We start from the raw sequence: 112,394 nt of genomic DNA, 5'->3' as shown, positions 1-112,394 counted from the left end.
CCAGTCGCCCGCCGCCCCGACCACCACCAGCGGCGGCGGACCGCCCGGGTGCAGCAGCCCGGCCCGTTCCACCCCGGTCCGCAGCGCGGCCGCCACCCGGTCCGCGACGGCGGCTCGCTCCGACTCGGTGCGCAGCCCCGCGAGCACCGGCACCCTGCCCTCCAACGGCCGCACCCCCAGCAGCACCGGCACCCCCACCGAGGCCAGCTCCTTCGCCACCGCCTGCGCCAGCACCGCCCACCCCGCGCCCGGGGCGACACAGTCCCCGAGCCGCATCACGACCGGCAGCAGCGGGCCCTCGCCGGGCCGGAAGCCCAGCACCCGGCCTTGCGCCGGGGCGTCCTCGGCGGCGATGCGCCCCTCGGCGAGATCGCTCAGGAAGTCGCCCCGGCCGCGTGCCGCCAGCTCCTCCTCCTGCCGGGCCTGCATCAGCACCACGGCGACGATCCCGGCCGCCCGCTCGGCCGCCATCCGGTGCACCGGGGTCAGCGGCCCGCACACCGGCAGCAGCACCAGGCGTGCCCGCGCCGAACCCGGACCGGGGCCGCCACCGGGCACGTCCACCAGCAGCGAACCGGCCGGGGGCGGCACGTCCCGCTGCTTGGCGCGCAGCCCCTCCCACACCTGCAGGGCGTCCGCGCCCTCGGGTCCCGTCCCGGCCGCGTACAGCAGCCGGCCGTCCGCCGTCTCCAGGAACACCGGATTGGCCGCGAAGTCCGCCAGGATGCCCAGCATCTGCGGCACCCCGCCCCCGCCGAGCAGCGCCTCGGTGCAGCGGCGGTGCACCTCCTCCGCCCGCTGGAGCAGCGCGTAGTGCCCGTTGACGATCTCGGTGTGGATCTCCTCGGTGACGGTCACGAACGCCACCTCGCGATGGAGCTGCACCAGCGGCAGCCCGGTCGCCCGAGCCGTGTCCACCAGGGCGGCGGGCAGCCGGGTGAAGCGCGGGCCCAGCTCCACCACCAGCGCGGCGATGCCCCGCTCGGCCAGCGTGCGGACGAACGCCCGCTGCTCCGCGGGGCGCGTGCCGAGACCGTACCCGGTGGTGAGCAGCAGCTCGCCGCCCTTGAGCAGCGAGGCGATGTTCGGCACCTCGCCCGCGTGCACCCAGCGCACCGTGCGCCCCAGGCGGTCGCCGCCCGCCAGGACCTCCGGCAGCCCGCCGCGCAGCCCCGGCAGTTCCAGGGCCCGCCGGACGGTGATCCCCGCGCCGCGCGGGGCGCCCCCGCTCTCCGTACCGCTGTCCATGCGCCGGACGCTACCCGCGCGGTCGCCGCTCCGACAGCCCCGGCCGTGGCGGCCGGGGACCGGCGCTCCGCTCCGGCGTGCCAACTCCGCTACAGCGGACGGATGTTGTGGTTGAAGCGGAAGACGTTGTCCGGATCGTAGGCCCGCTTCACCTTCTCCAGGCGCAGCAGGTTCTCCGCGCCGAGCCCGGCGCGGACCCGCTCCGCGCCCTCGTCGCCGATGAAGTTCAGGTAGACGTCGCCGGTGCTCCACGGCTTCACCGCCGTGCGGACCTCGCGCACCCAGTCGACGGCGCGGGTGTCGTCGGCGGGGGCCTCCCACGCGGCGAAGGGGTGCGCGACCCAGGCCGCGTCCCGGTACGGCACCGGGTACTCGTGCGAGCCGGCGGCGATCGCGCCGCCCTGCGGGAACAGGATGTGCTGGGTGGCGGTCGGCACGGGCTCGTTCCGGGCGAGGGCGCAGTACACCTCCACCAGCTCGTCCGGCATCCCGGTCAGATACTCGGCCGACCAGTAGTTCCGCAGCCCCGGCGGGTCGTCGATCATGCACTGCACGTCGGCGTACGGCACCTCGCCGACCAGACCGCCCTCGTACGGCAGCGCCAGCAGCGGCGCCGCCAGCTCGTGCAGGAGGTCGAGGGAGCCCGCGTGCGTGACCAGCACCGCGCAGACCAGTTGCCCCACCATCTGCTCGGGGACGAACTCGAAGGGCGGCCCGGTGAGGTAGATCGTGGCGCCGCTCAGCCCGTCGGGTCCCGCCTCGATCACGTCGCGGAACGTGCGGACCGCCTCGGGTCCGTCCTCCGGCGCGAACAGCAGCAGCGCGATCGAGAACTCGGGCAGCTCGTGCAGGCCCAGCGTGAGCGCGGTCGCCACGCCGAAATTGCCGCCACCGCCGTGCAGCGCCCAGAACAGCTCGGGGTTCTCCCGTGAACTCGCGCGCACCTTCTCGGCGTCGGCGGTCACCAGCTCCACCTCGCGGAGGTTGTCGACGGCGAGCCCGTGGATCCGGTCCAGCCAGCCGGTGCCACCGCCGAGCACGAACCCGCCGACTCCGGTGGTCGAGGCCCGGCCGCCCGTGGTGGCCAGACCGTACGGCTGGGTGGCCCGGTCCATGTGGCTCATGGTCGCCCCACCCCCGACCCGCACCTCACGGGCCTCCAGGTCGACGTCCACCTGGTGCATCCGGCGCAGATCCACCACCACCGCGCCGTCCCCCAGCGCCGTACCGGCCACACTGTGCCCGCCCCCGCGCACCGCGACCGGCAGATCCAGCTCCCGCGCGAACCGCACGGCCCGGATCACGTCGGCCACATCCGCGCACTGGGCGATCACCGCGGGCCGCCGGTCGACCATCGCGTTGTAGACGGCCCTGGCCTCGTCGTATCCCGCGTCCCCCGGCGCGAACACCTCTCCGGCCAGCTCCTCGCGCAGCACGGCCAACGCCGCACCCGCCTTCGAGAGGGAAGCCATGGCCGCCCCCTTCCGAGATCGGGGGCAGAATGCGCTCCCAGCCTAGGCTCGCGGGGCACGGCGGTCATCCGCACCCCACGCCACCCGGGTGGTCAGCCCCCGTACGCCCCGGACGCCGTCAGCCTCAGCGCCGTGTCGATCAGGGGCACATGGCTGAACGCCTGCGGGAAGTTGCCGACCTGGCGTTTCAGGCGGGAGTCCCACTCCTCGGCGAGGAGGCCGAGGTCGTTGCGGAGGGCGAGGAGCTTTTCGAAGAGCTTGCGTGCCTCGTCCACGCGGCCGATCATCGCGAGGTCGTCGGCCATCCAGAAGGAGCAGGCGAGGAAGGCGCCCTCGTCGCCGGGGAGGCCGTCGACGCCCGCGTCCTCGCCGTCGGTGGGGTAGCGCAGGATGAAGCCGTCCGGGGTGGACAGCTCGCGCTGGATCGCCTCGATGGTGCCGATGACGCGCTTGTCGTCCGGGGGCAGGAAGCCCATCTGGGGGATGAGCAGCAGGGAGGCGTCCAGCTCCTTGGAGCCGTAGTACTGCGTGAAGGTGTTGCGCTCCGGGTCGTATCCCTTCTCGCAGACCTCACGGTGGATCTCGTCGCGCAGTTCCTTCCAGCGCTCCAGCGGCCCCTCCGCGTCACCGGACTCGATCAGCTTGATCGTGCGGTCCACGGCGACCCAGGCCATCACCTTGGAGTGCACGAACTGCCGGCGCGGCCCGCGCACCTCCCAGATGCCCTCGTCCGGCTCCCGCCAGTGGTCCTCCAGATAGCGGATCAGCTTCATCTGGAGCACCGAGGCGTAGTCGTTGCGGGCGAGCCCCGTCATGTGGCCCAGGTGCAGCGCCTCGATGACCTCGCCGTACACGTCGAGCTGGAGCTGGTGCGCCGCGCCGTTGCCCACCCGGACCGGGGTCGAGTGCTCGTACCCCGGCAGCCAGTCCAGCTCGGCCTCGCCCAGCTCGCGCTCACCGGCGATGCCGTACATGATCTGCAGGTTCTCCGGGTCGCCCGCGACCGCCCGCAGCAGCCACTCGCGCCAGGCACGCGCCTCGTCGCGGTAGCCGGTGCGCAGCAGCGAGGACAGGGTGATCGCCGCGTCCCGCAGCCAGGTGTAGCGGTAGTCCCAGTTCCGCACGCCCCCGATGTCCTCGGGCAGCGAGGTCGTGGGCGCGGCGACGATGCCGCCGGTCGGGGCGTACGTCAGCGCCTTCAGGGTGATCAGCGAGCGGATCACGGCCTCCCGGTAGGGGCCGTGGTACGTGCACTGCTCGACCCACTCGCGCCAGAACTCCTCCGTCGCCTCCAGCGACTGCTCCGGCTCGGGCAGCGGCGGCGGCGACTTGTGCGAGGGCTGCCAGGAGATCGTGAACGCCACCCGCTCACCGGCGGAGACGGCGAAGTCGGAGTACGTCGTCAGGTCCTTGCCGTAGGTCTCGGCGTCCGTGTCGAACCACACCGAGTCCGGGCCCGCCACCGCCACCGTGCGGTTCTCGTGCTTGTGCACCCACGGCACCACCCGGCCGTAGGAGAACCGCATCCGCAGCTCCGAGCGCATCGGCACCCGGCCGCTGACGCCCTCCACGATCCGGATGAGCTGCGGGGCGCCGTCGCGCGGCGGCATGAAGTCGGTCACACGGACCGTGCCGCTCGGGGTGTCCCACTCCGATTCCAGGATCAGCGAGTCGCCGCGGTAGCCGCGCCGGGCGGCCTTGGGCGGCGGCGCGTCGGCCGCGTGCGCCGGGCCGAGCCGCCAGAAGCCGTGCTCCTCGGTGCCCAGCAGGCCGGCGAAGATGGCATGGGAGTCGAATCGGGGCAGGCACAGCCAGTCCACCGTGCCGTCCCGGCAGACCAGTGCGGCGGTCTGCATGTCTCCGATGAGTGCGTAGTCTTCGATGCGCCCGGCCACGTGCAACTCCAGTCGAACGGCCACGTCACCCCCGCGCGAGGGGGCTGTCGCTAGTGCGGTCAAGGGGTCGTTGTTGATGCGTCGTTGAGCGGTGAAGCAAAGCAGCCGTCCGAGCCCTGAGGCAAACGGCAGTCCCGCTCGACGAACTGCCGCGCTGTAGTTGTCTCCGGCGGGTGGTGCGGGCGGGGGTGTGCCGTCGTTCCGGCCGGGCTCGGCAGCGAGTGTCCGAGCAGGATACGACGCACGTAGATGATCCGCGCGCCGCTCCGGGCAACCCGTGTGAGCCGAACGAGTGAGCACCGGGTGAGAACCCCGTGACAGCCCGGGGACACCTCCCGCACTGGTCACAGCCGCGTGCCCGAGTCGTCGCGGAGCGTGCCCGGGCGCCATCCCCTCCGGGCGCTGATACCCTGGTAGCCCGTGGACCGGTGGGAGAAAAACCCCCGAACCGCAGCGACGGCGCCACCGCGAGGAAGACATGATCCTCCGGGCCGACGGCCGTTCCGCATCACAGACAGCGACCACGGGAGCCCCCTCTTGGCCATGCCGCCGAAATCTACGACGACCAAGCACATCTTCGTCACCGGGGGTGTCGCCTCCTCGCTCGGCAAGGGCCTCACCGCCTCGAGCCTCGGAATGCTGCTCAAGGCTCGCGGCCTGCGCGTCGTGATGCAGAAGCTCGACCCGTACCTGAACGTGGACCCGGGCACGATGAACCCCTTCCAGCACGGTGAGGTGTTCGTCACCAACGACGGCGCCGAGACCGACCTGGACATCGGCCACTACGAGCGCTTCCTCGACCGCGACCTCGACGGCTCCGCGAACGTCACCACCGGCCAGGTCTACTCCACCGTGATCGCCAAGGAGCGGCGCGGCGAGTACCTGGGCGACACCGTGCAGGTCATCCCGCACATCACCAACGAGATCAAGCACCGCATCCGGCGCATGGCCACCGACGAGGTGGACGTCGTCATCACCGAGGTCGGCGGCACCGTCGGCGACATCGAGTCGCTCCCGTTCCTGGAGACCGTCCGCCAGGTCCGCCACGAGGTCGGCCGGGACAACGTCTTCGTCGTCCACATCTCGCTGCTGCCCTACATCGGCCCCTCCGGCGAGCTGAAGACCAAGCCGACCCAGCACTCCGTCGCCGCGCTGCGCAACATCGGTATCCAGCCGGACGCCATCGTGCTGCGCTGCGACCGCGAGGTCCCCACCGCCATCAAGCGCAAGATCTCGCTGATGTGCGACGTGGACGAGGCCGCCGTCGTGGCCTGCCCCGACGCCCGCTCGATCTACGACATCCCGAAGGTCATCCACGGCGAGGGCCTGGACGCCTACGTCGTGCGCAAGCTCGACCTGCCCTTCCGCGACGTGGACTGGACGACCTGGGACGACCTGCTGGACCGCGTCCACAAGCCGGACCACGAGATCACCCTGGCCCTGGTCGGCAAGTACATCGACCTGCCCGACGCCTACCTCTCGGTCACCGAGGCGCTGCGCGCGGGCGGCTTCGCCAACAAGGCCCGCGTCAAGATCAAGTGGGTCACCTCGGACGACTGCAAGACCCCGGCCGGTGCCGCCGCCGCCCTCGGCGACGTGGACGGCATCTGCATCCCCGGCGGCTTCGGCGACCGCGGTGTGCTCGGCAAGGTCGGCGCGATCCGCTACGCCCGCGAGAACAAGATCCCGCTGCTCGGCCTCTGCCTGGGCCTGCAGTGCGTGGTGATCGAGGCCGCGCGCAACCTGGCGGACATCGCCGACGCCAACTCCACCGAGTTCGACCCGGCCACCGCCCACCCGGTCATCTCCACCATGGCCGAGCAGATGGACATCGTCGCCGGTGAGGGCGACATGGGCGGCACCATGCGGCTCGGCATGTACCCCGCCAAGCTGGCCGAGGGCTCCATCGTGCGCGAGGTCTACGACGGCAAGGAGTACGTCGAGGAGCGGCACCGTCACCGCTACGAGGTCAACAACTCCTACCGCGCCGAGCTGGAGAAGAAGGCCGGTGTCCTCTTCTCGGGCACCTCGCCCGACGGCAAGCTCGTCGAGTACGTCGAGTACCCGCGTGACGTCCACCCCTACCTGGTCGCCACGCAGGCGCACCCCGAGCTGCGCTCCCGGCCGACCCGGCCGCACCCGCTGTTCGCGGGCCTGGTGAAGGCTTCCGTCGAGCGCAAGACGGCGGGCAAGCCGAAGAACTCCAAGTAACACACCGATTGTTACGGTGACCGGGGTGCGAACCTTCAACAGGGACGCACCCCGGTTTTCTTTGCGCGACGGGAAGGACAGGGCATGACGATCAAGGACACCCCCGAGGAGTGGGAGGTCCGCGGCACCGCGACCCCCTTCAAGGGCAACAAGACTGCCGTCCGCACGGACGACGTGGTCATGCCCGACGGCTCGGTGGTCCGCCGCGACTACCAGGTCCACCCCGGCTCCGTCGCCGTCCTCGCCCTGGACGAGCGGGACCGGGTCCTGCTGATCAACCAGTACCGCCACCCGGTGCGCCACAAGCTCTGGGAGATCCCCGCCGGTCTGCTCGACGTGCCCGGCGAGAACCCGCTGCACGCCGCCCAGCGCGAGCTGTACGAGGAGGCGCACGTCAAGGCCGAGGACTGGCGCGTGCTCACCGACGTCTACACCACGCCGGGCGGCTGCGACGAGGCGGTGCGGATCTTCCTCGCCCGCGATCTCTCCGAAGCGGAGGGCGAGCGGTTCGAGACCGAGCACGAGGAGACGGACATGGAGTACGCGCGCGTGCCCGTGGACGAGCTGGTCCGGCTGATCCTCGCCGGCGACCTGCACAACAACTGCCTGGTCGTGGGCGTCCTCTCACTGGTCGCCGCGCGCGGCGGGGAGGGCCTGGACGCGCTGCGCCCGGCCGACGCGCCGTGGCCCGCGCGGCCCTTCAGCGCCTGACGAGGCAGGTGACGGTATTGGTGTGACCATCGCTTGATCCGATCGGGGGATGTCACCGCCCCGCTCCCACGGGAAGGTCGCAGAGCGTGAACTAGGCTCTGGAATCGCCCGTACCGGAAGAACCGGCGGGCTTTGCGCGTGCGGTGGGACGGGAGCGTGACCCGTGACGGATCAGGCGGTGGACCAGGACGATGTGCGGCCGGCGGAGCCTCCAGCCGCACCGGCCTCATTCCTGGGACGCACACGGGAGTTGAAAGAGCTGCGCGCCGACATCGAGCGCGCGGGCCTGGACACCCTCGCCGGCCGAAAGGCCCCCCGCGCACGGGTGCTCCTCATCGCCGGACGCCCCGGCTCCGGCCGCACCGCTCTCGCCGGGGAACTCGTCCGGCAGCTCGCTCCCCGTTACCCCGACGGCGTCCTGCGTGCCCGGCTCGCCGACCCCGACGGCACTCCCGTACCGGTCGAGCGCACCGCCCGCGACCTGCTCACCGCCCTCGGCGTGCCCGCCCCCGCCGGAGCGCCCGAGGACGTGCTCACGGAGGCGCTGCGCACCGCCCTCACCGGCCGCCGCGTACTGCTCCTGCTGGACGACGCGACCGGCGCCGAACAGGTCGACGCCCTGCTCCCGGACGCCCCGGACTGCCTGGTCGTCGCCGTCTCCGGGGGCCCGCTGACCGGCATTCCCGGGGTCCGCCCCTGCACCCTGGGCGGCCTCGACACCAAGTCGGCCGTCGAGCTCCTCACCCGCTGGGCCGGGTCGGTGCGCGTCACCGTCGACCCGCGCTCCGCCGAGAACCTGGCCGAGATCTGCCAGGGACAGCCCGCCGCGCTCACCCTCGCCGGCGGCTGGCTCGCCTCGCGCCCCCAGGCCGGGATCTCCGACCTCGCCAAACGGATGCACGCCGACACCGACGACGGCGGCGACAGCCCCCCGCTCACCCGCGTTCTCCGGCTCGTGCACGACCGGCTGCCCGTCGCCTCCGCCCGGCTGCTGCGGCTGCTCTCCCAGGCCCCGGCCGGGACCGTCGACCCCCACACCGCCTCCGCCCTGGCCGGCTGCTCGCCCGCCCGCGCCCGCGCCGTCCTGGACGACCTCACCGCCCTCGGCCTGCTGCACGCCGCCGACGCCCCGCTGCCCGAGTACGAGGTGCCCGGCTGTCTGCACCCCCTGCTGCGCGCCCTCGCCGAGAAGGAGGAGCGCCCGGCGGAACTCCAGTTGGCCCGCGCCCGCGTCCTGGAGCGCGACGTACGGCTGCTCCAGTCCTGCCGCGCCGCCGCCGATACCGGCAGTCCGCAGGCCCGCGAGAAGCTGCGCTCGCTGCCCCCCGCGCTGCGCTTCGCGAGCCCCGAGGCCGCCGCCGAGTGGCTCACCGTCCGCCGCCCCGCCCTGCTGGCCGCCGCCCGGCTCGCCGTGGCCGACGGCGACCTCGACACCCTCGCCCGCCGTCTGATGTCCCAGCTCGTGCGCGCCATGGTCGCCCACTTCGGCACCCAGGCCGCCGCGGCCGACCTCTACGGCATCCACGGTCTCGTCCTCGACGTGGCCGAGCGGCGCGGCCTGCCCCGCGAGAAGGCCGCCGCCCTGCTCAACCTCGGCGACCTCGACGCCCAGACCGGCCGTGTCCGCGACGCGCTCGCCCGCTACCGGGCCGCCCTGGACGCCGGACGCGCGGCGAACGACCCCTACGCCACCGGCCGCGCGATGGAATCCGTCGGCGGCGCCCACCAGGAGCTGGGCGACCACGACCGGGCCGCCGACTGGTTCGGCCGCGCGCTCGCCGACCGGCTCGCCCGGGACGAACGCGCCCACGCCGCCCGGCTCTACGGCCGCATCGCCACCGCCCACACCTACGCGGGCCGTTACGGCGAGGCACTGCGCAACTGGCGCTCCGCGGCGGCCGGTTACCGCAGGGAGGGCGACACCGTCGCCTATGCCCGGGCGCTCAGCGAGACCGCCCGCGTCCAGGAGTACGCCGGGCGCCCCGAGGAATCGCTGCGCACCTGCCGCGAGGCCGCCGAGTGGGCACGACGCGCCGAGGACAGCCGGCTCCAGGCCGCGCTCCAGCTGCGCATGGCCGACACCCTGGACCGTCTCGGCGACCCCACCGCCGCCCGCCTGCACCGCGCCGCCGCGGAGCGCATCCTGGGGAAGGAGGGCCCGGCGCGGGACCCGGAGCCGGACCCCACGGGGGCGATCGGTCCGGAACCCCTCGCCAATGCCTGCGAAATCCGTAGTCCCTCCGCTGAAGATTGATGCAATGAAAGGCTAGACACGCAGAACACCTTCATTAAACTGGCTCTGCCGCACGTTCTCCTGCGGTGTCTCCCGGTGTGCGCCAGCGCGCCCGGTATGTCTTTCAGTGCACCCCCTACCCTCTGAGCCAAGGACCGTGATCGACGTGAAGGTCGGCATCCCCCGCGAGGTCAAGAACAACGAGTTCCGGGTGGCCATCACCCCCGCCGGCGTGCACGAGCTGGTGCGCAACGGCCACCAGGTCGTCGTCGAGCGCGGCGCCGGCCTCGGCTCCTCGATCACGGACGAGGAGTACATCGCCGCCGGTGCGGGCATCCTCGACAGCGCCGACGAGGTGTGGGCCACCGCCGACCTGCTGCTGAAGGTCAAGGAGCCCGTCGCGGAGGAGTACCACCGGCTGCGCAAGGACCAGATCCTCTTCACCTACCTGCACCTGGCCGCCTCCCGCGAGTGCACGGACGCCCTCCTGGAGTCCAGCACCACCGCCATCGCGTACGAGACGGTCGAGCTGGCCAACCGCGCGCTGCCGCTGCTCGCCCCGATGTCCGAGGTCGCGGGCCGCCTCGCCCCGCAGGTCGGCGCCTACCACCTGATGCGCCCGGCCGGTGGCCGCGGCGTGCTCCCCGGCGGCGTGCCCGGCGTGACCCCGGCCAAGGCCGTGGTCATCGGCGGCGGCGTCTCCGGCTGGAACGCCGTGCAGATCGCCGTCGGCATGGGCTTCGAGGTGACGCTGCTCGACCGCGACATCAACAAGCTGCGCGAGGCCGACCGGATCTTCGGCAGCAAGGTCAAGGCGATCATGTCCAACGCCTTCGAGCTGGAGAAGGCGGTCCTCGACGCCGACCTCGTCATCGGCGCCGTCCTCATCCCGGGCGCCAAGGCCCCGAAGCTGGTCACCAACGAGATGGTGTCCCGGATGAAGCCCGGAAGTGTCCTTGTCGACATCGCGATCGACCAGGGCGGCTGCTTCGAGGACTCCCGTCCGACCACGCACGCCGAGCCGACCTTCCGGGTGCACAACTCGGTCTTCTACTGCGTCGCCAACATGCCCGGCGCGGTGCCCAACACCTCCACCAACGCGCTCACCAACGCGACGCTTCCCTACATCGTCTCGCTGGCCAACAACGGCTGGGTCGAGGCGCTGCGCCGCGACGCCGCCCTCGCCCGGGGTCTCAACACCCATGACGGCAAGGTGGTCTACAAGGAGGTCGCCGAGGCCCACGGTCTGGACCACGTGAGCATCGACGCGCTGATCGGCTGACACCGACGGCTGCGGCGAGTCGTCAAGTCGTCAGCGTCGTAAAGGCGATTCGTCAACACATCCCGTCAACACCGCGCACCCGGCCGGACCTTGCCCGAAGGTCCGGCCGGATGTGTGTATGGTCACTTTGCGACACTCGGTCAACTCGCCTCGAACGTAACCCTTCGACCGATTCGTACACCGGTGAAACCTGCTGTGCGACGGTCGTACGCCCTTGACAGAGGGATGTTTCATTGTCGACACATCCGGCCGGGTCCGGCGGATTGTGTTGCTGCGGACCGCCGACACGCCATAGAGTCGCCAACCGTCGGCATGGTGCCACGCTGACCTTGTCTAGAAGTTTCCTGGTCACCAAGGAGGTAAGACGACTTGTGAATGAGTCGACATTTTCTCCCGGGGGTGGTCAACCAGGAATGCCGGCACGGGGTCACCAGGACCCCACGGGATTCGAGGCTGTCGGCTCCGTAGCTGTGCGCACCTTCGCAGCCCACCAGAGTCCGGAACCGCAGACGGTCCGGACAGCACACCAGAGCATGGATGGCCATCACGTGAACGCCATGGCCGGCGACGGAAGTGGCGCGCCCCACAACCACTTCGCCGACTACGACGAACTGCCCGAGGGGCACTTCTACGACCCCGACGCCGAGTACGAGCCCGATCCGGAGTACGCGGCCACGCTCGCGCCCGACGCGGCCCGTCAGCGCCGTGAGCGCGTCGGCCCGACCGGGCGCCCGCTGCCGTACTTCCCGATCCCGGGCCCGCTGACCGACCACGGCCCCGCGAAGATCATCGCGATGTGCAACCAGAAGGGCGGCGTCGGCAAGACCACGTCGACCATCAACCTGGGTGCCGCGCTCGCGGAGTACGGCCGGCGTGTGCTGCTCGTGGACTTCGACCCGCAGGGCGCGCTGTCGGTGGGTCTCGGCGTCAACCCGATGGAGCTGGACCTCACGGTCTACAACCTGCTCATGGAGCGGGGCATGTCGGCCGACGAGGTCCTGCTGAAGACGGCGGTCCCCAACATGGACCTGCTGCCCTCCAACATCGACCTGTCCGCCGCCGAGGTGCAGTTGGTCTCCGAGGTCGCGCGCGAGTCGACGCTCCAGCGCGCCCTCAAGCCGCTGATGGACGACTACGACTACATCGTGATCGACTGTCAGCCCTCGCTCGGCCTGCTCACCGTGAACGCGCTCACCGCCGCGCACAAGGTGATCGTGCCGCTGGAGTGCGAGTTCTTCGCGCTGCGCGGTGTGGCCCTGCTGACCGAGACCATCGAGAAGGTCCAGGAGCGGCTCAACCCCGAGCTGGAGCTGGACGGCATCCTCGCCACCATGTACGACTCGCGCACGGTGCACAGCCGTGAGGTGCTCGCGCGCGTGGTCGAGGCGTTCGACGACCACGTGTACCACACGGTCATCGGGCGCACGGTCCGCTTCCCCGAGACCACCGTCGCCGGTGAGCCGATCACCACGTACGCCTCCAACTCCGTCGGTGCCGCCGCCTACCGCCAGCTCGCCAGGGAGGTGCTCGCCCGGTGTCACGCCGAGTGAGTCTGCCCGGAGCCGACGAACTGTTCCGCACGACCGGAGGGATGGCGCTCCAGCCCTCGACCCCCCGGCGGGGGGATGCCAGGGTGCCCGCCCCGGCGGGGGAGAGCGACCCGGCGGCCGCCGCCGCGCAGGCGGAGGACGCGCCGCAGGCGGTGCCCGCGCAGGGCGGCGACGGCGAGGGCGCGGAACACACGGCGGCGGTCGGCCCGGAGTCCTCCGAGACCGGTGAGTCCCGCATCCGGCCCGCGCGGCGGCAGCCGCCGCCGGACGGCTCCGGCGCCGAGCAGCCCCGCAAGCGCGGGCGCGCCGCCTCCCGGCGCCCCAGCGGGCGCGAGCGCCACGACGAGAAGATCACGGTGTACGTCTCCGCCGAGGAACTCATGGACCTCGAGCACGCCCGCCTGGTGCTGCGCGGCGAGCACGGCCTCGCCGTCGACCGCGGCCGCATCGTCCGCGAGGCGGTCGCCGTGGTCCTGGCCGACCTGGAGGCCCGCGGCGAGGCCAGCATCCTGGTCCGCCGCCTTCGGGGGCGCTAGGGCCCGTCTGGCCATTCTCGTCTGCCGCGCGACTCCGGGCGACGACGGGAATTGTCAGACAGGCCCTAGCCGCGCTTTGTCCGCCCGCCCCGATAGCCTGCGACCTCCATGACCCCGAACCACGCCCCCACCCCCGGCCCGAGACGCCCCCTGGGCCGGGGCGTCATGCCTGCGGCGGCGGCTCCGGCAGACCCCGAGCCGGTGACTGGAGCGGCGTCGCCCGCGGGGGTGCCCGAAGCCGTGTCAGGGGGTGGCGACGGGTCGCCCGAGGCGCCTTCCGGCGGGCCGGGCAATCCGTACGGAGCCGCGCGCCCGGCCGCCGCGACTTCGGCGGCTGCCAAGACCGTGCCGGGGGCCGCCGCCCGATCGTCCGTGACGCCTTCCGGCGGGACCGAGCCTGCGACGGAGACCTTCGCCGGGTCATCCGCGCCCGGTGCGCTCCCCGCCGAGCCGGCCGGCGTCCGGGCCGAGGACGACGCCGCCTCGGGTGACTCCGAGGACAACCGGGTCTTCACGGTGCGGCTCGACAACTTCGAGGGGCCCTTCGACCTGCTGTTGCAGCTCATCTCGCGGCACAAGCTGGACGTCACCGAGGTGGCGCTCTCCAAGGTGACCGACGAGTTCATGGGGCACATCCGGGCCATGGGGGCGGAGTGGGACCTTGACCGGACCACCGAGTTCCTGGTGGTTGCCGCCACGTTGCTGGATCTGAAGGCCGCCCGGTTGCTGCCCGCTGCCGAGGTGGAGGACGAGGCGGATCTGGCGTTGCTGGAGGCGCGGGATCTGTTGTTCGCGCGGTTGTTGCAGTACCGGGCCTACAAGCAGATCGCGGATATTTTCAACGAGCGGCTGGAGGACGAGGGCCGCAGGCATCCCCGTACCGTCGGGCTGGAGCCGCACCACGCCGAGCTGCTGCCCGAGGTCGTCATCAGCATCGGACCGGAGGGGTTCGCGCGGCTCGCCGTGAAGGCGATGCAGCCGAAGGCGGAGCCGCAGGTGTACGTCGACCACATCCACGCGCCGCTGGTCAGCGTGCAGGAGCAGGCCGGGATCGTCGTCGCCCGGCTGCGCGAACTCGGCGAGAGCGACTTCCGTGCGCTGGTGGCCGACACCGACGACACCCTCACGGTGGTGGCCCGCTTCCTCGCCCTGCTGGAGCTGTACCGCGAGAAGGCCGTCGCCCTGGAGCAGGAGGCCGCTCTCGGCACCCTGCTGGTCCGCTGGACCGGCGGGGAGAGCGGGGCCGCCCCCAGGGTCACCGACGAGTTCGACCGGCCCCCCGAGAAGGCCCGGGACGAGAAGGCCGAGGAGCAGAAGACGTGAACCACGAGACCGCCGTCGCCGAGCTGGACCTCAAGCCCGCCCTGGAGGCCGTCCTCATGGTCGTGGACGAGCCCGCCTCCGAGGAGCGCCTCGCCCGCCTCCTGGAGCGCCCCAGACGTGCCGTCGCGGACGCGCTGCGCGAGCTGGCCGACGACTACACTGCCCAGGGCCGCGGCTTCGAGCTGCGCTACGTCGCGGGCGGCTGGCGCTTCTACAGCCGCCCCGCCTACGCCCCCGCCGTCGAACGCCTCGCCCTGGAGGGCCAGACCGCCCGCCTCACCCAGGCGGCGCTCGAGACCCTCGCGGTCGTCGCGTACCGCCAGCCGGTCAGCCGCAGCAGGGTCTCGGCGGTGCGCGGGGTCAACTGCGACGGCGTGATGCGGACCCTGCTCCAGCGCGGTCTGGTCCGCGAGGCGGGCGCGGAACCCGAAACAGGTGCGATCCTGTACGTGACGACGGAGTATTTCCTGGAGCGGTTGGGCCTGCGCGGCCTGGACGAGCTTCCGGAGCTGGCCCCCTTCCTCCCGGAAGCGGCGGCGATCGAGGCCGAGAGCCAGGAGGGTGTCCCGTCGTTCGACCCGGACGCGCCCGACGCGCCCGGCGGTCAGTACGCAGACGACTAAGACGGAAACCTTGATGCGAAGCAGCGGCAGCGACAGGAACAGCGGACGCGGGAACCATCGCGGCGCCGGCAACAACCGGGACGAGCGCCAGGGGCAGGGCGGCCGCCCCCGCAAGCCCCGCCCGGAGGAGCGCCGCTACGACGTCGGCCCGGGCGCCACGAAGGACGGCCCCAAGTCGGGCCGGGGCGGCGCGGCGCGCGGCGGCGCCAAGGGCGGCCCCAAGCAGTCCCAGAGCGCCGGGCGCGGCCGTACGGCCCCCGCGCGCTCGCGTGAGTACGAGACCCGGACCGAGGAGCGCAACCGGGAGCGGTACGCGGGCAAGAAGGACGTCAAGCTGCCCAAGACCTTCCCCGGCGCCGAGCAGGAGGGCGAGCGCCTGCAGAAGGTGCTCGCGCGCGCCGGTTACGGCTCCCGCCGTGCCTGCGAGGAGCTGATCGAGCAGGCCCGCGTCGAGATCAACGGCGAGATCGTGCTGGAGCAGGGCCGCCGCGTGGACCCGGAGAAGGACGAGGTCAAGGTCGACGGCCTGACCGTCGCCACGCAGTCGTACCAGTTCTTCTCGCTGAACAAGCCCGCCGGTGTCGTCTCCACCATGGAGGACCCCGAGGGCCGTCAGTGCCTCGGCGACTACGTCACCAACCGTGAGACCCGCCTCTTCCACGTGGGCCGGCTCGACACGGAGACCGAGGGCGTCATCCTGCTCACCAACCACGGCGAGCTGGCGCACCGCCTGACGCACCCCAAGTACGGCGTGCGGAAGACGTACCTCGCGCACATCGTCGGCCCGATCCCGCGCGACCTCGGCAAGCGACTGAAGGACGGCATCCAGCTCGAGGACGGGTACGCCCGCGCGGACCACTTCCGCGTCGTCGAGCAGACCGGCAAGAACTACCTGGTCGAGGTGACCCTGCACGAGGGCCGCAAGCACATCGTGCGCCGGATGCTGGCGGAGGCGGGCTTCCCTGTCGACAAGCTGGTCCGCGTCTCCTTCGGCCCGATCACCCTCGGCGACCAGAAGTCGGGCTGGCTGCGCCGCCTGTCCAACACCGAGGTCGGGATGCTGATGAAGGAAGTCGACCTCTAGGCCGACCCCTGGCCGGGCCTGAGCCTCGGGCCCTTGCCGCCGACGCCGGTCCGGCTTTATGGTCAACCTGACGATTAGTCGGGTGGGCCATGCGGCCGGACCAACGGGGGCCGGGTCGGGGTGCGCCCGGAAGGGCGTACCCATGACCACCACCCCCGCGGGAAAGCGCGCCGCCACCGGTTCCCTGCTCGGCCTCGCCCTCGGTGACGCCCTGGGATTTCCCACCGAGTTCAACGACGTGCCGTCCATCCTCGCCACGTGCGGGCCCTGGCGCGAGAGGGAACTGCCCGGCCGCGCCCTCGTCTCCGACGACACGCAGATGACCCTCGCGCTGGGGCGGGCGCTGCGGACGGCCATGGGGCGGGGGCATCTCGCGCCGCAGCGGCTGGAGAGGCCGCTGCGCGAGGAGTTCGTGGACTGGTACCTGTCGCCCGAGAACAACCGCGCCCCCGGCCGGACCTGCCTGACGGCGTGCGAGCTGCTGCAGGGGGAGTGCCGGGTCTGGCAGGACGCGAGCCAGATCCACTCCAAGGGATGCGGCGCCAACATGCGGGTCGCCCCGCTCGGCCTGGTATCCGGTCTGAGCCCCGAACAGCGCTCCGGCGCAGCCCAGTTGCAGTCCGCCCTCACCCACGGCCACCCCACCGCGCTCGCCGCCTCCGACCTCACCGTGCACGCCGTGTGGCTCCTCGCCCAGGGCACCGACCCCGCCGGCCTGGTCGGCCGCCTGCGCTCCTACGCCCTCGACCACCGCACCCACTACGACCACACCTGGCTCGGCGATCTGTGGACCCGCGCGCAGGACCCGAGCCCCGAGCACTTCATCGCCCGGGGCTGGGACGAGTGTCTGGCGATCCTCGACCGCCTCCGGAGCGCGGTCCGTACCGTCTCCCCGGAGACCGACCCCTGCCTGGCCACCGGTGAGGGCTGGATCGCCGAGGAGGCCCTGGCCACCGGCCTGCTCTGCTTCCTGTGGTTCCCCGCCGACCCCGTCCTCGCCCTGCGCCGAGCCGCCTGCACGGCCGGCGACTCGGACTCCATCGCCTGCCTGACCGGCGCCTTCGCGGGCGCCTGGCTCGGCGCGGACGCGTGGCCGGAGGATTGGGCGGAGCGCATCGAGTACCGGAGCGATCTTCTGGAGCTGGGAACGCTCTGGGATGCTTAGGCCCATGATCGACACTTTCGGCATGGACCTGACGCCCGTGATCGCCGAACAGCCCCATCCCCTGCTGTTCGCGACCGTCTCCGGGGCCCACCTCTACGGTTTCCCGTCCCGGGACTCCGACGTGGACCTGCGCGGTGTCCATCTGCTGCCCGCCGCCGACCTGGTCGGGCTGCGCGAGCCGGAGGAGACCCGCTCGCGGGACTGGGTCCGCGACGGAGTCGAGATGGACCTCGTCACCCACGACCTGCGCAAGTTCGTCCGGCTCATGCTCCGGCGCAACGGCTATGTGCTGGAGCAACTCCTCTCTCCGCTCGTCGTCCACACCACCGACGCCCACGAGGAACTGGCCGCGCTGGCGCCGGGCGTCCTCACCAGCCACCACGCCCACCACTACCGGGGCTTCGCGGCCACCCAGTGGCGGCTGTTCGAGAAGACCGGCGAACTCAAGCCCCTGCTCTACACGTTCCGCGTGCTGCTCACCGGCGTCCATCTGATGGGCAGCGGCGAGGTCGAGGCCCATCTGCCCACGCTGCTCGACCAGTTGGACGCCCCCGGTTATCTGCCCGAGCTGATCGCGGCCAAGGCCGAGCGGGAGCACGGGGAGGCCGAGGTGGACCGCGAGCGCGTACGGGCCGACGTCGAGCGGCTGCACGTCCGGCTGGACGAGGCGCAGGCCGCCTCAGTCCTGCCGGACGCCGTCACCGCCTACGACGCCCTGCACGAGTTCGTGGTGCGCCTGCGGCTCGGCTGACGCCGAGCGGGCCGAGTCCCGGCGCGCGCGGTAGAGGAAGTCGGCCACGCGGGCGTGGTCCGGCTCCGCCGGGAGCGGGGTGCGGCGCAGCGCCTCGTCGGTCTCCTCGGACAGCCGGGCCATGCGGGACTCGATCTCCGGCCAGGGGATCTCGCCCCGCTTCACCGCGAGGAGAGGCTCGCGCTCCGCGCCCGCGTCCAGGCGGAGTTCGCCGGTGCGCAGCAGGTCACGGGCGCTCGTCAGCAGGCGCAGGAGGTGCATCGCGTGCTTCCAGCGGGGGGCACCGGTGGTGCGGACGTCGGCGTCCAGCTTGCGGCGCTGGCCGAGGGCGTACCCGGTGAAGGTGGCGTGGACCCGGCGGGAGAGGAAGGCGTCCCGTAGCGACAGCAACTCGCGCCCGGTGTCGGTCAGTTGCTCCACCAGCGGGGAGTGCAGGCACTCCAGGATGTTCGGGTTGGCGCGCAGGGCCAGCTCGCAGAAGCGCTCCAGCTCCCAGGAGAACTGCTCCTCACCCGGGCCCTCGACATGGGCCGGCGGCTTCTCGAAGCGCCAGAACAGGGGAGTGGGGGCCAGGTAGACGCCCCGCCGGTCGGTGTCGCTCGCGCTGGTCGCCAGGCCGAAGGCGCGTGAGCCCATGACACAGGCGTAGACGGTGTGGTCGCGGACCAGGTCGGCGGGGTGCATGGCGGGAGCGTACGCGGTGGGGTCACCCCAGGGTGATCGAGTTTCCCTGCACCTTGATCGGCTTGGCGGCCAGGGGCTGGGTGGCCGGGCCGCGCACCACCGAGCCGTCGGTGATGCGGAACCTGGAGCCGTGGCAGGAACAGTCCACGGTGCCGTCCGCGACCTGGTTCAGCGCGCAGCCCTGGTGGGGGCAGACAGCCGAGAACGCCCTGTACTCGCCCTTGACCGGCTGTGTCACCACGATCTTCTCGGCCGCGAAGATCTTGCCGCCGCCCTCCGGGATGTCGGCGGTCCGCGCCAGCGCCTGCGCGGCCGGGGCGGAGCCGTTCTCGAGGGAGGCGGGGGTCACGTCGGCGGTGGAGGCCGCCGAGTCGTCGCCACCGCACCCCGCGCAGCAGACGGCGAGCGTGGCGGCGCCCGTCGCGAGAAGCGTGCGCCGTGTCGCGGGCTGGGTCATGTCGTCACTCCGAACGTACGTCGCGCCGTCCGCCGGTGACGGACTGGACGCAAAAGGTGAGGAAAGCCGGATGCCCGGGCATTTTGGCACCGATGCGGGCCGGGACGAAGGAAGCGGCAGCGCCCTGTCACCGGATCGGCCCCTCCGGTGGTCCGTCCCCGCCTCCCGGCCTGACTAGGCTGGACGCCTAGCAGCGCGCCGGGTCCGGTCGGCGCGCGAGCCAGTGAGGAGCAGGGCAGTGGTGGTACGAGCGGTCCGGGGGGCGGTCCCGCGGCGGCGGGGCGAGGCCGGTCACACACGGCGTCCCGACGGCTTTTCCCACGTGAGCGGCGTCCGGCAGCGGGGCGGCGCCCGGTGAGGACCGCACTCGTCATCGGCACCGGCCTCATCGGCACCTCCGCCGCGCTCGCCCTCACCCAGCGGGGCGTCACCGTGCACCTCGCCGACCACGACCCCGAGCACGCCCGCACCGCCGCCGCGCTCGGCGCCGGCACCGACGCGCCGCCCCAGGGCCCGGTCGACCTCGCGATCGTCGCCGCCCCGCCCGCGCACGTCGCCGCAGTGCTCGCCGACGCCATGGGCCGGGGCGTGGCCCGCGGCTACATCGACGTGGCCAGCGTCAAGGGCGGCCCCCGCCGCGAGCTGGAGGCGCTCGGGCTCGACCTCTCCGCGTACATCGGCACCCACCCCATGTCCGGGCGCGAGAAGTCCGGCCCGCTGGCCGCCACCGCCGACCTCTTCGAGGGCCGCCCCTGGGTCCTCACGCCCACCCGCGACACCGACACCGAGGTGCTGAACCTCGCCCTGGAGCTGGTCTCGCACTGCCGCGCCGTGCCGGTCGTCATGGACGCCGACGCCCACGACCGCGCCGTCGCCCTCGTCTCCCACATGCCGCACCTCGTCTCCAGCATGGTCGCGGCGCGTCTGGAGAACGCCGAGGAGGCCGCCGTACGGCTGTGCGGGCAGGGCATCCGGGACGTCACCCGGATCGCCGCCTCCGACCCCCGGATGTGGATCGACATCCTCTCCGCCAACCCCGGCCCCGTCGCCGACCTCCTCGCGGACGTCTCCGCCGACCTGGACGAGACCGTGCGCGCGCTGCGGGCCCTGCAGTCCTCCGACGAGGACAAGCGGCGCGCGGGCGGCGCCGGCATCGAGGACGTACTGCGGCGCGGCAACGCCGGACAGGTCCGGGTGCCCGGCAAGCACGGCTCCGCCCCGCGCGCCTACGAGACCGTCGTCGTCCTCATCGACGACCAGCCGGGACAGCTCGCCCGCATCTTCGCGGACGCGGGCCGCGCCGGGGTCAACGTCGAGGACGTCCGCATCGAGCACGCCACCGGGCAGCAGGCCGGTCTCGTCCAGCTCATGGTCGAGCCCAAGGCGGTGCCCGTCCTGACCGAGGCGCTGCGCGAGCGCGGCTGGGCGCTGCGGCAGTAGCGCGGGTCCGGCGGCGCGGGTCCCGGCCGGTCCCGGGGCTGACGTACGTCCGTACGAGTGACCCACACCCAGTAACCTTGTGCGGGGCGCCCTCGCGTCCCGCACCCCACCGCCCACCCTTCACCAGGAAGGTGCCCTCCCGTGGAAAACGGCGCCGCCCCGACCAAGCCCGTGATCGTCGCGATCGACGGCCCCTCCGGCACGGGCAAGTCGAGCACGTCGAAGGCCGTCGCCGCGCGGCTCGGTCTCAGCTACCTGGACACCGGCGCGCAGTACCGGGCCATCACCTGGTGGATGGTGACCAACGGCATCGACCTGGACGACCCGACCGCGATCGCCGCCGTCGCCGGGAAGCCCGAGATCGTCTCCGGCACCGACCCGTCCGCCCCCACCATCACGGTGGACGGTTACGACGTGGCCGCCCCGATCCGCACCCAGGAGGTCACCTCCAAGGTCAGCGCGGTCAGCGCGGTGCCCGAGGTGCGCACCCGGATCACCGAGCTGCAGCGCACGATCGCCACGTCCGCCGAGCCGGGCATCGTCGTCGAGGGCCGTGACATCGGCACCACCGTGCTGCCCGACGCCGACCTCAAGATCTTCCTCACCGCCTCCCCGGAGGCCCGCGCGGCCCGGCGCAGCGGCGAGCTGAAGGGCGCCGACGTCAACGCCACCCGCGAGGCTCTGATCAAGCGGGACGCGGCCGACTCCAGCCGCAAGACCTCTCCGCTCGCCAAGGCGGACGACGCGGTCGAGGTGGACACCACCGAGCTGACCCTCGCCCAGGTCATCGAGTGCGTCGTCACGCTGGTCGAGGAGAAGCGGGCCGGGAAGTGAGCGACCCGGCTCTGCCCTCGGAGCGGGGCGCCGAGATCGGCCGGCGTATCGGCGTCGGCCTGATGTACGGCCTGTGGCGGCCGCGCGTGCTGGGCGCCTGGAAGGTGCCCGCGAGCGGCCCGGTGATCTTCGCCGTCAACCACTCGCACAACATCGACGGCCCCATGGTCATGGGCGTGGCGCCCCGGCCGACGCACTTCCTGATCAAGCAGGAGGCGTTCACCGGCCCGCTGGACCCCTTCCTGACCGGCATCGGCCAGCTCAAGGTGGACCGCAAGAGCGCCGACCGCACCGCCATCGCCCGGGCGCTCGGCGTCCTGGAGAGCGGCGGCGTGCTGGGCATCTTCCCGGAGGGCACCCGGGGCGAGGGCGACTTCGCCTCGCTGCGCGCGGGACTCGCCTACTTCGCGGTGCGCAGCGGGGCGCCGATCGTGCCCGTGGCCGTGCTCGGCAGCGCCGAGAAGCCCGGGCGTCTGGTCAAGGCCCTGCCGCCGCTGCGCTCGCGCGTGGACGTGGTCTTCGGAGACCCGTTCGAGGCGGGCGACGGCAGCGGGCTGCGTACGCGCAAGGCGCTGGACCAGGCGACCGAGCGCATCCAGAAGCGGCTCACCGCACACCTGGAAAACGCCAGGCGCCTGACCGGGCGCTGGGCGACACTTGAGTAGTGGAACCGGCCCGAATCGGGCCACTTCCACCGATCACCACGAACGACGACGAGGTACGGACTTCATGAACGACCAGAACCAGCCCGACGGCTCGGCCGCGCACGAGTACGAGCACGGGGCTCTCGGCGACGCCGAGTACGCGGAGTTCATGCAGCTCGCCGCGGAAGAGGGCTTCGACATCGAGGACGTCGAGGGCGCCATCGAGGAGGCGGGCCACGGCCCCCTTCCCGTGCTCGCCGTCGTCGGCCGCCCCAATGTCGGCAAGTCGACCCTGGTGAACCGGATCATCGGCCGTCGTGAGGCGGTCGTCGAGGACAAGCCGGGCGTCACCCGCGACCGCGTCACCTATGAGGCGGAGTGGGCGGGCCGTCGTTTCAAGGTGGTCGACACCGGCGGCTGGGAGCAGGACGTCCTCGGTATCGACGCCTCCGTGGCCGCCCAGGCCGAGTACGCGATCGAGGCCGCCGACGCGGTCGTCTTCGTGGTGGACGCCAAGGTCGGCGCCACCGACACCGACGAGGCGGTCGTCCGGCTGCTGCGCAAGGCCGGCAAGCCGGTCGTGCTGGCCGCCAACAAGGTCGACGGCCTCTCCGGCGAGTCCGACGCCGCCTACCTGTGGTCGCTCGGCCTCGGCGAGCCGCACCCGGTCTCCGCGCTGCACGGCCGCGGCACCGGCGACATGCTGGACGCCGTCCTGGAGGCGCTGCCCGAGGCGCCCGCGCAGACCTTCGGGGGTCCCGGTGTCGGCGGCCCCCGCCGCATCGCCCTGATCGGCCGCCCGAACGTCGGCAAGTCCTCCCTGCTGAACAAGGTCGCGGGCGAGGAGCGCGTCGTCGTCAACGAGCTGGCGGGCACCACCCGCGACCCGGTCGACGAGATGATCGAGCTGGGTGGCAAGACCTGGAAGTTCGTGGACACCGCGGGCATCCGCAAGCGTGTCCACCTCCAGCAGGGCGCCGACTACTACGCCTCCCTGCGCACGGCCGCCGCCGTGGAGAAGGCCGAGGTCGCGGTGATCCTGCTGGACGCCTCCGAGAACATCTCGATCCAGGACCAGCGCATCGTCACCATGGCCGTCGAGGCCGGCCGTGCCGTGGTGCTCGCCTTCAACAAGTGGGACACCCTCGACGAGGAGCGCCGCTACTACCTGGAGCGGGAGATCGAGACCGAGCTGGGCCAGGTCGCCTGGGCTCCGCGCGTCAACGTCTCCGCCCGCACCGGCCGCCACATGGAGAAGCTGGTCCCGGCGATCGAGACCGCGCTCGACGGCTGGGAGACCCGCGTCCCCACCGGCCGGCTGAACTCCTTCCTCGGCGAGCTGGCCGCCGCCCACCCGCACCCGGTCCGGGGCGGCAAGCAGCCGCGCATCCTGTTCGGCACCCAGGCGGGCACCAAGCCCCCGCGGTTCGTCCTCTTCGCCTCCGGCTTCATCGAGGCGGGCTACCGGCGCTTCATCGAGCGCCGTCTGCGCGAGGAGTTCGGCTTCGAGGGCACCCCGATCCACATCTCGGTGCGGGTGCGCGAGAAGCGCGGCGCGAAGAAGAAGTAAGGGGTACGACGAAAGGGCGGTCACCGGTTCTCCTCGGAACCGGTGACCGCCCTTCGGCGTCTCCTCAGTTTCCCTGGCGCGGGGCCGGGGGCAGTGCCGCCCGGTCCGGGCGCGGCGCCTCGGGTTCCTGCGGCCGCCCGATCGTGCCGATCCGCTGCCACTGGGACTGCGACTGCTGCCGCGCGCTGTACGCCCCCGCGCTGTAGGCGCTGTAGGAACTGCTGAACGAACCCGGCCGGTGCCCGCCGTACGAACCGGTGCTCTGCGGCAGGCTGCCGAAGGCCGTGAACTCCAGGTCCTCCTCGCCGCTGCGGTCGCCGGGCAGCGTGCGGAAGGTCTTGACCCACTCCGCGTAGAGCGTGTCGTAGATCGGCGTGGCCGAGGGGCCGCCGGTGCCGTCCTGCCCCGGCCGGACGAGCGGTACGGGGGTGAGGGCGGTCGGCCGGCGCTGCGGGGTGTCGTATGCGTGCACGTATGTCCAAACGACGCCGCGTGCAAAGGGATGCGGGGGGCCTGCGGCGCTTCGGGAGTGCTCGGTCGCGGGGGTCCCGCGCTCCCGGCGCGGAGCGGCGCCGCGCGGGCGTGTGAGGGGGCTGCGCGGGCGTGCGGCATCCGCGCGCGGGCGCACGGGCGGCGGGACCGCGCGAGCTGCCCGCCAGGGCTTCGGCACGCGGCCGTGAGGCAGGCGGCGCGGGACCTGGCGCGGCACCCTTCCTCGGACGGCTTCCGTGCGCGGCGTACCGGAGTCGGCCGACGCGGGGGTGGCGTGAGGGGCGGGGGCGGACGCAGGATGCCGGCTCGGGCGGGGCGTACGGGTCCGAGCGGGTCCGTACGCGGCCCGGTGTGCCCGTCCGCCCCCGCGCGTCAGGTTCCGGCGAGGGGCAGCGCGGCGGCGACGAGCTTGCCGGTGGCCGCCGACTTGTCCAGGGCGTCGCGCAGCAGGTCCTCGCGGGGCTGGCGCCCGATGGAGCCGACGGGGGCCGCGAACATCAGCACCTGCTGGTGCTTGTTGGCGGCCGCGCGCCAGCTGTCGGTGACCTGGAGCGGCTGGTGCGCCTGCCACCAGGCCACCTGCTGACCGCTGTTGGGCCCCGGCTGGAGCACCGCGTGGAGCTGGCCCACGGCGAGCAGCACCGACCAGCCGTGCAGGACCGGCGGCACGGACGCCAGCTCGGTCACCGGCATGAAGCCCTGCTCGATGAGGAGCGGCAGGAAGTCGTCGCCGGGCCCGGTGCTGCCCGGGCGCACGATCGGCGCGGTCGGTTCGACGACGAGCGCCGGGTGCAACTCGCCCTCGATCAGGACGAGTCCGCTGGTTACGCCGAGCACGGCGGGCTCGGGCGCGGCCGGGGCGGCGGCCCGGGGCGCCTCGGCGCCGGGGGCCACGCCGTCGCCGATCGAGCGGACGGCGCCCTGCAGTTGCTCCTCGGTGACCTGAACGACCTGCGAGGGCAGGCAGCCCGCGTGGGCGAAGGCCAGGACGGCGGTCTCCTCGCCCACGAACAGCACGGTGCTGGTGCGCTCCAGCTCCGAGTTGCCGGGCGTGCGACAGGAGGTGCAGTCGTAACTGCCCGGGGCGTTCTCTCCGGCGAGCAGCCGGTCGGCTTCTTCGTCGCCGATCTCGGCACGTACGGCGTCACTGACGTCGAGCATGGGCGGCACGGTGACTCCCTCGGGATGCGGTGCTGGGGCCGGCCGGGTCGCTCCCGGTCGCTGAGCCCGGCGTCGCGGGCTCATGAAGAAGACAACGGGCGTCCTGTGGTGGGAGTCACGCCTTCAGGCGAACGTAATCGAACCATCCCGCCGCCGCCGTCACGTTTGGTGCGGAATCGGCCACTCAGCGTCAATTTCGCGCACAGTCAAGGGACTTGAACGAGTGAACTGGGTCACAGTGCTCAAAGGTGACCATCCGTTATGTCATCAGATAGAGGCATCTAGTGGGTGGCCGGAAATCGACGATACCGGCGGTAACAACCAACTGGCCTGGAAAGAAGGGGTGTTGGTTGAAATCCGCGAGCTGTCCTCCCTAGATTCCTCCGCCGTGTGCAACGAGCACCGCTCGGGCAAGTCCGCCGGCCGTCCGTGGTCGGACACGATCGCGTCGGTCGTGGCGGACGGGGCCGGGCGCGAGGAACCGCGGTCCTGTGCGGTGAGGCGCGCCCCGTCCTGGGGGAGCCCGGGTACGTGGAGAGGGAAATGCATGACCGAGTGTGCCGATACCAACCGTCCCGCCGCCCGTCGTGAGGGTGCCCGCAAGGGCCGTACGACGGCCGTCCTCGCCGGAGCGGCGCTCCTGGCCCCGCTGGGCCTGCTGGCCGCGACGGGCAGCGCGGACGCGGCGGACAACGGGGTGTGGGACCGCATCGCCCAGTGCGAGAGCGGCGGCAACTGGCACATCAACACCGGCAACGGCTACTACGGCGGACTCCAGTTCTCGGCGAGCACCTGGCGGGCCTACGGCGGCGCCGCCTACGCGCCGACGGCCGACCAGGCGTCCAGGAGCGCGCAGATCGCCGTCGCCACCAAGGTGCAGAGCGCCCAGGGCTGGGGAGCCTGGCCCGTCTGTTCGGCGCGCGCCGGGGCTTCCGGGGCGGCACCGGCCGCCGCGTCCCAGGGCGCGGTCACGAAGAGCGGCGCGACGGCGAAGCGGACCCCCGCCCAGCCGCAGAAGCCCGCGAAGGCGCCCGAGCGCCCGGCGGAGCACACCGGCCGCAGCGCCACCCGCGGTGCCTACACCGTCCGTGCGGGCGACACGCTGAGCACGATCGCCGCCCGGCACGGCACGACCTGGCGTCAGGTCTTCGCCGACAACCGGAAGGTCATCGGCTCCGACCCGGACCTGATTGTGCCGGGCCAGCGCCTGGCGCTCTGAGCGCGGACGGGCCAAGGCCCCCGGCAGTGACAGCCGCCGTCCCCCGAGGGGCGGCGGCTGTCCGCGTGTGCGGCGGGGGTGTGGTGAATCCGTGAATTTCCTATGAGCCGTCAGGTTCTCCGAGCGGCCGCTGGATTCCCCGTCAAAACAACTTTCGAACCTGTGCGCCGGAATCCGGCCGGAAACGCTCGGCGGGAGAAATTGGGCGGCACGATCCCGCTCCGAGGAAATTCTGTTCGATTGCCCCGACGAGGTGAACGGTAACGCCCATACGTGTGACGGAGTTCGGCGGTAACGGGTGCCGGGAAGCTGTGACAGAAGTGTGACCGGGCGCGGCGCATGACCTCCGCCGGGCCGGGGTTCCGTCACCGCCCGCGGCCGCCTAGCGTGGCCGCATGGCACAGATTCCCGCTCCGCCGCCGGAGCCGAAGGACAGTCCGGACATCTATGTCGGCCTCGACGCCGACAGCGCCGAGCGCCAGGCCCGGGACCGGGGCTGGAGCACCGTACGGTCCCTGCCGCCGGGCACGGTCGTCACCATGGAGTACCGCGTGGGCCGGATCAACTTCGAGGTGGAGGACGGCCGGGTCCGGCGGGCCTGGAAGGGCTGACCGGACCCGGCCGCGAACGCGGACCTCGGGCGGCGCGGCGGCGGGCTCGTGTGCGTACCCGCCCGCCGCCGCGCCGCCCGGCCGTCAGGGGCGGGCCGGCTGGGAGGCGCCGCGCGGCAGCCGGTCGGCGTGCGCCGGACGACGGCTGCCGGCCGGGGTGACCGGGGTGCGCTCCGAGCGGGCCGTGTGCGGACCGGGAGCCAGATGGATCGGGGCGCGTGCGCCGCGCGCGGAGGCCACCGGCTCGCATGCCGGGGGGTGGGCCTCGGACTGCGCGGTCTGCGGCCGCAGCGGCACCGGGGCGACCGGGGTCGCCGGAACCGCCGACGTACGCCCGCGCCGGTCCCGCAGCCGGTCGCGCAGGGCGAACAGGGCGGCCTCGGTCCGGGAGATCAGCGGCTCGAACCAGGGCAGCGCGAGCAGGATCAGCAGACCGGCGGCCCAGCCGAGGAGCACGTCGCTCAGCCAGTGCGTACCGAGGTAGACGGTGGTCAGGCCGACGCCGAGCGAGGTGACGGCCGAGAGCGCGGACAGCCAGCGGCGCGCCCGCGGGGTCGAGGCCAGATACGCCAGGATGCCCCAGGTCACGACCGCGTTCGCGGTGTGACCCGAGGGAAATATGTCTCCGCCCAGACCCATCTCGTTCGAGCCGATCACGGTGGCGTAGTGCGGGCCGAGCCGGCCCATGCCGAGCTTGGCCGCGCCCACCGTGATGTTCAGCAGCAGCAGCGAGGCCGCCAGCGTCAGCAGCGGCCGCAGCGTGTGCTGCCGCCACGAGCGCCAGCCGAGCCACGACGCGACCATGACGGCGGTCGGGCCGCGCTGGCCCAGGACCACGTAGTAGTCGAGGAACGCATGGATCTCCGGCCACTGCTGGTACGGGCGGAAGAACATGACCCGCCAGTCCAGCCGCACCAGCCAGGACGTGGTGATGACGGCCCACACGATCGCCAGGTAGAAGGCCAGGGTCGAGGAGAACAGCACGACCCGGTGCCGGGACATCCGCGGCACGTCGATGTGGGCCGGCCGTTCCGGCTCACGGTCCAGCCTGGCGAACACCCGGTCCAGACGCCGGGTGAGGTTTCGTTCGGTACGCACCCAATCGACGTTACAGCGAGTGAGTGGGGCGCCCGGTCGATACAGAGGCTTTGTGATGACGATGTGATGTGGGAAACCTCTCAGAAGAGGTCCCCAATTCCCGTGATTCGGCAATGACGCCCGGGCTGTTCCTGGAATTGTTTTGGTCATGCCGAAGGGGGGCGGTTTTTGGTCGCTTATGAATTCGTTAACCCGGGCATCGCGGCGAATTCAGGAGACGCTCACCGGACCCGCCGGAGTCGATCATGGTCGCCCGGTGGCGCGGCCGCGGTGCGGGGTCAGGGAGGCCCGGAGCCGTTCAGCCAGAGGGCGCCGTAGACCGCGGCGGCCGTCGCGACCCCCGCCACGACCGCGGCCGCACGTGCCGGACGCGCCGCCGCGAGGGCCCTGGCCAGCGGGAAGAGCACCGGGAAGGCGGGCATCAGCAGCCGGGGCTTGGAGCCGAAGTAGCTCGACGCGCACAGCGCGAGCGCCAGCACCACGCCCGTGTAGACCAGCACCGGGAGCGGCTGCCGCTGGCGCACGCCGGTCAGGTACAGCCGGATCAGCAGGACGACACCGGCGACCAGGGCCGCGCCTCCGAGGGCCGACGGGAAGGACGTGAACATGCCCGCCACGAAGCGCGCGAAGGCGTAGCCGCCGTCGAAGCCGTTGCGCCATCCGGCCTGCACGCGGAGATAGCCGAGCGGCCCGTCCCCGGTGCGCAGGCCCACCCAGAGGACGTAACCGGCGGCGCCGAGGGGAGCGAGCGCCAGGCCGAGAACACGGCGCGCAGAGGTGTCCGCGCCGGGCGCGGGGGAGAGGCTGGGGGCGCGTACGTTTTCACGTGCGCCCTCCGCATCACCCGCGCTCCGGATTCCCCCGCAAGAGGTCACCCCTGAGGTGGCGCCAGTCGACGTCCGGCCGTTCGTCCACGAGGACACTCCCGCCACCCACACCGCCGCGACCACCGCCATGCCCACCGGCCGGGTCAGCCCCGCCAGCGCCGCGAGCAGGCCCGCCGTCACCCAGCGCCCGGTCAGCACCGCGTACAGCGACCAGGCGGCCAGCGCCGTGAACAGCGACTCGCTGTACGCCATCGACTGCACGATCCCCACCGGCAGCAGCGCCCACAGCAGCACCGCGCAGACCCCCGCCCGCGCGCCGTACAGCCGGTCGGCCACCGCGAAGATCCCGCCCGCCGCCGCCGTCGAGGCCAGCAGCGCGACCACGAAACCCGCGTCCGCGTACGACAGCGGCGCCACCGCATGCCCCAGCCGCTCCAGCCAGGGAAGCAGCGGGAAGAACGCCAGGTCGGAGTGGACGTCGCCGTTCGGCAGCCGCACCTGGTAGCCGTAGCCCGAGGCGGCGACTCTGGCGTACCAGAGGGAGTCCCAGCGGGCGGTGAGCAGCGTGTACGCGTCCTTGCCGCGCGCCGCGCTCCAGCCGGCCAGCACGGCCAGGCCCAGCACGCGGATCGCCGCGTAGCCGAGCAGGGCCGGGACCACCCGGCGCGGGAGCGGGGCGCGCGGCGGGGCCGGGCGCGTCACGAGTTCGGTCACGGGCTCGATTATCGACCGGCCCGCACACCGCCCCGGCCGCCCGAACGGTTCCGGGGACCTCCGCCGCCCCCGCGCCGTCCCCTCGTACGCACACGCGCGCGCGAAGAGGCAAGTGGCGTACACCACACGGGTTCGCCCGAGCAGGTGAGAGGTCCACCACGTGAGGCCGGGCCGAACTCGCGTACGCTGACGAGCCACCCGCGTGGGAAAGGCGCGGGCCGGAGCGAACCGCTCTTCTCCGGCCGTACGACGGGGAAATCCCCGACCCCGTCGGTCCGCCGCGCACGAGGGATCATCTGGGAGGTAGTACATGTCCGGGACGACCACGGCCGAAATCGGGCCGTGCCGTCGGACGACCGGGACCGGTGCCAACCGCTGGGTCGTCCTCGTCGTCCTCTGTGTCAGCCTGCTGCTCGTCGCTCTCGACGCCACCGTGCTGCACGTGGCGGTACCCGCCGTCACCGAGGACCTTCGGCCCGGTGCCGAACAACTGCTCTGGATCGTCGACGTCTATCCGCTGGTCTGCGCCTCGCTGCTGATCCTCTTCGGCACGCTGGGCGACCGCGTCGGACGCAGACGCGTGCTGCTGCTCGGCTACGCCCTCTTCGGTGTCGCCTCGGCCGTCGCCGCGCTGTCCCACAGTGCCGACACCCTGATCTTCGCCCGCGCGCTGCTCGGCGTCGGTGGTGCCATGATCATGCCCGCCACGCTCTCGATCCTGCGCCAGGTCTTCCCCGACCGGCGCGAGCGTGCGCTCGCCATCGGCATCTGGAGCGCGGTCGCCGCCGTCGGCGCGGCCGTCGGACCGCTGCTCGGCGGCTTCCTGCTCGAGCACTTCTGGTGGGGCTCGGTCTTCCTGGTCAACATCCCGCTGATGCTGGTGAGCCTGCCCATCGGCCGGATGCTGCTGCCCGAGTCGCGCGGCGAGCGCGACGGCCCCTGGGACGTGCTCGGCGCGCTGATGGCGGCGGCCGGACTCTTCGGCGTCGTCCTCGGCGTGAAGCGGCTCGGCGGCGGCGACGCGCCCCTGAGCGTCCTCACCCTGCTGCCGCTGCTCGTCGGCGCGGTGCTGCTGGTCCTCTTCGTCCGCCGCCAGGGCCGCCGCACGCACCCCCTGGTCGACCTGCGCATGTTCCGGCGTCCCGCGTTCAGCACCTCCGTGGGCTGCATCGTCCTGGCGATGCTCGCCCTCGTCGGCCTGGAGCTGATCGCGGCGCAGTATCTGCAACTGGTCCTCGGGCTGTCCCCGCTGGCCACCGGGCTGCGGCTGCTGCCCCTGACCGCCGCCGCGATGGCCGCGGGCCTGGCGGGCGCCCGGATGTTGCGCCGGCTCGGCCCGCGCCGGATGGTCGTCTCCGGTTTCTGTCTCACCGCCGCCGCCGTCGTCCTGCTGACGGCGATGGGCGGCCAGGACAACACCCCGCTGCTGCTCTCGGGCTTCGTACTGCTCGGCTTCGGCCTGGAGACCACGCTCTTCGGGGCGTACGAGTCGATGCTCAGCGAGGCCCCCGCCGACCGCGCGGGCGGTGCCGCCGCGATCGGCGAGACCTCCTACCAGCTCGGCGCGGGCATCGGCATCGCCCTGCTCGGCAGCGTCATGAACCGTGCCTACGCCCCCGCTCTCACCTCCGTGCCCGGCGTCCCCGCCTCCGACCGGGCGGCGGCCGGGCACTCGCTGGGCGAGGCGTACGAGATCGCCGGACGGCTCGGCGGCTCCGCCGGGGAGGCGCTGCGCCAGGCCGCGCGCGACTCCTTCGTGCACGGACTGCATGTGACGCTGCTGGTCAGTGCCGGTCTGCTGCTGCTCGGCGCGGTGATGGCGCTGCGGCTGCCCCAGGCGATGAACTGCCCGCCGGAGAGCGGCGCGGTGGACGGCGCGGACGGCCCCGTCGCGGACCGGGTCGGGGTGACGGAGCTGCCCGGACCCGTCGGCGCCGCCCTGTCGGAACCGCTGGTGTCCCGTGCGGCCGAGCCCGCCGCGTCCACCGTGACCGAGCTGCCCCCGCCCCGCGAGCCGGGCAAACCGAGGGCGATCGCCTGACCTCGGGCGGGCCGCCCTGGACGCCGGGCGGCCCGCGTCGTAACGTCGGCCGGAGCATTCCGACTAGCGCCGCTAGTTTTCCGTGTGCCCACTGTGCCGGAGGGTGTTCCATGTCCGCGTCCGTGAAGCTGCCCCCGTTCGATCCCGCCGACCCGCTCGGCATCGACGACCTCCTCGAACCGGAGGACCTGGCCGTCCGGGACACCGTGCGCGGCTGGGCCGCGGACCGGGTGCTGCCCCACGTCGCCGAGTGGTACGAGAAGGGCGAGCTGCCGGTCGTCCGCGAGCTGGCCCGGGAGCTGGGCTCGATCGGCGCGCTCGGCATGTCGCTCACCGGGTACGGCTGCGCGGGCGCGTCGGCGGTGCAGTACGGCCTCGCCTGCCTGGAGCTGGAGGCCGCCGACTCGGGCATCCGCTCGCTGGTCTCGGTGCAGGGCTCCCTTGCCATGTACGCGATCCACCGCTACGGCAGCGAGGAGCAGAAGACCGAGTGGCTGCCCCGCATGGCCTCCGGCGAGGTCATCGGCTGCTTCGGGCTCACCGAACCCGACCACGGCTCCGACCCCGCCGGGATGCGCACCTTCGCCAAGCGCGACGGTGACGACTGGGTGCTCAGCGGGCGGAAGATGTGGATCACCAACGGCTCGGTCGCCGGGGTGGCCGTCGTCTGGGCGCGTACCGAGGACGGCATCCGGGGCTTCGTCGTCCCCACCGACCGGCCCGGTTTCTCGGCGCCCGAGATCAAGCACAAGTGGTCCCTGCGCGCTTCGGTGACCAGCGAACTCGTCCTCGACGACGTACGGCTGCCCGCCGACGCGGTGCTGCCGGAGGTCACCGGGCTGCGCGGGCCGCTCGGCTGCCTCTCGCACGCCCGGTACGGCATCGTCTGGGGTGCGATGGGCGCCGCGCGCAGCAGCTTCGAGGCGGCGCTGGACTACGCGCGGACGCGGGAGCAGTTCGGGCGGCCCATCGGCGGATTCCAGCTCACCCAGGCCAAGCTCGCCGACATGGCGGTGGAACTGCACAAGGGAATTCTGCTCGCCCACCATTTGGGGCGGCGCATGGACGCCGGCCGCCTGCGTCCCGAGCAGGTCAGCTTCGGCAAGCTCAACAACGTCCGCGAGGCCATCGAGATCTGCCGCACGGCGCGGACGATCCTCGGTGCCAACGGGATCTCCCTCGAATATCCCGTGATGCGGCACGCGACCAATCTGGAGTCGGTGCTCACCTACGAGGGCACCGTCGAAATGCACCAGCTCGTGCTGGGCAAGGCGCTCACCGGGCTCGATGCCTTCCGGTGAGCCCCCGAGGGGGCGGGGCCGCGGTGAACGGCCCCGCCTCAGCTCTGGTTGAAGAAGCCGTCCTCGCGACGGCCCGCGGGCTCGCCGCTGACGACCTCGGTGTGGGCGGGCGTGAGCAGGAAGACCCGCGTGGCGACCCGTTCGATCGTGCCGCGCAGGCCGAAGGTCAGACCGGCGGCGAAGTCCACGACGCGCTTGGCGTCGGTGGCCTCCATCGCCGTGAGGTTCATGATGACCGGGACGCCGTCCCGGAACATCTCGCCGATGGCGCGGGCGTCCCGGAAGCTGTCCGGGGTGACCGTGCCGATCCGGCGGCCCCTGTCCTCGGCCGTGTCCGTGGCGACCTTGACGCGCGGGTCCGTGACCCAGGCGTCCGCGGACTGAGCGCCCTCGGAGTAGTCGTCGTCGTAGTAACGCTCGTCATCGTTGTCGTCGACCAGGCCGAGCCACGCGCTCGCCTTGCGTACCGATCCCATGGACGCCTCCTCTCTCAGCGGTTTCTTTTGCTCTTCCCATCCCTATGGTCATCCATGATGCTGACAGCGCGCCAAGTGGATAGTCGGCGCGCGGGGGGTTTGTGACGGTACTGGTGCGCGGTCCATACGTCGAGAGCCCTTGTGTCACAAGGGCTCCGACTCGTACGGCTGCTGACTGAGAGTGAAATATGATTGTTCGCGGCGGATGGGTGATGTGTGGTGTGTCAGGGTGAACGAACTGCCCTGTGCGCCCTGATCGTCCGCTGGTATGAAGGTATGCGATGGAGTATGACGAGCCGTCAGGTCAACGTCAGTTCTTCAGCTCCGGCGGAGAGATCCGGGACGTGTCGATCGCCGAGCCCGTCGTCCCCCACTTCTTCAGGATGCGGGCGTACGTCCCGTCCTTGATGAGCCGGTTCACCGCGGCCTGGAAGGCGGGCGCGAGCGGGGTCCCCTTCTTGAAGGCGAAGCCGACGTCGAGCCGGTGGTACTCGTTGAGGAACTTCAGGCCCGGCTGGTGCGCGACGGCGTAGCGCAGCCCGTTGATCGTGGACATCACGACATCGCTGCGGCCCTGCTGGAGCGAGGACCAGATCGCGCTCTGCTCGGCGTACGTCTGCACGTGGTACGCCTTCTTGCCCGCGTCCGTGCACACGTGCGTGTTCTGCTCCAGCGTGGCCTCGAAGGTGGTGCCGGCGCTGGTCGCGATGTCCAGACCGCAGAGCTGCTTCAGATCGGTGATCCTGGCGAGCTTGCTGTCCTTGCGGGTGGCGAAGCCCTGCCCGTCGTTGACGTAGGTGACGAAGTCGATCGTCCTGCGCCGCTCGTCGGTGACACCGAAGTTGCTGGCTCCGACGTCGTACTTGCCGCTCTCCAGCGCCGGGAGGATCGCCTCGAAGCTCGCCTGCTCGATCTTGAGTCTGATGCCGAGCACCTTGGCGGCCGCCTCGGCGAAGTCGACGTCCTGGCCGGTCAGGGTGGTGCCGTCGGCGAGATACGTGGTGCCCGGCGGGGTGCCGCCGACGGCTACCGCGACGGTCAGACGGGTGGTGCCCGGCGGCAGCAGCTTCGCGGCCGCAGGGTCCTTGGCGATCCGGGAGACGACATCGGTGGTGGGGACCGCGTCCGTCCCGGCCGCGACGGGGGTGCCGGAGTCGCCGGAGGCACCCGAACCGCAGGCGGTCAGCAGCAGCACGGCGGAGGCGAGGGCGGCGACAGGGGCGAGGAGCCGGCGGGCGGGCGCGGACGGGCGGCGCGTGGGCGCGGGGAAGCGGCGCGCGGGCATGGCGAGGTGACGCGTGGGCGCGGGCATCGGGAAGCGGTCTCCTGGAGGAAGAGGAAGGCGAGCCGGACGCGAGAGGAGGAGGCGGTGGGACGGCGGGCGCGAGGGGAGGGGTGAGTGCGGAGGCAGGGCGCGCGCGTGAAGGCCGGAAGGGGAAGGGGAGAACGCGAGGGCGCCCGGAACGAGCGCGGGCGCGCAGGGGGTCAGCTCAACAGGACGCGGACCACACGCGACCGAAGTCGATGTGGGAGCGGGTGACCAGCCACTGCTGTGGGCGCATGGGTCAAGTGGAACAGGCATCCGGTTGGCCCGTCAACCGACTTGAGACGGGCCGCTCACAGTCCGGACACCCTTGACAACGCAGGGAAACGGCGACGTACTCTCGAGGGACGGCCCTGCTGAGGGGCTCGGCCGTGACCGCGCCCGAGGGCGCGGGGGAGTGCGGGCGTGGTGCGTCGGGTCCGACGTGTCACGGAGTCCCGCATGTCATCCGACACCCTCGCCAAACCCGCCGCCCCGTCTCCGGCGCCCTCGCGCCCGGACGGCCCCACGATCGTCCCCCGCCGCCGTCATGGCCAGCGGGTCGCCGCCGTCGCCGTCCTGGTGCTGCTCGGGCTCGTGATCAACTCGGTGCTGCGCAACCGGGCCTTCCAGTGGGACGTGGTCGCCGACTACTTCACCTCGGTCTCCGTGCTGCGCGGCCTCTGGCTCACCCTGTGGCTCACCGCCGTGGTGATGGTCCTCGGCTTCGCCCTCGGCACCCTGCTCGCCGTCCTCCGCCTCTCCACCAACTCCGTTCTGAGGTCGGTGAGCTGGGGATACGTCTGGCTGTTCCGGTCGATCCCGATCCTGGTGCAGTTGCTGCTGTGGTTCAACATCGGGGCGCTGTACCCGCAGGTGTTCGGGGTCAAGACCGTCAACCTGCTCGGACCGGTCGCCGTCGCCGTCGTCGGACTCACCCTGCACGAGGCCGCCTACGCCGCCGAGGTCGTGCGCGGCGGTATCCTCTCCGTCGACCACGGTCAGACCGAGGCCGCCCAGGCGCTCGGGATGACCCCCTGGCAGCGGTGGCGGCGGATCGTGCTGCCGCAGGCCATGCGCTCCATCGTGCCCGCCGCCGGGAACATGCTCATCGGCACCCTCAAGGGCACCTCGATCGTCAGCGTCATCGCCGTCAACGACCTGCTGTTCTCTGCCCAGTTGATCTACCACCGCACGTATCAGGTGATCCCGCTGCTGATGGTCGCCACCCTCTGGTACACCGTCGTCACCTCGGTGCTCGGGGTCGGCCAGTACTACGTCGAGAAGTACTACGCCCGCGGCACGGCGGCCGCCCGATGAGGCGCCGGCTGGTCGTCGTCGGGGCCGGTCCCAGAGCGACCGGGCTCCTGGAGCGCATCGCCGCCAACTCCGCCGAGCTGTACGGCGGTCACGGTCTCGACATCCACCTCGTCGATCCGCACCCGCCGGGCGGCGGCCGCATCTGGCGCGAGGCGCAGTCCGAACTGCTGTGGATGAACTCCCACGCCGCCGACATCACGATGTTCACCGACGAGACCGTGACGATGGAAGGACCGGTCCGCGAGGGACCCACCCTGCACGAATGGGCCCGCCTCGACGGCCGCACCTTCGCCGACCGGCGCGTCCAGGGCCGCTATCTGCACTGGGTCTACGAACAGGCCCTGGCCGACCTGCCGCCGGACGTCACCGTCCACCACCACCCCACCCGCGCCCTGCGCGTCACCGGCCCGGCCGACGGCCGCCAGCGGGTCTGGCTGCAGGACCGTACCGAACCGCTCGTCGCGGACCTGGTCGTCCTCGCGCTCGGCCACCTCGACTCCGAACTCGACCCGGAACAGTCCACGTTGGGTGCGTACGCCCGCGCCCACGGCCTCGTCCATCTGCCGCCCGACTTCACGGCCGACAGCGATCTGTCCGCGCTCGCGCCGGGGGAGCCGGTGCTCGTGCGCGGCTTCGGGCTGGCCTTCGTCGACCTGATGGTGCTGCTCACGCAGGGGCGGGGCGGGCGGTACGAGGAGGACGGCGAGGGGGGTTACGTCTATCTGCCCTCGGGGCGGGAGCCGGTGCTGTACGTCGGGTCCCGGCGCGGTGTGCCGTACCACTCGAAGATCGGCTACGACTGGACCGGACCCCGGCCCCCGCTGCCCCGCTTCTTCGGTCCGGAGGAGGTGCGGTCGCTGCTGGAGCGGCCCGGCGGATACGAATTCCAGCGGGACATATGGCCGTTGGTGGAGAAGGAGCTGGGATTCGCCCACTACCACCGGCTGTTCACCGCCCACCCCGAGCGGACGGCCATGGAGTGGGCCGACTTCGAGGAGAAGTACGCGGTGGCCGACGGGGCGGAGGAGGTGCGGGCGCTGGTCGCGGCGGCGGTGCCGGATCCCCGGGACCGGCTGGATCTCGCCGCACTGGACCGGCCGCTGGCGGGGGTGCGGTTCGGATCGCACGCGGAGTTCCAGGAGGGGCTGCGGGCGTACATCTCCGACGATCTGACGCGTCGTCACAATGCCTCGTTCAGTGCGGATCTGGGCGTCTTCCTCGGACTGCTCTCCGTCTACGGGCAGTTGGTGCGGCTCGGCAGTCTCGGGTCCTGGTGGCACGGGTTCTTCAGCTATCTGGCCTCCGGGCCGCCCGGGCCCCGGCTGCGGCAGATGCTCGCGCTGTCCCGGGCGGGGCTGCTGCGCTTCGTGGGGGCGGAGATGGAGGTCGCCGCCGAGGACGGGGTGTTCCGGGCGTCGTCCGCGACCGTGCCTGGGTTCTCGGTGTCCGCGCGGGCCCTGGTCGAGGCGCGGCTGCCCGATCCGTCGGTCGGGCGCGCCCGGGACACGCTGCTCCGGGAGCTGCACGCCGAGGCGCTGGAGACGGCCGACGGACTGCTGCGGGTCGACCCCGCCGACGGGCGCGTCCTCGGGCCCGACGGGCGGCCGCATCCCCGGCGGTTCGCGCTCGGACCGTACACGGACGCGCGCACCCCGGGGGCGTTCACCCGGCCGCGCACGGGCGGGGCGGCCTTCCGGCAGAACGACGCGGTGGCGCGGGTGGTGTTGCGGGAACTGGGGGGTGGGTGAGGGGGAGGGAGGGAGGGGGAACGCGACCGCGTTCTCGGTGGGGCCTGAGGGGGCGTGGGTGAGGAATTTGACGCAAATTCAAGGGGGTTGAGCTGGGCGGCGGCCCGCCCAGGCCGAAACGCACTCTTGTGCCGACCGGCCGTTCGGCCGAATACTCCCCCTCAGCGCTTGTCAGGGTCATGAGTGCCTGACCGGTACTCGTCCTGGCTGCGCCTCACGGGCCCCGACCCCACGCGGGCCCCCGACTTCCCTTGGGAGGGAACGAAAAGTGAGGATCAAGCGCACAACTCCCCGCGGCGGCGCTGCGAGACGGACCCGGCTGATCGCCGTGGCCACCGGCTTCCTGGCCGCTGCCGCGTTCGCCGCCCCCACCGCGAACGCCAGCGAAGTCCACACGTTCAGCGCCGGCCAGCTCACCCAGGCGAGCGACTCCGTCCGCCAGGCCGACGTCCCGGGCACCGCCTGGGCCGTCGACAGCAAGAACCACCGGGTCGTCGTGACCGTCGACAGCACCGTCAGCGCGGCCGAGATCGCCAGGATCAAGGAACAGGCCGGGGCGAAGGCGGACGCGCTCACCATCAAGCGCACCCCCGGCAAGTTCAACAAGCTGATCAGCGGCGGCGACGCCATCTACGGCGGCCAGTACCGCTGCTCGCTCGGCTTCAACGTGCGCAGCGGCAGCACGTACTACTTCCTGACCGCCGGGCACTGCGGTGAGGTCGCCTCCACCTGGTACAGCGACTCCGGGCACAGCACGGTGCTCGGCACCAACGTCGGGTACAGCTTCCCCGGCAACGACTTCGCGCTGGTGCGCTACACCAACTCCTCGGTCTCGCACCCGAGTGCGGTGGGCAGCCAGACCATCTCCAGTGCGGCGACGCCCTCCGTGGGCACGACCGTCTACCGGCGCGGGTCCACCACCGGCACGCACAGCGGGCGCGTCACCGCGCTCAACGCCACCGTCAACTACGGCGGCGGTGACGTGGTCTCCGGGCTCATCCAGACCACGGTGTGCGCGGAGGGCGGCGACAGCGGCGGTCCGCTGTACGCGGGCAGCGTCGCGTACGGGCTCACCTCCGGTGGCAGCGGGAACTGCAGCTCCGGCGGTACGACGTTCTTCCAGCCGGTCACCGAGGCGTTGAGCTACTACGGGGTGACCCTCCCCTGACGGGTCCTCGACGGGCCGTCCTTCCCTGACGGGTCGGTTCGGCGGGCCCCCATGCGTGTGTGTCGCGCGTGGGGGCCCGTTTTTTGTTTGCGGGGGCGGCTCGTGGTGGGGGTGGGGTGGTCCTGCGGGGTGAGGAGAGCGCGTGGGGCTTTTGCGGGCGGGGTGTGGGGAGAGAGGTGGGGTTCGGGGGCGGTCCGGCGCCATCCTTGTGGGCCGGCTGTGCGGTTCGGAAGAGTGAGCGACTCAACCAGCCTTCCGGCTCGGCAGGTCCCCACAACCTTGCCGGGCCGAACCCCCCACAGGAGGACGTGAGTTGAAGCACCGACACATACCCAGGCGGAAGGCCGCCCTCGCGGGTGCCGCCGCCGTCGCGCTCGTCGCGGCGGGTGTCACCCTGCAGAGCGCCCATGCCGGCGAGGTCGGCTCCGCCGGTCGGCAGAGTGGTTCCGCCGGGCAGTTGAAGGTCCTCTCCGCTCCCGCGGCCGGCAAGCTCGGGTCCTCCCTGCTGGGTGACCTCGGGTCCTCCGCCGCCGGCAGCTACTACGACGCCCGGGGCAAGAGCCTGGTCGTCAACGTGCTGGACGGCTCCGCGGCCCGTACCGTCGAGGCGGCCGGGGCCAGGGCCAGAATCGTCCGTCACTCGCTGGCCCAACTGGACGGGGCCCGCTCCACGCTGAAGCGGCAGGCCGGCATTCCCGGGACCTCCTGGGCGATCGACCCCGTCGGCAACCGGGTCGTCGTCACGGCCGACCGGACCGTCGACGCTGCCGCCTGGGCCAGGCTGGGGCGCGTCGTGGACGGGCTGGGCGGCACCGCTCAGCTCAAGCGGTCCAAGGGGGAGTTCAAGCCCTTCATCGCCGGGGGTGACGCGATCACCGGGTCCGGTGGGCGGTGCTCGCTCGGCTTCAACGTGGTCAAGGGGGGCGCGCCGTACTTCCTGACCGCCGGGCACTGCACCGCGGCGATCTCCAGTTGGTCGGACTCGTCCGGCAACGTGATCGGGGAGAACGAGACGTCGAGCTTCCCCGGGAACGACTACGGGCTGGTGAAGTACACCGGCTCGGTCGCCCACCCGAGCGAGGTCGATCTGTACAACGGGTCCTCGCAGACGATCACGGGGGTGGCCGAGGCGACCGTCGGGATGAAGGTCACGCGAAGCGGGTCCACGACGCAGGTCCACGACGGGACCGTGACCGGGCTCGACGCCACCGTGAACTACTCCGAGGGGACGGTCTCCGGGCTGATCCAGACCGACGTGTGCGCGGAGCCTGGGGACAGTGGGGGGTCGCTGTTCTCCGGGAGCAGTGCGGTGGGGCTGACGTCGGGGGGCAGTGGTGACTGCGGCTCCGGTGGGGAGACGTTCTTCCAGCCGGTGAGTGAGGCGCTGGCCGCCACGGGGGCGCAGATCGGCTGATCTCCGTCCGGTTCCGGGCCCCGTCCTCCCTTCGTGGGGGCGGGGTCCTGTCCGTGTTCATGGTCCTGTCGTCCGCCGGTCCTGTCGTCCGCCGGTCCGCCGTCTCGCCCGCCTCGCCGTCCGTGGGGTCGGGGACGCGCCGGGGGGTGTCCGTCCTCCGTCCGGCGGACTGTGAGGAGAGAAGTGAGCGGCGTTCACGCCGGCCGCTGCGGGCGGACACCCCCCGGCACGCCCCCTTCTCGCCGTACACGGGTGCGGGTGGTCCCGCCTTGCCGGTGCGGTACCTGCGTCGTTTCGCGGGTGCGGGTGGTCCCGCCTTGCCGGTGCGTCCCCTGCGTCGTTCGTGGGTGCGGGTCGTCTGGTCTTCCCCTTGGGTTGTGCGGCGGTGGGGCCTTGGGTCTTGTGTTTGCGCAGGTCAGGCGGGGGGTGGGTGGTATCGCACAGGTGTTCGGGAGTGGGGGTATGGTGGAAGGGAACGGGTGTTCGATAGCGGTGGGAGGTGCTCGTGGCGGGGTTTGTGCACTTGCGTGCTGTTTCCGGGTTTTCCTTGCGGTACGGGGCCTCGCATCCGGAACGGTTGGCCGAGCGGGCCGGGGAGTGGGGGATGGATGCGCTCGCGCTGACCGATCGGGACACCCTGGCCGGGGCTGTGCGGTTCGCCAAGGCTTGTGCGGGCAAGGGGGTGCGGCCGCTCTTCGGGGTTGATCTCGCCGTGGAGGGTGAGAGGGGCGGGAGGTCCCGGAGGCAGCCTGTCCGGGGTGGGGCTTTTGTGGACGAGTCGGCGCCTCGGGTCACTTTTCTGGCACGGGATGGGGCTCGGGGGTGGGCCGATCTGTGCCGGATTGTCAGTGCCGCTCATGCGGGTGGTTCCGCTTCGCCTCGGCTTTCCTGGGAGAGCAATCGGGGGGACGGGCTCACCGTGCTGCTCGGACCCGATTCCGACGTGGGGCGTGCTCTCGGGGCCGGGCAGGCCGACCGTGCCGCCCGGCTGCTCGCTGTCTGGCGTGAGGTGTACGGGGACGCCCTGCGGGTGGAGGTCGTCTGGCATGGGCGGAGCGGGGTGGGCACCGGGTCCTTGCGGCTGGCCGCTCGGATGCTCGGGTTCGCTGTGGAGCAGGGGGTGCGGCCTGTGCTCAGCAACGCCGTTCGGTATGCCGATCCGGGGCAGGGGGCAGTCGCCGATGTGCTCGATGCCGCGCGGCGGCTTGTGCCCATTGACTTCCGGAAGGAGCTGGACTCCGGGGAGGCGTGGCTCAAGGGGGCGTCCGACATGCTTCGGGTCGCCGAGCGGGTGGTGGAGGCCGCCGGCTATCGGCGGGAGGTGGGGTGGCGGCTCGTCGAGCAGACGCTGGCCACCGCCGGGGAGTGCCGCGTCGACCCTGAGCGGGATCTGGGGATCGGGAGCGTGCGGTTTCCCGAGGCCCGGCTCGTGGGGGCGGGGCGGCGGACCGCTCAGCGGGCGCTGGCCTCGCGGGCCGCGGCGGGGATGGTACGGCTGGGGTACGGCGGGCGGCGTCCCTACTGGGAGCGGATGCACGAGGAACTGGACGTCATCGCATATCACGGGTTCGCCTCCTATTTTTTGACGGTCGCTCAAGTCGTCGACGATGTGAGGGGGTTGGGGATTCGTGTGGCCGCTCGGGGGTCGGGTGCCGGGTCGCTCGTCAACCATCTGCTGGGGATCGCGCATGCCGATCCGGTGGCGCACGGACTGTTGATGGAGCGCTTCCTGTCCAAGGAGCGCGTGGCGCTGCCCGATATCGACATCGATGTGGAGTCCGCTCGGCGGCTCGAGGTCTACCGGGCGATCATCGGGCGGTTCGGTACCGAGCGGGTCGCCACCGTCGCCATGCCCGAGACGTATCGGGTGCGGCACGCGGTGCGGGACGTGGGAGCCGCCCTGTCCATGGACCCCGCCGAGATCGACCGCGTGGCCAAGTCCTTTCCTCATATCCGGGCGCGTGACGCGCGTGCCGCGCTGGAGGAGTTGCCCGAGCTGAGGGAATTGGCGGCGGAGAAGGAGCGGTACGGCCGGCTGTGGGAGCTGGTCGAGGCGCTGGACGCGCTGCCGCGTGGCGTCGCCATGCATCCGTGCGGGGTGCTGCTTTCGGACGCCTCGCTGCTCGCCCGTACGCCGGTGGTGCCGACGAGCGGCGAGGGGCTGCCCATGTCCCAGTTCGACAAGGACGACGTGGAGGACCTGGGGCTGCTCAAGCTGGACGTCCTCGGCGTGCGGATGCAGTCGGCCATGGCGCACGCCGTCGCCGAGGTGGAGCGGGCCAGTGGGGAGCGGATCGATCTGGAGGCTCTGCCGGAGGGGGATGAAGAAACGTATCGGCTCATCCGCTCCACCGAGACCCTCGGGTGCTTCCAGATCGAGTCGCCAGGACAGCGGGATCTCGTGGGGCGGCTTCAGCCGGAGTCTTTTGAGGATCTGGTGGTCGACATCTCGCTCTTCCGGCCCGGGCCCGTCGCCGCCGACATGGTGCGGCCGTTCATCGAGGCGCGGCACGGGCGTGCTCCGGTGCGGTTTCCGCACCGGGATCTGGAGCGGCCGCTGAAGGGGACGTACGGCGTCGTCGTCTTCCACGAGCAGATCATCGACATCGTCTCGATCATGACCGGGTGCGGGCGCGGGGAGGCCGACGCGGTGCGCAGGCTGCTGTCCGACGCGGAGCAACAGGGACGTATCCGGGTGTGGTTCGCGCAGCGGGCCGAGGAGAAGGGGTACGACGCCGCGACCGTCGAGCGGACCTGGGAGATCGTCCAGGCCTTCGGGTCCTACGGGTTCTGCAAGGCGCACGCCGTCGCGTTCGCCGTCCCCACCTATCAGTCGGCCTGGCTCAAGGCGCACCATCCGGCGGCCTTCTACGCCGGGCTGCTCACCCACGACCCCGGGATGTATCCGAAGCGGCTGCTGCTGGCCGATGCGCGACGCCGGGGTGTGCCGGTGCTGCCGCTGGACGTGAACGTGTCCGCCGTCGCCCATCGAATCGAACTGGTGTCTGGTAAGTGGGGGATACGGCTGGGACTCTCCGATGTGCACGGGATCAGCGGCGCCGAGGCGGAGCGGATCGCGGCCGGGCAGCCGTACGCCTCCCTGCGCGACTTCTGGGAGCGCGGGCGCCCCGGGCGACCGCTCGCCCAACGGCTGGCGCAGGTCGGGGCGTTGGACGCCTTCGGCGGCAACCGGCGTGATCTCCAGTTGCATCTGGCCGAGTTGCACCGGGGAGCCCGGGGCGGGCGTGGGGACCAGCTGCCGCTGGGCGGGGGCCGGCGGACCGCCGCGGCCGGGCTGCCCGACCTCTCCCCGGCGGAGCAGCTCAGCGCCGAGCTGGGCGTGCTGTCGATGGACGTCTCGCGCCATCTGATGGACGACCACCGGGAGTTCCTGGCCGAGCTGGGCGTGGTGTCCGCGCGGCGGCTGCGCGAGGCGCGGCACGGGGAGACGGTGCTCGTCGCGGGCGCCAAGGCGGCCACCCAGACCCCACCGATCCGCTCCGGCAAGCGGGTCATCTTCAGCACCCTGGACGACGGTACGGGCCTGGTCGACCTCGCCTTCTTCGACGACTCCCACGACGCCTGCGCCCACACCGTCTTCCACTCCTGGCTGCTGCTGGTGCGGGGCGTGGTGCAGCGGCGCGGGCCGCGCAGCCTGAGCGTCGTCGGTTCCGCCGCCTGGAACCTCGCCGAACTGGTCGAACTGCGCGCCGAGGGCGGCCTCGACCGGGTGGCCGCCCGGCTGGCGGAGTCCGTGGAGCCGGCCGGCGAGGACCGCGTCGGTGGCCGTCGCATCCGGATGGCCACCGGGTACGACATGCACCCCTGGGCCGATCTGCGCCCTGCCGGCGAAGGGGTCGCCCAAGGACCCGCCGCAGCGCGGAAGTTGTGGCATCAGAGCCCGGGGAGCGCGGGATGACCGTTCTCTGTGTGCGATTCCGGCTGGCGCCCGAGCGGGAGGGGCTGCTGCCCGCGCTCGTCGGGCTCGTGGAGGAGTTCACGCCGGTGGTGCAGGCGCTGGTGCCGGACCGGGTGCTGGCCGATCTCGGCGGCGCCGAACGGTACTTCGGGCGCGATGCGGCCCAGATCGCCCCGGTCGTCCGGGTCCGGGCGCTCGCGCGGCACGGCGTCGACTGTGCCGTCGGCGTCGGGCCCGGGCCGATGCTCGCCCGGATGGCGTTGCGTGCCGCCCGGCCCGGGGTCGTCCGGGTCGTGCCCGAAGAGGCCGGTGCGCGCGCGGAGTTCCTCGCCGGGCTGCCGGTGGCCGCGCTGCCCGGGGTCGGCGCCGCCACCGCCCGCACCCTGTGCGAGTACGGCCTCGACACCCTGGGGCGGGTCGCCGCCGCGCCCCCTTCCACCCTCCAGCGACTGGTCGGCGCCCGCGCGGCGCGCGAACTGCGGGACGGGGCGCGGGGGATCGACCGGGGGAAGGTCGTGCCGAACGCGGTGGCCCGGTCCATCGCGGCGGAACGTGCCTTCGAAATCGACGAGTTGGACTCCGGCCGGCACCGTGGGGCTCTGCTGAGCGCCGCCGGTGAGCTGGGGTTCCGGTTGCGCGGGGAGGGGCAGGTCTGCCGGACGCTGACTCTCACCGTGCGCTACGCCGACCGGTCCACCACGACGCGTTGCCGCACCCTCGGTGAGCCGACCGCGCACTCGGCCGCCCTCACCCGGGCCGCCTACGGCATGTACGAGACGCTCGGTCTCCAGCGAGCCCGCGTCCGTGCCGTCACGCTGCGCGCCGAGGGGCTGGCCCCCGCCGAACACGCCTCCCACCAGCTCACCTTCGACCCCGTGGACGAGAAGGTGCGCCGCATCGAGGAGGTGGCCGACCGGGTGCGGGCCAAGTTCGGTCCCCGCGCGGTGATTCCGGGGACGCTTGCGGCTTGAGTGCGGTGAGTTACGCGTGTTGTGGGTGATTTGGGGGTGACTGGAGTTCTATCGTCGGATCAGAACGGTCTGGTGACGGTTCCTCAGTGTGCGTATGCCTCTGATGCGTGATGGAACTTTTTACCGACGCGTAACTTCACAGTTGCACTACTCGTCCGTAACTTGACGAGTGAACCAGCATCCCGTGATCCGGATCACAGGGTCAGTCCCCGTGCACCCCCCTTGAGCCGCAAGGAGATCACACGATGCTGCCCTGGAAGCGAGCGCTCAGACCGCTCGCCGCGCTGCTCCTGGCCGCCGGCCTCGCCACCGTCCCCGCCGCCACCGCCCACGCCGCGACCGCGCCCAGCTCCGGCTGGAACGACTACTCCTGCAAGCCCTCCGCCGCCCACCCGCGCCCCGTCGTCCTCGTCCACGGCACCCTCGGCAACTCCGTCGACAACTGGCTCGGCCTCGCGCCCTACCTGGAGGACCGCGGGTACTGCGTCTACTCCCTCGACTACGGCAAGCTCGCCGGGGTCCCCGTCTTCTACGGCCTCGGCCCCATCGACAAGTCCGCCGAGCAGCTCTCCGCCTTCGTCGACAAGGTGCTCGCCTCGACCGGCGCCGCCAAGGCGGACCTCGTGGGGCACTCCCAGGGCGGCATGATGCCGCGCTACTACCTGAAGTTCCTCGGCGGAGCACCCAAGGTGAACGCCCTCGTCGGGATCGCCCCCAGCAACCACGGCACCGACCTCAGTGGTCTGACCAACCTGCTGCCGTACTTCCCCGGCGCCGAGGACCTCATCAAGGCCACCACCCCGGGCCTCGCCGACCAGATCAACGGCTCGGCCTTCCTGACCAAGCTCAACGCGGGCGGCGACACCGTCCCCGGAGTGCACTACACGGTCATCGCCACCAAGTACGACGAGGTCGTCACGCCCTGGCGCAGCCAGTACCTGACCGGCTCCGACGTCCACAACGTCCTGCTCCAGGACCTCTGCCCGCTCGACCTGTCCGAACACCTCGCGATCGGCCTGACCGACCGCATCGCCTTCCACGAGGTCGCCAACGCCCTCGACCCCGCGCACGCCACCGCAACCACCTGCGCGTCGGTCTTCAGCTGACCGCCGCCGGGTCCTGTCCGACCTGAGCCGCCGGACAGGACCCGGCACGTACCGCGCGCGCCGCTCAGCGCCCGCCCCGCTCCCGGCCGGTCGAGCGCTGCCGCACCGAGAGGAACAGCGCCGCCGAACCGAGGGCCAGCACCCCGGCCCCGACGACCGCCCCGTACGAGGTGTGCGGGGCGGCGCCCGTGTCGGCGAGACGCAGTGAAGTCACCGTCGTGACCGGGAAGTCGGCGGTCGAGGAGGGGGCGAACGAGGGCGCGGTGGCCGTCGGGCCGGGAGCCTCGCGCCCGTGCCGCTTCCGCGGCGCGGCCGTCGGCGTGGCCGCCGCCTCCGCGATCCGTACATCCGCCGGGGCGGTGGCAGCCGACGCCGGAGGTGTGGGGACCGGGGCGGCCCGGTGGGCCGTCGGCGCCGGGGACGGCGGGGGAGTCGTACCGCCGAAGTCCACGTCCTCGCAGGAGCGGAGCGTCCCCCGGCCGTCCGAGCGGTGCCACGCCGCGTACAGCACCTGTCTGCCGGTGCGCTCGGGGAGCGTGCCCGTGAACGTGTAGAGGCCGCCCGAGGGGGTCGCGTCCGCCACCCGTGCGACCGGATGCGCCAGGTCCAGCGCCGACCAGGTCAGGGGGCGCGCCGGGTCGTGGTCCGCCTTCGTCACGTACACCGTGAGGCGGCCCTGGTGCTGCGTGGTCACCCGGTACGTGAAGGGGTGCGAACCGCTGTGCACCCGGGGCGTGGACCAGTCGGTGCCGACCAGGTCGAGGCCCCCGAACTGCCCGTTCTCCGCGCCGCACAGCTCACCGCTCCGGGAGCCGTGTGCCGCGGCGGGCGCGGCGGCGAGCGTGAGCGGAACCAGCCCGAGTACGGCCGCCGCCGCTGCCGCGCGCAGCCCGCGCATCCCCTGCCCGGGGTGAACCGAGAGCATGGGGAAGGGCATCGGGACTCCTCGCGGCTTCGCGTCGTCCGGCTGCCGGACGGCCCGGCTTCCGTGGGGGGTGTGATCAGAAACTAGTCGTGTACGCAGCGGAGTCGGGGCCGTCCGGGCGGTCGGGGCCGATCTTTATGGTCGCCTTAAGGACGCGCTCAGGCTGGGCTCAGGTAGCGGCGGCTCCGGGTCGGTCCGGAGCCGGTCCGGGGGCGTTGTCAGTGGGGGGTGCCATGCTGCGGGCATGAGTGACGTGGGTGGGTCGGTGGACTGGGACGTGCGGGCCGCTTCCTTCGACGAGGAGCCCGATCACGGCCTGCGCGCGCCCGAGGTCAGGGCAGCGTGGGACGCGCGGCTGCGGGGGTGGCTGCCCGTACGCCCCGCCGACGTGCTCGACCTCGGGTGCGGCACCGGAAGCCTCGCGCTGCTCGCCGCCGAGCAGGGGCACCGGGTGACGGCCGTCGACTCCTCTCCCGCCATGGTCGAGCTGGCCCGGGCCAAGCTCGCCGGGCACGACGCGGTCGTGCTGCGGGGGGATGCCGCCGAGCCGCCGGTGGAGAAGGGGAGCGCGGACGCGGTGCTCGTCCGGCATGTGCTGTGGGCGCTGCCCGAGCCGGCGAAGGTGCTGCGCCGCTGGCGTGAACTGCTGCGGCCCGGTGGGCGGTTCGTGCTGGTCGAGGGGGTGTGGGGGACGGTCGCCCCGGCCGGAATACCCGCGGACCGGCTCGCCGCGTTGCTGGCGCCGCTCGCGCGGGACGTGCGGGTGGAGTCGCTGTCTGGCGATCCGCTGCTGTGGGGGAAGACCGTGGACGACGAGCGGTATGCGGTGGTGGGCACGGTGTGAGTCGTCCGCCCCGCTCCGCTCCGCCCCGCCCCGCCACGGCTCGGCTCAGGCCAGGAGAGCGTCGAAGCCGGCCGTCCGGGCCAGCGTCTCCAGCGCGGCCAGGGCGGACACGGCCGCCGTCGCCGCCTGCGGGTCCGACTCCGCGAGACCGCTCGCGGCGAACTCGTCCTCGTCCAGGCGCAGTACGTCCTCGCCGTCGGCCGACAGCCAGAGGTCCAGGTCCAGGTCCTCGACGGTCAGCTCGGCGCCGCAGCGGACGGCCGGGCGGGTGATGTCGCAGTACCAGCCCTTCAGCGTGCCGTCCCCGGACCGGACCTCCTTCACCGCGTACCACCGGTCGCGCCAGTAGTACTCGGTGAACACGTCCCCCGGCTCGAAGCGCACGAAGCCGAAGTCGCGGACGCCCTCGCCCGCCCAGGGGGCGCGGACGGTCAGCCGGGTGCCGTCGTCGGAGAGGAGCGCCGCCGGATAACGGATCTTCGTACGGCCCGCCTTGGTCAGCACGACCTCCAACGTGCCGATGATGTCAGCCGAGTTCGCGGACATACTGCACCTCCGTCGCGCACATGTCGTAGCCGAGCCACTTGTTGACGGCGAGCATCGGGCCGTTGGTCGCGTCGTTGCCGGTGAACGCCTCGGTGAGGCCGGCCGCGCGGGCCCGGTGCAGGGAGTGCGCCTTGGCCAGCTTGGCGAGGCCGCGGCCCCGGTGGGAGCGGGCGGTGCCGGTCATGGCGGTGAGGTAGCGAGTCGCGCCGTCGGTGCGGGCCGCGGTGAACGCGACCGGGCGTCCGTCGGCCACGCAGACCACGGTCAGCTCGCGGTCCAGCAACGGGTGTTCCCAGGTCTCCTCCAGCCACGCCTCGTAGTCCGAGTACGAGACCGTCACCGCGCTCGGCTCGTCCGACGAGGTCTCCGCGTCCAGTTGGAACAGCGGCCGGGGATCGTCCGCGAAATCGGCGGCCGTGCGCAGTTGCACGCCGGGCGGGGTCGCGGGCAGCGCGGGGAGGTCGTCGGTGGTCAGGTCGCGGCGCAGGAAGTGCGCGGTGTGGCCCGGGGCGTAGCCGCGCCGCTCGGCGAAGGCACGGTTGCCGGGGGTGTCGAGGACCCAGGAGTAGGACCTGGTCGCGCCGACGGACGCGAGATGCGCCTCCCCGGTCTCCAGCAGCAGCCTGCCCGCGCCGCGCCCGGTCCGGCCGGGGTGGACGTACACGTTCACATACCCCTGGCCCGGCTCGGTGCCCTCGTGCGCGACGCTCACCTGGGCCGTGCCGATCACCTCGCCGTCCTCCTCGGCGACGAGCGCGCGGAAGTGGGCGTCCGGGTGGATGCGGGCGATGACGTGGCGGACGGATTCCGGGGTGAACAGGACGTACGGCAGGGCGAGCCGTCGTACGCGGACGAAGCCCTCCGGGTCGGCCGGGACGTCGGGACGCAGATCACGCACGAGGACGGTCATGGGCAGGCACGCTACGAGGCCGCCTGGCGAAGGCGCCTCCCATTTTTCGCGCGCGGGCGTGGCGCGTTCCACCCGCGCCGCGCCCGCCCGCACCGCACCCCGCCGCGCGTGCGGGACAATCGGGGGGTGAGCCTGAAGATCCACATCGATGACGGCGCCCCGCCCTACGAGCAGGTGCGCGCGCAGATTTCCGAGCAGGCACGGGCCGGTGTGCTCCCGGTGGGGTACCGGCTGCCGACCGTGCGGGGCCTGGCCGAGTCCCTGGGGCTCGCGGTGAACACCGTCGCCAAGGCATACCGCGCGCTGGAGGCCGACGGGGTGATCGAGACCCGCGGGCGCAACGGCACGTACGTCGCCGCCGCGGGGCCGGCCGCGAGCAAGGAGGCCGCCTCGGCCGCCCAGGCGTACGCGGAACGCGCGCACCGGCTCGGCCTCCCGGAGGACGAGGCGCTGGCCGCCGTACGCGACGCCCTGCGCGCCGCCTACGGGGAACAGGGCTAGCGTGCCGTCGGCTCCGGCGTGCGCGTCACCGGCAGACCCGCCTTGCGGGCCAGGGCGCCGAACTCCGCCGCGTCCTTCACCGCCGCGCCCCTCGGGTCGTTGTTGAAGTACGCGTACACGTCGTCCGCGCCGTCCCACGTCGACGCGATGCGCTCCACCCAGCTCTCCAGCGCTGTGTGCCCGTAGCGCGGCCAGGGGCGGGCGCGGCCCCGGTGGAAGCGGACGTACCCCCAGTCGGCGGTGCGCCACAGCGGGGTGACCGGGCGGGACAGCACGTCCGCCCAGCACAGCGCCGCGCCCCGGGCCTCCAGGACGCCCTTCGTCTCGGGCGTCCACCAGGACTCGTGGCGCGGCTCCACCGCGACCCGGGTGCCCTTCGGGAAACAGGCCAGGCACGCGTCGAGCAGGGGCGGGTCCGCGCGCAGGGTCGGCGGCAGCTGGAGCAGGACCGGGCCCAGCCGGTCGCCAAGCCCCTCGGCGTGGCTCATCAGCCGGTGCACCGGCTCCTCGGGGTCGCGCAGCCGTTTGATGTGGGTCAGATAGCGGCTCGCCTTGACCGCGACCACGAAGTCCTTCGGCACCCGCTCCCGCCAGGACGCGAAGTTCTCGCGGGAGGGCAGCCGGTAGAAGGCGTTGTTCAGCTCGACCGTCGCGAACAGCTCGGTGTACGCCTCCAGCCACAGCCGCGCCGGGCAGCCCGTCGGGTACACCACGCCCCGCCAGCTCTTGTACTGCCACCCCGACGTGCCGACGAACAGGGTCATACCTCCATGAAAGCACCGATGCGCGGGGCGTACCGGCGGGCCCTCGGCGCCGGGCCGCCCCCGGCGGGCGGGGCCCGCTACGGACAGCGCGCGCGGGCCGCTGCAGATCGCGCGGGCCGCTACAGATACAGCCCCGCGTCCGCCCCTTCCCGCGCCCCCGGCACCGACGTCGGCCCGGTGCCCCGGCGCAGCGCGTACAGCTCTGCCAGGGTCGCGCCCTCGCGGCCGACCGCGCTCTCGTGCTCGGGGCCCTCGGCGCCCAGCCAGTCCAGCGCCTCCGGGCGGGTCAGCGGACCGACCTCGATACGGGCCAGACAGCGGCCGGGCCGGACCACGGCGGGGTGCAGCCGCTCCAGGTCCTCGTTGGTGGTGACCCCCACCAGGACGTTGCGCCCCTGGCCGAGCAGGCCGTCGGTCAGGTTCAGCAGCCGGGACAGCGCCTGACCCGCCGTGTGCCGGGCCTCGCCCCGGATCAGCTCGTCGCAGTCCTCCAGCAGGAGCAGCCGCCAGCGGCCCTTGCCCGTGCCGTCCTCCTCGCCGATCGCGATGTCCATCAGATAGCCCACGTCGGAGAAGAGCCGCTCCGGGTCGAGCACGCAGTCCACCTGGCACCAGTCCCGCCAGGAGCGGGCCAGGGTGCGCAGCGCCGAGGTCTTGCCGGTGCCCGGCGGCCCGTGCAGCAGGAGCAGCCGCCCGGCGATGTCCTCCGGGGTCGTCTTCATCAGGCGGTCCATCGCGGAGGCGACCGGAGCGGTGTAGTTGGGCCGCACCTCCTCCCAGGTGCCCGCCGAGATCTGGCGGGTGGTGCGGTGCGGGCCGCGCCTCGGGGAGACGTACCAGAAGCCCATGGTGACGTTCTCCGGCTGCGGCTCGGGCTCGTCGGCCGCGCCGTCGGTGGCCTGGCCGAGGATCTGCTTGGCCAGGTCGGCGGTGGTCGCGGTCACGGTCACGTCCGCGCCCCGGTTCCAGCGCGAGACCAGCAGGGTCCAGCCGTCGCCCTCCGCGAGGGTCGCGCTGCGGTCCTCGTCACGGGCGACCCGCAGCACGCGGGCACCCTCCGGCAGCAGGGTCGCGCCGGAGCGCACCCGCTCGATGTTGACCGCGTGGGAGTACGGCTGCTCGCCCGTCGCGAAACGGCCGAGGAACAGCGCGTCGACGACGTCGGACGGCGAGTCGGAGTCGTCGACATTGAGCCGGATCGGCAGGGCGTCGTGTGGGTTGGCGGACATGCCGCCATGATCTGTCACGGATGCCCTCCGCGCACGGCATTTCCGCCCCTTCCCGGAGGGTGTTCCCAAGACCTGCCCGACGCCCCGATTCGGCCGTTACTGTGGTCCTGATGGCACGTCATGGGTGGTACACGGGGGATCGGCGGTGGCGGCTCACCGCGCTGCTCGGCGTGGGCGTGCTCGCCCTCGCGCTGGTGGTGACGCTGCTGGGCACGCTTCCCGGGCGCGGCGCGGACACCGGCGGGACGTCGCGCGACGGCGACCGGGTGCACGGCACGCCCGCCACCCCGGCCGGACGGCCCCAGCCGTCCGTGGGCTGGGGCTTCACCCACACCCAGTACAGCGCGGACCGGGGCGGCGGCGCGGCCACCGGTCGCGTCGAGAGGCTGCTCGCCGGGGACGGCGGCCTGCCGCAGGACCAGGCCATCATGGGCTGGGGCGCCGACAACCCCGAGCCGGTGAAGGGGCGTTACGACTTCGGCGCCATGGACCGCCGCATCGACTTCGTCCGCGCCTCCCACGGCACGCCCGTGATCACGCTGTGCTGTTCGCCGGACTGGATGAAGGGCGGCAAGTCCGGCGCCGACCGCACCGACTGGAGCCAGTCCGCCCTGGAGACCGCCCCCACCCCGGACCACTACGCGGACTTCGCCAGGCTCGCCGCCACGGTCGCCCGCCGCTACCCCGACGTACGGCACTTCGTCGTGTGGAACGAGTTCAAGGGCTTCTGGAACGACTCCGCGGGACGCTGGGACTACGAGGGCTACACGAAGATGTACAACCTCGTCTACCGAGCCCTGAAGAAGGTGAACCCCGACATCATGGTCGGCGGTCCCTATCTGGTGATGGACAGCGTCGGCAGCGGACAGCAGTACGCCTCCGACACCCTGCGCGGCGACTGGGGCGCCATGGACCAGCGGGTCCTGGACGCCTTCCGCTACTGGAACACCCACAAGGCGGGCGCCGACTTCGTGGTCGTGGACGGCTCCAGCTACACCAACGACGACAAGTTCCTCCCCGACGAGTTCGCCGCCACCGCCAAGTTCACCGACGTCAGCGCATGGCTGCGCCGCCAGACCCGTGACCTGCCGCTGTGGTGGGCCGAGTACTACGTCGAGCCCGCCGACGCCGACGACCGGCGCGAGGGCTGGTCCGAGGACCACAGGATCGCCGTCCACGCCACCGCCCTGATCGCCATGGTCGACGGCGGCGCCGGCTCCGCCTTCTACTGGAACCCCGAGAGGAAGAGCGGCACCGACTGCGCGGGCTGCCTGTGGACCCCGACCAGCGAGGCGGACGGCGGCCGCGCCCTGCCCATGTACGGCCTGCTGTCCCGCTTCCACGCGGCCTTCCCGCCCGGCACCCGCTACGAGAAGGTCTCCGTCGCCCGCGACGACCGCCCCAACGTACGAGTCCTCGCCGACGACCGCACGGTCCTGGTCGTCAACACCCTGAGCCGGTCGATCAGCGCCCAAGTGGACGGCAAACGCTTCCCGATGGACGCCTACGAGGTGAAGTGGCTCAAGCGCTGAGCCACTTCACCTCGTAGAACCCTCGCCATCTCGGTCAGCTCATCGTCACGAACCGCTGGACCAGCGAGGCGAGGAACACCGCGAGCAGGGGCAGCGAGAACCAGAACCCGGTCTGCAGAAGCCGCAGTTGCCGCACGCTGGGCCGCGTCGCGACCCGTACGACCTCCCGCGTGGTGAGCAGCAGGATCAGCAGGACGGCCGCCAGCGCGCCCACCACCGACCATGGCGTCCACGTGACCTGCGGCCCGATCGGCCCCGGGTCCGGCACCGGCACCGCGCCCGCGGGCCGCTCACGCAGCGCGTACACGGTCGCGTCGTCGTTGACCAGGACCCGGCGCAGCTCCCGGCGCGCGTCCAGGCCGACCAGCAGCCGGGGCTCCCAGCTCGCCGAGTAGCCCGCGTCCAGCTCCAGATAGCGGGTCTGGCTCTCGTTGACCATCAGATACGAGTTCGGGCCCGCGTCCTTCAGCGCCGTGACCAGACCGGACACCAGCACCGGGTCGGGCGGCGCCGACGTCGGCACATAGTTCACCCGCTCCATGTCCCGCGCGCCCCACGGCAGCGCCGGGGTCACGTCGTTCACCGGGTCGGTGCTCAGCCACAGCAGCCGTACGGTCGGCTCGTCGTGGGCGTACACCCAGTTCATCGCCGCGACCTCGCCCGGGCGGGTCCGCTCGAAGGTCTCGTTGCCCCAACGGGCCACCAGGAAACCGCCGATCAGCAGCAGCCCGGCGAGCAGCGCGGCCAGCGGGGCGAGGCTCACCCGGTCCTTCTCGCGCTCCTCGGCGGTGGCGCCGGTGCGCGGGAAGAGAGCGAGCGCGCCGAGCAGGGCCGCGCCCGGCAGCGCGAACATGAAGACGCGCAGCGCCATCTCGCCGCCGTACGACTGCATCCCGAAGCCCAGGAACGGCACGAAGGCAAGCACCAGCAACGAGCGTTCGCGATAACGGTGTTCCCGTCTGCGCCACCAGCCCCAGCAGGCGAGCGCCAGCACCGAGCCGGCCAGCAGCACCCGCGTGTAGAGGACCAGCTTGTGCGTCGAACTCCCGCCCTGGATACGGCCGGAGACCGAGCTGGAGACATTGCCGCCGACGCCGCCGAGCCCGCCGAAGAGATCGTCGAAGTGCCCGGACCAGTACGGCTCCGCCATGAAACCGAGCCACGCCGCCACGACCACCGCGAACAGCAGCGGCAGACCGCGCAGTTCACAGCGGTTCAGGACGACGAGTACGGCTACCACGCCGAGCATCACGAACGGGGTGAGCTGGTGGGCCGGGACACTCGCCGCGAACAGGCCGGTCAACACCAGCAGCAGCACGGCGCGTTGACGTCGGTCGGTGGGCTCCACCTCGGACTCCCCCGGGCGCAGCCGCGTCCAGATGACGTGCGGGGGGCGGAACCAGACCAGCAGGATCGCCGCGAACGCCAGATACAGCAGATAGGTGAAGCCCTGCGGGGAGAAGTAGTCCTGGCCGACCCAGCCGGCCAGGACGAAGATCCACACCCCGGTCCACTTGGCCCGCCAGCTCGCCCGCAGCGAGCGGGTCAGCAGGAACATCGGTGCCAGGTAAGCCAGTTGGATGACGGTCGGCCACCAGCGGATGACCTCCGTCAGATCCCTCACCCCGCACGCCCGCGCCGCGAACGCCGTCACCGCGAAGAAGCCCGGCCAGCTCCAGCGGGCGTCCAGGTCGGGCACCGCGGAACCGGTGCGGTCGATGTAGTCCAGGAAGCCCAGATGCTGCCACGCCGTTGGGAAGCGCGGCGCGCTCTCGATCGCGGCGGGCAGCGCATGCAGGCTGATGACGGTCGCCAGCAGGGTGATCATCAGCAGCGCCCGGTGTTCCCGGCGCAGCCACAGCAGCACGGCGAACACCGTCACCAGCAGCGCGGCCCCGGCCAGCGTCGGCAGCGGCAGCACGGAGACGAGCCCGAGCCCGCCCATCGCGTCGAGGTCGGCGTCGTCCAGCCGGAGCGCGGGCACCCAGTACAGGAGCAGCGCGGCGACGAGGAGGCAGCCGAGGAGGAGCCCCGAGCGGGTGGGGGCGAAACGGGGGCGGCCGGGCCCGGCAGCGGGGCCGTCCTGCGGGTCGGGCGCCCGGGACGCTCGTTCCGCCTGCTCGGCGGGGGTGCGCTCGGGGGCGGCCGGCTCCGTCCGGCTCCGCTTGAGACCGCTCCCGGGCAGCGCCGTCACGAACGGCGCGTCCGACTCGTCGTGTCGTCCCGGCAGCACCGGCATACCTCCCGGCGGTGTTCCCGGCCCCGGCCGTACGTCCGGCCGGCGCTCCACATGGTCGAAGTCCACCCGCACCCCGAGTGCGACCGTGTCCTGGTCCAGCGCCCAGCTCGGTCCTCGCCGACGTGCCGTGCCCACGGTCTTCGCCTCGCGGGCGCCCAGGTCGGCGAGGTCGCCGTCGGGCGCGGTCACCGGCGGGCTGTCGTCCGGTCCGGAGCGGATCGTCCGCCACAGCTTCGGCGCCGCGATCGCCACGATCACCGCGAGGCTGGAGATCTCCGCGACACCCGCGCCGGTCAGCCCCATCCGGGGCAGGAGCAGCAGCGTGAGCCCCAGGACCAGGACGCACAACAGCCCCTGGAGCCAGGCGAGTCCCGAGGTGCGGCTCTGTGCGCGCAGCACCGCGAAGTACGTCTCCATGACGACCCGCAGCACCGCGCCGACCGCGAACCAGCGCAGCAGCGGGGTGGCCGCGTCGGCGTAGCCCGGGCCGAAGACGCCGAGGATCCAGGGGGCGCCTACGAACAGCACCGTCGCGATCGGCAGCATGATCCGCGCCATCCGCCTGAGCGCCGCGCGGGTGTTGGCCGCGAGCCCGGCCGGGTCGTGCGAGCCCTCCACCGTGAGCGAGGCGCCCATGTTGATGGCGAGCAGGTTGGTCGTGCCGCCGATGGTGGTGGTGATGTAGAAGTACGCGTTGTCCTCGCTGCTGACCTGCGAGGCGATGATCACCGGGACCAGGTAGACCACCGCGAGGGAGAACAGCGAGCCGGTGTAGTCACCGGCCAGGAAGCGGCCGATCTCCCGCAGCGACGGCGGGCTCGCGTGACCCCTGGTCGCCTCGATGTGCCGGGGCACCAGGCGCCGGAACACCAGCCAGCCCAGCGGCACCACCGAGGTGGCGATGGCCGCGACCCAGGACACGAAGACACCGGCGGCCGGGATCGCCACCGCGAACGCGACCAGCAGCGCCAGCTTCACCGCCGAGAACACCGTGTTGCCCACCGGCACCCACGGCGCGCTGCGCAGTCCGGTCAGCACCCCGTCCTGGAGCGTGAGCAGGTTCCAGGCGGCCACGGCCGCGATGAAGCCGAGCCCGTTCACCGTGCCGTGCAGGAACCGGTACGACGGACCCCACTCGTTCAGCGTCAGCAGGAACACGGCCGCCGCGAGGGACACGATCAGGGAACTGCCCGCGTACGTACGGAGGATGAGGCGTCCGGTGTGCCGTCCCGCGACCGGGATGAAACGGGCGAGCGCGCCCGTGAGCGTCACCGCCGTGAGCCCGGCGAGCAGCTTCATCGCGGCGATGGCGGCCGAGCCCTGCCCTACCGCCGACTCGGAGTAGTAGCGCGCCGCCGCCAGCCAGAAGCCGAGCCCCAGGACGGCGGAGATGCCGGTGTTGAGCATCAGTGCGTAGGCGTTGCGGAACAGCGGGCTGCCGCCGCTCGCACCGCTCAGGCCGGGCAGGCGCAGGCGTCTGCCCGGCCGCCCGGGCGGCTCGGCACCGGGCGCGGCCGGCTCGGTCGTGGTGGTCGTCGTGTCAGACACGGGAGCTGATGGCCTTCCGGCGGACCTGGCGTGCTCTTCGGACGAGTGCGTAACCCTTGGTGAGCGCGCGGTCCTTGGCGAAGTAACGGGTGATCGCCCGCCCTTGGACCAGTCGCTCGAACTCCTCGACGCCGGTGGCGCGGCGCACGGTGACCCGCCGCAGGGCGTAGGGACCTTGCGTCCGCCGGGCGAGCGCGTTGCCGACGGCGAGCGCCTGGGTGTACCCGGCCGAGCGCACCGCGCGACGCACCCGGCGGTCGGAGTAGCCGTACGGATAGGCGAACGACCGTGGGCGCGACCCCAGTTCGCCAGTGACGATGTCGGTGCTGCGGGCCAGCTCCCACTCCAGCGCGGTGTCGTCGAGCTGGTCGAGCTGCGGGTGGCTGTGGCTGTGGCCGCCGATCTCGACCCCGGCGGCGGACAGCGCTCGTACCTGGTCCCAGTCGAGCATCGTGTCCAGGGCGCCGCCGGTGTCGTAACGGCCCCTGACCCAGCCGGTGGAGACGAACACCGTTGCCGGGAAGCCGTGTTGGGAGAGGACAGGAAGGGCGTGCCGGTGGACGCCCTCGTAGCCGTCGTCGAAGGTGATCAGCACCGGGCGGCGGGGGAGCGGGCGGCGCAGCCGCCAGTGCTCCGCGAGCGCCGCGGTGGTGAGCGGGGTCAGGCCCAAGTCACCGATGAGCGCCATCTGTTCGGCGAATGCCTCGGGGGCGACCGACAGGGCCCTGGTGGCCGCGTTCGGTGCGGCGGCGACCGCGTGGTACATGAGAACCGGTACGGCCGCCTCGCTCATGCCCCCGCTCCCTTCGCCTCCGGTGCCGCCGTGATCCCTGCCCCGATGGGGGCCACGGAGAACGCCGGGGCGCCCCGCCGAGCCCGTGCGCTGCCGATCGCGTAGCCGCCGGCCGCCGTGAGCACGCCCGCGACGATCGCGCCCGCCCGGCCCGCGCCGCCCGACCTGCCGAGCAGCGCGTCCCGCAGACCGCGCACTACCCCGGCGGGCAACACCCGTGTCGTGTACCGGCGTTCGGACTCCAGTCCCTTGGCGGCACCGACGCTGCGGGCCACGAGCGCCTTCGACAGGCCCTCCGCGTAGGTGCGGGTGCGGAAGTAGGCGAAGCGCTCGCGGGCTTTCGGCACCCGGTGGTGGATCACCGCGCGGTCGTCGACGAGCAGCACGGCGTCCGGGCGGGCCCGGGTGAGGCGGATGCACAGCTCCGTCTCCTCGCAGCCCAGCGGGCGGCGGTCGCCGTCCCGGCCGATGCCGGTGGCGAAGCCGCCCGCCGCCTCGAACGCCGTGCGCCGGAAGGAGGCGTTGCCGCCGAGGACGTTGCGCACCCGGACCCGGCCGGGCGCCAGCCCCCGGTAACTGCAGCCGACGACCCAGTCGAACTCCTCCGGGAACCAGTCGGGCCGCCGTCCGGACGCCCACACCGGGACCGTACGGCCACCGACCGCCAGCACGCGCGGGTCGGCGTACCCCTCCGCGAAGTGGCGCAGCCAGTGCCGTTCGGCCACGGCGTCGTCGTCCAGGAAGGCGATGACCTCGCCGTGCGAGGCGGCGATACCGGTGTTGCGGCCCGAGGAGAGACCGCGAGGACCGGCGTTGGCGAGCACCCGGACCGGACCGGTGGCCCCGGCCGAGCCGTCCTTGAACTCTCGCGCCAGCCGCTCCAGCAGCGCCGGGTTGTGGTCCACGACGAGGAGCGTCTCCAGCGCCGGGTACGACTGGGTGCGCACCGAGGAGACCGCCGCGAGGATGTCCTCCCAGCGGTCCTCGGTGTACACACAGATCACGACGGAGATGCCGGGATCTCTCAAGGCATCTCTCCCCGAGGCGCGTTCGCCGACGCGGCCCGGCGCTCGCGGCGCAGGGCACGGCGGTTGGACCGCTCCTGGAGGATGACCCGCAGCACCCGAAGCCCGTCGCGCACCGCCCGCAGATTGCTGGCGCCGTGGATGCGCAGGTACTCGTGGCTCGGGATCTCCTGCACCCTGAGGCCGGCCTTGACGACTCTGATGTTCATCAGGGTCTCGACCTCGAAGCCGGTGCAGTCGAGGTCGATCTTGTCCAGGCAGTGCCGCCAGAAGGCGTTGTAGCCGTAGCACAGGTCGGTGTAGCGGGCGCCGAACTTGCGGTTGACGACCGTGCACAGCGCCCAGTTGCCGAGTCGGCGGATCAGGGTCATGTCATCGGTGCCGCCGCCGTTGGCGAACCGCGATCCCTTGGCGAAGTCCGCGCCGGAGACCAGCGCGGAGACGTACGACACGATCTCGTTGCCGTCGGCCGAGCCGTCCGCGTCGACCATCACGATGATGTCGCCGGAGCAGGCCGCGAAGCCGCTGATCAGGGCATCCCCCTTGCCCTTGCCGTGCTGCCCGACGACCTTGACGCCGGGCCACAGGGAACGCGCCACCTCCACGGTGTCGTCGGTGGAATTGCCGTCCACCAGGACCACTTCGTGGATCCAGTCCGGAAGGGTCTTGAAGACGTACGGCAGGTTCTCCGCCTCGTTCATGGCGGGAATCACCACGCTGACCGGCGGAGTGATCGCCAGATGCGAGGAGATGGGCCGGTAGGAGCCCGCGACCACGGGCTCGGGGCCCGGACTGGACATGGGCAGAACGGAACTCATGACGGTGTGATCCCTCTCGTCCGGCGGACCGCCCGCCCCTGGGCGGCCCGGCTCTGTGTCCGGTTCGAAAGGGGGGTACTCATCCACGGCACGGCGAAGTGGTCTTCCGTATGCGTGGACGAGCTGGCAAAGCTGCCAGGCTGCCGACGTGCGGGCAGCCGGTCGCGCGGCCCGGACCGGTCACCTGATGCGGTCACCGGACACGGCACCCCCCTACCGCGCCCCGCCTCGGAATGTCGCCGGTCCTGAGCCCTCCCCTGAACCGAGTGCGACGGACCGATGCGGGTGAGATGTACGACGGTATTGACGATTGAACCTGAATGGCAAGGTCTGGATGCGGCCTCACCTTTTTGTTGGTCTGTCCGTTACACAACCTTGGCCCATGTTCCTCATTCCGGCAGCCGTTTTCCCGAACTCGCCTTCATACGACGGAAAATGACCAGAAAGAGGAGCAGACTCAGACCGGTCACGGCTACGATCCCGCCCCGCACCGACCAGCGGTGCACGGCGAGCATGGCCTGCGCCACGAGCATGTCGATGACGATCGCCCCCGCGAGCGCGACGACGAGCCGGCCGTAGGTGTCGAGCCCGCGCAGGGCGAGCCAGATCGCCGCGGCCGGCGCGGCCAGCAGGAAGAACAGGGTCGACGGGCCGCGCAACGGCGTGTGCGAGTCCGTGAGCGCGAGCAGCGCGCCGCATCCGGCGACCGCCGTCGCGGCGCCCGCGAGCAGTGAACTCGCGTCTTTCGATGATGACTTGACAGATATTGACCCCATGGGCCGACTTGCCCCCCGACGCGTCGGATGCCGGGCTTCAATGTGTCCCAGTCGTGCGCGGGCCGTCAAGACGGCCTGTTTCGTATGCGCGTTCCCGTGAAGGGTGTGAACGCCGTGCTCAGGTCGCTCATGTGATGTGCCGTCAACACGTCTGTAAAGCCTGCGCAATATGTGGGGCCGTGAAGTTCCTGGGGCGATCCTGTCGAGAGATAGTTGAGAGCCAAATAGTTTTGGCATGAACACTTCCGATCAACGCGCGTAGCCGGTACCACAGTTGCGGCAGAGATCCTGCTAAAGGGAGGTTCCATGAGACGTACCCGACTTGCGGCATACGTGACTTCACTCCTCCTCGCCACCGGCCTCGGGATGGCCGGAGCCGGACAGGCTCAGGCAGCCGGTGGCGGCTACGTGGCTCTCGGCGACTCCTACTCCTCCGGAGTCGGCTCGGGCAGCTACATCAGCTCCAGCGGTGACTGCGACCGCAGCACCAAGGCGTACCCCTACCTCTGGAACGCCGCGCACAGCCCGTCCTCGTTCGCCTTCAACGCCTGTTCCGGCGCGCGCACCGACGATGTGCTCGCCAACCAGCTCGGCTCGCTCAACTCCTCGACCGGACTGGTGTCCATCACCATCGGCGGCAACGACGCCGGCTTCGCCGACGTCATGACCACCTGTGTCATCCAGTCCGACAGCACCTGCCTGTCCCGCATCAACACCGCGCGGGCGTACATCGACTCCACGCTCCCCGGCAAGCTCGACGCCGTCTACAACCAGATCAGCGCCCGTGCCCCGTCCGCCCGGGTCGTCGTCATCGGCTACCCCCGCTTCTACCTCCTCGGGCAGAGCTGCCTCGGCCTCTCCGAGACCAAGCGGTCCGCCATAAACGCCGCCTCCGACTACATCGACAGCGCCATCCAGAAGCGCGCCCAGGCCCACGGGTTCGTCTTCGGCGACGTCCGCAACACGTTCTCCGGCCACGAGATCTGCTCCGGCGACTCCTGGCTGCACAGCGTCGACTGGCTCGACATCGGCGAGTCCTACCACCCCACGGCGGCCGGGCAGTCGGGCGGCTACCTCCCCGTCCTGAACAGCGCTGCTTGACCCGAGTCACCCGTCAGGGTGAATAAGAGGCCGAAGCGGAGGCCCCGTCCGACGGGGTCTCCGTCGTCGTCTTCCGGCACGTCACCGAGAACGGCACCTGGTCCGACTCCGTCTTCACCGGGGAGCGCACCTCCACGCCGATCGCGTTCTCGATCGTCCCGCTGTCCGACCAGGTCGTCACGGTCACCCGCACCCGCTTGGTCCGCTCCCCGCCCTCCGGGAACGACAGCGTCCGCCAGCCGTCGTCCGGCAGCGAGCCGTGCCTGAGCCGCCAGCGGTACTCCACCTCCGCGGGCAGTTTCCCCACCGTGAACGTCGCCGTGAAGGCGGGCGCGTCGTCCTCCCCGGGCGGGCAGGTCCCGTCGTACTCCGTGTGCTCCCCGGCCACCGTGACGCGCACGGACTGGGCGGGCGTGGTGCTGGCCGCGCCGCTGGAGCGGGCGGGCGGTGGTGCGGCGGTCTTCGTGTTCCGGGTGGGGGAGTGGGTGGTGGTGTTGCCGGTGGGGCTTTTGCTGGACTTGCCCTCGTCGCCCTGGTCTCCGTTGTCGCGGTTGAGCAGGGCGTACGTCAGGCCCGTCACGGCCAGGACGAGCGCGAGGACACCCGCGATCAGGGCGACCCGGGCGCCTCGGCTCGTCGTCGCGGGCTGCCGGGGATCCTCCGGGAGCGGGGCGGCGACGGGCAGGGGCGGAGTGGGGGACGGCGGCTGCGAGGCCCGGACGGTGGTGGCGTACGGCGAGACGCGTGCCGTCTCCGTACGGGGCGTGCCGCCCGCCGCGACGAGGCGCAGATCCTGCTCGGCGCGGTCGGCGGGGAGGCGCTCGGCCGGGTCCTTGCGCAACAGCCCCCGGACGACCGGCGCGAGCGGACCGGCCCGGCGCGGCTCCGGCAACTCGTCCTCGACCACCGAGCGCAGGGTGTTCAGCGGGGTGTCCCGGCGGAACGGCGAACCGCCCTCGACGGCGGCGTACAGCAGCACACCCAGCGACCACAGGTCCGACTCCGGGCCCGGTGTACGCCCCAATGCCCGCTCCGGCGGCAGGAATTCGGGCGAGCCGATCACCTCGCCGGTCATGGTGATGGCCGAGCTGCCCTCGACCGTGGCGATGCCGAAGTCGGTCAGGACCACGCGGCCGTCCTCGGCGAGCAGCACGTTCGCCGGCTTCACGTCCCGGTGCAGCACCCCGGCGATGTGCGCGGCGCGCAGCGCGGCCAGCACCTCGGCGCCGATCCGGGCGGCGCGGTCCGGCGGCAGTGGTCCGTCCGCCTCCAGGGCGTCCGCGAGCGAGCGCCCGCGCACCAGTTCCATGACGATCCAGGGGCGGCCACCCTCCATCGCCACGTCGTACACCGTGACCACGTTGCGGTGCGAGATGCGGGCCGCCGCCCACGCCTCGCGTTCCAGCCTGGCGTACATCCGCTCCACGTCGGAGGCGGGAAGCCCCGCCGGTGCCCGCACCTCCTTGACGGCCACGTCGCGGTGCAGCACCTCGTCACGGGCGCGCCACACCGTGCCCATGCCGCCCTGGCCCAGCGGGGACAGCAGTCGGTAGCGGCCCGCGATCAAGCGGTCGCGTCCGGGTTCCTCTGGCACGGGCGACCCCCACGGCATCTCGCGTGATTCCTCCCCAAAAGTAGCTCAGCCCATGGCCGTTGCGACCCCCTTGAGCATCAATCCGGCGCCGAGGGCGACGACGGTGAGGGCCGAGGCGAGCGGGAGGAAGCGGCGGGCCAGGGCGGTCAGGGGGTGCGCGGTGCGGCGGGGGTGACGGTCGAGGACCCGGTTCACCCGTGAGCCGAGCCGGACGACGGCGAAGCCCGCCGCCGTCAGCGTCAGCGCGAGGCCCGCGCCGTACGCGACGACCAGGAGCAGCCCGAACCAGGCGTGGCCGAGTGCCGCCGCACCCACCAGTACGACGACCGCGGAGGGGCTGGGGACGAGGCCACCGGCGAAACCGAGCAGGATCGTGCCACGGAGGGTGGGGGCGGTGGGGTGGGAGTGGGTGTGGCCGTTGTGGGTGTGGACGAGAGGGTGGGGGGTGCCGGGATGGGGGCTGTCGGGGTGGGGGTGGTCGTGCGCATGGGTGTCGTCCACATGTGTTCCATCCCCATGAGTGCCGCCCACATGGTGCTCACGCACACGGTGTTCGTGCACATGGTGCTCGGCCCGGGTGTGTTCGTGCCCCGAGCCCACCAGGGCCAAGGGCCGGGACTCGGCGTGCTCGTGGGCGTGGGCGTGGGCGTGGGTGTGCGGGTGCGGGTGCGGATGCGCGTGACCGTGGTCGTGGTGGTGCTCGTGCCCATGGTCGTGCCCGTGCGCGTGTTCCTGCCCGTGCTCCGCGAGCCGTCCGCCCCGCCACGCCCTGCGGACCAGCGTCGCCCCCGCCACGAGCACGAGCGCGCCGCTCGCCACGCCCAGCCAGGCGATCACCGAGGGTGCCGCGGCGGAGCCCGCCGTGACCAGGACACCGAGGCCGACCACGCCGAGGGTGTGGGTGACGGTCACCGAGGCGGCCAGGGGCAGCACGTCCCGCATCCGGGCCCGGCCGCCCCGCGCGGCGGCGGCCGCGGCCATCATCGTCTTGCCGTGTCCGGGGGCCAGCGCGTGCATCGCGCCGAGCAGGACCGCGATGAGCAGCGCCAGCGCGGCGAAACCGGCCGTGAGGTGATGCCGGGCGACCAGGTCGTTCAGGGCCTGGGTCCAGCGGTCGGCGCCGCGCGGCAGCACGGAGGCGGCCGGCGCGTCCCGCTCCGCCGCCAGAGCCGGGCCGCCGGGGCGTACTCCCAGCCGGGCGGTGGAGGTGTCGGCGGGCGAGGAGAGCAACTGGGCCGGATACCTGGTGAGTTCACGGGAGACCGACCTCTCCGGCACGTCGGAGCGGGTCAGGGTCATCCGGTCGCCCCGCGCGGTGATCTCCCGCCAGCCGGGCCCGGAGGAGACCCCGGCGCTGTGGAAGCCGAGGGTCAGTGTCGCGGCCTTGGGCAGCGGGGCCCGCTCCGCGCATTCGACGCGCAGGGTCTCGAGCCCCGCCTGTCCTGGCCGCAGCCGTGCCGTGGCCGCGGTGACGGTGAGCGGGACGGGCCGCCCCTCGACGGTGAGCCTGCTGCCCCGGGCCGCCGCCGCGCAGCGCTGCCGGGCCCACTCCGCCGTGCCGAGCCGTTCGAGGTCGGGCTTGGCCTGGGTTGCCGGGATCTCCGCCAGGTCCTCGACGTGCGTGACGCGCAGCTCGCCGGGCGCGGCCACGAGACCGTCGTAGTGGTTGACGGTGAAGTTGCCGAGCGGGTGCGCGCTCGCTGCCGTCGCCGGGCCGAGCGCGAGCGCGCAGGCGCCGGTGAGGACGGCGGCGAGCGCCAGCGGGCGCCGCTGAACGGTCACTTGGTGCCCTCCAGTGCCTTGCGGGCCGTGGCGGCGCCGAGCGGGGAGAAGCCGGGGTTGAGCTTGAGCGCAGACTTCAGCGAGGCGCGGCCGTCGCTCTTGTGTCCGGTGGCCAGTTCGATCATGCCGCGGTGGTAGCGGAAGAGGGCGTTGCGGTAGCCGGTCGCCGTGGCGCGGCGGGCGTACGGCAGGGCCTCGCGGTCGTGGCCGTTGACGTGCAGCGCCCAGGCCAGCGCGTCCGCCGTGTGCACGGTGTGGCGGCGGGACCACTCGGCGCGGGCCGCGCGCAGGGCTGCCTTCTTGTCGCCGTGGTCGGCGGCGGCCAGCGCGGTGTCGAGATCGGCGTCGACGCCGTTGGCGCGGGCGATGGCGATCCACGCGTCTACCAACGCGTACTGCTGGTGTGCCCGTTCACGGTCCCCGGCCGCGCCGCGCGCCTCGTACAGCTCGCCGAGCTCGACCAGCGGGGCAGGAAGCGGGTAGCGCGAGACCACCGTCTCCATGCCCTTGACCGCCCCGGCCCGGTCCCCGCTCGCCGCCTGCGCGCGGGCGCGGCCCTCCAGCGCGGGCAGGTAGTTCTCGTCGGCGGCGAGCGCGCGGGCGTAGTAGGTGAGGGCGGACTTGTAGTCGCCCTGGTTCCAGGCGAGTTGACCGAGCTGCGCGGCGACGTACGCGATGTCGCCCTTCGACGTGGCCGCCCCGAGCGCCTGCTCGAGCACGCGCCGCGCCGCCGGGACGTCGCCGCGCAGCTCACGGACGTAGGCGTACCGCGTGAACACCGGCACCCCCGGCTTGCGGGCGTCGGCGGTGTCGGCGGCGCGGGACGCCTCGTCGTACCGGCCGAGCTCCACCAGCGCGTCGATTCGGGAGGACAACGCCCGTTCGCTGTAGGGGTTCTCGGCGAGCGCCCGGTCGGCGTTCGTGAGCGCCCCCGTGAAGTCGTGCCGCGCGGCGGCGAGCGCGGCACGCCCGGCCAGCGCCTGATCACTGTGCGGGGACAGCGCGAGGGCCCGCTTCAACGCGGCCTGCGCCTGCGGATACCGCGCCGGATCCCCCTTGGTCCGCGCCTGCTCCACATACGCCAGCCCCAGCGTCGCCCACCCGTCGGAATCCCGCGGCTGCGCCTTCAGATGAGCCTGCAACGCGGCGATCGCGGCATCCGGATCCCCGCTCGCCAACGCCCCCGGATCGACGGCAGCCGACACGGCCACGGTGGCCACCGGCGCCCTGTCCCGCGCCGCCCCGACGGCGATGGCCCCGCCGGTGACGGCAATGGCGAGCAGCACGGCGATCCCGGCGCGCCGCGCGACGCGCCGACCGCGACGGGGCGTGCCGGCGGGGTGGGCGGTGGCGCCCTGCCCGGCGCTGTCGGCCGACGACCCGGCGGACGGGCGGCTGCCCGACGCCGTGTCCTCGGCTTCCGCTGACGCCCCTGCGCGTGTTGCGCGGTCCGCGGAGCACTCCGCCGCCTCCGGCTCCGGGGCACCCTGCCCGGACCCCGCCCCCTCATCGGCCAACCCCCGTTGATCCAGGGGTGTTTCCTCGGCCGTTCCGCCGGAGGTCGTCTCGTTCGTGCGCGGGGTCATGCCCTCTCCAAGGTCGCCTGACGGGGTGGGAAGGGTGGGCGCGGTCCGCCGTGGGGGAATGTGCGGACCGCGCCCGGTCGGGATCAGTACGGGCGCTGCACGCGGCGGCGCCACCAGGCGAAGGCGGTGCCGATGAGCAGGACTCCGGCCGCGCCCGCTGCCGCCGAACCGGCGATGAGGACGGTGTTGTCGGTGCCGCCGGAGGCGGAGGCGGGCTGGAGGGCGTCACCGAGGGCACTGCGGACGTCGGCACCCGCGGTCGTGCCCTTGGCGAGCTTGCCGCGCGAACCGGCCGTGGGCTCCGCGACGTACGGGAAGTACTTCTCGAACTTCTTGTCGTTCTTGTCGACCGCGTCACCCAAGTCGTTCTTGGAGCCGACCAGTTCACCCTCGACGACCTGAAGCGCCTCGTCCACGACGTCGTCGGTGAGCCGACGCCCGTTCGGGAAGCCCGCGTTGTCGCCGTCGAGCACGCCGAGCCGCTTGGGGTGCATGGCGGGCTTGATGGAGGTGTTCAGCCGGAGCTGCTCCGAAGGCTTCACGTTCGGCGGCTGGTTGAGCCCCTTGACGCCCTTGAGGAACACGTCGACCAGGTCGTTGCGCGGCTCGGCGGGCGCCTTGATCTTGTAGATGCCCTCGATGAGCTTCGGCAGCTCGGGGTTGGTGACGTTCTTCAGGAACTGCGCGTCGTACGCGGGCTGGGACGCGTTGAAGCGGTCCTTGTCCTTCTGCGGGTTGACGACCTCGTTGACGAGCGGGTTTCCGAGCCGTGAGACCTGCGAGAAGTAGCCCTGGGCGTTGCGCCGTTGGGTGGTGGACCAGATGCCGACGACCGGCTGGTCGGCGGACTGGCGGATCAGGCTGGTGGGCACCTGGAGGGCGATCGTGTTGACGTTGTAGCCCTTGAGGGTGTCGCGGCCCACCTCGCTGAGGTTGCCGCCGTAGAGCAGGTCGAAGACGCGCAGGTCCAGGAAGAACGGGTCGTCGGCCTGGCCCGCGAAGCTCGCCGCGCCGGAGGCCGACTTCTGGATCGCCTGCTCACGCAGCTTCGCGTACTGCGGCATGGACGCCTTGCCCACGTTCGACGGCGCGACCGGAGCGTTCCGGACCATCTTCGACTTGGACACGACGTGATGGTTCTTCGACCGGATCACGTCGATGTCGTACGTCTGCGTCACGTTCAGGTCTGGATCGTCCAGGCTGGTGACCGGACCGGTGTTGTAGAGGAACGTGTTCCCGTTCTTCGTGTGCGTCTTGAACGTGTAGCGGAACGTCAGGTCGTCCTGCGCGTCGCCGTTGCTGTCGATGTGGATGTCGTACTGCGCGTCGTCCGCGAACGTGTAGAAGTTCGGGCCGCCCGCGGGGTCCTCGAACGGGATCCAGTTCGCCACGATCGTCGTCGTGTCCGGCTTGTCCGGGCTCACGAACGCGTACAGGTCGGTGTTGTCGTACTGCGGGGTGCCCGAGATCAGCGGGGCCTCGCGGTGCGAGGAGGCGGAGGCCGCCCCGGGTGCCAGTGCGGCGGTACCGGCGGCCGCCAGACCGCCGGCGGCCAACGCGCCGCAGATGAGCGGTATCAGGCCCTTGCGCCCCGAGCCGCTCCTGGAGAAGAGAGGTGTCATGCCATCCGTCCTCAGTGCCAACTTGCTTTGACGGACGGGTATACGGAGCGGACGGCGCTTTCGGATTGGCCGTCGGGGAATTTTCTTTTCCTCGTTCGCGACCCGCGTTTTCGGGCCGCCCGTCCGTATCAACCGCCGGAGGTGTGCGTTCGTGCGGATGCGAGGGGTCACGGGCAGCTCCGGCTGCGGCCGGGGGAGCCAGGTGAGGGGGGCCCGGATGGAGGCGGACCAGCTTCTGGTGCGGGTGGCCGGCGGCGACCAGACGGCCTTCGAGGAGTTGTACGCGCTGGTGTCCGGGCCGGTGTTCGGACTGGTCCGGCGCGTGGTGCGCGACCTCGCCCAGTCCGAGGAGGTCGTGCAGGACGTGCTCCTCGAACTCTGGCGCTCCGCACCCCGGTTCGACCCCGCGCGGGGCAGCGCGCTCTCCTGGGTCCTCACCCTCGCCCACCGCCGCGCCGTGGACCGGGTGCGCAGTGTCCGCGCGGCCGGGGAACGCGAGCAGCGCGAGGCCCTGCGCGCAGGGGAGCCCGCCTTCGACCATGTCTCCGAAGAGGTCGAGGCCGGACTCGAACGCGAATGGGTACGCCGCTGCCTGGACCGGCTCACCGCGCTCCAGCGCCAGTCCGTCACCCTCGCCTACTACGACGGCTACACCTACCGCGAGGTCGCCGAACGCCTCTCCCTGCCGCTCGGCACCGTCAAGACCCGGATGCGCGACGGACTCACCCGGCTGCGCCACTGCCTCGGAGGTGCCGCGTGAGCCTCCTCGGCCGGCTGCTGCGCCGCGACGACCCGCACTCCCTCGCCGCGCCCTACGCCCTCGACGCCCTCGAACCCGGCGAACGGCGCCGCTTCGAGCGGCACCTCGCCACCTGCGCCCGGTGCGCCACCGAGACCCGCGCCCTCGCCGACGACGTGGTGCGGCTCGCCTGGTCCACCGCCGCCCCGCCCTCCGACGCCCTGCGCGAGCGTGTGTTCGCCGCGGTCCGCGTCACCCCGCAGGAACAGCCCACCACCCCACATGTGCGTCAACGTGTCGCCCAGTTGCCCCCACATGTGTGGGGCGCACAGCCGCCACCGGCCCGCCGCACGCGCCCGCTGTTCGTGCCGTTCGCCACGGCGACCGCCGCGGCCGCGCTCGTCGTCGCCTCCCTCTTCGCGGTCCAGGCGGACCGCACCCAGGACCGGCTCGCCGCCGAGCAGGCGCGCTCGCGTGAGATCGCCCACGTCCTGGCCGCGCCCGACGCCCGCGCCACCAGCGGCAAGGACGCGCGCGGGCAGAGCATGGCCGTGATCGCCTCCGCCGCGGAGGGACGGGCCGTCGTCACGCTGAGCGGTTACGGCACCCCGCCCGGCGGCCGCGTCCACCAGTTGTGGCTCGTGCGCCCCCACGCGCGACCGCGCTCCCTCGGGCTCCTCATCGGCGACACGCCCTTGGTCGCCAAGGGACTCGACAAGTCCTCTGCGTCACTCGCGGTGACCGTCGAGCCGGACGGCGGCTCACCGCGTCCCACTGGCCAGCCCATTGTCCAACTCACCCTGAAATCGGTCGGATTCGGAGAGTAGTCAAAGCGGGATGATCAACCACCTTGCGGGGAAGGTGAATCCCGTGGCCGAGATACACGTGGGCCCAACCGGGACGATAGGGTTACCCTGCCCGGGCCGGGTGGATTCGTACGGGTGGGGAGTGACATGGAACAGATAACGATGCGCAGCAGGGCCAGGGTTCCTGCGATCACCTGCGGGAGCAGCGCGAGCAGTTCGCGCCTGGACCGCCATCTCTCGGTGCTGGCGGGCCCCGCCATCCCGCAGCAGAAGACGGCCGAGGCCACCTCGCTCATGCGCGAGCTGACCGCACGCGACACGGTGCACCGTCGCAGCGACCGGGGTGCCCGCGTCCGCCGGGTCTCCCTCTTCGCCCCCCTGCGCCGTCTGCGGCGCTCCCTCTTCGGCAGTCACTGACCGGACACCGGACCGCACCAGGGTTCTCTTCGAGCCCACCCCGCGCGTCCGGTTCCGGCCCGCGTCCGCACGACCCACGCTTCAGGCTGCCACGCCGCCCCGGCACACCGCCGCGCCCCGCCGTCCGTCATTCCCACGGCGCGCTCCGCGGCGGACCGGCGTGTCCCGCCCCGGGTGTTTCCTGCTCCGTGCTGCTCCGTGAGCGTGGTCGCGCTGTCGGCCGTCCGGCGTGCCGGCGCCGTCGTCAGAGCAGCGCGAACTGCCCCTCCGGACCCTCCTCCTGATGGTCCAGGACCGAGGCGGGTCGACGCGCCCAAGGCGGAGGCGGAAGCACTCCCGCCTCCTGGAGGTCCGCCGCGGTGAGCGGTGACGTCACCTTCAACTCCGCCCTCGCCGGGGCGATTTCCGCCAGCAGCGTCAGGACAGTGATCAGCTCCAGCAGCTCCGAGGTCCAGGGCTGCGGCCAGGACGCGGGGCGGATCGCGGAGAGGGTGCCCGGTGCCGGCGCGGTCGTACGAGCCGTGAACCAGGCTTCCAGGGTGCGGACTTCGGACACCTCGTGCTCCCAGGCCGAGCGCGGAACGGGGGAGATGCGGCCCTCGTCCAGGCACAGGGTCTCGGTGTCGGGGTCGTAGCTCACGGTGCCCGGCCACGCGGGCAACGGCGCCCGGACGTACGGGCGCCGGCCCCCGGGCAGCTTGGGGCGGTCGCCGTCGCGGCGCATCAGCCAGAGCAGGCGGTGACCCAACTCAACGCCCCGCGACCAGATTTCGGTGTCGGACGTGAGCGGGACCGTACGGTCGGACCGGATCGCGGCCAGTGTCCACGCCAGGAAGTCCTCCGGCGTGGGACGGGCACCGAGTACCCGCGTCAGGTGGTCCAACAGGCCCGGCGACAGGTTGGGTTCGGTGCCACCGGGGCGGCGGTACAGCGGGCGGACCCTGCCGGAGGGGAGCGTGGGCAGGAGAGAGGTCGCCACAAGCGCGTCGCCGGCCGTCTCCACCACGTACACCTGCCGCCGGTCCGCCACCCGCCACAGCTCCGGACGGGCCGCGTCGAGCAGCCGCTGGTCCGGGATCAGCCATCGCTCGTCGAACGGCGCCGCCAGCACCCGTACCGGCTCCGCGCACGGACCCGAGGCGCGCGCCAGCCGCTCCGTGCCGGCCGGGTGGCCGGGCAACTGCGAGACCGCCGACCGTGTCGACCGCACCCGCGTCGGCTCGAACAGAGCCTCGCGGTCCGCCCCTTCGGCCGCGAGCAGCGCCGCCCAGCGGGCCTTGAGCGAGGCCGCGTCGGGCGCCGTCGGCCACGCGCGGCCCGGCCGCAGCGGTGCGACGGACCACGGCATGAGGTCCGCCAGCGGCGGAGCGTCGTCGTCGTACGTCACGCCCGGCATCGTACGACCTGTCCGGCTCCCGGACGCGAGGATCAGCCCGACCCGCACACCCTCACAGCGGCCCCCGCCCCCGCCCTCACGTCGCGTCCAGCGTCACCGTGAACGAGAACCGGTCCCCCCGATAGTGGATGACCGCCACGTCCAGCACCCGCCCGCCCGCGTCGTACGTGATCCCCGTGTAGTGCAGGATCGGGCTCAGCAGCGGGACTTGGAGCAGCCGGGCCGTCTCCGGGTCGGCCAGCCGCGCCTCCACCGTGTCCGTGATGCGGCTGATCCCCGCGCCCACCACGTCCCGCAGCACCTTCGTCATCGGCCGGCGCGCGAGGTCCGCCGGATCGATGCGGGCGGCCAGCTCCGGGCGGACGTGGTTGACGGCGTGGTTGGTGGGCTCGCCGGTGCTCTCGTCGCCGCGCAGGCGGTGGTAGACGGCGACCTCGGTGAGATCGGGGAAGTACTCGGTGAGGGCCGAGGGGACCGGTACGCGGCGGTGCTCCAGCAGCTCGCTGGTCATGCCCGACTGCTGGGCCACGATCGCGTCGACCGAGCCGAGCAGCCGCACCGGGGCCCCGCGCCGGGCGTCGGGTTCGATGAAGGTGCCGCGCCTGCGGTGGCGGCTGATCAGGCCCTCGTCCTCCAACTCCTTCAGCGCCTGGCGCATCGTCAGCACGCTCACTCCGTAGTGCCGCGCGAGATCCTCCTCGGTGGGCAGGCGCAGCGGGTCCTGGGGCGAGCGGCCGAGGATGGAGGCGCGCAGGGACTGCGACACCTGGTACCAGAGCGGCAGCTTGCGGTTCAGGACGATCGAATCCGGAGCGAAAGAGGTCACGCGGCTATCCGTACCCGTCGGAGAGGATCAGCGCAATGGAGCGGTCAGGGCGAGGTCAGGGCGTCCTGAAGTGCCGCTCCAGTCCCCGCCACACATCGTCGTAGCGTGGCTGGAGATGGTCGGCGCCGGCCGCCTGCGAAGTGAGGGTGACCGGCCAGCGCGTCTCGAACATGAAGGCAAGACCGTCGTCGATCCGCTGCGGCCGCAGCTCCGCCGCGCTCGCCTTCTCGAAGGTCTCCCGGTCCGGGCCGTGTGCCGACATCATGTTGTGCAGCGAGCCGCCGCCCGGCACGAACCCCTCCGCCTTCGCGTCGTAGGCGCCCTCGACCAGGCCCATGTACTCGCTCATCACGTTCCGGTGGAAGTACGGCGGCCGGAAGGTGTCCTCGCCCACCAGCCAGCGCGGCGCGAACACCACGAAGTCCACCCCCGCGAGCCCCGGAGTGTCCGACGGCGAGGTCAGCACCGTGAAGATCGACGGGTCCGGGTGGTCGTAGGAGATGGTGCCGATCACATTGAACCGGCGCAGGTCATAGGCGTACGGCACATAGTTGCCGTGCCAGGCGACCACGTCGAGCGGGGAGTGGTCGTACACGGCCGTCCAGAGGTTGCCGCAGAACTTGTTCACCACCTCCACCGGACCCGTCTCGTCCTCGTACGCCGCGACGGGCGCCCGGAAGTCGCGAGGGTTGGCCAGCCCGTTGGCGCCGATGGGGCCGAGGTCGGGCAGCCGGAGGGGCGCGCCGTAGTTCTCGCACACATAACCCCGGGCGGAGTCGTCCAGCAGCTCCACACGGAAGCGCACCCCGCGCGGGATGAGCGCCACATGTGCGGGCTCCACATGGAGCCGCCCGAACTCGGTGTGGAGCAGCAGCCCGCCCCGCTCCGGCACGATCAGCAGTTCCCCGTCCGCGTCCGAGAAGACCCGCTCCATCGAGGAGGTGGCGTGGTAGAGGTGCACGGCCATGCCGGTCCGCTGCGTCGCGTCGCCGTTGCCGCCCAGGGTCCACAGGCCGGCGAGGAAGTCCGTCCCGGCGGGCCGCTCGGGCAGCGGGTTCCAGCGCAGCCGGTTCGGGTCCGGCACCGTCTCGGTGAAGGGCGCCGTACGGATCGCGCCGTTGCCGGTGCGGGTGAACTCCGGGTGTGCGGCCGAGGGGCGGATGCGGTACAGCCACGAACGCCGGTTGTGCGCCCGGGGTTCGGTGAACGCCGTACCGCTGAGCTGCTCCGCGTACAGCCCGAAGGGCGCGCGCTGCGGTGCGTTGCGGCCCTCGGGCAGCGCGCCCGGTACCGCCTCCGAGGCGTGTTCGTTGCCGAACCCGGTGAGATACGACAGTGCCTCGGCGGTCTTCCGCGCGTCCGCGCCCATGATCGCTCCCTCGCGCCCGGGACGCGCTCCGTCGGCCGCCCCATTCCTCTGTAGCACCGTAGGAATGAGCGGACCCCGGCGCAAGGGGGCGCGCTTCACCGGAACCGTGTGGCGAGGCATCATGTGGCCGTGCCCCATGCGACATCGCTCCGCCGTGCGCCCGTCCAGCGGCGCAGCGCCGAACGGCTGACCCGGATCCTCGACGCCTGCGCCGCGCTGCTCGACGAGGTCGGCTACGACGCGCTGAGCACCCGCGCCGTGGCCGAGCGCGCGGGTGTCCCCATCGGCTCCGTCTACCGCTTCTTCGGCAACAAGCGCCAGATGGCCGGCGCCCTCGCCCTGCGCAACCTCAACCGCTACACCGAGCGCGTCACCGAACGGCTGGAGCAGACCCGAAAGGGCGACTGGCGGGCGGCGATGGACGTGGTCCTGGACGAGTACCTGCACATGAAGCGCACCGCGCCCGGCTTCGGCCTCGTCGACTTCGGCAACCAGATACCGATCGGCACCCGCCAGTCCGCGCCGAACACCCGCGTGGCGGACCGCTTCACCGACCTGCTCTCCGGCCATCTCGGCCGCACCCCGGACGAGGATCTGCGCCGGGTCTTCCTGGTGGCCGTGGAGAGCGCCGACACCCTCGTCCAGCTCGCCTTCCGGACGGACCCGCGCGGAGACGCCGCGATCATCGCCGAGACGCGGGCGCTGCTGCGGGCCTATCTGAGCCGCGTACTGGACTGAACCGGCCGGTCTCGTGCACGGGGCTCCCCGTCATGCCAACCGGTCGGTATGCTGCCCCCCAGCCCGTCGGCCAGGTCCAGGTCCAGCGTTCAGGCCCGCGTCCAGGCCCCGGGAGGCAGCGCCGCCGACCCCTCCGGGAGGACCCGTGTCCCGCACCGCCCTTCGCATCTGCCCTCTGTGCGAGGCCACGTGCGGACTGACCCTCACCATCGAGGGCACCCGTGTCACCGGCGCCCGGGGCGACCGGGAGGACGTCTTCAGCAAGGGGTTCATCTGCCCCAAGGGCGCCGCCTTCGGCGCTCTGGACGCCGACCCCGACCGGCTGAGCGCCCCGCTCGTCCGCGTGGACGGCGAGCTGCGCGAGACCACCTGGGAGGAAGCCTTCGCCGCCGTCGCCGCGGGACTGCGCCCGGTCGCGGAGCGGTACGGGCGCGACGCGGTCGGCGTGGTCCTCGGCAACCCCAACGTCCACACCGTGGCGGGCGGTCTCTACCCGTCCGTCCTGATCGGCGCGCTGCGCACCCGCTCGGTGTTCACCGCCTCCACGGTCGACCAGATGCCCAAGCACGTCTCCAGCGGCCTGCTCTTCGGTGACCCCAACGCCATCCCGGTGCCCGACCTCGACCACACCGACCATCTGCTGCTGATCGGCGCCAACCCCCTGGAGTCCAACGGGAGTCTGTGCACCGCCCCCGATTTCCCCGGCAGACTCAAGGCGCTCAGGGCCCGCGGCGGACGCCTCACCGTGATCGACCCGCGCCGCACCCGCACCGCCCGCCTGGCCGACCGGCACATCGCCATACGCCCGGGCACCGACGCCCTGCTGCTCGCCGCGCTGGCCACCACCCTGTTCGAGGAGGGGCTGACCGACCTCGGCGACCTCGCCGCCCACGTCGAAGGACTCCCCGGACTCCGTGAAGCGCTCCGCGACTTCACCCCCGAAACCGTCGCCCCTGCCTGCGACGTCGACGCCTCGCTCATCCGCACCCTCGCCCGCGAGCTCGCCGCCGCCCCCACCGCCGCCGTCTACGCCCGCATCGGAAGCTGCACCGTCCCGCACGGCACCCTGGCGAGCTGGCTCGTGGACGTCCTCAACACCCTCACCGGCAACCTCGACCGCCCCGGCGGCGCCCTCTTCCCGCAGGCCGCCACCGACCGCACCCCCCGCCCGGCCGGACCGGGACGCGGTTTCACCCTCGGCCGCTGGCACTCCCGGGTGCGCGAACTGCCCGAGGCCAAGGGAGAGCTGCCGCTGTCCGCGCTCGCCGAGGAGATCGACACCGCGACCGGGGAGGGCGAACCGCTGCGCGCCCTCGTCGTGATCGCGGCCAACCCGGTGCTGTCCGCCCCCGACGGCGACCGGCTCGACAAGGCGCTGGAATCACTGGACTTCATGGTCGCCGTCGACCCCTACCTCAACGAGACCTCCCGCCACGCCGACGTCGTCCTGCCGCCGCCCCCGCCCGCGCAGAGCCCCCACCACGACTTCGCCTTCAACACCCTCGCCGTCCGCAACCAGGTCCGCTACAGCCGCCCCGCCGTCCCCCTGGAGCCGGGCAGGATGGCCGAGACCGAGATCCACGCCCGGCTGGTCCTGGCCGCGATGGGAATGCCCGAGGCCGACCCCGGCTCCGTGGACGCCATGGTTGTCGAGCAGACCCTCGCCAAGGCGGTGAAGGAGCCCCACTCCCCGGTCCACGGCCAGGACCCGAAGGCACTCGCCGCCCGCCTCACCGGCGACGACGGCCCCGAGCGGCGCCTCGACCTGATGCTGCGCCTCGGTCCCTACGGCGACGGCTTCGGCGCCGACCCGGACGGCCTCGCCCTCGGCCGGCTCCTCGCCCACCCGCACGGCATCGACCTCGGCCCGCTCCGCTCCCGCCTGCCCCAGCCGCTGAAGACGGTCAGCGGCAGGATCGAGCTGCTGCCCGACCCCGTCGCCGCCGACCTGCCCCGGCTCCGGCAGGCCCTGCGCGAGCGCCCCGCCGGACCGGTCCTCGTCGGCCGCCGCCATCTGCGCTCCAACAACAGTTGGCTCCACAACCTCCCCGCCCTCACCGGCGGCACCAACCGCTGCACCCTGCACATCCACCCCGAGGACGCGGCCCGGCTCGGCGTGCGCGACGGGGAGCCCGTACGAGTGAAAGGCGCCGGGGGAGAGGTGACGGCGCCCGCCGAGATCACCGACGGCATCCGGCCCGGGGTGGTGAGCCTCCCGCACGGCTGGGGCCACGACCGACCCGGCACCCGCCAGAGCCACGCGGCCGTCCAACCGGGCGTCAACGTCAACCAGTTGCTCGACGGCACCCTGCTCGACCCGCTCTCCGGCAACGCCGTCCTCAACGGCATACCCGTCGAGCTGTCCCGCCCGGGGGTCCCGGAACCCCGGTGACCGCCCCGGGACCCCTGGCGGCAGAAAACTAACGCCGCTAGTTTGTTTCCCGGCCCGCCCCGCACCACGCTGGAGCACACGCCGTACGCCGGACCCGCCGGGAGGAACACCATGAAGGCACACGACGGTCTCTACATCGACGGCGCCTGGCGCCCAGCAGCGGGCCAGGACGTCATCGAGGTGGTCAACCCCGCCGACGAGCAGATCATCGGCCGCGTCCCGGCGGGCGACGCGCGGGACGTGGACGCCGCCGTGCGCGCCGCCCGCGCCGCGCTCCCCGGCTGGGCCGCCACGCCCCCGGCCGAGCGCGGCGCGCGCCTCGCCGCCCTGCGGGACGCGCTCGCCGCCCGCGCGGACGAACTCACCGAGACGATCACCGCCGAGCTGGGCGCCCCGCCGGACTTCGCGCGCAACGTGCAGGCCGGGCTGCCCGTCGCGGTCGCCGGGTCCTACGCCGAACTGGCCGCCACCCACTCCTTCGAGGAGAAGGTCGGCAACTCCACCGTCCTGCACGAACCCGTGGGCGTCGTCGCCGCGATCACCCCCTGGAACTACCCCCTCCACCAGATCGTCGCCAAGGTCGCCCCGGCGCTCGCCGCGGGCTGCGCGGTCGTCCTCAAGCCCGCCGAGAACACCCCGCTGACCGCCCAGCTCTTCGCCGAGGCCGTGCACGAGGCGGGCGTACCCGCAGGGGTGTTCAACCTCGTCACCGGCTTCGGCCCGGTCGCCGGACAGGCCCTCGCCGAACACCCCGGCGTCGACCTGGTGTCCTTCACCGGCTCCACGGCGGTCGGCCGCCGGATCGGCGCGGCGGCCGGCGCGGGCGTCAAGCGCGTCGCCCTGGAACTCGGCGGCAAGTCCGCCAACGTCATCCTGCCGAGCGCCGACCTCGCCAAGGCGGTCAAGGTCGGCGTCGCCAACGTGATGGCCAACTCCGGTCAGACGTGCAGCGCGTGGACCCGGATGCTGGTCCACCGCGACCAGTACGACGAGGCCGTCACGCTCGCCGCCGAGGCCGCCGCCAAGTACGGCGACCGCATCGGGCCGGTCGTCAGCGAACGCCAGCGCGACCGCGTGCGCGGCTACATCGAGAAGGGCGTCGCCGAGGGCGCCCGGCTGGTCGCGGGCGGCCCCGAGTCCCCGCGCGCACAGGGGTGGTTCGTCAGCCCCACCGTGTTCGCGGACGTCACCCCGGACATGACCGTCGCCCAGGAGGAGATCTTCGGCCCGGTCCTGTGCGTTCTGCCCTACGACGACGAGGACGACGCCCTGCGCATCGCGGACGGCACCGTCTACGGCCTCGCCGGAGCCGTCTGGGCCGGTGACGAGGAGGAGGCAGCCGCCTTCGCGCGCCGGATGAGCACCGGCCAGGTCGACATCAACGGCGGCCGCTTCAACCCCCTCGCCCCCTTCGGCGGTTACAAGCAGTCCGGGGTCGGCAGGGAACTCGGCACCCATGGACTGGCCGAGTACCTCCAGACCAAGTCCCTCCAGTTCTGAGGAAGTCGGTGACCATGGCCGTACGAGCCGCCGTCCTGCCCGCCGTCGGTGAACCCCTGGAGATCACCCGCATCGAGCTGCCCGCACCCGGCCCCGGCCAGGTCCGGGTGCGCCTCGCCGCCGCCGGGGTCTGCCACTCCGACCTCTCCCTGGCCAACGGCACCCTGCGCGTCCCCGTCCCCGCCGTCCTCGGTCACGAGGGCGCCGGAACCGTCGTCGCCGTGGGGGAGGGGGTGACCCATCTGGCACCAGGGGCGCCCGTCGTCCTCAACTGGGCCCCCGCCTGCGGCGATTGCCCCGCCTGCGCGCGCGGCGAGGTCTGGCTGTGCGGCAACGCGCTCAACGGCGCCGCCGCCGTCCACGCCCACACCGCCGACGGCACCGCACTCCACCCCGGCCTCAATGTCGGGGCGTTCGCCGAGGAGACGGTCGTCCCCGCCTCCTGCGCCCTGCCCCTGCCCGACGGCGTCCCGCTCACCGACGCGGCCCTCCTCGGCTGCGCCGTCCTCACCGGCTACGGCGCGATTCACCACTCCGCCCGCGTCCAACCCGGCGAAACCGCCGCGGTGTTCGGGGTCGGCGGAGTCGGACTCGCCGCGCTCCAGGCCGCGCGTATCGCGGGCGCCGAGCGGATCGTCGCCGTCGATGTCTCCGCCGACAAGGAGGAGTTGGCGCGCGGGGCGGGTGCCACCGACTTCCTGCTCGCCTCCCCGCAGACGCCACGCGAGATCCGGGCCATCACCGGAGGAGAGGGTGTCGACGTGGCCGTGGAGTGCGCGGGCGTGGCCACCGCCATCCGCGCCGCCTGGGAATCCACCCGGCGCGGCGGCCGCACCACGGTCGTCGGCATCGGCGGCAAGGACCAGCAGGTCACCTTCAACGCCCTCGAACTCTTCCACTGGGGAAGGACGTTGTCCGGCTGCGTCTACGGCGACTCGGACCCGGCCCGCGACCTCCCCGTCCTCGCCCAGCACGTCCGCGAAGGCAGGCTCGACCTCAAGGCGCTGGTGACGGAACGGATCACCCTGGACGGCATCCCCTCCGCCTTCGAGAACATGCTCGCGGGCAAGGGCGGACGCTCCCTGGTGCTCTTCGAGGACGCCGGCTGAGTCCGGTGGGTCAGGGTCGCCGCTCGGCCACCGGTTCGACCGCCGGCTCCCCTTCCGGCCCGGCGGCGGCCCCGGCCCGCACCAGCCGCGCCCTGGAGCGCGACACCGCCACACCCGCCAGGCACAGCACCCCGCCCACCAGCGTGAGCGGCCCGGGCACCTCGTCCAGCACCAGCCAGGACAGCAGCACCACCAGCGCCGGGACCGCGTACGTCGTCGCGCCCATGCGCGAGGCGGTCGTACGGGCCAGCGCGTAGGCCCAGGTGGTGAAGGCGAGCGCGGTCGGGAAGACCCCCAGGTACACCATGTCCAGCGTGGCCGGGAGCGAGGCACGCGACGCCTCCGTCACCAGGCGCCCCGCGAACGGCAGGCAGCACACCGCGCCGACCAGGCAGCCGAACGTCGTCACCTGCAAGGCGCTCGCCGACCCGAGCGCGGGCTTCTGCGAGACCACCCCGCCCGCGTAGGCCACCGCCGCCAGCAGGCACAGCACGACGCCGAGCACCGGGGACCCGCCGCCCCCGGACGACATGGAGAGCCCCACGACCACCGCGCCCGCGAACGACACCGCCATCCCCGCCAGCAGCCGGGGCGGCACCGGATCACCGAGCAGCCGGGCCCCGAGCAGGGCGATCAGCAGCGGGCCCACGTTCACCACGAGCGCGGCCGTTCCGGCGTCCACCTGCCGCTCGCCCCAGTTCAGGACCACCATGTAGAACCCGAACCACAGCACCCCGGAGATCAGGATGCCCCGCCACGCGGCACGCGGCGGCCACCCCTCGCGCCGTACGAGACACAGCGCGCCCAGCGCGACACTCCCGGCCAGCATCCGCCCGAGCGCCAGCGCCCCCGGCGAGTAGGCGTCCCCGGCGGCCCGGATCGCCACGAAGGCGGAGGCCCACAGCACAACGGTGACGACGGCGGCCGCGGTGGGCAGCACGGACCGGGACGAGGACACGTTCATCAAGCTCCTTGAGAGGAAGGGGACTTCACAGCCAACAGCACCTGGACGAAGGGGCGCGGGGCTGGGTCGGTACGCGGCTCCGCCGCGCGGGCGCGACCAGCCACACCGGACCCGCGTCCCACCCGCGACGTCACCCCACCGACACCCCGAGCAACTCGGAGAAGACCCGCTCCCCCGACGGCGTCACCCGAACCGCCCGCCCCGACCCGATCCGCTCGCACCACCCCGACTCCAGCGCGTGCCGGCACAGCCCCGCCCCCGCCACCCCGGCGAGATGCGGCCGCCGCTCGGTCCAGTCCAGGCAGGAGCGGGCCAGCGGACGCCGCCCGGAGCGGTCCAGTGCGATGCCCACCGCGCCGAACCACTCCACTCCCGCCTCCGTCAGCGCGAACCCGGTGTCCTGGCGCAGCAGCCCCCGCGCGGTCAGCCCGTCGGTGAGCGCGATGCCGAGGTGCCCGGCGAGATGGTCGTAGCAGGTGCGGCCCCGCGCCATCGCGGCGCCGGCGCTCGACTCCCGCAGCGTGCGCGGCCGTTGGCGCACCGCGTCGGCGGGGAGCCGTGCGGTCAGGTCCTCGATCAACTGGGCCACCTCGGGCCCGGCCAGGCGGACGTACCGGTGCCGCCCCTGGCGCTCCTCGGTGAGGAGACCGCCCGCGACCAGCTTGCCCAGGTGCTCGCTGAGCGTGGACGCGGCGACGCCCGCGTGCCGGGCCAGCTCACCCGCCGTCCACGCCCGCCCGTCCAGCAGGGCGAGCAGACACGCGGCCCGCGTCTCGTCCGCGATCAGCGCGGCGAGCGCGGCGAGTCCGGGAGCCCGGGGGTCCTTGGTGGTCATGCGTTCCAGCATGACGGACGGACACTTCGGCGCCCACCGAAGGATCGCCCACCGAAGGACCGCCCGCCGGAGGATCGGGCACCGAAGGACCGCCCGCCGAAGCATCGGCCACCGGGACACCGCCCCCTGAGACGGAAAGGGCGCCGCCCGGTCAGACCGCCCGCCCCACCACCCCCGCGAACTGTCCCTCCAGCCCGTCGAGGAGAGCGGCGAGCCCCGTCTCGAAGGCCCGCTCGTCGATCTTCTCCTGCTGCTCGGCGAGAAGGTGGGCCTGCCCGAGGTGGGGATAGTCGGCGGGGTCGTAGGCGCTCTCGTCGTCCACGAAGCCCCCGGCGAAGGAGCCGAGCGCGGAACCCATGATGAAGTACCGCATCAGCGCGCCGATGGAGGTGGCCTGGGCCGGGGGCCAGCCCGCGTCCACCATCGCGCCGTAGACCGCGTCGGCCAGCCGCAGCGCGGCCGGACGGCGGCCGGGGCCGCGCGCGAGGACCGGGACGATGTTGGGGTGGTCGCGCAGGGCGGAGCGGTAGGAGACGGCCCAGTCGTGCAGCGCGGTCCGCCAGGGGCGGCCGTCCTCGAACATCGACAGGTCGACCTGCGCGCTCACCGAGTCCGCGACCGCCTCCAGGATCTCGTCCTTGGTGCGGAAGTGGTTGTAGAGCGAGGGTCCGCTCACGCCGAGTTCGGCGGCGAGGCGCCGGGTGGAGACGGCGGCGAGCCCTTCGGTGTCCACGAGTTCCCGCGCCGCCGCGACGATCCGGTCGGTGCTGAGGAGGGGCTTGCGCGGTCGGGCCATGGCGCACATAGTAGGGCTGCCACAGGAAACTAGCACTGCTAATTTAACGCGGGCCCGGTGCGGCCCGGTGTGAGGTGATCGCATGGTGAACCTGGAGCTGAGCGAGGAGCAGGCCGCCGTACGCCGCCTGGCCCGGGACTTCGTCGCGCGCGAGATCACGCCGTACGCGACCGGGTGGGACCGCGCCGAAGAGGTCGACCGGGGCATCGTGAAGAAGCTCGGCGAGGTCGGCTTCCTCGGCCTGACCGTCGACGAGGAGTACGGCGGCTCGGGCGGCGACCATCTCGCGTACTGCCTGGTCACCGAGGAGCTGGGGCGCGGGGACTCCTCCGTGCGCGGGATCGTCTCCGTCTCCCTCGGGCTCGTCGCCAAGTCGATCGCGGCCTGGGGCGACGAGGAGCAGAAGCGGCGCTGGCTGCCCGGGCTCACCTCCGGCGGGTACGTCGGCTGCTTCGGCCTGACCGAACCCGGCACCGGCTCCGACGCGGGCAATCTCACCACCCGGGCCGTACGCGACGGCGGGGACTATGTGATCAACGGCGCCAAGACGTTCATCACCAACGGCACCTGGGCCGACGTCGTCCTGCTCTTCGCCCGCTCCACCGACGCCCCGGGGCACAAGGGCGTCTCCGCCTTCCTGGTCCCCACCGACACCCCCGGCCTCACCCGCCGCGCGATCCACGGCAAGCTCGGTCTGCGCGGCCAGGCCACCGCCGAGCTGGTCCTCCAGGACGTGCGCGTGCCCGCCTCCGCACTGGTCGGACCGGAGGGCAAGGGCTTCTCCGTCGCCATGTCGGCGCTCGCCAAGGGGCGGATGTCGGTCGCGGCGGGCTGTGTCGGCATAGCCCAGGCCGCCCTCGACGCGGCCGTGGGATACGCCGGGGAGCGCGAGCAGTTCGGCAAGCCCATCGCGCGTCATCAGCTCGTTCAGGAGCTGATCAGCGACATCGCCGTGGACGTGGACGCGGCCCGGCTGCTGACCTGGCGGGTGGCGGACCTGATCGACCGGGGGCAGCCGTTCGCCACCGAGTCCTCCAAGGCCAAGCTGTTCGCCTCCGAGGCCGCCGTGCGCGCCGCCTCCAACGCCCTTCAGGTCTTCGGGGGTTACGGCTACATCGACGAGTACCCGGCGGGCAAGCTCCTGCGCGACGCCCGCGTCATGACCCTCTACGAGGGCACCAGCCAGATCCAGAAGCTGCTCATCGGGCGGGCGCTCACCGGGGTCGCGGCGTTCTGAGTATCCGTACTGAGTACGTCGGCGGATGTGGCGCGCGCCGCGTCCGCCGACACTCGTGCCATGAGCGAATCACCGGTCAAGCAGCAGAGCACGGCGGCCTTCCACGGCCAGGCCGTCGCCTCGTTCGCCGTCGCCATGACGGCCACGGCCATCGGTATCGTCCGGCTGGAGGCCGACGCCTGGGTGCGGGGTTTCCTCGCCATCGCGGTCCTGTACCTCGTGACCTCCGCGTTCACCCTCGCCAAGGTGATCCGGGACCGGCAGGAGGCGGGGCAGATCGTCAGCCGGGTCGACCAGGCGCGGGTGGAGAAGCTGCTCGCGGCGCACGACCCGTTCGACAAGCTCTGATCCCGGGCGCCGGGGCAGCCGCGCTAAGCGGGCGCTCAGCTTCGGCGGTATGGTGGTGCTCCTGTCAGCGAGAGGGGCCAGTGAGCGATGAGTACGGCGGAGGAGACGGCCGGCGCCGAGATGGAGCCGTGGGCCGAGGTCACCCCTGACGCGGCCCGGCGCCTGCTCGTCGCGGCCGTGGAAGCCTTCGCCGAGCGCGGCTACCACGCGACGACGACGCGCGACATCGCGGGCCGCGCGGGCATGAGCCCGGCCGCGCTCTACATCCACTACAAGACCAAGGAAGAGCTGCTCCACCGGATCAGCCGGATCGGCCACGACAAGGCGCTGGACATCATGCGCACGGCCGCCCGGCGCGAGGGGAGCGCCGCCGAGCGCCTGGCCGACGCGGTCGGCTCCTTCGTGCGCTGGCACGCCGGGCGGCGCACCACCGCGCGGGTCGTGCAGTACGAACTGGACGCGCTCTCGCCCGACGCCCGCGCCGAGATCCTCGCGCTGCGCCGCCAGGTGGACGCCGAGGTGCGCGGGATCATCGAGGACGGCGTGGCCGCGGGCGAGTTCGACGTGCCCGACGTGCAGGGCACCACCCTCGCGGTGCTCTCGCTCTGCATCGACGTGGCCCGCTGGTTCAACGTGGACGGGCCGCGCACCCCGGAGCAGGTCGGCGCGCTCTACGCCGACCTGGTGCTGCGGATGGTGGGGGCGCGGTGAGGGCGCCCCGCGCCGCCCGCCGGCGGTCCGTACGCCACCGCACGGCAGAGGTGGGACCGCTCGGCAGTGGTACCCGGACTCAGAAGTAGTACCGGGACACCGACTCCGCCACGCACACCGGCTTCTCGCCGCCCTCGCGCTCCACGGTGAAGGCGACGGACACCTGGACACCGCCGGGCACGTCCTCGACGTTCGTGATCGTCGCGGTGGCGCGCAGGCGCGAGCCGACGGGTACGGGAGCGGGGAAACGGACCTTGTTCGTGCCGTAGTTGACGCCCATCTTCACGCCCTCGACCGCGATGAGCTGCGGCCCGAAGAGGGGGAGCAGGGAGAGGGTGAGGTAGCCGTGCGCGATGGTCGTCCCGAAGGGTCCCGCCGCGGCCTTCTCCGGGTCGACGTGGATCCACTGGTGGTCCCCGGTGGCCTCGGCGAACAGATCGATCCGCTTCTGGTCGACTTCCAGCCAGTCGGTGTGGCCGAGCTGCTCGCCCACGGCCGCCTTCAGCTCGTCGGGGGAGGTGAAGGTCCTCGGTGCTGCCATGTTCCCGGCCTCTCGCTCGCGTCTCTCATATCTCTAAGCAACTGCTTAGCATGGTCGGGAGCGGGTCGCCTGTCAACGGACTCCGCGTGGCGGGTCGGTAGGCTCTGAGGAGTGTCCCGGATTCCCGAGAAGATCCACGAGCTGACCGTGGGCCAGTTGTCCGCGCGCAGCGGCGCCGCTGTCTCCGCGCTGCACTTCTACGAGGCCAAGGGCCTGATCCGCAGCCGGCGCACCTCCGGCAACCAGCGCCGCTACTGTCGTGACACCCTGCGCCGAGTCGCCTTCATCCGCGCCGCCCAACGCGTCGGCATCCCGCTGGCCACCATCCGCGAGGCCCTCGCCGAACTCCCCGAGGAACGCACCCCCACCCGCGAGGACTGGGCCCGTCTCTCCGCAGCCTGGCGCGCCGAGCTGGACGACCGCATCGCCCAGCTCAACCGCCTCCGCGACCACCTCACCGACTGCATCGGCTGCGGCTGTCTCTCCCTCAAGAGCTGCGTCCTGTCCAACCCGGACGACGTACACGGCGAACAGCAGTCGGGCTCACGGCTGATGCGCGAGCGCCGCTGAGGGGCTGGGCGACGTGACACGGCCGCAGCGGAGGCGGGGATGAAGGGGATCACCTTCCCCGCCTGGCACGGAAGGCACTACGTGACCCTGGCCGAGCTGCTGGTCCGCCTCGGCGGCTCCGGCCTCGGCCTGACTTGGCGCGTCGAATGCGACGAGACGGCCGATCCTCGCTGTGCCGAGATCGAGCGCCGGTCCGCCGCCACCGGCGTGGACACGTTGACGCTGCTGTCGCTGACGACCCCGTTCCTCCAGCTCGTCGACGCCGAGGCACGGGGGTTCGCCGGGGACGAGCCGGTCATCGTGCTGACCGAGGTGGACAGCTCGTGGTGGGAGGTCAGAGCGGTCGACGAGCGCGTACTCGGCGAACTCCGGTGCCACTACCCGGGTGCCACGGATCTGTCCTGACCGTCGGTACGACGACGCGCGGGCGATCTCCGACCGGGCGGCGCACGGAGGCGCGCCGAATCCCTGCACCCCCGCCCACACGTCGTGTTCGGGGCGCGCGAGCCCCCACCCCCGCGCCCCTCGGGCATCCGCACCACCGGCCCAGGCGGCGCGCCCCCCGAACCGGCGGAGCCCTCACGCCGACATCAGCAGCCGCTCCCGCCGCGCCGCAGCCAGTGCCCTCGGTGTCAGGACCGGGCGTGGCACCAGGATGCCGCAGTCCGTGCAGACCGGGCCGGAGGACGGAGCGTGGGCGAGGCCGTAGCGCCAGAGGAGACGGTCGCCGGCGCAGACGGGGCACACCGAACCCGGCTCGCGTTCGAGCGCGGTGATCAGGCGGCGCAGTACCTCGGCCAGCGGCTCACGGGGGTGCAGCCGCGGGTCGTCGCACCAGGCGACGCCGAAGCCGCCCCAGGTCATCCGATGCCAGTCGTCCACGCTGCCCGGCCTGCGCAGCCCGTCGTGCTTCTCCTTCCTGCGCCGCTCGGCGAAATCGGCCTCGTAGGCCAGCCACACCGCACGCGCCTCCTCCAGCTCGACCAGTGCGGCCACGAGCCGCGCTGGGTCCGGGGAGCGGTCCTCCGGGCCGAAACCGGCCCGGGAGCACAGATGGTCCCAGGTCGCCCGGTGCCCGTAAGGAGCGAACCGCTCCAGGCACTTGCGCAGCGAATAGCGCCGCAGCGCCAGATCGCATCGCGGATCGCGCACCTGTCTCGCCAGACTTCGGAATCCGGCCATCGCCCTGCACCTCCGTCACCTCTGTGTCGCACGTCGGTCACCTCGGCGTCGCCGTACGGCATCGCGTGCGACGTTGCCGGATAGACGTGCCGCCGGTCCATCCGGCTCCATCCGATTTCCGATGCCCTCCCATAAGGCACCCCGGGTTGACCGCCCGAGGGCGCCGACCGGGTCACCGGCCGGGCAGAGCACGGAAGTTGACGCATGTTCACCTTCCATCGCGGGGATACCGCCGGTAACGTCCGGCCCACCCCCAGTCGGGAGGAGCTGCCATGGCACGGCGCACCCCACGTAACGCGTTGTCCGACAGAGCGAGAACTCCCCGCACTCTTTCCGGGTTCCTGAAGACGGCGTCCATATGCGTCCTGATCGCCGGTCTTCTCTCACCTCTCACCCAGGCGGCGGCAGCCGGAACCCCTGCCGCCGCCCCCAACGACTACTGCGGCGGGCAGTGTTCCGACATCCTGCCGCCCGGCGAGAACGGCAACGCCACCCTCGCCCAGATCCTGCTCAACCAGGCGTTCGGCACCCAGCCCGACCACGCCGAGGACCAGCTCGGCCCCTACGCCAACCTCGCCACCGGCTACCCCGGTCTGACCGACGCGAAGATCAACACCTTCTTCAACGACTCCTCGTTCGGCGTCTCCGCCGACCAGGTCGCCTCCACCGAGAAACCCGCCGGACGCGCCGACGTCACGATCGTGCGCGACAAGAAGACCGGCGTGCCGCACATCACCGGCACCAGCCGCTACGGCACCGAGTTCGGCGCCGGATACGCCGCCGCCGAGGACCGGCTGTGGCTCATGGACCTGTTCCGGCACGTGGGACGCGGCCAGTTGACCGCCTTCGCGGGCGGCGCCCTCGCCAACCAGGGCCTCGAGCAGCAGTTCTACCGCAACGCCCCCTACACCGAGGCCGACCTCCAGGCCCAGATCGACAGCGCGGTGGCCCGCGGCGGCGACCGCGGCCGTCAGTCCCTCACCGACGCGAACGCCTACCTCGACGGCATCAACTCCTACATCGACGCCTCCGACAGCGGCCGCTACTTCCCCGGCGAGTACGTCCTCACCGGCCACAAGGACTCCATCACCAACGCGGGCACCATCGACCACTTCAAGATCACCGACCTGGTCGCGCTCGCCTCGGTCGTCGGCGCCCTCTTCGGCTCCGGCGGGGGCGGCGAGGTCGACAACGCCGTCTCGCTGCTCGCCGCCCAGGCCAAGTACGGCGTCACGGAGGGCACCAAGGTCTGGGAGTCGTTCCGCGAGCGCAACGACCCCGAGGCCGTCCTCACCGTCCACGACGGCGAGAGCTTCCCCTACGGCACCCGCCCCGCCGACCCCAAGGGCGAGGCCCTGCCCGACCCCGGCTCGGTCGTCCAGGAGCCCCTGGTCTACGACCGCACCGGCAGCGCGGGCTCGGCAGGCGCCAAGTCCGCCTCGACCACGGCCGCGAAGACCACCCTCGGTTCGGCGAAACGCGGCATGTCCAACGCCCTCGTCGTCAGCGGCGCCCACACCGCCAGCGGCCACCCCGTCGCCGTGTTCGGCCCGCAGACCGGCTACTTCGCCCCGCAGTTGCTGATGCTCCAGGAGATCCAGGGCCCTGGCATCAGCGCGCGCGGCGCCTCCTTCGCGGGCCTGAGCATGTACGTCGAACTCGGCCGGGGCCAGGACTACTCCTGGAGCGCGACCACCTCGGGCCAGGACATCATCGACAGCTACGCGGTCGAGCTGTGCCAGGACGACTACCACTACCTGTACCACGGCACCTGCACGGCCATGGAGCAGCTCGAACGGAAGAACGCCTGGAAGCCGACCGTGGCCGACGGCACCGCCGCCGGGTCGTACACCCTGCGCGTCTGGCGCACCAAGTACGGTCCCGTGCAGTACCGGGCGACCGTCGGCGGCAAGAAGGTCGCCTACACCACCCTGCGCTCCTCCTACCTCCACGAGGCCGACTCGATCATCGGCTTCCAGATGCTGAACGACCCCGACTACGTCAAGGGCCCGGAGGACTTCCAGAAGGCCGCCCAGCACATCAACTACACGTTCAACTGGTTCTACGCCGACTCCCGGCACACCGCCTACTACAACAGCGGCGACAACCCGGTCCGCGCCGACGGCGTCGACAGCGAGTTCCCGGCCTGGGCCCGCCCCGACTACGAATGGCGCGGGTGGAACCCGGAAGGCAACACCGCCGACTACACCCCGGCCTCCGCCCACCCCGGGTCGGTCGACCAGGACTACTACATCTCCTGGAACAACAAGCAGGCCAAGGACTACGCCGCCGCCCCCTGGGGCGAGGGCTCGGTGCACCGGGGCGACCTCCTGGAGGACCGGGTGAGCAAGCTCGCCGCTGCCGGCGGAGTGACCCGCACCAAGCTGGTCCAGGCGATGGCGGGCGCCGCCCTCGCCGACCTGCGCGCCGAGGACGTGCTGCCCGAGCTGCTGAAGGTGGTCAACTCTTCGCCCGTGACGGACAGTACGGCCGCCTCGGCCGTGAGCAGGCTCCAGGCGTGGGTGACCGCGGGCGCCCAGCGCAAGGAGACCTCGGCAGGCTCCAAGAAGTACGCCGACGCCGACGCGATCCGCATCCTGGACGCCTGGTGGCCGCTGCTGGTGAAGGCCGAGTTCGAACCCGGCCTCGGCACCGACCTGTTCAGCGCCTTCACGGCCAACCTGCCCGTGGACGAAGCGCCTTCCGCCGGGCACGGCCCGACCGGCTCGCACGCCGGAAGCTCCTTCCAGTACGGCTGGTGGAGCTACGTCGACAAGGACATCCGGTCCGTCCTCGGCGAGTCCGTCCAGGGTCCGCTCGCCCGGACCTACTGCGGCGACGGCAGCCTCAGCGCCTGCCGGGACGCGCTGATCGGCACCCTCAAGCAGACGGCCGGGCGCACCGCGGCCCAGGTCTACCCGGGCGACGACCAGTGCTCGGCCGGTGACCAGTGGTGCGCCGACTCCATCACCCAGCGCACCCTCGGCGGCATCAAGCACGGCAAGATCAGTTGGCAGAACCGGCCGACCTTCCAGCAGGTCGTGGAGTACACCTCGCACCGGTGATGTCCGCGGCCTCCAAGTCACCGCTTCACAGGGTGACTTGGAGGCCGCTCGCCCGACACCGGCGCCGGCGGTCAACGCCGGGCCGGATCAGCGGTAGAGCAGATACTTCCCGCGCCTCTTCCGGAACGCCGCAAGCTCCGGCTGCCAGGCGGCGGTCACCTCGTCGGTCCCGGCCCCCGCGTCGATCATCGTGCGCACCTTGTCCGAGCCGGTGAGCTTGTCGATCCAGTGGTCCGGGCGCCAGGCGAAGTCCTTCCACACCCGCCGCGCCGTCACCAGCAGCCCGATGCCGGTGCGCACCGGGTCGTAGACCGACCGGTCGTGCACATGGATCTGCACCCCGCCCACCGTCCTGCCCTGGAACTTGGAGAAGGTGGGCGCGAAGTACGCCTCCCTGAACCGCACCCCGGGCAGCCGGAGTCCGTTCGCCGCCTCGGCCCAGCGGCCGTCGACGCCCTCCGCGCCGAGGAGTTCGAAGGGACGGGTGGTGCCGCGCCCCTCGGAGAGGTTCGTGCCCTCGAACACGCAGGTGCCGGAGTACACCAACGCCGTTTCCGCAGTGGGCATGTTGGGGCTCGGCGGCACCCAGGGCAGCCCGCACGCGTCGTACCACGTCGCGCGCCGCCACCCCGTCATCCGCACCGTCTCCAGCGGCACGGGCCTGTCCAGGAACTCCCCGTTGAACAGCAGCGCCAGCTCGGCCGCGGTCATGCCGTGCGCCTGGGCGATCGGGCGCCGTCCGACGAAGCTCGCGAACTCCTGGTGCAGCACCGGACCTTGAGCGGAGCGGCCGGTCACCGGATTGGGCCGGTCCAGGACCATAAACCGCTTGCCCGCGAGCGCGGCCGCCTCCATGCAGTCGTACAGCGTCCAGATGTAGGTGTAGAAGCGGGCGCCCACGTCCTGGATGTCGAAGACCACCGTGTCCACGCCGGAGGCGGTGAACACCCGGGCCAGATCGGCGCCGCTCTTCAAGTACGTGTCGTAGACCGGCAGTCCGGTCGCCGGGTCGTCGTAGCGTCCCTCGGAGCCGCCTGCCTGCGCGGTGCCCCGGAAGCCGTGCTCGGGGCCGAACACGGCGGTCAGGCGTACGCGCGGGTCGGCGTGCATCACGTCCACGATGTGCCGGACGTCGCGGGTGACCCCGGTCGGGTTGGTGACGATCCCGACCCTGCGGCCGGCCAGCGGCGCGTACCCCTCGGCGACCAGCCGCTCGAATCCCGTGCGCAGCCCGCCCGCGTCCCCGGCGGTCGAGGCCGGGACCGGGACCGCCCCGGCGACCGCGGCCGTGGCGGTGGTGGTGAGCAGGCTCCGTCTGGACAGCGTCATGCGGTGACCTCCGTGATCGCGGCGGACGAACGGACGAACAGACGTACGGACGAGCGGGCGTACGGGTCGGGCAGGTCGGGCGGGTGGTGTGCGGGTGACGGTCCGGCGGTGTGCGGCGGGCGTGGCCCCGGGGACGCTAGCGCGGGACCGCCCGCCAGGGAACGAGCCGGACCGCGGCCGTCCGTGTTTTCCCTTCCGCCGGGCATACCGACTGGTTAGTCTGGCGCGAGTGGCGCCGGAAACGCGCCGCGCCGAGCCGTGTCGAGCCGTGTCGCGTGTCGAGGGAGACCGAGCGTGGAAGCTGTGCGGGATGCCGCAGTCGTCGTCACCGGAGCGGGCGGAGGGATCGGGGCCGCGCTGGCCCGCAGGTTCGCCGCCGAGGGCGCCCGGGTGGCCGTCAACGACCTGGACGCGGTCAAGGCCAAGGCGGTGGCCGAGGAGATCGGCGCCATCGCCGTGCCCGGGGACGCCTCCGCCGTCGTCGAGGAGGCGCGCGAGGCCCTCGGCGGCACCATCGACGTCTACTGCGCCAACGCGGGCGTCGCCTTCGAGGACTCCCTGCCCCAGGGCCCGCTGGACGAGGGTTCCTGGCAGACCTCCTGGGACGTCAACGTGATGGCCCACGTCCGCGCCGCCCACGCGCTGCTCCCCGAGTGGCTGGAGCGGGGCACGGGGCGGTTCGTCTCGACCGTCTCCGCCGCCGGACTGCTCACCATGATCGGCGCCCCCTCCTACAGCGTCACCAAGCACGGCGCGCTCGCCTTCGCGGAGTGGCTGTCGCTCACCTACCGGCACCGGGGGCTCAAGGTCCACGCCATCTGCCCGCAGGGCGTGCGCACCGACATGCTCGCCGCCACCGGCAGCGCGGGCGACCTGGTGCTCCAGCCGACCGCCATCGAGCCGGCGGCCGTCGCGGACGCGCTCCTGAAGGGCATCGCCGAGGACCGCTTCCTGATCCTCCCGCACCCCGAGGTCGCGGAGTACTACCAGGCGCGCGCCGCCGCCCCCGACCGCTGGCTGGCGGGCATGAACCGCGTCCAGCGGACCTGGGAGGAGGGCCGCTGACGGCCCGCCCGGGCCCGGACGGAGAACCGGGGGCATCCGTCCGGGACCGGTAATGGGAAGATCCTCCGGCGGGACACGCGTCCCACGCGTGCGACCAGGACGACGACAGTCGGCGACGACGACGGAAAGGCAGGTGGCGACAGTGCCCAGGACCACGGACGGGGACGGGACGCCCGTACCCCGGCGGCTGCTGGACGCCGCCACCCGCCTCTTCGCCGAGCAGGGCTACGACCGCACCTCGGTCCAGGAGATCGTGGAGGCGGCGGGCGTCACCAAGGGCGCGCTCTACCACTACTTCGGCTCCAAGGACGACCTCCTGCACGAGGTGTACGCGCGCGTGCTGCGCCTCCAGCAGGAGCGCCTGGACACCTTCGCGGACGCGGACGAGCCGGTCGACAAGCGGCTGCGCGCCGCGGCGGCCGACGTGGTGGTCACCACCATCGACAACCTGGACGACGCCGCGATCTTCTTCCGTTCCATGCACCATCTGAGCCCGGAGAAGAACAAGCAGGTCCGCGCCGAGCGCCGCCGCTACCACGAACGCTTCCGCGCGCTCGTCGAGGAGGGCCAGCGCGAGGGTGTCTTCTCCACCGCCACCCCCGCCGACCTCGTCGTGGACTACCACTTCGGCTCGGTCCACCATCTGTCGACCTGGTACCGCCCGGAGGGCCCGCTGACCCCGCAGCAGGTCGCCGACCACCTGGCGGACCTGCTGCTGCGCGCGCTGCGGCCGTAGAACACGCGTAAGGGGCGCCCGCCACGGCGAACGCCCCTTACCTCAGGCCCTGTCGAACCCGGGCCCCCGCTACAGGTACTTCTTCAGCTCCCGCCGCGCCAGCGACCGCTGATGCACCTCGTCGGGCCCGTCCGCCAGCATCAGCGTGCGCGCGCTCGCGTACACCTCGGCCAGCGGGAAGTCCTGGCTCACCCCGCCCGCGCCGTGCAACTGGATCGCGCGGTCCAGGATCTCCACCACCGCGCGAGGCGTGGCGATCTTGATGGCCTGGATCTCGGTGTGGGCGCCCTTGTTGCCGACGGTGTCCATCAGCCACGCCGTCTTCAGCACCAGCAGCCGCAACTGCTCGACCGTCACCCGGGCGTCCGCGATCCAGTTCTGGACCACGCCCTGCTGGGCCAGCGCCTTGCCGAAGGCCGTACGGGACACCGCCCGGCGGCACATCAGCTCGATCGCCCGCTCGGCCATGCCGATCAGCCGCATACAGTGGTGGATGCGCCCCGGGCCGAGCCGCGCCTGCGCGATGGCGAAGCCGCCGCCCTCCTCGCCGATCAGGTTCGACACCGGCACACGCACCTGGTCGAAGACGACCTCGGCGTGGCCGCCGTGCGAGTGGTCCTCGTAGCCGAAGACCTTCATGGCCCGCTTGACCGTGAGTCCCGGCGTGTCGCGGGGGACCAGCACCATGGACTGCTGGCGCCGGATGTCGGCGCCGTCCGGGTCGGTCTTGCCCATCACGATGAAGATCTGGCAGTCCGGGTTCATCGCCCCGGAGATGTACCACTTGCGACCGGTGACGACGTACTCGTCGCCGTCCCGCTCGATGCGCGTGGTGATGTTGGTGGCGTCCGAGGAGGCGACCTCCGGCTCGGTCATCGCGAACGCCGAGCGGATCTCGCCCGCGAGCAGCGGCTCCAGCCACTGCTTCTTCTGCGCCTCGGTGCCGAACTGGGCCAGCACCTCCATGTTCCCGGTGTCCGGAGCCGCGCAGTTGGTCGCGGGCGGCGCCAGGTGCGGGGAACGGCCCGTGATCTCGGCGAGCGGCGCGTACTGGAGGTTGGTGAGCCCCGCGCCGTACTCGCTGTCGGGCAGGAACAGGTTCCACAGCCCCTGCCTGCGCGCCTCGGCCTTCAGCTCCTCGACCACCGCGGGGGTGTCCCACGGCGAGGAGAGCTTCGCCCGCTGCTCCTCGGCGACCGGCTCGGCCGGGTACACGTACTCGTCCATGAAGGCGAGGAGCTTTTCCCGCAGCTCCTCGGTGCGCGCGTCGAACGCGAAGTCCATGTGCGGTCAGCCTTCCTGAAGAGTCGTCAAGCCGTGGTCGATGAAGACCGGAACGAGGTCCCCGATGCGGTCGAAGCCGCGCCCGACCGTCTGGCCGAGGGTGTAGCGGTAGTGGATGCCCTCCAGGATCACGGCGAGCTTGAACCAGGCGAACGCCGTGTACCAGTTGACGTCCGAGACATCGCGCCCGGAGCGCGCCGCGTACCGCTCGACCAGTTCGCGCGGGGCCGGGTGGCCCGGCGCCTCGGCGGTGGTGGAGACGGGGGAGTCGGCCATGCCGAGCGGACGGCTGTACATCACCAGCAGGCCCAGGTCGGTCAGCGGATCGCCGAGCGTGGACATCTCCCAGTCGAGGATGGCCTCGATCCGGTCGTCCGGGCCGATCAGCACGTTGTCCAGGCGGTAGTCGCCGTGCACGACCGTGGGGGCGGGAGAGGTGGGCAGCGAGCGGCCCAGCGCCGCGTGCAGCTCGTCGATGCCCGCGAGGTCGCGGTTGCGGGAGGCGTCCAACTGCTTCCCCCAGCGGCGCAGTTGGCGGTCCAGGAAGCCCTCGGGCCGGCCGAAGTCCGCGAGCCCGACCTCGCCGGGCTCCACCGCGTGCAGCTCGACGAGGGTGTCCACCAGGGACAGCACCGCGTCCCGGGTGCGCTTGGCGCCGAGCGGGGCGAGCTGGTCCGCCGTGCGGTAGGGGGTGCCCTCGACGTACTCCATGACGTAGAACGGAGCCCCGAGCACCTCCTCGTCCTCGCACAGCAGCACCGGACGGGGGACCGGCACGTCGGTCGGGTGCAGGGCGCTGATCACCCGGTGCTCGCGCCGCATGTCGTGCGCGGTGGCGAGCACATGGCCCAGCGGCGGACGGCGGACGACCCACTTCGAGGTGCCGTCGGACACCGCGTACGTGAGGTTCGACCGTCCGCCCTCGATCAGCCGGCCGGTCAGGGGGCCGCTGACCAGACCGGGGCGCTCGCGGTCGAGCAGCGCGCGCAGCCGGTCGGGATCGAGTCCGGGCGGGTGGTCGGCGCTCATACGTCACTCCTGGGAACGGGCGAACAGGAACCCGTCTCATGATGCCGACCGGTCGGTATGTCGTCCAGTGTGTTCACCGGAACCGGGCCGATCCGTGACCGGGACCACAGTCGCGCGCCGACGGCCCCTCCGGCATGTCGTCAAAGGGGCCGTCGGCGCGGGCGGCCTCAGTGGTCGTCGTAGTGGTCCCCGTGCTCGGCATGCCGGTGTCCGTCGTGCAGATAGTCCACATGGTCGCCGTGGACCACGCGCGCGTGTCCGCACTCCTCGTGGTGCACGTGGTCGTGGCCGGTGTGCGCGGTGTGCCCTGCGGGCTCGCACTCGTCCCAGTGGTCGCTGTGGGCGCGGTGCAGATGGCCGTCGTGCGCGTAGTCGACGTGGTCGCCGTGCGGTACCGCGGAGTGCCCGCAGCCCGGCCCGTGGCTGTGGGCGCCGTGCTCGGAGTGTTCCTGGTGAAGGTCGGTCATGGGGCTCACCTTCGGGGATACGGGGTGGGAAGGTGCCGTCGTGGAGAGGGTGACCTGCGGCGGGTGTCGCCGAGGACGGCCCGCGGGTCGTGACGACGACGGACAGGCTACGCGCGAACGGGGCGTATCCCGGCATATGGGTTGCGTGGCGTGCGGGCACCCAGGAAGGTCTAGGGCATGAAGGCGATCAGCTACCGCCGCTACGGCGGACCCGAGGTGCTCGAGTACGGCGAGCGGCCCGAGCCCAGGGTCGGACCCGACCAGGTGCTGGTCCGGGTGCGCGCGGCGGCCGTCAACCCGGTGGACTGGAAGTGCCGCGAGGGCCACCTCGACCCGATCCTGGAGACCGTGTTCCCGGTGATCACCGGCTGGGACATGAGCGGGATCGTGGTCAAGCCCGGCGCCTCGGTCACGGAGTACGCGGAGGGGGACGAGGTGATCGGCTACGTCCGCGAGGACTTCCTCTCCCTCGGCACCTTCGCCGAGTACGTCTCCGCCCCCGTGCGCACCCTCGCCCCCAAGCCCGGCGCCCTGTCCTTCGAGGAGGCGGCGGGCCTGCCGCTGGTCGGGCTGACCGCCTATCAGTGCGTGGTCACGATCCTCGGGGTCAGGCGCGGCGAGACCCTCCTCGTGCACGCCGCCGCCGGCGGGGTCGGCTCGCTCGCCGTCCAGATCGGCGTCCACCTCGGCGCCCGCGTCATCGGCACCGCGAGCGAGCGCAACCACGACTACGTACGCTCCCTCGGCGGCGAACCCGTCTCCTACGGCGCGGGCCTGGCCGAGCGCGTGCGCGGGATCGCCCCCGAGGGCGTCGACGCGGTCTTCGACACCATCGGCGGCGAGACCCTCAAGATCTCCGCCAACCTGCTCGCCCCCGGCGGCAGCCTCGTCTCCATCGCCGACCCCGAGGCGGTCGCGTACGGCGGCCGCTACTGGTTCGTCCGCCCCGACGCCGAAGACCTCACCAAGCTGTCCCAGTGGGCCGACCAGGGCGTGATCTCCGTCCACGTGGACAAGGTCTTCCCCCTGGAGGAAGCGGCGGAGGCCCAACGGCTCAGCGAGGGCCACCACGCCCGGGGCAAGATCGTCGTCACGGTGCCGGAGAAGTAGCGGACCGAGGGGGCGGGCGCCGGCGCCAGGGGGACCGCCTCCGCCCTCAGACCAGCAGCACCGCCGCGCACACCGCCAGCGTCGCCGCGCACACGGCCGCCGCCGTCGCGTGACGCGGAGTCAGCGCGGCGGGCCGCTCGTCGGCCGCCAGGGCGCGGACGCGGTGGTGGGCGATCCGCAGGAAGCCCACCCACAGCCCGCAGCTCGCCGCACAGAGCAGCGCGGCGGCGACCGGCTCGCCCGCGCGCAGCGCCGCCCGCACCGCGAGCACCACCACCACCGTGCACGCCAGCGTCGTACGCCGCCAGGCCAGCCGCGTCCGCTGCGGCTGGAGCCCCCTGTCCCGGCCGGACGGCGCCCCACCCGGGTCCTGACCCACACTCACCCCGCCCACCCCGCCAGCACCACCACGACCATCGCGAGGGCCACCACCGCGACCACCAGGCTCAGCAGCACCGGGAAGCGGGAGACCGGCAGGTCCTCGCCGCGTCGCATCGCCCGCTCGCAGCGCACCCAGTGGTTCACCGCGCGCAAGGCGCACAACACCCCGGCCGCGAGCAACGCCAGCGCGAGTCCCGCGCGCCACGCCCAGCGCAGGTGCGGGAGGAACTGGTCCACCGCGAAGCCGCCGCCGATCAGCGCGAGCGCGGTCCGCAGCCAGGCGAGGAACGTGCGCTCGTTGGCGAGCGAGAACCGGTAGTCGGGGGTGCTGCCCTCGTCCCGTACCCGCTCGGGGGCGAACCAGAGGCGGACGTTCCGCGCGAATTCGATCACGCCATGGACACTACCGGCGCCTCACGAGCCCGCCCGGAACGCCCTCAGCCGCTCGTACGCCGCGAGCCCGTCCGGCACCCACTCCCACTCGCCGAGCCGCCGCTCCACCTCGTCCTCGGACAGGAAGTCGTGCCACTGCACCTCCTCCACCTGCGGCTGGACCGGCAGCTCGCAGCGCACCTCGTACACCGCCGACCACCAGCTCCTGCCCGACCCGTCGTCGTAGAGGAACTTGAACAGGAACTCCGGGCGGTCAAGACCCGACACCCCCAGCTCCTCCTCGGCCTCCCGCAGCGCGGCCTCGTCGTAGGACTCGCCCGCGCCCACCACCCCGCCGACGAACATGTCGTACAGCGCGGGGAAGACCAGCTTGGTCGCGGTGCGGCGGTGGACGAAGAGCCGCCCGGCCGCGTCCCGGGCCTGGACGAAGACGCAGCGGTGGCGCAGCCCCCGGGCGTACGCCTCACCGCGCGGGACCCGGCCGACCACCCGGTCCCGCTCGTCCACGATGTCGAGGATCTCGTCGGCAGGATTCATACGGCCATCCAAGCAGCCCAGGCCGGAGGAACCTCAGTTGCGCTGAAGGTCCCGCACCCGCCGCTCCTCAGCCGTCCCGCACGGCATCGCCGGATGCAGCCCCAGCAGCACGATGCCCGCCACGATCGCCGCGAGCCCGGCCGCCTCCCACGCCAGCGCCCCGGTGCCGGTGCGCAGCCGGTCGCCCAGAAACCCCACCCCGCACAGGATGCCCGCGAGCGGCTGCGCCGCCGTCAGCGCGGGCAGCGACATCCGCAGCGGCGCCGTCTCGAACGCGCTCTGCACCAGCATCAGCCCGGTCACCCCGAGCACCAGCACGCCGTACGGCTGCCAGCCGCTGAACAGCTCCGCCGGACCGCCCTCGGCCCAACGCGTCGCGCTCACCCGGGTCAGCGCGTCCTGGACGCCGTACAGCAGCCCCGCCGCCGCGGCCAGCAGCACCGCGCCCCAGCCGGTCCGCGACCGCTTGGCGTACCCGGCGAGCGCGAGGGCCGTCGCCAGCATCGCGCCCATGATCAGCCAGTGCCGCAGCGGATCGGTGACGGCGGTGCCCGCCTGCGGCCGGCCCGCCAGGATGAACGCGCTCACCCCGCCCGCCAGCAGCCCGAGCCCGGTCCAGCCCTGACGGCCCAGCGGCTGCCCCGTCTGACAGCGGGACAGGGCGAGCGCGAAGAGCAGATTGGTGGCGAGCAGCGGCTCCACCTCGGAGATCTCACCCTGCCCGAGCGCGACCGCGCCGAGCGCCATCCCCGCCACCATCAGCGCCGTACCACCCAGCCAGCGCGGCACCCGCATCAGGTCGAGGAGCAGCCGGAAGGACAGGAAGTCGCTGAGCGGGGCCCGTTGCGCCACGTTCTGCTGGAGCACGAACCCGAACCCCACACAGCAGGCGGCGCCCATGGCGAGAAGGACAACCAGAAGGGACACGCTGCGTACCTCGATCATCGGCCGGGCCACGATTGCGTGTGGCCGACTGTAGCGCCCTCGGACGGCGTCGCCGCGGAGAGTGCCCGGATTGGGGCGGGTTGGCGCGGTCCCGTCGTCCGGCCGGGCGCGGCACCGGACCGCGGTCGCGGGGCCGGTCCGGGCAGCGGTGAGCGGAACCGTCGGCTCATGTTCCGCCGCCCCGCCCCCCGGCCGCCATGGCGTACGCCACAATCGCGCCCCCGCCCCCCCCGCGCCGGGCCCGCCACCAGGCCCCCCGAGCCCCAAGTTCCCCTGGAGCAAAGCTCGTTGAACCCAGTAACACTCGGATTCCGCTTGACGCAATCCCTGGCGGGGAGTTTGCTGTGCGTGATCGGCCGATGGCAGCCCGAGAAACAGGAAGTCCAGCGGTGCCCCCACTCCCGTCCCTGCTCGGCACATGCCGGGCCCCCGCTCCACCGTCCGGCGACACCGCCCCCGACGACCCCTGCGGCTTCGACGCCGCCCTCGGCGACGCGGAACTGCTCGCCGCCCGCGCCGCCCTGGCCCGCGGCAGATGGCAGCCCGTCCGCTCCCTGCTGGCGCACACCGGCGACGAATGGGACCGGCGAGGTCACCGGATCACCGTGCTCGCCCAGGAGCCGTACACCGAGGCCCGCGCCCGTGAATGGCTCCTCGCTGAACCCGGCTCCGCCGACGCCACCGCCCTGCTCGCCCTCACCCAGGTCCACCGCGCCCTCACCGCCCGCGAGGAACCCGACCGCGCCCGCGCCGCCTGCCACGCGGCCGCCACCCTCGCCCCCGCCGACCCCACCCCCTGGCTCGGCCTCCTCCTGCTCGCCCGCGCCCTCGGCCCCGAGCCCGAGCTGTGGCGCGCCTTCGCGGAACTGCGGCGGCGCCACCCCGAGCACCACCACGGCCACCACCTGATCGTCGCCGCCCTGGCCGAACGCCCCGCCGCCGCGCGCCCCGAGTCCCACGAGGCGTACGACCTCGCCGAGCGCGCCGCCGCCCAGGCACCGGCCGACTCCCCGCTCGCCGTCCTGCCGGTCGTCGCCCACACCGAGCGCCACCGCCACCTCGCCGCCACCGGGCTCGCCCCCGCGGACCCGGCCGCCGCCGGCCACTGGGGCGGCCGCCGGGCCCGCCGCGCCCTGCGCGCCGCCTTCGACTGGTGGCTGGAGTGGGAGCACGACGAACACCCCCGCCGCCACCTCGACCTCAACCACCTGGCGTTCGCCATGTCCGCCGCCGGCCGCCCCGCCGAGGCCGCCGCCCTCTTCCACCGCATCGGCCCGCACGCCACCCGCGAACCCTGGTGCCACCTGGGAGGCGACCCCCGTACGGCCTTCCACGAGGCCCGCGCCCGCGCGCTCGGATTACCGAACTCTGACATCCGCACGGATCCACTGGCACCACCCACCCCGACGGTGTTCGAATGACGGCGTGAAGCCCGAAGAACCTCCGGAGGACCGCGCGGACCTCCCCGAAACCGAAGCCGACGCCGAAGCTGCCGCCGCTTCCGCCGCCGAAGCCCGCGGCAAGCCGATCGGCCGCCGTGTCTTCCTCGGCACCGTCGCCCTGGGCGCCCTCGGCGTGGTCACCGCCCCCGCCCTCCAGCGCGGCTTCGAAGCACTCTCCGGCCAGGACCCCACCGGACTGAGCGGCCTGCTGCCCAACGGCGGCGGCTTCCGCTACTACTCCGTCACCGCGTCCGTCCCCCGCAAGGGCCCCGCCGACTACCGGCTCACCGTCGGCGGCCTGGTCGACCGCCCGCACACCTACACCCTGGACGACCTGCGTGCCCTGCCGCAGACCCGGCTCGTCAAGGACGTCCAGTGCGTCACCGGCTGGCGCGTCCCGGGCACCCCCTTCCAGGGCGTACGCCTGGCGGACCTCCTGGACGCGGCGGGCGTCCAGTCCTCCGCGCGGGCCATCCGCTTCACCTGCTTCGACGGCGCCTACACCGAGAGCCTCACCCTCGACCAGGCCCGCCGCCCCGACGTCCTGGTCGCCTTGCGTATGCAGGACAAGGACATCGGCCACGACCACGGCGGCCCCGTCCGCCTCTACGTCGCCCCGATGTACTTCTACAAGTCCGCCAAATGGCTGTCCGGCATCACGGTCACCGACCGCGTCCGCCCGGGCTACTGGGAGAACCGCGGCTACGACGTCGACGCCTGGGTCGGCCGCTCGAACGGACGGACCGATGACCCCACCAACTGACACCGCCGCCCCGCCCGAGACCCGCGTCCGCCGCTTCACCCCCGCCGAACGCTGGACCCACCGCGTGACGGCGCTCCTGATGGGCGTGTGCCTGGCGACCGCCGCCTGCCTCTACATCCCGCAACTCGCCGTCCTGGTCGGCCGCCGCGACCTGCTCGTCCGCATCCACGAATGCGCGGGCGTCGCCCTCCCCGTGCCCGTCCTCCTCGGCCTGGCCTCCCGCGCACTGCGCGCGGACCTCGGCCACCTGAACCGCTTCGGCCCCCACGACCGCGCCTGGCTCCAGGCCGTACTGCGCCGCACCCCCCACCGCCCCGCCGCCAAGTTCAACGCGGGCCAGAAGATCTACACCGCCTGGATCGCCGGAGCCACCCTCGTCATGCTCGGCACCGGCCTCATGATGTGGTTCACCCACCTCACCCCCCTGATGTGGCGCACCTCCGCCACCTTCGTCCACGACTGGCTCGCCCTGACGATCGGCATCGTCCTGGCCGGCCACACAGGAATGGCCCTGGCAGACCCGGAAGCCCGCCAGGGCCTGCGCACCGGCACGGTGAGCCGCGCATGGGCGGAACGGGAACACCCGCTGTGGCGGTCCTAGGGCTGCCTGACCATTCCCGTCGTCGCCCGGAGCGGCAGACGAGAATTGTCAGACAGGCCTAGCGGCCCCGCCTCACAACACGCTCGTCATCCCGCCATCGACATACAGCACCTGTCCGTTGACGAAGTCCGCCGCGGGCGACGCCAGGAACAGCAGGCCGCCCACCAGGTCCTCCGTACGGCCCCACCGCCCCGCCGGAGTCCGTCCGCGGACCCACGCGCTGAACTCGGGGTCCTCGACCAGCGGCCGGGTCAGGTCGGTCTCGATGTAGCCGGGGCCGAGGCCGTTGACCTGGATGCCGGACGGGCCCCAGTCGGCGCACATGCCCTTGGTGAGCATCTTCAGCGCGCCCTTGGCCGCCGCGTACGGCGCGATGCCGGGGCGGACGACCTCGCTCTGGAGCGAGCAGATGTTGACGATCTTGCCGTGGCCGCGCTCGATCATGCGCCGGGCGGCCTCGCGGCCGACCAGGAACGCGCTCGTGAGGTTGGTGTCCAGCACGTGCCGCCAGTCGGAGTCGGTGAACTCCGTGAGCGGCGCGCGCAGTTGGACACCGGCGTTGTTGACCACGATGTCGAGCGGGCCCACCCGCTCCTCGACGTCCGCGATGCCCGCGGCCACGGAGGGGCCGTCGGTCACGTCGAACACCGCCGTGTGCACCCGGTCGCCCGGCAGCTCCGCGGCCGCCCGCGCGAGGCGGTCCTCGTCGCGGCCGTTGAGGACCACGGTGCAGCCGGCCTCCGCAAGGCCCCGGGCCAGTGCGAGGCCGATGCCCCGGCTGGACCCGGTGACCAGTGCCGTACGGCCGCCGACGTCGAAGAGAGGGTGAGCCGTCATCGTCGTATCGCTCCTAGATCACCAAGGAGAGGAGCAGCACCAGGGCGCCCGCGACCACCGAGATGATCGTCTCCATCACCGACCAGGTCTTGACCGTCTGGCCGACGCTCAGGCCGAAGTACTCCTTCACCAGCCAGAAGCCGGCGTCGTTGACATGGCTGAAGAAGAGCGAACCGGCGCCGATGGCCAGGACCAGCAGGGCGGTGTGCGTGGTGGACATGTCGGCCGCGAGCGGCGCGACCAGACCTGCCGCCGAGACCGTGGCCACCGTGGCGGAGCCGGTCGCGAGCCGGATCGCCACCGCGATCAGCCAGGCGAGCAGCAGCGCCGGGATCGACCAGTCCTTGGAGATGTCCAGGATCATCTGGCCCACACCGCAGTCGATCAGCGTCTGCTTGAAGCCGCCGCCCGCGCCGACGATCAGGAGGATGCCGGCGATCGGCATCAGGCCCTTCTCGACGGTCTGCTGCATCCGGCCCTTGGTGAAGCCCGCGGCCCGGCCCAGCGTGAAGAAGCCGACGATCACCGCGGCGAGCAGCGCGATCAGCGGGGAGCCGACCACGTCGAAGACCCGCTGGGTCATGTTCGCCGGGTCGTCGATGACGATGTCCACCAGCGCCTTGGCCAGCATCAGCACGACCGGCAGCAGCATCGTGACGAGGGTCGCGCCGAAGCCCGGACGCTTCTCGAGGCTCTCGGACGCGCGCTCCGGGATCATCCGCTCGGGCGCCTGGACGTCGACCCAGCGGGCGGCGACCTTCGAGAACAGCGGACCGGCGATGATCACCGAGGGGATGGCGACGACGAGGCCGAGCGCCAGGGTGACACCCAGGTTGGCCTTGACCGCGTCGATCGCGACCAGCGGGCCGGGGTGCGGCGGGATCAGACCGTGCATCACGGACAGGCCGGCCAGCGCCGGGATGCCGATGCGCATCAGGGAGTAGTTGCCGCGCTTGGCGACCATGAGCACGACGGGGATCAGCAGGACGATGCCGACCTCGAAGAAGAGCGGCAGACCGATCACGGACGCGATGAGCACCATGGCCCACGGCATCGCACGGCCACCCGCCTTGGCGAGGATCGTGTCGACGATCTGGTCGGCGCCGCCGGAGTCGGCGAGCAGCTTGCCGAGGATCGCGCCCAGCGCGATCAGCACGCCGACGCCGGCGACGGTGCTGCCGAGACCGGTCGTGAAACTCACGATCGCCTTGTCGAGCGGCGCACCGGCCACCGCGCCCAGGACCAGCGAACCGATGGTCAGGGCCAGGAAGGCGTGGAGCTTGAACTTGGTGATGAGGAAAACGATGACGGCGATGCCCGCCAGGACGGCTATGCCCAACTGGGCGTGGCCGGCCGAGGTGATCGGCTGGACGCTGTCCGCTGCCAGCATCTCGACGCTGAGTCTGGTCACGGGGTTCCCTTGCAAATACGGGGGACGTGGGTGAAGGTGCTACGGGGTGCTACGAGGGCACTGCTGGGGCACTACTGGGATGCGACGGAAAGCGCTTCCAGCGCCTGGACGGCACGCTGGGCGATCTCTTCGGGACCGCCGACGACGTCCACGGCGACTCCGGCCTCGTCCGCCTCCAGGGGCTGGAGAGTGGCGAACTGGGAGTCCAGCAGCGCGGTCGGCATGAAGTGCCCCTGCCGCTGCGACATCCGGCCCTCGATCAGTTCGCGGCTGCCGGTGAGGTGGACGAAGACGATCCCGGGGGCCTCGGCCCGGAGCCGGTCGCGGTACGACCGCTTCAGCGCCGAGCTGCTCACCACCCCGCCGAGCCCCGCCCGGCCGTGCGCCCAGGTGCCGATGGCGTCGAGCCACGGCCACCGGTCGGCGTCCTCGAGCGGGATACCGGCCGACATCTTGTCGATGTTGGCCTGCGGGTGGAAGTCGTCGCCTTCGGCGTACGGAACGCCCAGCCGGGCGGCGAGCAACGGACCGATCGTGGTCTTGCCCGTCCCGGCGACGCCCATCACGACGACGACCTGGGGGGTGCGCATGACTGCCTCGCTGTCTTCTTCGACATCCGACGCCGAACTCCGGCGTCGCCACACTGAAACCTATTAGGTACGACAAATTCAAGTGTCTGTGACTTATAAGTCTGACTTTTTGTCTCTGTGATCCAGGCCGTACGCTGAGTGCATGAGCACACCGGGCCGGGGGCTGCACGGCCGCGTACTGGACACCCTCGGCCCTGCCATCACCGCGGGCGAGTACCCGCCGGGAAGCGTGCTGCGCACGGACGAGCTGGCCCAGGACTTCGAGGTCTCCCGCTCCGTGATGCGCGAGGCGGTCCGCGTCCTGGAGTCCATGCACCTCGTCGAGTCCCGCCGCCGGGTGGGCGTGACGGTGCGGCCCAAGGCCGAGTGGAACGTCTACGACCCGCAGGTCATCCGCTGGCGGCTGGCCGGCGCCGACCGGCCGCACCAGCTCCGCTCGCTGACCGTGCTGCGCTCCGCGATCGAGCCGGTCGCGGCGGGCCTGACCGCGCGCCTGGCCACCGCCGAACAGTGCGCCGAACTCACCGAGTGCGCGCTCGGCATGGTCTCCAACTCACGTGGCCACCGGCTGGACCAGTACCTGATCCACGACATCGCCTTCCACCGCATCATCCTCACGGCATCCGGCAACGAGATGTTCGCCCGCCTCGGCGACGTCGTCGCGGAGGTCCTGGCCGGCCGCACCCACCACGAGGTCATGTTCGAGGACCCCGACCCGGCCGCCGTCACCCTCCACGTCCGCGTCGCCGAAGCGGTACGCGCCCGCGACAGCGCCCGCGCGGAGGAACTCACCCGCGAGATCACGGTGGGGGCGCTCCAGGAGCTGGACATCCTGGTGCCGTAGGGGAGTTGAGCCGGAGACCTCCTGAGCGACCCTTCCTTTGCGACTCCCCGTCAGTCGAGGAACTCCCCGTCGACGTACACCCATTCTCCGCCGACCCGCTCGAACCGGCTCCGCTCGCACAGTTCCCCGCCCCGATAGGACGCCCGGAACGTCACGGTCCCCCGGTCGTGGAACGCCGACCCGTCGGCGCGGTCGGTGATCTCCAGCCCGGTCCACCGCATGTCGGGGTCGAGTTCGAGCTGGGCCGGGCGGGTGCGCGGATGCCAGCTCTTCAGCAGATACGCGACATCCCCCACGACGAACGCGGAGTACCGCGACCGCATCAACGCCTCGGCGGTCGGCGCGACGGCGGCACCGGCGTGGAACCGCCCACAGCACTCCCCGTAGGCCGTGGGCAGCCCGCAGGGGCAGGGCGTGGTGGGGGTGACGGGGGCGGGGCGGGGGGTGCGTCGGGCCATGGGGGTCATTGTGCCGGATTGCTCCGGTGGGAAGATCCGTCAGCCTCGGGGCGACCAGACGTACGGCGTCGTCGTGGTGACCGCGTGCAGACCGAGGCGGGTGAGGATCGGGGCGCTGTCGGCCGAGGCGTCGACGTGGAGGTAGGGGACGTCTCGGGCGGCGGCGAGTCGGGCCCGGTGGGCGACCATGGCGCGGTAGATGCCCTGTCCGCGCCACTCCTTGAGCGTGGAGCCGCCCCAGAGGCCGGCGAAGTCGCTGCCGTCGGTGAACACCGTCCAGGCGGCACAGACGACTTCGGTGCCCGCCTCGGCGACGAGGACGACGGTGTTCTCCGGGGCGTTCTCGATCCGGGCGGCCAGGTCGTCGGCCAGCCAACTCCAGTCATCGCCCCAGACGGTGCTCTCCATGACGGCGACGCGCCGGAGGTCCGATCGGGCGGTCACTCGGCGCAGGGTCACACCCTCGGGCAGGACGGGACGCGCGCCGAGGTCCGTGGACCGCCCGATCAGCACGGTCTCGCTCTCCTCGGCCACGAAACCGGCCGCCGTGAGCCGGTCGGTGAGGTCGGCGGGGAGATCGTGGCCACGCGTCTTCCACTCGACGGCCTCACCACGGGCCGCGTAGAAGTCCCGCTGCCGTGCGATGAGCGCGTCGAGTTCAGCCCCGTGCACCCCGAGATCCCGGGGACCCGTGACGAATCCCCGGTGCCATCCGACGACCCGGGTCACAGGGCCGTCCTTCTCGACACGAGCGCTGTCGCCCGGCGGGGTGACACCGCGGAGTTGGGTGTCGTACGCGGTCCGGAGTTCGTTGATCATCCTGCTCTCCACGGGACCACGGTACGAGCCGGGTCAAGCGGTCAAACGCCTTCGGGGGGCGCGTAGTGGCTCAAGTAGTCACGCAATTCCGGCTCGATCGAAGCTGATTCGCCGTTGTTGACCGGCTCCCACAGCCGGTTCTCGACCCAGAAGCGGTAGGCGAACTCCTCGAAGGAGGGGGCGCACCAGAGGAGTGCGGGCTGTTGACCGTCCAGCGCGTCCGGTTCGTCCAGGTCGAGTGAGCAGTGGACACGAACGCCTCGCCCGAGGCGCGGAGGTAGAGGTACCAGATGACGCAGTCCTGTTGGTCGCGCAGAAAGCGGACGAGGAACGCGCCGGGCTCGACGGGGCTGGGGATGGGGCCCGAGAGGTGTGTCCAACAGCCGGTGACCGAGACCTCGTCCAGGGAGCGGTGGAAGGCCGCGTCCGTGTGGAAAGCGGCGAAGTCCTGGGGGAGCGTCGAGCCCCTGGCCGCGAGGTCCGTTGCCAGGCGGTCGAGTATCGCGGCCCGTTCGGGGGCCGGTGCTGTGGTGCCGCCGAGCCACTCGAAGGCCCCCGTGAACCGGGCGGAGTCGAGCGGGGGCAGGCTGTCGTACGGGTAGTCCTCGTACGTGGACGCGCAGGAGCGGTGGTCGCCCAGGTCGGTGGCGCACCACGCGGTCTCGAATTCGACGGCCCGTTCAGCGGACACCGGCCCCCCCACGGCTCGCTCCAGCCCCGTCTGCCGAATCGGCGGAGCGGAAAAGCAGAAGACCCCGCCGAAGCAGGGTCTCTCGCTGGTGTCCGAGGGGGGACTTGAACCCCCACGCCCGATAAAGGGCACTAGCACCTCAAGCTAGCGCGTCTGCCATTCCGCCACCCGGACAAGGTGTCTGTCGTGCGGGGTTTCCCTCGCGGCGACAGAGGAAACATTACCAGGCTTTCGGGGGTGTCCGATCACCCCCCTGTCGTCCCCCGGCCGGGGTCATTCGTCCTCCGGTCGTCCCCCGACCGGGGGGCCGTTCCCGTGAACGGCGTGTTGCCGAGGGGGCCCGGTCTTGGAGGCGGGCCGGGGCGGAGGGAGGATGAGGGGGACCCAGCAGCAGATCCACCAGCAGTGACAGCGGGAGGAAGCAGCGTGAGCGAGACGGACACGGCCAAGGACGTCACCGGTGAGGACGAGGTCGTGGACCTCTGCCGCGAGCTGATCCGGTTCGACACCAGCAACTACGGCGACCACTCGGGCCCCGGCGAACGCGCCGCCGCGGAGTACGTCGCGGAGAAGCTCGCGGAGGTCGGTCTCGAGCCGGAGATCTTCGAGTCGCACCCCGGGCGCGCGTCCACGGTCGCCCGGATCGCGGGCGAGGACCCCTCCCGTCCGGCCCTGCTGATCCACGGCCACCTGGACGTCGTACCGGCCAACGCCGCCGACTGGACCCACGGCCCCTTCTCCGGCGAGATCGCCGACGGGTGCGTGTGGGGGCGCGGGGCCGTCGACATGAAGGACATGGACGCCATGACGCTCGCCGTCGTGCGCGACCGGCTGCGCAGCGGGCGGCGGCCCCCGCGCGACATCGTCGTCGCCTTCCTGGCCGACGAGGAGGCGGGCGGCACGTACGGCGCCCGCTACCTCGTGGACCACCACCCCGAGCTGTTCGAGGGCGTCACCGAGGCGATCAGCGAGGTCGGCGGCTTCTCCTTCACCGTGAGCGAGCAGCGGCGGCTCTACCTCATCCAGACCGCCGAGAAGGGCATGCACTGGATGAAGCTCACCGTGGCGGGCACCGCCGGTCACGGCTCGATGATCCACCGGGACAACGCGATCACCGAGCTGTCCGAGGCCGTCGCCAGGGTCGGCCGCCACAAGTTCCCGGTACGGGTCACCAAGACCACCCGCGCCTTCCTGGACGAACTCGGCGACGCGCTCGGCACCGAGCTGGACCCGGAGGACATGGAGGCCACGCTCGCCAAGCTCGGCGGCATCGCCAAGCTCATCGGCGCCACCCTCGGCAACACCGCCAACCCCACCCAGCTCAACGCGGGCTACAAGGTCAACGTCATCCCCGGCGAGGCCACCGCCCACATCGACGGTCGCTTCCTGCCCGGTCACGAGGAGGAGTTCCTCTCCGACCTCGACCGGCTGCTCGGCCCGCACGTGCGCCGCGAGGACGTGCACGCCGACAAGGCGGTGGAGACCACCTTCGACGGCGCCCTCGTCGATGCCATGCAGTCCGCGCTGCTCGCCGAGGACCCCGCCGCCAAGGCGATCCCGTACATGCTCTCCGGCGGCACCGACGCCAAGTCCTTCGACGACCTCGGCATCCGCGGCTTCGGCTTCGCGCCGCTCAAGCTGCCCCCGGAGCTGGACTTCGCGGGCATGTTCCACGGCGTGGACGAGCGGGTGCCGGTGGACGGTCTGCAGTTCGGCGTGCGCGTGCTCGACCGGTTCATCGACGCGTCATAACCCTCGCGGGGCCCGTTAATCAGGCAGACGTACGAGATCTACTGAGAAGGGTGAATGCGACCATAAGCTCGTAGCTCCATTACTCCCTCCTCGTTACACGTGATGCGACTCCGCACCTGGGAGCCGCAGTGCCAACTAGGAGGAATGATGATCAAGAAGGTCGTCGCTGCCGCGGCTGCCACCGGTGGACTGGTTCTCGCCGGCGCGGGTATGGCCGCCGCCGACGCGGGTGCCCAGGGTGCCGCCGTGGGTTCGCCGGGTGTGCTGTCCGGCAACGTCATCCAGGTGCCGGTGCACGTTCCCGTGAACGTCTGCGGCAACACGGTCAACGTGATCGGGCTCCTGAACCCCGCCTTCGGCAACACCTGCGTCAACGACTGACGCGGGCTCCCCGAGGGGCGTCTTTTACGAGCCGTCGGCCCCGTGGTGCGCGCCATGCGCTACGGGGCCGACCGGCCTTTTCCGTAGTCGAGGGCAGGGAATTTCAGGGGGGAACACAATGATGCGACAGGGCACCCGCAAAGGACTGCTCACCATGGCCGCCGCCACCGGTGTGATCGCCGCCGCGAGCGGCTACGCGCACGCCGACGCGGGCGCGGCCGGCTCCGCCGCCGGATCACCCGGCGTACTGTCCGGCAACAGCGTGCAGGTCCCGGTGCACATCCCGGTGAACGCCTGCGGCAACACCGTCAACGTGGTCGGACTGCTCAATCCGGCCGTGGGCAACGCCTGCGGCAACTCCGGCGGCCACGGCAGCGCCGGGGGCGCGCACGCCGGCGCACACACCGGCAAGTCGCCCGGCGTGGGCTCGGGCAACACCGTCCAGGTACCGGTCGACGTCCCGGTCAACCTGTGTGGCAACAGCGTCAACGTCATCGGCCTCGGCAACGCCGCGGGAGGCAACGACTGCCACAACGGCGGGGGCGGCCACCACAACCCTCCGGGCGGCGGCCAGGAGAACCCGCCGGGCCACCCCGGCCACCCGGGCCACCCTGGGCATCCGGGCAACCCCGGTACGCCCGGTCACCCGGGGAACCCCGGTACGCCGGGACACCCGGGCCACCCCGGAAACCCGGACGAGCCGTGCCCTCCGGATCACCACCACCCCGGGCACCCGGGACACCCCGGGCACCCGGGTCATCCCGGTAACCCCGGCACTCCGGGAACGCCCGGTACGCCGGGCAACCCGGGCACGCCCGGAACCCCCGGTACGCCGGGCAACCCGGGCACCCCCACGACTCCCGGAACGCCGAGCGCCCCCACCACCCCCGCCAAGCCCACCACCCCGAGCCACCACGGCTCCTCCCAGGTGAGCACCGGCGGCGGCTCGGTCCAGTCCCCGGCCGGAGGCCGGCAGCTCGCGCACACCGGCGCCGACGTACCGGTGGGCCTCGCCCTCCCGTCGGGCGCGGTCGCCCTGCTCGCCGGCGCGGTCCTGTACCGCAAGGCCCGCCGAGCCGCGTAACGCAGCGGAAAGGCAGGCCGCAAGCCGCGCAGCGCCACCGCGCCACGGGCAGACCGGAAACGGGCGGACCGGAAAAACGGAGCGGGCCCCACCGCAGTAGGGGCCCGCTCCGTTCAGTGGTCCTGCTTCACCATGTGGCCCGCACCTGGCGGATGATCCGTCGGCGCAACCGCACCCTGCGGCTGCCGTCACGCAGCAGGCTCAGTCGGTCCAGCTCCCAATGTCCGTACTCGGCATGGTCCGTCAGCAGACGCGTGGCGTCCTTGCGGGAGACCCCGCGAGGTACGTACACGTCGACAAATTCGTATTCCGGCATCGCATCTATTGTGCGGGCACGCGCCCGGTACGGATAGCGTCTGCACTATGTCTGATGCTGCGCAGCCCACCGCTGCCGAGGTACGCGCCGCCGCCGAGGCCGTCAAGACCGCGCTCGACCGCCACCTGGCGGCTGTCGAACGCCGGTCGGGTGAGGACGACCCGGCCGTCTACGAGGCGTTCAACAACCTGGCGGCGGCCGCCGAGGCGTACGACGAGCTGCTCTACGACCGCTACGACGAGGTCACCCCCTTCGAGATCCCCGGCGGGGACGACTCCCTGCCCCCGTACGCGGGCCCCGAGGAGCCCCACGCGATCAGCGTGCTGATCCGTCGCGACTACGCGGTGTCCGAGCCCCAGCGGCTCCTGGCGCAGGCCGAGCGCGTCGAGGCGGCGGAGTACGAGAGCGCCGGACTGGACGACGACGCCGCGGCCACGGTGCCCGGTGCGCTGACCATCCTGTTCGGGGAGTTCGAGCCCGACGAGATCGCCACCCGGCACAAGGAGTTCGGGCTGACCGAGGGCGATTCCACCCTGTGGGTGACCGCCGCGGAGGAGGCGGCCGAGCCGGGCGAGTGGCTGGAGGCACCCTTCGAGCAGCTCGACCCGCAGCACGTGGTCTGCCGCTTCGACGTGAGCGCGGTCTTCGACCAGGACGAGGACGCCGAGTCCGACGACGAGCTGGACGACGACATCGTGGAACTGGACGGCGACGACGACCTGGAGCCCCTGGACGCCGACCGCTGAGCCCTGAAGGCGGGAGTGGACCCGGGGCGCCCCGGCTTCCGGCTGCCACCGCCGCGGGACGCAATCAGCCGGGCGACTACGAATTGCGCCTGGGCTACCACCTCG

At 72.3% G+C, this 112,394-nt stretch carries 101 protein-coding genes and 1 tRNA gene (1 of these 102 running past the window's edge); 54 read left to right on the top strand and 48 right to left on the bottom strand.

Going from position 1 to position 112,394, the window contains the following annotated elements:
- The 3 genes from ACWEEU_RS23745 to ACWEEU_RS23735 all read right to left on the bottom strand — a co-directional run.
- Positions 1–1,248, bottom strand: the 5' portion of a protein-coding gene (locus ACWEEU_RS23745; protein WP_451734801.1) for a PucR family transcriptional regulator. 396 nt of this gene lie to the left of the window's left edge; the window shows 1,248 of its 1,644 coding nt (coding positions 1–1,248); its start codon is at positions 1,246–1,248; its stop codon lies off the left edge, out of view.
- Between the two features lie 89 nt (positions 1,249–1,337).
- Complete coding sequence (locus tag ACWEEU_RS23740; protein WP_451734799.1) at positions 1,338–2,720, bottom strand: FAD-binding protein; 1,383 nt, start codon at positions 2,718–2,720, stop codon at positions 1,338–1,340.
- Positions 2,721–2,812: 92 nt separating this feature from the next.
- Entirely contained in the window at positions 2,813–4,615 is a 1,803-nt protein-coding gene (locus ACWEEU_RS23735; RefSeq protein WP_451734825.1) for a glycoside hydrolase family 15 protein, read from the bottom strand.
- Between the two features lie 543 nt (positions 4,616–5,158).
- Between ACWEEU_RS23735 and ACWEEU_RS23730 the strand changes: the two genes are divergently transcribed.
- The 11 genes from ACWEEU_RS23730 (at position 5,159) to ACWEEU_RS23680 (ending at position 18,084) form a co-directional block, all read left to right on the top strand.
- On the top strand, positions 5,159–6,826 hold the full coding sequence (locus ACWEEU_RS23730) for a CTP synthase (protein ID WP_199586100.1): 1,668 nt from the start codon (positions 5,159–5,161) through the stop codon (positions 6,824–6,826).
- Between the two features lie 84 nt (positions 6,827–6,910).
- Complete coding sequence (locus ACWEEU_RS23725) at positions 6,911–7,537, top strand: NUDIX domain-containing protein (protein WP_451734797.1); 627 nt, start codon at positions 6,911–6,913, stop codon at positions 7,535–7,537.
- A 163-nt stretch (positions 7,538–7,700) separates the two neighbouring features.
- The gene (locus ACWEEU_RS23720) at positions 7,701–9,791 is read left to right on the top strand and encodes a tetratricopeptide repeat protein (protein WP_451734795.1); all 2,091 of its coding nucleotides are present in this window, start codon (positions 7,701–7,703) and stop codon (positions 9,789–9,791) included.
- Positions 9,792–9,927: 136 nt separating this feature from the next.
- Positions 9,928–11,052: an alanine dehydrogenase gene (gene ald / locus ACWEEU_RS23715; protein WP_451734794.1), complete on the top strand. Its 1,125-nt coding sequence runs from the start codon at positions 9,928–9,930 to the stop codon at positions 11,050–11,052.
- A gap of 413 nt (positions 11,053–11,465) precedes the next feature.
- Positions 11,466–12,602: a ParA family protein gene (locus ACWEEU_RS23710; RefSeq protein ID WP_078496114.1), complete on the top strand. Its 1,137-nt coding sequence runs from the start codon at positions 11,466–11,468 to the stop codon at positions 12,600–12,602.
- A complete protein-coding gene (locus ACWEEU_RS23705) occupies positions 12,587–13,138 on the top strand; it encodes a hypothetical protein (RefSeq protein ID WP_451734791.1) in 552 nt (183 codons plus the stop codon). Before ACWEEU_RS23710 ends, ACWEEU_RS23705 begins: the two co-directional genes overlap by 16 nt.
- Before the next feature lie 372 nt (positions 13,139–13,510).
- The gene (locus ACWEEU_RS23700) at positions 13,511–14,461 is read left to right on the top strand and encodes a segregation and condensation protein A (protein ID WP_451734789.1); all 951 of its coding nucleotides are present in this window, start codon (positions 13,511–13,513) and stop codon (positions 14,459–14,461) included.
- A complete protein-coding gene (gene scpB / locus ACWEEU_RS23695; RefSeq protein WP_451734787.1) occupies positions 14,458–15,084 on the top strand; it encodes an SMC-Scp complex subunit ScpB in 627 nt (208 codons plus the stop codon). The genes ACWEEU_RS23700 and scpB overlap by 4 nt, the downstream gene beginning before the upstream one ends.
- A 13-nt stretch (positions 15,085–15,097) precedes the next feature.
- Positions 15,098–16,168, top strand: coding sequence for a pseudouridine synthase (locus ACWEEU_RS23690; protein ID WP_385747070.1), 1,071 nt, complete (start codon positions 15,098–15,100; stop codon positions 16,166–16,168).
- 142 nt (positions 16,169–16,310) lie between these two features.
- The gene (locus ACWEEU_RS23685) at positions 16,311–17,333 is read left to right on the top strand and encodes an ADP-ribosylglycohydrolase family protein (RefSeq protein ID WP_451734785.1); all 1,023 of its coding nucleotides are present in this window, start codon (positions 16,311–16,313) and stop codon (positions 17,331–17,333) included.
- 4 nt (positions 17,334–17,337) lie between these two features.
- Positions 17,338–18,084 (top strand): nucleotidyltransferase domain-containing protein, encoded by a 747-nt coding sequence (locus ACWEEU_RS23680; RefSeq protein WP_451734783.1) that lies wholly within the window; start codon positions 17,338–17,340, stop codon positions 18,082–18,084.
- On the opposite strand, the gene ACWEEU_RS23675 is transcribed toward ACWEEU_RS23680, so the two are convergent.
- Both ACWEEU_RS23675 and ACWEEU_RS23670 read right to left on the bottom strand, forming a co-directional pair.
- Entirely contained in the window at positions 18,013–18,768 is a 756-nt protein-coding gene (locus ACWEEU_RS23675; protein ID WP_451734782.1) for a nucleotidyltransferase domain-containing protein, read from the bottom strand. The two genes, ACWEEU_RS23680 and ACWEEU_RS23675, sit on opposite strands and share 72 nt — an antisense overlap.
- A gap of 22 nt (positions 18,769–18,790) precedes the next feature.
- A complete protein-coding gene (locus ACWEEU_RS23670; protein WP_385747063.1) occupies positions 18,791–19,225 on the bottom strand; it encodes a Rieske (2Fe-2S) protein in 435 nt (144 codons plus the stop codon).
- 354 nt (positions 19,226–19,579) lie between these two features.
- On the opposite strand from ACWEEU_RS23670, the gene ACWEEU_RS23665 reads away from it, so the two are divergent.
- From ACWEEU_RS23665 to der, 4 genes are all read left to right on the top strand, one after another.
- Positions 19,580–20,665, top strand: a complete 1,086-nt coding sequence (locus ACWEEU_RS23665; protein ID WP_385747062.1) for a prephenate dehydrogenase — start codon at positions 19,580–19,582, stop codon at positions 20,663–20,665.
- Between the two features lie 141 nt (positions 20,666–20,806).
- The gene (cmk, locus tag ACWEEU_RS23660) at positions 20,807–21,499 is read left to right on the top strand and encodes a (d)CMP kinase (RefSeq protein ID WP_451734779.1); all 693 of its coding nucleotides are present in this window, start codon (positions 20,807–20,809) and stop codon (positions 21,497–21,499) included.
- Between the two features lie 62 nt (positions 21,500–21,561).
- Positions 21,562–22,164, top strand: coding sequence for a lysophospholipid acyltransferase family protein (locus ACWEEU_RS23655; protein ID WP_451734823.1), 603 nt, complete (start codon positions 21,562–21,564; stop codon positions 22,162–22,164).
- A 64-nt stretch (positions 22,165–22,228) separates the two neighbouring features.
- The gene (gene der / locus ACWEEU_RS23650; RefSeq protein WP_385747058.1) at positions 22,229–23,713 is read left to right on the top strand and encodes a ribosome biogenesis GTPase Der; all 1,485 of its coding nucleotides are present in this window, start codon (positions 22,229–22,231) and stop codon (positions 23,711–23,713) included.
- Positions 23,714–23,777: 64 nt separating this feature from the next.
- Here der and ACWEEU_RS23645 read toward each other — a convergent pair whose 3' ends face one another.
- Positions 23,778–24,185 (bottom strand): hypothetical protein, encoded by a 408-nt coding sequence (locus tag ACWEEU_RS23645; RefSeq protein ID WP_451734777.1) that lies wholly within the window; start codon positions 24,183–24,185, stop codon positions 23,778–23,780.
- Between the two features lie 392 nt (positions 24,186–24,577).
- Positions 24,578–25,375 carry a hypothetical protein gene (locus tag ACWEEU_RS23640; RefSeq protein ID WP_451734775.1) on the bottom strand — a complete coding sequence of 266 codons (798 nt, stop codon included), beginning with the start codon at positions 25,373–25,375 and terminating at the stop codon, positions 24,578–24,580.
- 538 nt (positions 25,376–25,913) lie between these two features.
- Here ACWEEU_RS23640 and ACWEEU_RS23635 point away from each other — a divergent pair.
- Positions 25,914–26,585, top strand: a complete 672-nt coding sequence (locus ACWEEU_RS23635) for a transglycosylase family protein (protein WP_451734774.1) — start codon at positions 25,914–25,916, stop codon at positions 26,583–26,585.
- A 395-nt stretch (positions 26,586–26,980) separates the two neighbouring features.
- Positions 26,981–27,196 carry an I78 family peptidase inhibitor gene (locus ACWEEU_RS23630; RefSeq protein WP_451734772.1) on the top strand — a complete coding sequence of 72 codons (216 nt, stop codon included), beginning with the start codon at positions 26,981–26,983 and terminating at the stop codon, positions 27,194–27,196.
- 84 nt (positions 27,197–27,280) lie between these two features.
- Here the strand turns inward: ACWEEU_RS23630 and ACWEEU_RS23625 are convergent, their stop codons facing one another.
- On the bottom strand, positions 27,281–28,294 hold the full coding sequence (locus ACWEEU_RS23625; protein ID WP_385751240.1) for a phosphatase PAP2 family protein: 1,014 nt from the start codon (positions 28,292–28,294) through the stop codon (positions 27,281–27,283).
- Positions 28,295–28,572: 278 nt separating this feature from the next.
- Positions 28,573–29,835, bottom strand: a complete 1,263-nt coding sequence (locus ACWEEU_RS23620) for a glycosyltransferase family 39 protein (RefSeq protein ID WP_451734770.1) — start codon at positions 29,833–29,835, stop codon at positions 28,573–28,575.
- A 310-nt stretch (positions 29,836–30,145) separates the two neighbouring features.
- Here ACWEEU_RS23620 and ACWEEU_RS23615 point away from each other — a divergent pair, with 310 nt between their 5' ends.
- The gene (locus tag ACWEEU_RS23615; protein WP_385751237.1) at positions 30,146–31,876 is read left to right on the top strand and encodes an MFS transporter; all 1,731 of its coding nucleotides are present in this window, start codon (positions 30,146–30,148) and stop codon (positions 31,874–31,876) included.
- Positions 31,877–31,986: 110 nt separating this feature from the next.
- Positions 31,987–33,177, top strand: a complete 1,191-nt coding sequence (locus ACWEEU_RS23610) for an acyl-CoA dehydrogenase family protein (RefSeq protein WP_385751235.1) — start codon at positions 31,987–31,989, stop codon at positions 33,175–33,177.
- Between the two features lie 38 nt (positions 33,178–33,215).
- Here the strand turns inward: ACWEEU_RS23610 and ACWEEU_RS23605 are convergent, their stop codons facing one another.
- The gene (locus ACWEEU_RS23605; RefSeq protein WP_385744352.1) at positions 33,216–33,653 is read right to left on the bottom strand and encodes a cell division protein SepF; all 438 of its coding nucleotides are present in this window, start codon (positions 33,651–33,653) and stop codon (positions 33,216–33,218) included.
- 310 nt (positions 33,654–33,963) lie between these two features.
- Positions 33,964–34,965 carry an ABC transporter substrate-binding protein gene (locus ACWEEU_RS23600; RefSeq protein WP_451734767.1) on the bottom strand — a complete coding sequence of 334 codons (1,002 nt, stop codon included), beginning with the start codon at positions 34,963–34,965 and terminating at the stop codon, positions 33,964–33,966.
- A gap of 453 nt (positions 34,966–35,418) precedes the next feature.
- Between ACWEEU_RS23600 and ACWEEU_RS23595 the strand changes: the two genes are divergently transcribed.
- The 7 genes from ACWEEU_RS23595 (at position 35,419) to ACWEEU_RS23565 (ending at position 46,602) form a co-directional block, all read left to right on the top strand.
- The gene (locus tag ACWEEU_RS23595) at positions 35,419–36,276 is read left to right on the top strand and encodes an amino acid ABC transporter permease (RefSeq protein WP_385744356.1); all 858 of its coding nucleotides are present in this window, start codon (positions 35,419–35,421) and stop codon (positions 36,274–36,276) included.
- Positions 36,273–38,024, top strand: coding sequence for an FAD/NAD(P)-binding protein (locus tag ACWEEU_RS23590; protein WP_385744359.1), 1,752 nt, complete (start codon positions 36,273–36,275; stop codon positions 38,022–38,024). Before ACWEEU_RS23595 ends, ACWEEU_RS23590 begins: the two co-directional genes overlap by 4 nt.
- A gap of 268 nt (positions 38,025–38,292) precedes the next feature.
- A complete protein-coding gene (locus ACWEEU_RS23585) occupies positions 38,293–39,192 on the top strand; it encodes a S1 family peptidase (RefSeq protein ID WP_385744360.1) in 900 nt (299 codons plus the stop codon).
- A 313-nt stretch (positions 39,193–39,505) separates the two neighbouring features.
- Positions 39,506–40,606, top strand: coding sequence for a S1 family peptidase (locus ACWEEU_RS23580; RefSeq protein ID WP_451734764.1), 1,101 nt, complete (start codon positions 39,506–39,508; stop codon positions 40,604–40,606).
- Between the two features lie 505 nt (positions 40,607–41,111).
- Positions 41,112–44,525 (top strand): DNA polymerase III subunit alpha, encoded by a 3,414-nt coding sequence (locus ACWEEU_RS23575; RefSeq protein ID WP_451734762.1) that lies wholly within the window; start codon positions 41,112–41,114, stop codon positions 44,523–44,525.
- On the top strand, positions 44,522–45,496 hold the full coding sequence (locus ACWEEU_RS23570) for a DNA polymerase Y family protein (RefSeq protein WP_385744366.1): 975 nt from the start codon (positions 44,522–44,524) through the stop codon (positions 45,494–45,496). The genes ACWEEU_RS23575 and ACWEEU_RS23570 overlap by 4 nt, the downstream gene beginning before the upstream one ends.
- Positions 45,497–45,741: 245 nt before the next feature.
- Positions 45,742–46,602, top strand: a complete 861-nt coding sequence (locus ACWEEU_RS23565) for an esterase/lipase family protein (protein WP_385744368.1) — start codon at positions 45,742–45,744, stop codon at positions 46,600–46,602.
- Between the two features lie 64 nt (positions 46,603–46,666).
- On the opposite strand, the gene ACWEEU_RS23560 is transcribed toward ACWEEU_RS23565, so the two are convergent.
- Positions 46,667–47,539 (bottom strand): lytic polysaccharide monooxygenase, encoded by an 873-nt coding sequence (locus ACWEEU_RS23560; RefSeq protein WP_451734759.1) that lies wholly within the window; start codon positions 47,537–47,539, stop codon positions 46,667–46,669.
- 232 nt (positions 47,540–47,771) lie between these two features.
- Here ACWEEU_RS23560 and ACWEEU_RS23555 point away from each other — a divergent pair, with 232 nt between their 5' ends.
- Positions 47,772–48,371 carry a class I SAM-dependent methyltransferase gene (locus ACWEEU_RS23555; RefSeq protein WP_385744372.1) on the top strand — a complete coding sequence of 200 codons (600 nt, stop codon included), beginning with the start codon at positions 47,772–47,774 and terminating at the stop codon, positions 48,369–48,371.
- A gap of 45 nt (positions 48,372–48,416) precedes the next feature.
- Here ACWEEU_RS23555 and ACWEEU_RS23550 read toward each other — a convergent pair whose 3' ends face one another.
- Positions 48,417–48,917, bottom strand: a complete 501-nt coding sequence (locus ACWEEU_RS23550; RefSeq protein WP_451734757.1) for a DUF402 domain-containing protein — start codon at positions 48,915–48,917, stop codon at positions 48,417–48,419.
- Entirely contained in the window at positions 48,898–49,827 is a 930-nt protein-coding gene (locus ACWEEU_RS23545) for a GNAT family N-acetyltransferase (RefSeq protein WP_385744376.1), read from the bottom strand. Before ACWEEU_RS23545 ends, ACWEEU_RS23550 begins: the two co-directional genes overlap by 20 nt.
- 126 nt (positions 49,828–49,953) lie before the next feature.
- Here ACWEEU_RS23545 and ACWEEU_RS23540 point away from each other — a divergent pair, with 126 nt between their 5' ends.
- Entirely contained in the window at positions 49,954–50,328 is a 375-nt protein-coding gene (locus tag ACWEEU_RS23540) for a GntR family transcriptional regulator (protein WP_385744378.1), read from the top strand.
- On the opposite strand, the gene ACWEEU_RS23535 is transcribed toward ACWEEU_RS23540, so the two are convergent.
- Together ACWEEU_RS23535 and ACWEEU_RS23530 are read right to left on the bottom strand one after the other, a co-directional pair.
- Positions 50,325–51,092: a DUF72 domain-containing protein gene (locus ACWEEU_RS23535; RefSeq protein ID WP_451734755.1), complete on the bottom strand. Its 768-nt coding sequence runs from the start codon at positions 51,090–51,092 to the stop codon at positions 50,325–50,327. The two genes, ACWEEU_RS23540 and ACWEEU_RS23535, sit on opposite strands and share 4 nt — an antisense overlap.
- 119 nt (positions 51,093–51,211) lie before the next feature.
- Positions 51,212–52,321 (bottom strand): DUF5925 domain-containing protein, encoded by a 1,110-nt coding sequence (locus tag ACWEEU_RS23530; protein WP_385744382.1) that lies wholly within the window; start codon positions 52,319–52,321, stop codon positions 51,212–51,214.
- A 110-nt stretch (positions 52,322–52,431) separates the two neighbouring features.
- Between ACWEEU_RS23530 and ACWEEU_RS23525 the strand changes: the two genes are divergently transcribed.
- The gene (locus ACWEEU_RS23525; protein WP_451734753.1) at positions 52,432–53,853 is read left to right on the top strand and encodes a GH39 family glycosyl hydrolase; all 1,422 of its coding nucleotides are present in this window, start codon (positions 52,432–52,434) and stop codon (positions 53,851–53,853) included.
- Between the two features lie 34 nt (positions 53,854–53,887).
- On the opposite strand, the gene ACWEEU_RS23520 is transcribed toward ACWEEU_RS23525, so the two are convergent.
- The 5 genes from ACWEEU_RS23520 to ACWEEU_RS23500 form a co-directional block, all read right to left on the bottom strand.
- Complete coding sequence (locus tag ACWEEU_RS23520) at positions 53,888–57,640, bottom strand: lipopolysaccharide biosynthesis protein (protein WP_451734751.1); 3,753 nt, start codon at positions 57,638–57,640, stop codon at positions 53,888–53,890.
- On the bottom strand, positions 57,633–58,433 hold the full coding sequence (locus tag ACWEEU_RS23515) for a polysaccharide deacetylase family protein (RefSeq protein ID WP_451734749.1): 801 nt from the start codon (positions 58,431–58,433) through the stop codon (positions 57,633–57,635). The genes ACWEEU_RS23520 and ACWEEU_RS23515 overlap by 8 nt, the downstream gene beginning before the upstream one ends.
- Positions 58,430–59,461, bottom strand: a complete 1,032-nt coding sequence (locus ACWEEU_RS23510; protein WP_451734747.1) for a glycosyltransferase family 2 protein — start codon at positions 59,459–59,461, stop codon at positions 58,430–58,432. The genes ACWEEU_RS23515 and ACWEEU_RS23510 overlap by 4 nt, the downstream gene beginning before the upstream one ends.
- Positions 59,458–60,276 (bottom strand): glycosyltransferase family 2 protein, encoded by an 819-nt coding sequence (locus ACWEEU_RS23505; protein ID WP_451734745.1) that lies wholly within the window; start codon positions 60,274–60,276, stop codon positions 59,458–59,460. The genes ACWEEU_RS23510 and ACWEEU_RS23505 overlap by 4 nt, the downstream gene beginning before the upstream one ends.
- A gap of 389 nt (positions 60,277–60,665) precedes the next feature.
- Entirely contained in the window at positions 60,666–61,052 is a 387-nt protein-coding gene (locus ACWEEU_RS23500; protein ID WP_451734743.1) for a hypothetical protein, read from the bottom strand.
- A gap of 306 nt (positions 61,053–61,358) precedes the next feature.
- Between ACWEEU_RS23500 and ACWEEU_RS23495 the strand changes: the two genes are divergently transcribed.
- A complete protein-coding gene (locus ACWEEU_RS23495) occupies positions 61,359–62,153 on the top strand; it encodes an SGNH/GDSL hydrolase family protein (RefSeq protein WP_385744396.1) in 795 nt (264 codons plus the stop codon).
- A 13-nt stretch (positions 62,154–62,166) separates the two neighbouring features.
- Here the strand turns inward: ACWEEU_RS23495 and ACWEEU_RS23490 are convergent, their stop codons facing one another.
- The 4 genes from ACWEEU_RS23490 to ACWEEU_RS23475 all read right to left on the bottom strand — a co-directional run bounded on the left by ACWEEU_RS23490 (position 62,167) and on the right by ACWEEU_RS23475 (position 68,737).
- A complete protein-coding gene (locus ACWEEU_RS23490; RefSeq protein ID WP_451734741.1) occupies positions 62,167–63,765 on the bottom strand; it encodes a serine/threonine-protein kinase in 1,599 nt (532 codons plus the stop codon).
- Positions 63,766–63,792: 27 nt separating this feature from the next.
- Positions 63,793–65,529 carry a HoxN/HupN/NixA family nickel/cobalt transporter gene (locus tag ACWEEU_RS23485; protein WP_451734739.1) on the bottom strand — a complete coding sequence of 579 codons (1,737 nt, stop codon included), beginning with the start codon at positions 65,527–65,529 and terminating at the stop codon, positions 63,793–63,795.
- A complete protein-coding gene (locus tag ACWEEU_RS23480) occupies positions 65,526–67,115 on the bottom strand; it encodes a tetratricopeptide repeat protein (RefSeq protein ID WP_451734737.1) in 1,590 nt (529 codons plus the stop codon). Before ACWEEU_RS23480 ends, ACWEEU_RS23485 begins: the two co-directional genes overlap by 4 nt.
- Positions 67,116–67,198: 83 nt before the next feature.
- Positions 67,199–68,737, bottom strand: a complete 1,539-nt coding sequence (locus tag ACWEEU_RS23475; RefSeq protein ID WP_451734735.1) for a DUF4331 domain-containing protein — start codon at positions 68,735–68,737, stop codon at positions 67,199–67,201.
- Positions 68,738–68,954: 217 nt separating this feature from the next.
- Between ACWEEU_RS23475 and ACWEEU_RS23470 the strand changes: the two genes are divergently transcribed.
- The 3 genes from ACWEEU_RS23470 (at position 68,955) to ACWEEU_RS23460 (ending at position 70,699) form a co-directional block, all read left to right on the top strand.
- Positions 68,955–69,497, top strand: a complete 543-nt coding sequence (locus ACWEEU_RS23470) for a sigma-70 family RNA polymerase sigma factor (protein WP_451734733.1) — start codon at positions 68,955–68,957, stop codon at positions 69,495–69,497.
- The gene (locus tag ACWEEU_RS23465; RefSeq protein ID WP_451734731.1) at positions 69,494–70,303 is read left to right on the top strand and encodes an anti-sigma factor; all 810 of its coding nucleotides are present in this window, start codon (positions 69,494–69,496) and stop codon (positions 70,301–70,303) included. Before ACWEEU_RS23470 ends, ACWEEU_RS23465 begins: the two co-directional genes overlap by 4 nt.
- 126 nt (positions 70,304–70,429) lie before the next feature.
- On the top strand, positions 70,430–70,699 hold the full coding sequence (locus ACWEEU_RS23460) for a hypothetical protein (RefSeq protein ID WP_037802194.1): 270 nt from the start codon (positions 70,430–70,432) through the stop codon (positions 70,697–70,699).
- 244 nt (positions 70,700–70,943) lie between these two features.
- Here ACWEEU_RS23460 and ACWEEU_RS23455 read toward each other — a convergent pair whose 3' ends face one another.
- The 3 genes from ACWEEU_RS23455 to hmgA form a co-directional block, all read right to left on the bottom strand.
- Complete coding sequence (locus ACWEEU_RS23455; protein ID WP_451734729.1) at positions 70,944–72,095, bottom strand: type ISP restriction/modification enzyme; 1,152 nt, start codon at positions 72,093–72,095, stop codon at positions 70,944–70,946.
- Positions 72,096–72,171: 76 nt separating this feature from the next.
- Positions 72,172–72,921 carry a GntR family transcriptional regulator gene (locus ACWEEU_RS23450; protein ID WP_385744408.1) on the bottom strand — a complete coding sequence of 250 codons (750 nt, stop codon included), beginning with the start codon at positions 72,919–72,921 and terminating at the stop codon, positions 72,172–72,174.
- A 55-nt stretch (positions 72,922–72,976) separates the two neighbouring features.
- Positions 72,977–74,290, bottom strand: coding sequence for a homogentisate 1,2-dioxygenase (gene hmgA, locus ACWEEU_RS23445; protein WP_451734727.1), 1,314 nt, complete (start codon positions 74,288–74,290; stop codon positions 72,977–72,979).
- 123 nt (positions 74,291–74,413) lie between these two features.
- On the opposite strand from hmgA, the gene ACWEEU_RS23440 reads away from it, so the two are divergent.
- From ACWEEU_RS23440 to ACWEEU_RS23425, 4 genes are all read left to right on the top strand, one after another.
- A complete protein-coding gene (locus tag ACWEEU_RS23440) occupies positions 74,414–75,028 on the top strand; it encodes a TetR family transcriptional regulator (protein WP_451734821.1) in 615 nt (204 codons plus the stop codon).
- Between the two features lie 145 nt (positions 75,029–75,173).
- Positions 75,174–77,420, top strand: a complete 2,247-nt coding sequence (locus ACWEEU_RS23435) for a molybdopterin oxidoreductase family protein (protein ID WP_451734725.1) — start codon at positions 75,174–75,176, stop codon at positions 77,418–77,420.
- Between the two features lie 111 nt (positions 77,421–77,531).
- Positions 77,532–78,920: an aldehyde dehydrogenase family protein gene (locus ACWEEU_RS23430; RefSeq protein ID WP_451734723.1), complete on the top strand. Its 1,389-nt coding sequence runs from the start codon at positions 77,532–77,534 to the stop codon at positions 78,918–78,920.
- A 14-nt stretch (positions 78,921–78,934) separates the two neighbouring features.
- Positions 78,935–80,029: a Zn-dependent alcohol dehydrogenase gene (locus ACWEEU_RS23425; protein ID WP_451734721.1), complete on the top strand. Its 1,095-nt coding sequence runs from the start codon at positions 78,935–78,937 to the stop codon at positions 80,027–80,029.
- Positions 80,030–80,039: 10 nt separating this feature from the next.
- On the opposite strand, the gene ACWEEU_RS23420 is transcribed toward ACWEEU_RS23425, so the two are convergent.
- The 3 genes from ACWEEU_RS23420 to ACWEEU_RS23410 all read right to left on the bottom strand — a co-directional run bounded on the left by ACWEEU_RS23420 (position 80,040) and on the right by ACWEEU_RS23410 (position 82,624).
- On the bottom strand, positions 80,040–80,993 hold the full coding sequence (locus ACWEEU_RS23420) for a DMT family transporter (RefSeq protein WP_451734719.1): 954 nt from the start codon (positions 80,991–80,993) through the stop codon (positions 80,040–80,042).
- 130 nt (positions 80,994–81,123) lie between these two features.
- Positions 81,124–81,828, bottom strand: a complete 705-nt coding sequence (locus tag ACWEEU_RS23415; RefSeq protein ID WP_451734717.1) for an ArsR/SmtB family transcription factor — start codon at positions 81,826–81,828, stop codon at positions 81,124–81,126.
- A 151-nt stretch (positions 81,829–81,979) separates the two neighbouring features.
- On the bottom strand, positions 81,980–82,624 hold the full coding sequence (locus tag ACWEEU_RS23410; RefSeq protein WP_451734715.1) for a TetR/AcrR family transcriptional regulator: 645 nt from the start codon (positions 82,622–82,624) through the stop codon (positions 81,980–81,982).
- An 85-nt stretch (positions 82,625–82,709) separates the two neighbouring features.
- On the opposite strand from ACWEEU_RS23410, the gene ACWEEU_RS23405 reads away from it, so the two are divergent.
- From ACWEEU_RS23405 to ACWEEU_RS23395, 3 genes are all read left to right on the top strand, one after another.
- Complete coding sequence (locus ACWEEU_RS23405) at positions 82,710–83,861, top strand: acyl-CoA dehydrogenase family protein (RefSeq protein WP_385749624.1); 1,152 nt, start codon at positions 82,710–82,712, stop codon at positions 83,859–83,861.
- Positions 83,862–83,921: 60 nt separating this feature from the next.
- Positions 83,922–84,209, top strand: coding sequence for a YiaA/YiaB family inner membrane protein (locus tag ACWEEU_RS23400; RefSeq protein WP_385749611.1), 288 nt, complete (start codon positions 83,922–83,924; stop codon positions 84,207–84,209).
- 87 nt (positions 84,210–84,296) lie between these two features.
- Positions 84,297–84,920, top strand: coding sequence for a TetR/AcrR family transcriptional regulator (locus ACWEEU_RS23395; protein WP_018549222.1), 624 nt, complete (start codon positions 84,297–84,299; stop codon positions 84,918–84,920).
- Positions 84,921–84,999: 79 nt separating this feature from the next.
- Here the strand turns inward: ACWEEU_RS23395 and ACWEEU_RS23390 are convergent, their stop codons facing one another.
- A complete protein-coding gene (locus tag ACWEEU_RS23390; RefSeq protein ID WP_199586011.1) occupies positions 85,000–85,461 on the bottom strand; it encodes a MaoC family dehydratase in 462 nt (153 codons plus the stop codon).
- 111 nt (positions 85,462–85,572) lie between these two features.
- Between ACWEEU_RS23390 and soxR the strand changes: the two genes are divergently transcribed.
- Positions 85,573–86,031, top strand: coding sequence for a redox-sensitive transcriptional activator SoxR (gene soxR / locus ACWEEU_RS23385; RefSeq protein ID WP_451734713.1), 459 nt, complete (start codon positions 85,573–85,575; stop codon positions 86,029–86,031).
- A gap of 39 nt (positions 86,032–86,070) precedes the next feature.
- A complete protein-coding gene (locus ACWEEU_RS23380) occupies positions 86,071–86,436 on the top strand; it encodes a hypothetical protein (RefSeq protein ID WP_385749603.1) in 366 nt (121 codons plus the stop codon).
- Positions 86,437–86,610: 174 nt separating this feature from the next.
- Here ACWEEU_RS23380 and ACWEEU_RS23375 read toward each other — a convergent pair whose 3' ends face one another.
- The gene (locus ACWEEU_RS23375; RefSeq protein ID WP_199586005.1) at positions 86,611–87,213 is read right to left on the bottom strand and encodes a hypothetical protein; all 603 of its coding nucleotides are present in this window, start codon (positions 87,211–87,213) and stop codon (positions 86,611–86,613) included.
- Between the two features lie 272 nt (positions 87,214–87,485).
- On the opposite strand from ACWEEU_RS23375, the gene ACWEEU_RS23370 reads away from it, so the two are divergent.
- Entirely contained in the window at positions 87,486–90,278 is a 2,793-nt protein-coding gene (locus ACWEEU_RS23370) for a penicillin acylase family protein (protein WP_451734710.1), read from the top strand.
- An 87-nt stretch (positions 90,279–90,365) separates the two neighbouring features.
- On the opposite strand, the gene ACWEEU_RS23365 is transcribed toward ACWEEU_RS23370, so the two are convergent.
- Positions 90,366–91,607: an exo-beta-N-acetylmuramidase NamZ family protein gene (locus tag ACWEEU_RS23365; RefSeq protein WP_385749598.1), complete on the bottom strand. Its 1,242-nt coding sequence runs from the start codon at positions 91,605–91,607 to the stop codon at positions 90,366–90,368.
- A 294-nt stretch (positions 91,608–91,901) separates the two neighbouring features.
- On the opposite strand from ACWEEU_RS23365, the gene ACWEEU_RS23360 reads away from it, so the two are divergent.
- A complete protein-coding gene (locus ACWEEU_RS23360; RefSeq protein ID WP_451734708.1) occupies positions 91,902–92,672 on the top strand; it encodes an SDR family oxidoreductase in 771 nt (256 codons plus the stop codon).
- Positions 92,673–92,814: 142 nt separating this feature from the next.
- Complete coding sequence (locus ACWEEU_RS23355; protein WP_385749593.1) at positions 92,815–93,408, top strand: TetR/AcrR family transcriptional regulator; 594 nt, start codon at positions 92,815–92,817, stop codon at positions 93,406–93,408.
- A 69-nt stretch (positions 93,409–93,477) separates the two neighbouring features.
- Here ACWEEU_RS23355 and ACWEEU_RS23350 read toward each other — a convergent pair whose 3' ends face one another.
- From ACWEEU_RS23350 to ACWEEU_RS23340, 3 genes are all read right to left on the bottom strand, one after another.
- Positions 93,478–94,692, bottom strand: a complete 1,215-nt coding sequence (locus ACWEEU_RS23350) for an acyl-CoA dehydrogenase family protein (protein WP_385749590.1) — start codon at positions 94,690–94,692, stop codon at positions 93,478–93,480.
- Positions 94,693–94,698: 6 nt separating this feature from the next.
- A complete protein-coding gene (locus tag ACWEEU_RS23345; RefSeq protein WP_451734705.1) occupies positions 94,699–95,721 on the bottom strand; it encodes a phosphotransferase family protein in 1,023 nt (340 codons plus the stop codon).
- 167 nt (positions 95,722–95,888) lie between these two features.
- Positions 95,889–96,188 (bottom strand): hypothetical protein, encoded by a 300-nt coding sequence (locus ACWEEU_RS23340; RefSeq protein WP_385750349.1) that lies wholly within the window; start codon positions 96,186–96,188, stop codon positions 95,889–95,891.
- A 177-nt stretch (positions 96,189–96,365) separates the two neighbouring features.
- Here ACWEEU_RS23340 and ACWEEU_RS23335 point away from each other — a divergent pair, with 177 nt between their 5' ends.
- A complete protein-coding gene (locus ACWEEU_RS23335) occupies positions 96,366–97,298 on the top strand; it encodes an NADP-dependent oxidoreductase (protein ID WP_451734703.1) in 933 nt (310 codons plus the stop codon).
- A gap of 46 nt (positions 97,299–97,344) precedes the next feature.
- Here the strand turns inward: ACWEEU_RS23335 and ACWEEU_RS23330 are convergent, their stop codons facing one another.
- The 4 genes from ACWEEU_RS23330 to ACWEEU_RS23315 are packed head-to-tail and all read right to left on the bottom strand — an operon-like array spanning position 97,345 to position 99,554.
- Complete coding sequence (locus ACWEEU_RS23330; RefSeq protein ID WP_451734701.1) at positions 97,345–97,692, bottom strand: DUF202 domain-containing protein; 348 nt, start codon at positions 97,690–97,692, stop codon at positions 97,345–97,347.
- A complete protein-coding gene (locus ACWEEU_RS23325; protein WP_199585985.1) occupies positions 97,680–98,072 on the bottom strand; it encodes a YidH family protein in 393 nt (130 codons plus the stop codon). The genes ACWEEU_RS23330 and ACWEEU_RS23325 overlap by 13 nt, the downstream gene beginning before the upstream one ends.
- 21 nt (positions 98,073–98,093) lie before the next feature.
- Entirely contained in the window at positions 98,094–98,609 is a 516-nt protein-coding gene (locus tag ACWEEU_RS23320) for an NUDIX domain-containing protein (protein WP_385750342.1), read from the bottom strand.
- A 33-nt stretch (positions 98,610–98,642) separates the two neighbouring features.
- Complete coding sequence (locus ACWEEU_RS23315) at positions 98,643–99,554, bottom strand: DMT family transporter (RefSeq protein WP_451734698.1); 912 nt, start codon at positions 99,552–99,554, stop codon at positions 98,643–98,645.
- A gap of 389 nt (positions 99,555–99,943) precedes the next feature.
- Between ACWEEU_RS23315 and ACWEEU_RS23310 the strand changes: the two genes are divergently transcribed.
- From ACWEEU_RS23310 to ACWEEU_RS23300, 3 genes are read left to right on the top strand one after another with little or no spacing between them, the layout of a single operon-like run.
- A complete protein-coding gene (locus ACWEEU_RS23310; protein WP_385750338.1) occupies positions 99,944–100,975 on the top strand; it encodes a hypothetical protein in 1,032 nt (343 codons plus the stop codon).
- A gap of 4 nt (positions 100,976–100,979) precedes the next feature.
- Entirely contained in the window at positions 100,980–101,759 is a 780-nt protein-coding gene (locus ACWEEU_RS23305) for a molybdopterin-dependent oxidoreductase (protein WP_385750336.1), read from the top strand.
- Positions 101,743–102,360, top strand: a complete 618-nt coding sequence (locus tag ACWEEU_RS23300) for a cytochrome b/b6 domain-containing protein (RefSeq protein ID WP_385750333.1) — start codon at positions 101,743–101,745, stop codon at positions 102,358–102,360. The genes ACWEEU_RS23305 and ACWEEU_RS23300 overlap by 17 nt, the downstream gene beginning before the upstream one ends.
- 72 nt (positions 102,361–102,432) lie before the next feature.
- Here ACWEEU_RS23300 and ACWEEU_RS23295 read toward each other — a convergent pair whose 3' ends face one another.
- From ACWEEU_RS23295 to ACWEEU_RS23285, 3 genes are all read right to left on the bottom strand, one after another.
- Positions 102,433–103,197, bottom strand: coding sequence for an SDR family oxidoreductase (locus ACWEEU_RS23295; RefSeq protein WP_385750331.1), 765 nt, complete (start codon positions 103,195–103,197; stop codon positions 102,433–102,435).
- Between the two features lie 13 nt (positions 103,198–103,210).
- Positions 103,211–104,608 (bottom strand): GntP family permease, encoded by a 1,398-nt coding sequence (locus ACWEEU_RS23290; protein ID WP_385750328.1) that lies wholly within the window; start codon positions 104,606–104,608, stop codon positions 103,211–103,213.
- Between the two features lie 71 nt (positions 104,609–104,679).
- Complete coding sequence (locus ACWEEU_RS23285; protein ID WP_385750324.1) at positions 104,680–105,198, bottom strand: gluconokinase; 519 nt, start codon at positions 105,196–105,198, stop codon at positions 104,680–104,682.
- Between the two features lie 142 nt (positions 105,199–105,340).
- Between ACWEEU_RS23285 and ACWEEU_RS23280 the strand changes: the two genes are divergently transcribed.
- Positions 105,341–106,042: a FadR/GntR family transcriptional regulator gene (locus ACWEEU_RS23280; protein ID WP_385750322.1), complete on the top strand. Its 702-nt coding sequence runs from the start codon at positions 105,341–105,343 to the stop codon at positions 106,040–106,042.
- A gap of 50 nt (positions 106,043–106,092) precedes the next feature.
- Here ACWEEU_RS23280 and ACWEEU_RS23275 read toward each other — a convergent pair whose 3' ends face one another.
- The 3 genes from ACWEEU_RS23275 to ACWEEU_RS23265 all read right to left on the bottom strand — a co-directional run bounded on the left by ACWEEU_RS23275 (position 106,093) and on the right by ACWEEU_RS23265 (position 108,184).
- Complete coding sequence (locus ACWEEU_RS23275; protein WP_451734695.1) at positions 106,093–106,500, bottom strand: YchJ family protein; 408 nt, start codon at positions 106,498–106,500, stop codon at positions 106,093–106,095.
- Positions 106,501–106,539: 39 nt separating this feature from the next.
- Positions 106,540–107,319: a GNAT family N-acetyltransferase gene (locus tag ACWEEU_RS23270; protein WP_451734819.1), complete on the bottom strand. Its 780-nt coding sequence runs from the start codon at positions 107,317–107,319 to the stop codon at positions 106,540–106,542.
- 777 nt (positions 107,320–108,096) lie between these two features.
- A tRNA-Leu gene (locus tag ACWEEU_RS23265) sits at positions 108,097–108,184 on the bottom strand.
- Positions 108,185–108,436: 252 nt separating this feature from the next.
- Here ACWEEU_RS23265 and ACWEEU_RS23260 point away from each other — a divergent pair.
- The 3 genes from ACWEEU_RS23260 to ACWEEU_RS23250 all read left to right on the top strand — a co-directional run bounded on the left by ACWEEU_RS23260 (position 108,437) and on the right by ACWEEU_RS23250 (position 111,227).
- On the top strand, positions 108,437–109,762 hold the full coding sequence (locus tag ACWEEU_RS23260; RefSeq protein WP_451734693.1) for a M20/M25/M40 family metallo-hydrolase: 1,326 nt from the start codon (positions 108,437–108,439) through the stop codon (positions 109,760–109,762).
- 147 nt (positions 109,763–109,909) lie between these two features.
- The gene (gene chpH / locus ACWEEU_RS23255; RefSeq protein WP_385750351.1) at positions 109,910–110,143 is read left to right on the top strand and encodes a chaplin ChpH; all 234 of its coding nucleotides are present in this window, start codon (positions 109,910–109,912) and stop codon (positions 110,141–110,143) included.
- A 121-nt stretch (positions 110,144–110,264) separates the two neighbouring features.
- The gene (locus ACWEEU_RS23250; RefSeq protein WP_451734817.1) at positions 110,265–111,227 is read left to right on the top strand and encodes a chaplin; all 963 of its coding nucleotides are present in this window, start codon (positions 110,265–110,267) and stop codon (positions 111,225–111,227) included.
- A 127-nt stretch (positions 111,228–111,354) separates the two neighbouring features.
- Here ACWEEU_RS23250 and ACWEEU_RS23245 read toward each other — a convergent pair whose 3' ends face one another.
- The gene (locus ACWEEU_RS23245) at positions 111,355–111,543 is read right to left on the bottom strand and encodes a DUF5703 family protein (RefSeq protein WP_005485166.1); all 189 of its coding nucleotides are present in this window, start codon (positions 111,541–111,543) and stop codon (positions 111,355–111,357) included.
- 47 nt (positions 111,544–111,590) lie between these two features.
- Here ACWEEU_RS23245 and ACWEEU_RS23240 point away from each other — a divergent pair, with 47 nt between their 5' ends.
- Positions 111,591–112,289 (top strand): hypothetical protein, encoded by a 699-nt coding sequence (locus tag ACWEEU_RS23240; RefSeq protein WP_385751556.1) that lies wholly within the window; start codon positions 111,591–111,593, stop codon positions 112,287–112,289.
- The last annotated feature ends 105 nt before the right edge of the window (positions 112,290–112,394 follow it).

Source organism: Streptomyces sp. NPDC005004 (assembly GCF_053600675.1).
This window is presented reverse-complemented; position numbering and strand designations above follow the sequence as displayed.

What these genes read in the sequence shown, in the direction of transcription:
- ACWEEU_RS23675 (WP_451734782.1), bottom strand. Translation starts at nt 18,768, where the DNA reads ATGCACCCCGCCGACCTGGTCCGCGACCACACCGTCTACGCCTGTGTC.
- ACWEEU_RS23280 (WP_385750322.1), top strand. Translation starts at nt 105,341, where the DNA reads ATGAGCACACCGGGCCGGGGGCTGCACGGCCGCGTACTGGACACCCTC.
- der (WP_385747058.1), top strand. Translation starts at nt 22,229, where the DNA reads ATGAACGACCAGAACCAGCCCGACGGCTCGGCCGCGCACGAGTACGAG.
- ACWEEU_RS23475 (WP_451734735.1), bottom strand. Translation starts at nt 68,737, where the DNA reads ATGACACCTCTCTTCTCCAGGAGCGGCTCGGGGCGCAAGGGCCTGATA.
- ACWEEU_RS23320 (WP_385750342.1), bottom strand. Translation starts at nt 98,609, where the DNA reads ATGAATCCTGCCGACGAGATCCTCGACATCGTGGACGAGCGGGACCGG.
- ACWEEU_RS23505 (WP_451734745.1), bottom strand. Translation starts at nt 60,276, where the DNA reads ATGAGTTCCGTTCTGCCCATGTCCAGTCCGGGCCCCGAGCCCGTGGTC.
- ACWEEU_RS23420 (WP_451734719.1), bottom strand. Translation starts at nt 80,993, where the DNA reads ATGAACGTGTCCTCGTCCCGGTCCGTGCTGCCCACCGCGGCCGCCGTC.
- ACWEEU_RS23670 (WP_385747063.1), bottom strand. Translation starts at nt 19,225, where the DNA reads ATGACCCAGCCCGCGACACGGCGCACGCTTCTCGCGACGGGCGCCGCC.
- ACWEEU_RS23560 (WP_451734759.1), bottom strand. Translation starts at nt 47,539, where the DNA reads ATGCCCTTCCCCATGCTCTCGGTTCACCCCGGGCAGGGGATGCGCGGG.
- ACWEEU_RS23725 (WP_451734797.1), top strand. Translation starts at nt 6,911, where the DNA reads ATGACGATCAAGGACACCCCCGAGGAGTGGGAGGTCCGCGGCACCGCG.
- ACWEEU_RS23275 (WP_451734695.1), bottom strand. Translation starts at nt 106,500, where the DNA reads ATGGCCCGACGCACCCCCCGCCCCGCCCCCGTCACCCCCACCACGCCC.
- ACWEEU_RS23400 (WP_385749611.1), top strand. Translation starts at nt 83,922, where the DNA reads ATGAGCGAATCACCGGTCAAGCAGCAGAGCACGGCGGCCTTCCACGGC.
- chpH (WP_385750351.1), top strand. Translation starts at nt 109,910, where the DNA reads ATGATCAAGAAGGTCGTCGCTGCCGCGGCTGCCACCGGTGGACTGGTT.
- ACWEEU_RS23600 (WP_451734767.1), bottom strand. Translation starts at nt 34,965, where the DNA reads ATGCCCGCGCCCACGCGTCACCTCGCCATGCCCGCGCGCCGCTTCCCC.
- ACWEEU_RS23615 (WP_385751237.1), top strand. Translation starts at nt 30,146, where the DNA reads ATGTCCGGGACGACCACGGCCGAAATCGGGCCGTGCCGTCGGACGACC.
- ACWEEU_RS23245 (WP_005485166.1), bottom strand. Translation starts at nt 111,543, where the DNA reads ATGCCGGAATACGAATTTGTCGACGTGTACGTACCTCGCGGGGTCTCC.
- ACWEEU_RS23730 (WP_199586100.1), top strand. Translation starts at nt 5,159, where the DNA reads ATGCCGCCGAAATCTACGACGACCAAGCACATCTTCGTCACCGGGGGT.
- ACWEEU_RS23570 (WP_385744366.1), top strand. Translation starts at nt 44,522, where the DNA reads ATGACCGTTCTCTGTGTGCGATTCCGGCTGGCGCCCGAGCGGGAGGGG.
- ACWEEU_RS23740 (WP_451734799.1), bottom strand. Translation starts at nt 2,720, where the DNA reads ATGGCTTCCCTCTCGAAGGCGGGTGCGGCGTTGGCCGTGCTGCGCGAG.
- ACWEEU_RS23535 (WP_451734755.1), bottom strand. Translation starts at nt 51,092, where the DNA reads ATGACCCTGTTCGTCGGCACGTCGGGGTGGCAGTACAAGAGCTGGCGG.
- ACWEEU_RS23415 (WP_451734717.1), bottom strand. Translation starts at nt 81,828, where the DNA reads ATGACCACCAAGGACCCCCGGGCTCCCGGACTCGCCGCGCTCGCCGCG.
- ACWEEU_RS23550 (WP_451734757.1), bottom strand. Translation starts at nt 48,917, where the DNA reads ATGTCCGCGAACTCGGCTGACATCATCGGCACGTTGGAGGTCGTGCTG.
- ACWEEU_RS23345 (WP_451734705.1), bottom strand. Translation starts at nt 95,721, where the DNA reads ATGAGCGCCGACCACCCGCCCGGACTCGATCCCGACCGGCTGCGCGCG.
- ACWEEU_RS23270 (WP_451734819.1), bottom strand. Translation starts at nt 107,319, where the DNA reads ATGATCAACGAACTCCGGACCGCGTACGACACCCAACTCCGCGGTGTC.
- ACWEEU_RS23285 (WP_385750324.1), bottom strand. Translation starts at nt 105,198, where the DNA reads ATGCGCACCCCCCAGGTCGTCGTCGTGATGGGCGTCGCCGGGACGGGC.
- ACWEEU_RS23425 (WP_451734721.1), top strand. Translation starts at nt 78,935, where the DNA reads ATGGCCGTACGAGCCGCCGTCCTGCCCGCCGTCGGTGAACCCCTGGAG.
- ACWEEU_RS23380 (WP_385749603.1), top strand. Translation starts at nt 86,071, where the DNA reads ATGAAGGGGATCACCTTCCCCGCCTGGCACGGAAGGCACTACGTGACC.
- ACWEEU_RS23350 (WP_385749590.1), bottom strand. Translation starts at nt 94,692, where the DNA reads ATGGACTTCGCGTTCGACGCGCGCACCGAGGAGCTGCGGGAAAAGCTC.
- ACWEEU_RS23655 (WP_451734823.1), top strand. Translation starts at nt 21,562, where the DNA reads ATGTACGGCCTGTGGCGGCCGCGCGTGCTGGGCGCCTGGAAGGTGCCC.
- ACWEEU_RS23710 (WP_078496114.1), top strand. Translation starts at nt 11,466, where the DNA reads ATGCCGGCACGGGGTCACCAGGACCCCACGGGATTCGAGGCTGTCGGC.
- ACWEEU_RS23610 (WP_385751235.1), top strand. Translation starts at nt 31,987, where the DNA reads ATGTCCGCGTCCGTGAAGCTGCCCCCGTTCGATCCCGCCGACCCGCTC.
- ACWEEU_RS23515 (WP_451734749.1), bottom strand. Translation starts at nt 58,433, where the DNA reads ATGAGCGAGGCGGCCGTACCGGTTCTCATGTACCACGCGGTCGCCGCC.
- ACWEEU_RS23370 (WP_451734710.1), top strand. Translation starts at nt 87,486, where the DNA reads ATGGCACGGCGCACCCCACGTAACGCGTTGTCCGACAGAGCGAGAACT.
- ACWEEU_RS23545 (WP_385744376.1), bottom strand. Translation starts at nt 49,827, where the DNA reads ATGACCGTCCTCGTGCGTGATCTGCGTCCCGACGTCCCGGCCGACCCG.
- ACWEEU_RS23340 (WP_385750349.1), bottom strand. Translation starts at nt 96,188, where the DNA reads ATGACCGACCTTCACCAGGAACACTCCGAGCACGGCGCCCACAGCCAC.
- ACWEEU_RS23500 (WP_451734743.1), bottom strand. Translation starts at nt 61,052, where the DNA reads ATGGGGTCAATATCTGTCAAGTCATCATCGAAAGACGCGAGTTCACTG.
- ACWEEU_RS23300 (WP_385750333.1), top strand. Translation starts at nt 101,743, where the DNA reads ATGACCCCACCAACTGACACCGCCGCCCCGCCCGAGACCCGCGTCCGC.
- ACWEEU_RS23530 (WP_385744382.1), bottom strand. Translation starts at nt 52,321, where the DNA reads ATGTCCGCCAACCCACACGACGCCCTGCCGATCCGGCTCAATGTCGAC.
- ACWEEU_RS23690 (WP_385747070.1), top strand. Translation starts at nt 15,098, where the DNA reads ATGCGAAGCAGCGGCAGCGACAGGAACAGCGGACGCGGGAACCATCGC.
- ACWEEU_RS23395 (WP_018549222.1), top strand. Translation starts at nt 84,297, where the DNA reads ATGAGTACGGCGGAGGAGACGGCCGGCGCCGAGATGGAGCCGTGGGCC.
- ACWEEU_RS23685 (WP_451734785.1), top strand. Translation starts at nt 16,311, where the DNA reads ATGACCACCACCCCCGCGGGAAAGCGCGCCGCCACCGGTTCCCTGCTC.
- ACWEEU_RS23375 (WP_199586005.1), bottom strand. Translation starts at nt 87,213, where the DNA reads ATGGCCGGATTCCGAAGTCTGGCGAGACAGGTGCGCGATCCGCGATGC.
- ACWEEU_RS23410 (WP_451734715.1), bottom strand. Translation starts at nt 82,624, where the DNA reads ATGGCCCGACCGCGCAAGCCCCTCCTCAGCACCGACCGGATCGTCGCG.
- ACWEEU_RS23365 (WP_385749598.1), bottom strand. Translation starts at nt 91,607, where the DNA reads ATGACGCTGTCCAGACGGAGCCTGCTCACCACCACCGCCACGGCCGCG.
- ACWEEU_RS23565 (WP_385744368.1), top strand. Translation starts at nt 45,742, where the DNA reads ATGCTGCCCTGGAAGCGAGCGCTCAGACCGCTCGCCGCGCTGCTCCTG.
- ACWEEU_RS23680 (WP_451734783.1), top strand. Translation starts at nt 17,338, where the DNA reads ATGATCGACACTTTCGGCATGGACCTGACGCCCGTGATCGCCGAACAG.
- ACWEEU_RS23250 (WP_451734817.1), top strand. Translation starts at nt 110,265, where the DNA reads ATGCGACAGGGCACCCGCAAAGGACTGCTCACCATGGCCGCCGCCACC.
- ACWEEU_RS23460 (WP_037802194.1), top strand. Translation starts at nt 70,430, where the DNA reads ATGGAACAGATAACGATGCGCAGCAGGGCCAGGGTTCCTGCGATCACC.
- ACWEEU_RS23630 (WP_451734772.1), top strand. Translation starts at nt 26,981, where the DNA reads ATGGCACAGATTCCCGCTCCGCCGCCGGAGCCGAAGGACAGTCCGGAC.
- ACWEEU_RS23430 (WP_451734723.1), top strand. Translation starts at nt 77,532, where the DNA reads ATGAAGGCACACGACGGTCTCTACATCGACGGCGCCTGGCGCCCAGCA.
- ACWEEU_RS23595 (WP_385744356.1), top strand. Translation starts at nt 35,419, where the DNA reads ATGTCATCCGACACCCTCGCCAAACCCGCCGCCCCGTCTCCGGCGCCC.
- ACWEEU_RS23335 (WP_451734703.1), top strand. Translation starts at nt 96,366, where the DNA reads ATGAAGGCGATCAGCTACCGCCGCTACGGCGGACCCGAGGTGCTCGAG.
- ACWEEU_RS23635 (WP_451734774.1), top strand. Translation starts at nt 25,914, where the DNA reads ATGACCGAGTGTGCCGATACCAACCGTCCCGCCGCCCGTCGTGAGGGT.
- ACWEEU_RS23590 (WP_385744359.1), top strand. Translation starts at nt 36,273, where the DNA reads ATGAGGCGCCGGCTGGTCGTCGTCGGGGCCGGTCCCAGAGCGACCGGG.
- ACWEEU_RS23555 (WP_385744372.1), top strand. Translation starts at nt 47,772, where the DNA reads ATGAGTGACGTGGGTGGGTCGGTGGACTGGGACGTGCGGGCCGCTTCC.
- ACWEEU_RS23605 (WP_385744352.1), bottom strand. Translation starts at nt 33,653, where the DNA reads ATGGGATCGGTACGCAAGGCGAGCGCGTGGCTCGGCCTGGTCGACGAC.
- ACWEEU_RS23480 (WP_451734737.1), bottom strand. Translation starts at nt 67,115, where the DNA reads ATGACCCCGCGCACGAACGAGACGACCTCCGGCGGAACGGCCGAGGAA.
- ACWEEU_RS23240 (WP_385751556.1), top strand. Translation starts at nt 111,591, where the DNA reads ATGTCTGATGCTGCGCAGCCCACCGCTGCCGAGGTACGCGCCGCCGCC.
- ACWEEU_RS23490 (WP_451734741.1), bottom strand. Translation starts at nt 63,765, where the DNA reads ATGCCGTGGGGGTCGCCCGTGCCAGAGGAACCCGGACGCGACCGCTTG.
- ACWEEU_RS23525 (WP_451734753.1), top strand. Translation starts at nt 52,432, where the DNA reads ATGGCACGTCATGGGTGGTACACGGGGGATCGGCGGTGGCGGCTCACC.
- ACWEEU_RS23390 (WP_199586011.1), bottom strand. Translation starts at nt 85,461, where the DNA reads ATGGCAGCACCGAGGACCTTCACCTCCCCCGACGAGCTGAAGGCGGCC.
- ACWEEU_RS23495 (WP_385744396.1), top strand. Translation starts at nt 61,359, where the DNA reads ATGAGACGTACCCGACTTGCGGCATACGTGACTTCACTCCTCCTCGCC.
- ACWEEU_RS23295 (WP_385750331.1), bottom strand. Translation starts at nt 103,197, where the DNA reads ATGACGGCTCACCCTCTCTTCGACGTCGGCGGCCGTACGGCACTGGTC.
- ACWEEU_RS23315 (WP_451734698.1), bottom strand. Translation starts at nt 99,554, where the DNA reads ATGATCGAGGTACGCAGCGTGTCCCTTCTGGTTGTCCTTCTCGCCATG.
- ACWEEU_RS23470 (WP_451734733.1), top strand. Translation starts at nt 68,955, where the DNA reads ATGGAGGCGGACCAGCTTCTGGTGCGGGTGGCCGGCGGCGACCAGACG.
- hmgA (WP_451734727.1), bottom strand. Translation starts at nt 74,290, where the DNA reads ATGGGCGCGGACGCGCGGAAGACCGCCGAGGCACTGTCGTATCTCACC.
- ACWEEU_RS23455 (WP_451734729.1), bottom strand. Translation starts at nt 72,095, where the DNA reads ATGCCGGGCGTGACGTACGACGACGACGCTCCGCCGCTGGCGGACCTC.